The 115,343-nt window shown below is 34.8% G+C and carries 121 protein-coding genes (2 of these 121 running past the window's edge); 83 read left to right on the top strand and 38 right to left on the bottom strand.

Features of this window, described 5'->3' with window-relative positions; genetic code table 11:
• Nucleotides 1–725, top strand: the 3' portion of a protein-coding gene (locus OQK60_RS07135; protein WP_297685505.1) for a homoserine dehydrogenase. The gene continues 538 nt to the left of window position 1, outside the view; 725 of the gene's 1,263 nt are visible here — the last part of the coding sequence; its start codon lies off the left edge, out of view; its stop codon occupies nt 723–725.
• On the opposite strand, the gene proB is transcribed toward OQK60_RS07135, so the two are convergent.
• Together proB and OQK60_RS07145 are read right to left on the bottom strand one after the other, a co-directional pair.
• On the bottom strand, nt 712–1,500 hold the full coding sequence (proB, locus tag OQK60_RS07140) for a glutamate 5-kinase (protein ID WP_297685507.1): 789 nt from the start codon (nt 1,498–1,500) through the stop codon (nt 712–714). The genes OQK60_RS07135 and proB overlap by 14 nt on opposite strands.
• Nucleotides 1,501–1,597: 97 nt before the next feature.
• Entirely contained in the window at nt 1,598–2,428 is an 831-nt protein-coding gene (locus OQK60_RS07145) for a universal stress protein (protein WP_297685509.1), read from the bottom strand.
• A 92-nt stretch (nt 2,429–2,520) separates the two neighbouring features.
• Between OQK60_RS07145 and OQK60_RS07150 the strand changes: the two genes are divergently transcribed.
• From OQK60_RS07150 to OQK60_RS07160, 3 genes are all read left to right on the top strand, one after another.
• Nucleotides 2,521–3,252 carry an SDR family NAD(P)-dependent oxidoreductase gene (locus tag OQK60_RS07150; protein WP_297685511.1) on the top strand — a complete coding sequence of 244 codons (732 nt, stop codon included), beginning with the start codon at nt 2,521–2,523 and terminating at the stop codon, nt 3,250–3,252.
• 94 nt (nt 3,253–3,346) lie between these two features.
• Nucleotides 3,347–5,410 carry a molybdopterin-dependent oxidoreductase gene (locus OQK60_RS07155; RefSeq protein ID WP_297685513.1) on the top strand — a complete coding sequence of 688 codons (2,064 nt, stop codon included), beginning with the start codon at nt 3,347–3,349 and terminating at the stop codon, nt 5,408–5,410.
• 10 nt (nt 5,411–5,420) lie between these two features.
• Complete coding sequence (locus OQK60_RS07160; protein WP_297685515.1) at nt 5,421–5,750, top strand: YraN family protein; 330 nt, start codon at nt 5,421–5,423, stop codon at nt 5,748–5,750.
• Here the strand turns inward: OQK60_RS07160 and OQK60_RS07165 are convergent.
• The gene (locus OQK60_RS07165; protein ID WP_297685517.1) at nt 5,747–6,142 is read right to left on the bottom strand and encodes a thioredoxin family protein; all 396 of its coding nucleotides are present in this window, start codon (nt 6,140–6,142) and stop codon (nt 5,747–5,749) included. The genes OQK60_RS07160 and OQK60_RS07165 overlap by 4 nt on opposite strands.
• A gap of 108 nt (nt 6,143–6,250) precedes the next feature.
• A complete protein-coding gene (locus OQK60_RS07170; protein ID WP_297685518.1) occupies nt 6,251–6,475 on the bottom strand; it encodes a hypothetical protein in 225 nt (74 codons plus the stop codon).
• A gap of 187 nt (nt 6,476–6,662) precedes the next feature.
• Between OQK60_RS07170 and OQK60_RS07175 the strand changes: the two genes are divergently transcribed.
• From OQK60_RS07175 to OQK60_RS07245, 15 genes are all read left to right on the top strand, one after another.
• Nucleotides 6,663–8,078 (top strand): aldehyde dehydrogenase family protein, encoded by a 1,416-nt coding sequence (locus OQK60_RS07175; protein ID WP_297685520.1) that lies wholly within the window; start codon nt 6,663–6,665, stop codon nt 8,076–8,078.
• Nucleotides 8,079–8,242: 164 nt separating this feature from the next.
• A complete protein-coding gene (locus OQK60_RS07180; protein ID WP_297686239.1) occupies nt 8,243–8,686 on the top strand; it encodes a DUF523 domain-containing protein in 444 nt (147 codons plus the stop codon).
• 32 nt (nt 8,687–8,718) lie between these two features.
• Complete coding sequence (locus OQK60_RS07185) at nt 8,719–9,069, top strand: c-type cytochrome (protein ID WP_297685522.1); 351 nt, start codon at nt 8,719–8,721, stop codon at nt 9,067–9,069.
• A gap of 30 nt (nt 9,070–9,099) precedes the next feature.
• Nucleotides 9,100–10,338, top strand: a complete 1,239-nt coding sequence (locus OQK60_RS07190; RefSeq protein ID WP_297685523.1) for a cytochrome c3 family protein — start codon at nt 9,100–9,102, stop codon at nt 10,336–10,338.
• Nucleotides 10,339–10,345: 7 nt separating this feature from the next.
• Complete coding sequence (locus OQK60_RS07195) at nt 10,346–11,374, top strand: cytochrome c3 family protein (RefSeq protein ID WP_297685525.1); 1,029 nt, start codon at nt 10,346–10,348, stop codon at nt 11,372–11,374.
• Between the two features lie 183 nt (nt 11,375–11,557).
• On the top strand, nt 11,558–12,310 hold the full coding sequence (locus OQK60_RS07200; RefSeq protein WP_297685527.1) for a cytochrome c3 family protein: 753 nt from the start codon (nt 11,558–11,560) through the stop codon (nt 12,308–12,310).
• A 103-nt stretch (nt 12,311–12,413) separates the two neighbouring features.
• Entirely contained in the window at nt 12,414–13,517 is a 1,104-nt protein-coding gene (locus OQK60_RS07205) for a 6-bladed beta-propeller (protein ID WP_297685529.1), read from the top strand.
• Between the two features lie 10 nt (nt 13,518–13,527).
• The gene (locus OQK60_RS07210; protein ID WP_297685531.1) at nt 13,528–14,460 is read left to right on the top strand and encodes a peptidylprolyl isomerase; all 933 of its coding nucleotides are present in this window, start codon (nt 13,528–13,530) and stop codon (nt 14,458–14,460) included.
• 4 nt (nt 14,461–14,464) lie between these two features.
• Nucleotides 14,465–16,732, top strand: a complete 2,268-nt coding sequence (locus tag OQK60_RS07215; RefSeq protein ID WP_297685532.1) for a hypothetical protein — start codon at nt 14,465–14,467, stop codon at nt 16,730–16,732.
• Between the two features lie 13 nt (nt 16,733–16,745).
• Nucleotides 16,746–17,756 carry a 6-bladed beta-propeller gene (locus OQK60_RS07220; protein ID WP_297685534.1) on the top strand — a complete coding sequence of 337 codons (1,011 nt, stop codon included), beginning with the start codon at nt 16,746–16,748 and terminating at the stop codon, nt 17,754–17,756.
• On the top strand, nt 17,753–19,831 hold the full coding sequence (locus tag OQK60_RS07225) for a cytochrome c3 family protein (protein WP_297685536.1): 2,079 nt from the start codon (nt 17,753–17,755) through the stop codon (nt 19,829–19,831). The genes OQK60_RS07220 and OQK60_RS07225 overlap by 4 nt, the downstream gene beginning before the upstream one ends.
• Before the next feature lie 9 nt (nt 19,832–19,840).
• The gene (locus tag OQK60_RS07230) at nt 19,841–20,377 is read left to right on the top strand and encodes a hypothetical protein (RefSeq protein ID WP_297685538.1); all 537 of its coding nucleotides are present in this window, start codon (nt 19,841–19,843) and stop codon (nt 20,375–20,377) included.
• 95 nt (nt 20,378–20,472) lie between these two features.
• Nucleotides 20,473–23,631, top strand: a complete 3,159-nt coding sequence (gene ccsA, locus OQK60_RS07235) for a cytochrome c biogenesis protein CcsA (protein WP_297685540.1) — start codon at nt 20,473–20,475, stop codon at nt 23,629–23,631.
• Between the two features lie 14 nt (nt 23,632–23,645).
• Entirely contained in the window at nt 23,646–26,015 is a 2,370-nt protein-coding gene (locus tag OQK60_RS07240; protein ID WP_297685542.1) for a fused MFS/spermidine synthase, read from the top strand.
• Nucleotides 26,016–26,068: 53 nt separating this feature from the next.
• A complete protein-coding gene (locus OQK60_RS07245; protein WP_297685543.1) occupies nt 26,069–26,668 on the top strand; it encodes a DUF4136 domain-containing protein in 600 nt (199 codons plus the stop codon).
• Nucleotides 26,669–26,707: 39 nt separating this feature from the next.
• Here OQK60_RS07245 and OQK60_RS07250 read toward each other — a convergent pair whose 3' ends face one another.
• Genes OQK60_RS07250 through OQK60_RS07260 form a run of 3 tightly spaced genes read right to left on the bottom strand, consistent with a single transcriptional unit; the run spans nt 26,708 to nt 29,024 of the window.
• Entirely contained in the window at nt 26,708–27,553 is an 846-nt protein-coding gene (locus OQK60_RS07250; RefSeq protein ID WP_297685545.1) for a hypothetical protein, read from the bottom strand.
• Entirely contained in the window at nt 27,546–28,292 is a 747-nt protein-coding gene (locus tag OQK60_RS07255; RefSeq protein ID WP_297685547.1) for a c-type cytochrome, read from the bottom strand. The genes OQK60_RS07250 and OQK60_RS07255 overlap by 8 nt, the downstream gene beginning before the upstream one ends.
• Nucleotides 28,293–28,295: 3 nt before the next feature.
• Nucleotides 28,296–29,024, bottom strand: a complete 729-nt coding sequence (locus OQK60_RS07260) for a tetratricopeptide repeat protein (RefSeq protein ID WP_297685549.1) — start codon at nt 29,022–29,024, stop codon at nt 28,296–28,298.
• Nucleotides 29,025–29,301: 277 nt separating this feature from the next.
• Between OQK60_RS07260 and OQK60_RS07265 the strand changes: the two genes are divergently transcribed.
• The 12 genes from OQK60_RS07265 (at nt 29,302) to OQK60_RS07320 (ending at nt 43,252) form a co-directional block, all read left to right on the top strand.
• Entirely contained in the window at nt 29,302–29,934 is a 633-nt protein-coding gene (locus OQK60_RS07265; RefSeq protein ID WP_297685551.1) for a NapC/NirT family cytochrome c, read from the top strand.
• A gap of 9 nt (nt 29,935–29,943) precedes the next feature.
• Nucleotides 29,944–30,465, top strand: a complete 522-nt coding sequence (locus tag OQK60_RS07270) for a cytochrome c3 family protein (protein ID WP_297685553.1) — start codon at nt 29,944–29,946, stop codon at nt 30,463–30,465.
• A gap of 42 nt (nt 30,466–30,507) precedes the next feature.
• Nucleotides 30,508–32,025 carry a cytochrome c3 family protein gene (locus OQK60_RS07275; protein WP_297685555.1) on the top strand — a complete coding sequence of 506 codons (1,518 nt, stop codon included), beginning with the start codon at nt 30,508–30,510 and terminating at the stop codon, nt 32,023–32,025.
• Entirely contained in the window at nt 32,022–32,957 is a 936-nt protein-coding gene (locus OQK60_RS07280) for a cytochrome c3 family protein (protein WP_297685557.1), read from the top strand. Before OQK60_RS07275 ends, OQK60_RS07280 begins: the two co-directional genes overlap by 4 nt.
• The gene (locus tag OQK60_RS07285) at nt 32,954–33,964 is read left to right on the top strand and encodes a cytochrome c3 family protein (protein ID WP_297685559.1); all 1,011 of its coding nucleotides are present in this window, start codon (nt 32,954–32,956) and stop codon (nt 33,962–33,964) included. The genes OQK60_RS07280 and OQK60_RS07285 overlap by 4 nt, the downstream gene beginning before the upstream one ends.
• A gap of 69 nt (nt 33,965–34,033) precedes the next feature.
• A complete protein-coding gene (alaS, locus tag OQK60_RS07290; protein ID WP_297685561.1) occupies nt 34,034–36,583 on the top strand; it encodes an alanine--tRNA ligase in 2,550 nt (849 codons plus the stop codon).
• Entirely contained in the window at nt 36,583–37,065 is a 483-nt protein-coding gene (locus OQK60_RS07295) for a hypothetical protein (RefSeq protein WP_297685563.1), read from the top strand. Before alaS ends, OQK60_RS07295 begins: the two co-directional genes overlap by 1 nt.
• A complete protein-coding gene (maf, locus tag OQK60_RS07300) occupies nt 37,065–37,610 on the top strand; it encodes a septum formation inhibitor Maf (protein WP_297685565.1) in 546 nt (181 codons plus the stop codon). Before OQK60_RS07295 ends, maf begins: the two co-directional genes overlap by 1 nt.
• 150 nt (nt 37,611–37,760) lie before the next feature.
• Nucleotides 37,761–39,470 carry a diguanylate cyclase gene (locus tag OQK60_RS07305; protein WP_297685567.1) on the top strand — a complete coding sequence of 570 codons (1,710 nt, stop codon included), beginning with the start codon at nt 37,761–37,763 and terminating at the stop codon, nt 39,468–39,470.
• Between the two features lie 4 nt (nt 39,471–39,474).
• Entirely contained in the window at nt 39,475–40,569 is a 1,095-nt protein-coding gene (locus OQK60_RS07310) for an aminotransferase class I/II-fold pyridoxal phosphate-dependent enzyme (protein ID WP_297685569.1), read from the top strand.
• Nucleotides 40,566–41,255 carry an ATP-binding cassette domain-containing protein gene (locus tag OQK60_RS07315; RefSeq protein WP_297685571.1) on the top strand — a complete coding sequence of 230 codons (690 nt, stop codon included), beginning with the start codon at nt 40,566–40,568 and terminating at the stop codon, nt 41,253–41,255. The genes OQK60_RS07310 and OQK60_RS07315 overlap by 4 nt, the downstream gene beginning before the upstream one ends.
• The gene (locus OQK60_RS07320) at nt 41,252–43,252 is read left to right on the top strand and encodes a penicillin-binding protein 1A (protein ID WP_297685573.1); all 2,001 of its coding nucleotides are present in this window, start codon (nt 41,252–41,254) and stop codon (nt 43,250–43,252) included. Before OQK60_RS07315 ends, OQK60_RS07320 begins: the two co-directional genes overlap by 4 nt.
• On the opposite strand, the gene OQK60_RS07325 is transcribed toward OQK60_RS07320, so the two are convergent.
• From OQK60_RS07325 to OQK60_RS07340, 4 genes are all read right to left on the bottom strand, one after another.
• Nucleotides 43,249–44,055: a DUF3187 domain-containing protein gene (locus OQK60_RS07325; protein ID WP_297685575.1), complete on the bottom strand. Its 807-nt coding sequence runs from the start codon at nt 44,053–44,055 to the stop codon at nt 43,249–43,251. The two genes, OQK60_RS07320 and OQK60_RS07325, sit on opposite strands and share 4 nt — an antisense overlap.
• 57 nt (nt 44,056–44,112) lie before the next feature.
• Entirely contained in the window at nt 44,113–44,511 is a 399-nt protein-coding gene (locus tag OQK60_RS07330; protein ID WP_297685577.1) for a hypothetical protein, read from the bottom strand.
• 66 nt (nt 44,512–44,577) lie between these two features.
• A complete protein-coding gene (locus OQK60_RS07335) occupies nt 44,578–45,633 on the bottom strand; it encodes a HAMP domain-containing sensor histidine kinase (protein ID WP_297685579.1) in 1,056 nt (351 codons plus the stop codon).
• A complete protein-coding gene (locus tag OQK60_RS07340) occupies nt 45,626–46,258 on the bottom strand; it encodes a response regulator transcription factor (protein ID WP_297685581.1) in 633 nt (210 codons plus the stop codon). Before OQK60_RS07340 ends, OQK60_RS07335 begins: the two co-directional genes overlap by 8 nt.
• 127 nt (nt 46,259–46,385) lie before the next feature.
• Here OQK60_RS07340 and OQK60_RS07345 point away from each other — a divergent pair, with 127 nt between their 5' ends.
• Genes OQK60_RS07345 through OQK60_RS07365 form a run of 5 tightly spaced genes read left to right on the top strand, consistent with a single transcriptional unit; the run spans nt 46,386 to nt 51,367 of the window.
• Nucleotides 46,386–47,114: an outer membrane lipoprotein-sorting protein gene (locus OQK60_RS07345; RefSeq protein WP_297685584.1), complete on the top strand. Its 729-nt coding sequence runs from the start codon at nt 46,386–46,388 to the stop codon at nt 47,112–47,114.
• A 16-nt stretch (nt 47,115–47,130) separates the two neighbouring features.
• Nucleotides 47,131–48,351, top strand: coding sequence for an FtsX-like permease family protein (locus OQK60_RS07350; RefSeq protein ID WP_297685586.1), 1,221 nt, complete (start codon nt 47,131–47,133; stop codon nt 48,349–48,351).
• Nucleotides 48,344–49,555 (top strand): FtsX-like permease family protein, encoded by a 1,212-nt coding sequence (locus tag OQK60_RS07355; RefSeq protein ID WP_297685588.1) that lies wholly within the window; start codon nt 48,344–48,346, stop codon nt 49,553–49,555. Before OQK60_RS07350 ends, OQK60_RS07355 begins: the two co-directional genes overlap by 8 nt.
• Entirely contained in the window at nt 49,552–50,232 is a 681-nt protein-coding gene (locus OQK60_RS07360; protein ID WP_297685590.1) for an ABC transporter ATP-binding protein, read from the top strand. The genes OQK60_RS07355 and OQK60_RS07360 overlap by 4 nt, the downstream gene beginning before the upstream one ends.
• The gene (locus OQK60_RS07365; protein WP_297685592.1) at nt 50,216–51,367 is read left to right on the top strand and encodes a hypothetical protein; all 1,152 of its coding nucleotides are present in this window, start codon (nt 50,216–50,218) and stop codon (nt 51,365–51,367) included. The genes OQK60_RS07360 and OQK60_RS07365 overlap by 17 nt, the downstream gene beginning before the upstream one ends.
• A 7-nt stretch (nt 51,368–51,374) precedes the next feature.
• Here the strand turns inward: OQK60_RS07365 and leuA are convergent, their stop codons facing one another.
• The 3 genes from leuA to glnA all read right to left on the bottom strand — a co-directional run bounded on the left by leuA (nt 51,375) and on the right by glnA (nt 55,621).
• Complete coding sequence (gene leuA, locus OQK60_RS07370) at nt 51,375–53,030, bottom strand: 2-isopropylmalate synthase (protein WP_297685594.1); 1,656 nt, start codon at nt 53,028–53,030, stop codon at nt 51,375–51,377.
• 103 nt (nt 53,031–53,133) lie between these two features.
• Nucleotides 53,134–54,090 (bottom strand): HAMP domain-containing sensor histidine kinase, encoded by a 957-nt coding sequence (locus OQK60_RS07375; protein ID WP_297685596.1) that lies wholly within the window; start codon nt 54,088–54,090, stop codon nt 53,134–53,136.
• 100 nt (nt 54,091–54,190) lie between these two features.
• The gene (gene glnA / locus OQK60_RS07380; RefSeq protein WP_297685598.1) at nt 54,191–55,621 is read right to left on the bottom strand and encodes a type I glutamate--ammonia ligase; all 1,431 of its coding nucleotides are present in this window, start codon (nt 55,619–55,621) and stop codon (nt 54,191–54,193) included.
• Between the two features lie 228 nt (nt 55,622–55,849).
• On the opposite strand from glnA, the gene OQK60_RS07385 reads away from it, so the two are divergent.
• Complete coding sequence (locus OQK60_RS07385; RefSeq protein WP_297685600.1) at nt 55,850–56,590, top strand: hypothetical protein; 741 nt, start codon at nt 55,850–55,852, stop codon at nt 56,588–56,590.
• Nucleotides 56,591–56,743: 153 nt separating this feature from the next.
• Complete coding sequence (locus OQK60_RS07390) at nt 56,744–56,977, top strand: hypothetical protein (protein WP_297685602.1); 234 nt, start codon at nt 56,744–56,746, stop codon at nt 56,975–56,977.
• A 21-nt stretch (nt 56,978–56,998) separates the two neighbouring features.
• On the opposite strand, the gene OQK60_RS07395 is transcribed toward OQK60_RS07390, so the two are convergent.
• The 4 genes from OQK60_RS07395 to pstC are packed head-to-tail and all read right to left on the bottom strand — an operon-like array spanning nt 56,999 to nt 60,178.
• The gene (locus OQK60_RS07395) at nt 56,999–57,670 is read right to left on the bottom strand and encodes a phosphate uptake regulator PhoU (RefSeq protein WP_297685604.1); all 672 of its coding nucleotides are present in this window, start codon (nt 57,668–57,670) and stop codon (nt 56,999–57,001) included.
• A 23-nt stretch (nt 57,671–57,693) separates the two neighbouring features.
• Nucleotides 57,694–58,479: a phosphate ABC transporter ATP-binding protein PstB gene (pstB, locus tag OQK60_RS07400; RefSeq protein ID WP_297685606.1), complete on the bottom strand. Its 786-nt coding sequence runs from the start codon at nt 58,477–58,479 to the stop codon at nt 57,694–57,696.
• Nucleotides 58,479–59,321, bottom strand: a complete 843-nt coding sequence (pstA, locus tag OQK60_RS07405; RefSeq protein ID WP_297685608.1) for a phosphate ABC transporter permease PstA — start codon at nt 59,319–59,321, stop codon at nt 58,479–58,481. The genes pstB and pstA overlap by 1 nt, the downstream gene beginning before the upstream one ends.
• On the bottom strand, nt 59,321–60,178 hold the full coding sequence (gene pstC / locus OQK60_RS07410; protein ID WP_297685610.1) for a phosphate ABC transporter permease subunit PstC: 858 nt from the start codon (nt 60,176–60,178) through the stop codon (nt 59,321–59,323). The genes pstA and pstC overlap by 1 nt, the downstream gene beginning before the upstream one ends.
• A 127-nt stretch (nt 60,179–60,305) precedes the next feature.
• Between pstC and ppk2 the strand changes: the two genes are divergently transcribed.
• The 3 genes from ppk2 (at nt 60,306) to OQK60_RS07425 (ending at nt 63,562) form a co-directional block, all read left to right on the top strand.
• Nucleotides 60,306–61,175 carry a polyphosphate kinase 2 gene (gene ppk2 / locus OQK60_RS07415; RefSeq protein WP_297685612.1) on the top strand — a complete coding sequence of 290 codons (870 nt, stop codon included), beginning with the start codon at nt 60,306–60,308 and terminating at the stop codon, nt 61,173–61,175.
• Nucleotides 61,176–61,241: 66 nt separating this feature from the next.
• Nucleotides 61,242–62,246 (top strand): phosphate ABC transporter substrate-binding protein PstS, encoded by a 1,005-nt coding sequence (gene pstS / locus OQK60_RS07420; RefSeq protein ID WP_297685613.1) that lies wholly within the window; start codon nt 61,242–61,244, stop codon nt 62,244–62,246.
• 110 nt (nt 62,247–62,356) lie between these two features.
• Nucleotides 62,357–63,562, top strand: coding sequence for a putative porin (locus OQK60_RS07425; RefSeq protein WP_297685615.1), 1,206 nt, complete (start codon nt 62,357–62,359; stop codon nt 63,560–63,562).
• A gap of 143 nt (nt 63,563–63,705) precedes the next feature.
• On the opposite strand, the gene OQK60_RS07430 is transcribed toward OQK60_RS07425, so the two are convergent.
• Nucleotides 63,706–64,398, bottom strand: coding sequence for a cytochrome c3 family protein (locus OQK60_RS07430; protein ID WP_297685617.1), 693 nt, complete (start codon nt 64,396–64,398; stop codon nt 63,706–63,708).
• Between the two features lie 269 nt (nt 64,399–64,667).
• Here OQK60_RS07430 and OQK60_RS07435 point away from each other — a divergent pair, with 269 nt between their 5' ends.
• From OQK60_RS07435 to OQK60_RS07460, 6 genes are all read left to right on the top strand, one after another.
• The gene (locus OQK60_RS07435) at nt 64,668–65,933 is read left to right on the top strand and encodes an ankyrin repeat domain-containing protein (RefSeq protein WP_297685619.1); all 1,266 of its coding nucleotides are present in this window, start codon (nt 64,668–64,670) and stop codon (nt 65,931–65,933) included.
• Between the two features lie 120 nt (nt 65,934–66,053).
• On the top strand, nt 66,054–66,974 hold the full coding sequence (locus OQK60_RS07440; protein WP_297685620.1) for a branched-chain amino acid transaminase: 921 nt from the start codon (nt 66,054–66,056) through the stop codon (nt 66,972–66,974).
• 30 nt (nt 66,975–67,004) lie between these two features.
• On the top strand, nt 67,005–68,096 hold the full coding sequence (locus OQK60_RS07445) for a prohibitin family protein (RefSeq protein WP_297686241.1): 1,092 nt from the start codon (nt 67,005–67,007) through the stop codon (nt 68,094–68,096).
• An 8-nt stretch (nt 68,097–68,104) separates the two neighbouring features.
• Complete coding sequence (gene hisIE, locus OQK60_RS07450) at nt 68,105–68,785, top strand: bifunctional phosphoribosyl-AMP cyclohydrolase/phosphoribosyl-ATP diphosphatase HisIE (protein ID WP_297685622.1); 681 nt, start codon at nt 68,105–68,107, stop codon at nt 68,783–68,785.
• A gap of 3 nt (nt 68,786–68,788) precedes the next feature.
• The gene (locus OQK60_RS07455) at nt 68,789–69,301 is read left to right on the top strand and encodes a DUF2393 domain-containing protein (RefSeq protein WP_297685624.1); all 513 of its coding nucleotides are present in this window, start codon (nt 68,789–68,791) and stop codon (nt 69,299–69,301) included.
• Nucleotides 69,298–69,846 carry a DUF2393 family protein gene (locus OQK60_RS07460; RefSeq protein WP_297685626.1) on the top strand — a complete coding sequence of 183 codons (549 nt, stop codon included), beginning with the start codon at nt 69,298–69,300 and terminating at the stop codon, nt 69,844–69,846. Before OQK60_RS07455 ends, OQK60_RS07460 begins: the two co-directional genes overlap by 4 nt.
• A 90-nt stretch (nt 69,847–69,936) precedes the next feature.
• Here the strand turns inward: OQK60_RS07460 and OQK60_RS07465 are convergent, their stop codons facing one another.
• The 7 genes from OQK60_RS07465 to OQK60_RS07495 all read right to left on the bottom strand — a co-directional run bounded on the left by OQK60_RS07465 (nt 69,937) and on the right by OQK60_RS07495 (nt 76,059).
• Entirely contained in the window at nt 69,937–70,896 is a 960-nt protein-coding gene (locus tag OQK60_RS07465; RefSeq protein ID WP_297685628.1) for a TIGR01212 family radical SAM protein, read from the bottom strand.
• Between the two features lie 91 nt (nt 70,897–70,987).
• Nucleotides 70,988–72,343 carry an amidophosphoribosyltransferase gene (gene purF, locus OQK60_RS07470; protein ID WP_297685630.1) on the bottom strand — a complete coding sequence of 452 codons (1,356 nt, stop codon included), beginning with the start codon at nt 72,341–72,343 and terminating at the stop codon, nt 70,988–70,990.
• Between the two features lie 73 nt (nt 72,344–72,416).
• Nucleotides 72,417–73,184 carry a 4-hydroxy-tetrahydrodipicolinate reductase gene (gene dapB / locus OQK60_RS07475; protein ID WP_297685632.1) on the bottom strand — a complete coding sequence of 256 codons (768 nt, stop codon included), beginning with the start codon at nt 73,182–73,184 and terminating at the stop codon, nt 72,417–72,419.
• Between the two features lie 40 nt (nt 73,185–73,224).
• Entirely contained in the window at nt 73,225–74,163 is a 939-nt protein-coding gene (trxB, locus tag OQK60_RS07480; protein WP_297686242.1) for a thioredoxin-disulfide reductase, read from the bottom strand.
• 169 nt (nt 74,164–74,332) lie between these two features.
• Nucleotides 74,333–74,818: a hypothetical protein gene (locus OQK60_RS07485; RefSeq protein ID WP_297685634.1), complete on the bottom strand. Its 486-nt coding sequence runs from the start codon at nt 74,816–74,818 to the stop codon at nt 74,333–74,335.
• Between the two features lie 19 nt (nt 74,819–74,837).
• Nucleotides 74,838–75,158 (bottom strand): thioredoxin, encoded by a 321-nt coding sequence (trxA, locus tag OQK60_RS07490; RefSeq protein WP_297685637.1) that lies wholly within the window; start codon nt 75,156–75,158, stop codon nt 74,838–74,840.
• 121 nt (nt 75,159–75,279) lie between these two features.
• Nucleotides 75,280–76,059, bottom strand: a complete 780-nt coding sequence (locus OQK60_RS07495; protein WP_297685639.1) for a histidinol-phosphatase — start codon at nt 76,057–76,059, stop codon at nt 75,280–75,282.
• A 77-nt stretch (nt 76,060–76,136) separates the two neighbouring features.
• Between OQK60_RS07495 and OQK60_RS07500 the strand changes: the two genes are divergently transcribed.
• The 20 genes from OQK60_RS07500 to OQK60_RS07595 all read left to right on the top strand — a co-directional run bounded on the left by OQK60_RS07500 (nt 76,137) and on the right by OQK60_RS07595 (nt 93,004).
• On the top strand, nt 76,137–76,823 hold the full coding sequence (locus OQK60_RS07500; protein WP_297685641.1) for a chemotaxis protein: 687 nt from the start codon (nt 76,137–76,139) through the stop codon (nt 76,821–76,823).
• Nucleotides 76,820–78,109, top strand: coding sequence for a peptidase U32 family protein (locus OQK60_RS07505; RefSeq protein ID WP_297685643.1), 1,290 nt, complete (start codon nt 76,820–76,822; stop codon nt 78,107–78,109). Before OQK60_RS07500 ends, OQK60_RS07505 begins: the two co-directional genes overlap by 4 nt.
• Complete coding sequence (locus OQK60_RS07510) at nt 78,109–78,393, top strand: hypothetical protein (RefSeq protein WP_297685645.1); 285 nt, start codon at nt 78,109–78,111, stop codon at nt 78,391–78,393. The genes OQK60_RS07505 and OQK60_RS07510 overlap by 1 nt, the downstream gene beginning before the upstream one ends.
• 48 nt (nt 78,394–78,441) lie before the next feature.
• Entirely contained in the window at nt 78,442–78,939 is a 498-nt protein-coding gene (purE, locus tag OQK60_RS07515) for a 5-(carboxyamino)imidazole ribonucleotide mutase (protein WP_297685647.1), read from the top strand.
• Nucleotides 78,940–78,965: 26 nt separating this feature from the next.
• The gene (locus tag OQK60_RS07520) at nt 78,966–79,439 is read left to right on the top strand and encodes a DUF3972 domain-containing protein (RefSeq protein ID WP_297685649.1); all 474 of its coding nucleotides are present in this window, start codon (nt 78,966–78,968) and stop codon (nt 79,437–79,439) included.
• A gap of 3 nt (nt 79,440–79,442) precedes the next feature.
• Nucleotides 79,443–80,300, top strand: coding sequence for an ARMT1-like domain-containing protein (locus tag OQK60_RS07525; RefSeq protein ID WP_297685651.1), 858 nt, complete (start codon nt 79,443–79,445; stop codon nt 80,298–80,300).
• Between the two features lie 61 nt (nt 80,301–80,361).
• The gene (gene glyQ / locus OQK60_RS07530) at nt 80,362–81,243 is read left to right on the top strand and encodes a glycine--tRNA ligase subunit alpha (protein ID WP_297685653.1); all 882 of its coding nucleotides are present in this window, start codon (nt 80,362–80,364) and stop codon (nt 81,241–81,243) included.
• Nucleotides 81,244–81,324: 81 nt separating this feature from the next.
• Nucleotides 81,325–82,194, top strand: a complete 870-nt coding sequence (locus tag OQK60_RS07535; protein WP_297685655.1) for a DNA adenine methylase — start codon at nt 81,325–81,327, stop codon at nt 82,192–82,194.
• On the top strand, nt 82,191–82,748 hold the full coding sequence (locus OQK60_RS07540; protein WP_297685656.1) for a hypothetical protein: 558 nt from the start codon (nt 82,191–82,193) through the stop codon (nt 82,746–82,748). Before OQK60_RS07535 ends, OQK60_RS07540 begins: the two co-directional genes overlap by 4 nt.
• Nucleotides 82,738–83,628 (top strand): type II restriction endonuclease, encoded by an 891-nt coding sequence (locus OQK60_RS07545; RefSeq protein WP_297685658.1) that lies wholly within the window; start codon nt 82,738–82,740, stop codon nt 83,626–83,628. The genes OQK60_RS07540 and OQK60_RS07545 overlap by 11 nt, the downstream gene beginning before the upstream one ends.
• 84 nt (nt 83,629–83,712) lie before the next feature.
• Nucleotides 83,713–83,985: a hypothetical protein gene (locus tag OQK60_RS07550; protein ID WP_297685660.1), complete on the top strand. Its 273-nt coding sequence runs from the start codon at nt 83,713–83,715 to the stop codon at nt 83,983–83,985.
• A complete protein-coding gene (locus OQK60_RS07555; protein WP_297685663.1) occupies nt 83,972–84,721 on the top strand; it encodes a DNA methyltransferase in 750 nt (249 codons plus the stop codon). The genes OQK60_RS07550 and OQK60_RS07555 overlap by 14 nt, the downstream gene beginning before the upstream one ends.
• A 77-nt stretch (nt 84,722–84,798) precedes the next feature.
• The gene (locus OQK60_RS07560) at nt 84,799–86,070 is read left to right on the top strand and encodes an ATP-binding protein (RefSeq protein ID WP_297685665.1); all 1,272 of its coding nucleotides are present in this window, start codon (nt 84,799–84,801) and stop codon (nt 86,068–86,070) included.
• Between the two features lie 152 nt (nt 86,071–86,222).
• Nucleotides 86,223–87,110: a uroporphyrinogen-III synthase gene (locus OQK60_RS07565; protein ID WP_297685667.1), complete on the top strand. Its 888-nt coding sequence runs from the start codon at nt 86,223–86,225 to the stop codon at nt 87,108–87,110.
• Complete coding sequence (locus OQK60_RS07570) at nt 87,111–89,348, top strand: AAA family ATPase (RefSeq protein WP_297685669.1); 2,238 nt, start codon at nt 87,111–87,113, stop codon at nt 89,346–89,348.
• 69 nt (nt 89,349–89,417) lie between these two features.
• Nucleotides 89,418–90,290: a TIGR01777 family oxidoreductase gene (locus OQK60_RS07575; RefSeq protein ID WP_297685671.1), complete on the top strand. Its 873-nt coding sequence runs from the start codon at nt 89,418–89,420 to the stop codon at nt 90,288–90,290.
• 76 nt (nt 90,291–90,366) lie between these two features.
• A complete protein-coding gene (gene amrA, locus OQK60_RS07580; protein WP_297685672.1) occupies nt 90,367–90,939 on the top strand; it encodes an AmmeMemoRadiSam system protein A in 573 nt (190 codons plus the stop codon).
• Nucleotides 90,920–91,909, top strand: a complete 990-nt coding sequence (gene amrS, locus OQK60_RS07585; protein ID WP_297685674.1) for an AmmeMemoRadiSam system radical SAM enzyme — start codon at nt 90,920–90,922, stop codon at nt 91,907–91,909. The genes amrA and amrS overlap by 20 nt, the downstream gene beginning before the upstream one ends.
• Complete coding sequence (amrB, locus tag OQK60_RS07590; RefSeq protein WP_297685676.1) at nt 91,906–92,694, top strand: AmmeMemoRadiSam system protein B; 789 nt, start codon at nt 91,906–91,908, stop codon at nt 92,692–92,694. Before amrS ends, amrB begins: the two co-directional genes overlap by 4 nt.
• A complete protein-coding gene (locus OQK60_RS07595) occupies nt 92,675–93,004 on the top strand; it encodes a cupin domain-containing protein (protein WP_297685678.1) in 330 nt (109 codons plus the stop codon). The genes amrB and OQK60_RS07595 overlap by 20 nt, the downstream gene beginning before the upstream one ends.
• On the opposite strand, the gene OQK60_RS07600 is transcribed toward OQK60_RS07595, so the two are convergent.
• The 6 genes from OQK60_RS07600 to modA all read right to left on the bottom strand — a co-directional run bounded on the left by OQK60_RS07600 (nt 92,979) and on the right by modA (nt 97,753).
• Nucleotides 92,979–93,791, bottom strand: a complete 813-nt coding sequence (locus OQK60_RS07600; RefSeq protein WP_297685680.1) for an ion transporter — start codon at nt 93,789–93,791, stop codon at nt 92,979–92,981. The genes OQK60_RS07595 and OQK60_RS07600 overlap by 26 nt on opposite strands.
• A 69-nt stretch (nt 93,792–93,860) precedes the next feature.
• Nucleotides 93,861–95,063, bottom strand: a complete 1,203-nt coding sequence (locus OQK60_RS07605) for an FAD-dependent oxidoreductase (RefSeq protein WP_297685682.1) — start codon at nt 95,061–95,063, stop codon at nt 93,861–93,863.
• A 17-nt stretch (nt 95,064–95,080) separates the two neighbouring features.
• Entirely contained in the window at nt 95,081–95,932 is an 852-nt protein-coding gene (locus OQK60_RS07610) for an ATP-binding cassette domain-containing protein (protein ID WP_297685684.1), read from the bottom strand.
• Nucleotides 95,929–96,624, bottom strand: coding sequence for a molybdate ABC transporter permease subunit (gene modB, locus OQK60_RS07615; protein WP_297686244.1), 696 nt, complete (start codon nt 96,622–96,624; stop codon nt 95,929–95,931). The genes OQK60_RS07610 and modB overlap by 4 nt, the downstream gene beginning before the upstream one ends.
• Nucleotides 96,624–97,019 (bottom strand): TOBE domain-containing protein, encoded by a 396-nt coding sequence (locus tag OQK60_RS07620; RefSeq protein ID WP_297685686.1) that lies wholly within the window; start codon nt 97,017–97,019, stop codon nt 96,624–96,626. The genes modB and OQK60_RS07620 overlap by 1 nt, the downstream gene beginning before the upstream one ends.
• Nucleotides 97,016–97,753, bottom strand: a complete 738-nt coding sequence (gene modA, locus OQK60_RS07625; RefSeq protein ID WP_297685689.1) for a molybdate ABC transporter substrate-binding protein — start codon at nt 97,751–97,753, stop codon at nt 97,016–97,018. The genes OQK60_RS07620 and modA overlap by 4 nt, the downstream gene beginning before the upstream one ends.
• Nucleotides 97,754–97,834: 81 nt before the next feature.
• On the opposite strand from modA, the gene OQK60_RS07630 reads away from it, so the two are divergent.
• The 3 genes from OQK60_RS07630 to OQK60_RS07640 all read left to right on the top strand — a co-directional run bounded on the left by OQK60_RS07630 (nt 97,835) and on the right by OQK60_RS07640 (nt 99,173).
• Entirely contained in the window at nt 97,835–98,113 is a 279-nt protein-coding gene (locus tag OQK60_RS07630) for a peptidylprolyl isomerase (RefSeq protein ID WP_297685691.1), read from the top strand.
• Nucleotides 98,114–98,123: 10 nt separating this feature from the next.
• Nucleotides 98,124–98,969 (top strand): N-carbamoylputrescine amidase, encoded by an 846-nt coding sequence (gene aguB / locus OQK60_RS07635; protein ID WP_297685693.1) that lies wholly within the window; start codon nt 98,124–98,126, stop codon nt 98,967–98,969.
• A gap of 78 nt (nt 98,970–99,047) precedes the next feature.
• Complete coding sequence (locus tag OQK60_RS07640; protein WP_297685695.1) at nt 99,048–99,173, top strand: hypothetical protein; 126 nt, start codon at nt 99,048–99,050, stop codon at nt 99,171–99,173.
• A gap of 183 nt (nt 99,174–99,356) precedes the next feature.
• Here OQK60_RS07640 and OQK60_RS07645 read toward each other — a convergent pair whose 3' ends face one another.
• Nucleotides 99,357–99,788: a pyrimidine dimer DNA glycosylase/endonuclease V gene (locus OQK60_RS07645; RefSeq protein ID WP_297685697.1), complete on the bottom strand. Its 432-nt coding sequence runs from the start codon at nt 99,786–99,788 to the stop codon at nt 99,357–99,359.
• A 247-nt stretch (nt 99,789–100,035) separates the two neighbouring features.
• Here OQK60_RS07645 and OQK60_RS07650 point away from each other — a divergent pair, with 247 nt between their 5' ends.
• Both OQK60_RS07650 and OQK60_RS07655 read left to right on the top strand, forming a co-directional pair.
• Nucleotides 100,036–100,398 (top strand): winged helix-turn-helix domain-containing protein, encoded by a 363-nt coding sequence (locus OQK60_RS07650; protein WP_297685699.1) that lies wholly within the window; start codon nt 100,036–100,038, stop codon nt 100,396–100,398.
• Nucleotides 100,382–100,927 (top strand): hypothetical protein, encoded by a 546-nt coding sequence (locus tag OQK60_RS07655; RefSeq protein WP_297685701.1) that lies wholly within the window; start codon nt 100,382–100,384, stop codon nt 100,925–100,927. The genes OQK60_RS07650 and OQK60_RS07655 overlap by 17 nt, the downstream gene beginning before the upstream one ends.
• A 353-nt stretch (nt 100,928–101,280) precedes the next feature.
• Here OQK60_RS07655 and OQK60_RS07660 read toward each other — a convergent pair whose 3' ends face one another.
• Together OQK60_RS07660 and OQK60_RS07665 are read right to left on the bottom strand one after the other, a co-directional pair.
• Entirely contained in the window at nt 101,281–101,538 is a 258-nt protein-coding gene (locus OQK60_RS07660; RefSeq protein ID WP_297685703.1) for a hypothetical protein, read from the bottom strand.
• Nucleotides 101,539–101,540: 2 nt separating this feature from the next.
• Nucleotides 101,541–103,361: a Na/Pi symporter gene (locus OQK60_RS07665; RefSeq protein ID WP_297685705.1), complete on the bottom strand. Its 1,821-nt coding sequence runs from the start codon at nt 103,359–103,361 to the stop codon at nt 101,541–101,543.
• A gap of 152 nt (nt 103,362–103,513) precedes the next feature.
• Between OQK60_RS07665 and OQK60_RS07670 the strand changes: the two genes are divergently transcribed.
• A complete protein-coding gene (locus OQK60_RS07670) occupies nt 103,514–104,317 on the top strand; it encodes a J domain-containing protein (protein WP_297685707.1) in 804 nt (267 codons plus the stop codon).
• Here the strand turns inward: OQK60_RS07670 and OQK60_RS07675 are convergent.
• Both OQK60_RS07675 and OQK60_RS07680 read right to left on the bottom strand, forming a co-directional pair.
• Nucleotides 104,310–105,251 carry a DUF234 domain-containing protein gene (locus tag OQK60_RS07675; protein ID WP_297685709.1) on the bottom strand — a complete coding sequence of 314 codons (942 nt, stop codon included), beginning with the start codon at nt 105,249–105,251 and terminating at the stop codon, nt 104,310–104,312. The two genes, OQK60_RS07670 and OQK60_RS07675, sit on opposite strands and share 8 nt — an antisense overlap.
• An 11-nt stretch (nt 105,252–105,262) precedes the next feature.
• The gene (locus OQK60_RS07680; RefSeq protein ID WP_297685711.1) at nt 105,263–106,534 is read right to left on the bottom strand and encodes a DNA polymerase IV; all 1,272 of its coding nucleotides are present in this window, start codon (nt 106,532–106,534) and stop codon (nt 105,263–105,265) included.
• 151 nt (nt 106,535–106,685) lie between these two features.
• Between OQK60_RS07680 and OQK60_RS07685 the strand changes: the two genes are divergently transcribed.
• The 6 genes from OQK60_RS07685 (at nt 106,686) to OQK60_RS07710 (ending at nt 112,026) form a co-directional block, all read left to right on the top strand.
• Nucleotides 106,686–107,123 carry a hemerythrin domain-containing protein gene (locus OQK60_RS07685; RefSeq protein ID WP_297685713.1) on the top strand — a complete coding sequence of 146 codons (438 nt, stop codon included), beginning with the start codon at nt 106,686–106,688 and terminating at the stop codon, nt 107,121–107,123.
• Between the two features lie 63 nt (nt 107,124–107,186).
• Nucleotides 107,187–107,675: a hypothetical protein gene (locus OQK60_RS07690; RefSeq protein WP_297685715.1), complete on the top strand. Its 489-nt coding sequence runs from the start codon at nt 107,187–107,189 to the stop codon at nt 107,673–107,675.
• Nucleotides 107,665–108,552 (top strand): deoxyribonuclease IV, encoded by an 888-nt coding sequence (gene nfo / locus OQK60_RS07695; RefSeq protein WP_297685717.1) that lies wholly within the window; start codon nt 107,665–107,667, stop codon nt 108,550–108,552. The genes OQK60_RS07690 and nfo overlap by 11 nt, the downstream gene beginning before the upstream one ends.
• A 51-nt stretch (nt 108,553–108,603) precedes the next feature.
• Complete coding sequence (locus tag OQK60_RS07700) at nt 108,604–109,836, top strand: outer membrane protein transport protein (RefSeq protein WP_297685719.1); 1,233 nt, start codon at nt 108,604–108,606, stop codon at nt 109,834–109,836.
• An 8-nt stretch (nt 109,837–109,844) separates the two neighbouring features.
• Nucleotides 109,845–111,581: an ATP-binding protein gene (locus OQK60_RS07705; protein ID WP_297685721.1), complete on the top strand. Its 1,737-nt coding sequence runs from the start codon at nt 109,845–109,847 to the stop codon at nt 111,579–111,581.
• 1 nt (nt 111,582) lies between these two features.
• Nucleotides 111,583–112,026, top strand: coding sequence for a nucleoside deaminase (locus OQK60_RS07710; RefSeq protein ID WP_297685722.1), 444 nt, complete (start codon nt 111,583–111,585; stop codon nt 112,024–112,026).
• A gap of 111 nt (nt 112,027–112,137) precedes the next feature.
• Here OQK60_RS07710 and OQK60_RS07715 read toward each other — a convergent pair whose 3' ends face one another.
• Complete coding sequence (locus OQK60_RS07715) at nt 112,138–112,563, bottom strand: hypothetical protein (protein ID WP_297685724.1); 426 nt, start codon at nt 112,561–112,563, stop codon at nt 112,138–112,140.
• A gap of 380 nt (nt 112,564–112,943) precedes the next feature.
• On the opposite strand from OQK60_RS07715, the gene OQK60_RS07720 reads away from it, so the two are divergent.
• The 4 genes in view from OQK60_RS07720 to nuoD are tightly spaced (at most 8 nt apart) and all read left to right on the top strand, a layout consistent with a single transcriptional unit that may run on beyond the window.
• Nucleotides 112,944–113,333, top strand: a complete 390-nt coding sequence (locus OQK60_RS07720; protein ID WP_297685726.1) for an NAD(P)H-quinone oxidoreductase subunit 3 — start codon at nt 112,944–112,946, stop codon at nt 113,331–113,333.
• Nucleotides 113,315–113,824, top strand: coding sequence for an NADH-quinone oxidoreductase subunit B family protein (locus OQK60_RS07725; protein ID WP_297685728.1), 510 nt, complete (start codon nt 113,315–113,317; stop codon nt 113,822–113,824). Before OQK60_RS07720 ends, OQK60_RS07725 begins: the two co-directional genes overlap by 19 nt.
• Nucleotides 113,824–114,630, top strand: a complete 807-nt coding sequence (locus OQK60_RS07730; protein WP_297685730.1) for an NADH-quinone oxidoreductase subunit C — start codon at nt 113,824–113,826, stop codon at nt 114,628–114,630. The genes OQK60_RS07725 and OQK60_RS07730 overlap by 1 nt, the downstream gene beginning before the upstream one ends.
• 8 nt (nt 114,631–114,638) lie before the next feature.
• A protein-coding gene (gene nuoD / locus OQK60_RS07735) for an NADH dehydrogenase (quinone) subunit D (RefSeq protein WP_297685732.1) crosses the window boundary here: on the top strand, nt 114,639–115,343 show its 5' portion. The gene runs 537 nt beyond the window's last position; only the first 705 of its 1,242 coding nucleotides appear in the window; the start codon lies at nt 114,639–114,641; its stop codon lies off the right edge, out of view.

Here is a 115,343-nt window from a genome sequence, read left to right on the forward strand (position 1 = left end):
GTTATGCAGAGGCTGATCCATCATTTGATGTTGGTGGATATGATGCTGCACATAAACTTCTTATCCTAGCTAGTATTGCCTATGGAATAGATGCGAAACCTGAAGATATCTTGATTGAGGGTATTGAACATGTAACTCAGGATGATATCTCATTTGCAAAAGAGTTCGGTTATGCTATAAAACTTTTAGGAATTGCCAAAAAAGACGGTAATGAAGTAGAACTTCGTGTTCATGCTTGTTTGATTTCTCAAAATGAGATGATTGCGAAAATTGACGGTGTTATGAACGGAATCAGTGTTGTTGGAGATAAAGTAGGAGAGACACTTTATTATGGACCTGGTGCCGGTGGAGATGCAACTGCATCTGCCGTGGTAGCAAATATCATCGATATTGCAAGAAGCGGTAAAAGTACACCAATGCTTGGTTTTGATAAACCTATGGAAGGTAAGCAGCTAACATTGAAACCAACAGAAAATATTGAGTCAAAATATTATCTTCGTATTAATGTCTCTGATAGAACCGGTGTTTTAGCTAAAATTACTAAAGTGTTTGAAGAGAATAATATTTCTGTTGAGACTATGCTTCAGCGACAAGCTTCAACAGGCTCTGCAAACTTACTTATTTCAACTCACACGGCTCTTGAGAGAGATATTCAAAAAATGATCAAAGAGATAGTATCTCTGGATTTTGTAAATTCTACTCCAGTAATGATTAGGATGGTGTAATATTAGAGGCTGCTGCTTTTGGCATAAAAACAGTTCCCAGATTGTGCTCGGAGTTTAGTAGATAAGACTCCGCTGAGTCTAAATCAAAACCATTGCACAGAAACATTTTCCCACCTCTTTTCATTAGAAAATCCGCAGCTTTTAATTTTGTAACAATTCCACCCGTAGCAAATTCGTTTCCAGGAGAACTCTCTTCATCAAGGGCGCCATCGGGAATAGTGTCTATGGTTTTAAAAAGTTTTGCATCTTTGTGCTCACTCGGATTTTTGTCGTAATAACCATCTATATCACTAAGTATTACAAGTAAATCTGCACCGGTTGCATATGTCACAGTAGCTGAAAGCGTATCATTGTCTCCAAAGAGCTGTTCGGGTGTGGAAGTGATATCATTTTCATTAACGATGGGAAGAATATCGTTCTCTAGGTGTGCATCAATGATTTCTTGAAACATTTTTGTTCTTTTTCTGGAGTCAAAATCATCTTCTGTAAGCAGTATCTGTGCAGTATCAATACCATATATATCAAATTTTTTCTTATATGAAGTCATTAGTATAGGCTGACCGGCTGCTGCAAGGGCTTTTTTGCCTATCTGTTTTCTTTTGTCCAGCTTTAGAGCTGAGTATCCGGCAGCGACTGCCCCTGATGTAACTAAAATCACATCATATTTCTTTTTTACTTTTGCAATTAATGAGACAAGATTAAGCATTCTCTCTTTGGCTATATTGTTGTTTTGTGTCAAAACAGCACTACCGACTTTTATCACTATTCTTTGCATTAGTTACCTTTATTGTTGTAAATGTCTTACAATATAGCATAATAAATTTAACTGATTATTAATTGTGTTGTTAAAGTTTGTGTAAAGTTTTGGCTTCTTACACTTTTAAGATAACGACATCTTTTTTTGAGTTTTCCAATATGTCAAGTGCGTAAAAACTTACACTTCCTGTTGTGTGAACTGCTAGTAAGTCAAAATTGATATCTTCAACTTCACTCTCAAATAATTTTGGGTTTAGTGAACTTTTACGAACATTGCCTGATATTTTTATATCTTTTGGCAGCTCTAAAGAGTCTATAAAAGTATCTAGTTTTTGTCTAGATTCTTGCATCAATGAGAATTGATACTCAGCAATATCTGTATCATTAAAGCCATAAGTGTTTAATCTGTTTTCAAAGGGAACTTGATAAAAATTCAAAAGTTGTATATTTAAACTAGGAAATATATTGACTACTTTTTTTATAGCTTCTTTTGAATTATTAGAAAAATCTGTAAGCAATAAAAGATTTTTGTACTTTAACTCATGGTCATTTTTTACAATCAAAACAGGAACGAAAGAATTTCTGATTATATCTTTTGTGTGCGATCCCATATAAGTATCACCTAGAAAAAATGTCTCTCCGCTTTTGCCCATAATAATCAAGTCACTATTTAAAATTTGTGCAGCTTTTGCTATCTCGTTTTTTATTTTTCCGTTGACACAGTGGAAGTTTTTATCGTTTATATCAGGAAATTTTTCACTAAGTTTTTTGATGCTATGTTCTCTTATGTAGCTTAAATCTTTTTTTGGTGAAAAAAATGAGTTTTCAACAACATGAACAACATGTACGGAGCCATCAAATTTTTTTGTAAAATTTATAGCTTTTTGTAGTACCTTAAGACTATCATCCGAAAAATCTATAGCTACTAAAGTTTTAAGCCTATTCATTATGTATCTCCACTGTTTTAACTGCTTAAAGTATATCTTTTTATTGTAAATTAATTATATGATACAATTTATCAAATTTAAAGGAAGCAAAGTTGAAAATACTTATAACCGGTGCAAGTAGCGGAATTGGTGCAGAGTTGGCAAGACTCTATGCATCTGCGGACAATGAGCTGATATTGCTTGCTCGCCGTGAAGATAAACTTTTCAAATTAAGACACGAGCTGTTTGAGGTATCTAAAAGTGTAGATATTATAATAGCTGATGTTTCAGATTTTGAAAAACTGCAAGAAAAAATCAGAGATATCGGTGCTGTTGACATGGTTATTTTAAATGCCGGAATATCCATAGGGCACTCTTTAGAGATAACCCCGTTTAATGATTTTAAAAAACTTTTTGAGGTAAACCTATTTGCTAATCACGCGATTTTAGAAGTTTTGCTGCCCTTATTTAAAAAGAAAAAAATCGGTAAGATAGTTTTTATCTCATCACTTGCTTCACTTATAGCTATGCCAAGCTCAAAAGCCTATAGTGCTTCAAAAAGAGCCTTGAATGCTTATGCAGAGTCTGTTAGATATAAGTACAAAAATGATGGTATAAAAGTTATAAATATTTTGCCGGGATTTATCAAAAGTGAACTCACCGATAAAAATGAGTTTAAGATGCCTTTTCTTTTAAGTACTGAGGATGGAAGTAGAAAAATTTACAATGCCATAGAGAAAGAGAAACGATTTTACGCATTTCCTCTTAGATTTTATTTAATCATTAAAATTTTAAATCTACTTCCGCAATTTTTAAGAGATAAAATTGTAAACTCACTCTATTAATTTTGCACACCAAATGCAACAAAGTCACATTAGGCTGCGCTAAAGCTCGTGGCACTAAAGCTAGCCTCTAAAGAGGCAGAAAAAGTAGGTTTTTATGGAAAATGTTAAAACGATAGATAGTGTTTGTACTTACTGTGGAGTTGGCTGCGATATTGCAGCTCATGTAAAAGATAATAAAATTCAGAAAATTTTTGCTCACCCAGACGGAGTTGTCTCACAAGGTAAACTCTGTATCAAAGGCAAGTACGGCTTTGATTTTGTTGATTCAAAAGAGCGTCTTAAAACTCCTCGCATAAGAAAAGTATTTCTTGATAAAAATCCATCTATAAAAGAGGCTATAGCTTCTTCTCTGGTTGATTTTGATGATACTTGGTATGAGACAGACTTAGACTCTGCAACAACGGCTGCAAGTATAAAGCTAAAAGAGATACAGAAAAAATATGGTAGAAAAAGTATAGCTTCTATCGGCGGTGCTAGAACCTCTTGTGAGAGTGTTTACTATTTTCAAAAGTTTACTCGTCATACTTTAAACTCTCCACATGTAGATAATTGTGCAAGGGTATGCCACTCACCAAGCCTTAGCGGAATGAAAAGAACTATTGGTGAAGGGGCTGCTACAAATCCTTACAATGATATCTATAACACGGAGTTTATGATAGTTATCGGCTCAAACACAACAGAAGCTCATCCAATCATAGCAAACCGTATAGTTGATGTAGCGCAAAAACATGACAATTTAGCGGTGTTTGATGTTCGTGAGATAAAACTTCATAGATTTTCAAAATACAAAGCAATTATTCCACATGAAGCTAATCTGCTTGTTTTAAATATGCTGGCTTATGTAATTATTGATGAAGAGTTGTACTCAGAGGATTTTATAGCAGACAGAACAAAAGGTTTTGCTGAGTTTAAAGAGAGTATTTTAAACGACCCATATGCCAATCCAAAATATTTTGAAAATATTGAGGGTTATGAGTATCTCTCTAAAATGATTCCAAAAGTTGCAAGAGAATATGCACTAAAAAAATCAATGATTTTTTGGGGACTTGGGATTACAGAACATACAGACGGTTCTTATGCGGTAATGGCTATGGTTCACCTAGCACTTATGACTGGAAATATTGGAAAAAGCGGAGCGGGGTTAATGCCTCTTCGCGGACAAAATAATGTTCAAGGCGCTTGTGATATGGGAATGCTTCCATATTTTGACCCTGATTATCAAACACCAAAAGAGATTGGTCTTATGACTCCTCAGCTTGTAGATGAGATGTTAAAAGATAAGGTAAAAGCAGTCTTAAATATAAGTGAAGATTTGACTCATATTCATCCAAATCTAAACAAGGTTGAAAAGGCTATGGAGCATCTTGAGTTTGTTATGGTTCAAGATCTCTTTATGACAGATGTTACAAAGTTAGCTGACATAGTTATAGGTGTAAAATCAGGTTATGAAAAAACGGGTGTTTATGTAAATGCTATGAGAAGACTTCACCTTTCTCAGCCTTTAGTAGAGAGTGATTTGCCGGATGATTGGGAAGTTATACAACAGTTAGATAAGAAAATGGGCGGAACACCGGACTATAAAAGTTCTAAAGATATTTGGGATGAAGTAAGAAAAGTTGCCTATAGAAGATTTAGCGGTGCTGATTACCATAGACTTGAGAAGCACCGTAAGCGTGGACTGCAGTGGCCGGTTCATACAGAAGATACACCAATCTTGCATCAGCTGGATTTTAGAACTGATGATGGACTTGGTGAATTTCACTACCATCAGTATAAGCTTCGCGGTATGATAAAAGAGATTACAACAAAAACATTGAGCGGGTATCATCTGACTACAGGTAGAACAATAGCGATGTATAATAATGCTTGGCAAACCAAGCAAAGTCCGAGTTTGATGAAGCGTTATGATGAAGATATACTTCTTGTAAACGAAGGTGATGCAAGTGACTTTACATCTGAGAGAGTTATTTTAAAAACAGAGTTCGGAGAGACTACACCACTTAAAGTAAAGCTTACAAGCAAGGTTCAGCCAAAAACTCTTTTTGTAACCTTTCATCATGCTGCATCAAGAGTCAATGCTCTTTTTGGAGATAAAAGTGATGAGATTATTTTAACAGCAGCTTTTAAATCTGTAAAAGTTGAAGTAATCAACTGTTAATCGCTAAGAGATGAGCAGAGAAAAGGGAAATCAGGCTGAAGACAGAGCGGACGAGTTTCTCTTAAATCTAGGTTTTTCTATTGTTGAGCGAAACTTCTACTCTCGTTTTGGAGAGATAGATATAATAGCCCTAAAAGATGAAGTGCTTCATCTTATCGAAGTTAAAAGCGGACTTGATTATGAGTCTGCAATCCAAAACATAACCCCAAAAAAACTATCCCGTCTTATAAAAACAGGACATGTATATATGAAGAAAAATTCTTTAGATGTGGATTTTGTTTATGATGCCGTAATTGTTACACCAAAAAAAGTAGAGATTGTGGAGAATATTACACTTTAATTTTCTTTTTTAAGATCAACTTCTTCTAGCAAATCAAAAAAACCATCGACTTCTCTGCTTCCTCTATCAGCATGTATAATTTTACCGCTGTTTGTTAGAAAATAGTGTCTAGGAACGCCCTTTACTTCAAAGTGCTTCGGTATATCATGTTTGTCTCTTGACATGTATAAAAGTACATAATCTTCTTGCAGCCTTTTTATGACATGTTCTTTTGAAAGAGTCATATCTTTAAATCTATCACAAAATCTACATTTATCTGCACCAACAAAAAGATAAACATCTTTGTTTTGTTTCTTAGCTTGTTTGATTGCATTGTTGTAGTCATGTTCCCAATTCAGCTCTATTGCGTTAAGAGAGGAAAGAAAAAAAAGTATAAATATAAAAAGTCTCATTATTTCTCCAAAAATAAATAAAAATATATTCTACACAAAAGATTTTAAAATGAAATTGCTTCTGAGCAAGACAGCATTAAATAAGATGAAACCTAAGTAGAGTAGTTCTTAAGCATAAGTATCTAAAAGTGAGTTTGAACTTACCGCCGGCTTAACTTCTTGTATCTGCGTCGCTTTAAAAGCTTCGGCATTTTGTAATGATTGATTTGCAGCTTTTTGCAATCCAGAATCATTTTCTATACCACTCTGTTTAGTGCTTGAGCTGGTATCAGGCCTGCCAATTTGAATTTGGTTAGAATAAGGTGATTGAAATAAATAGCGAGTAACTTGCATAACATCCTCCTTGCATTCAGTATAATGATACCATAAAATTTTGAATGCAAAAATAAAATTATTTTACTACTTTAATGGTATAATTTATTCAATAAGAAATACTCTAGCTCAAAGAGCTAAGCTTAAGTGACCGTAGCGGTCCAAGTGAAGTAGAAGGGATTTTATTCCTTTTACGGAAGGAAATTAGATGAACGCAAAAATATTTTTCGGCTCTGTAGAGTCAGCAAAAGAGAACATAAGTGATAGAGTGAGTCCATATAGCGGTGAGGTGGTCTCTACTGCTCCTATTTGTAATGAGGCAGATGCTTTAAAAGCCTTACAGATTGCTAAAGAAGCCTGTGCGGATGCGAAGAAGTCTACATTGTCACAGAGATGTGATTGGCTTTTGGATGTTGCTTCAAAGCTAAAGCAAAACAGAGAGGACATAGCCAGAACTATTACCGATGAAGTAGGCAAGCCTATCGCTTTTGCAAGGGTTGAGGTTGACAGGTGTATTGAGACGGTTACCTTGTCTGCTGAGACAATGAGAACGATGCATGGCGAGACTATAAATACAGATGCAATGCCTAGCGGTAAAAAAACTATATCTTTTTATATTAGAGAGCCTGCCGGTGTTATTGTAGCAATCACCCCCTTTAACTTCCCGCTAAATCTTGTAGCTCACAAACTTGCACCTGCTTTAGTTGCAGGAAATACAGTTGTTCTAAAACCAACACCCGAAGCTCCCTTAACAGCATACAAATTTGCAAAACTCTTTATTGAGAGCAAATATGCCGTAAAAGATGCACTTAGTGTTGTCTATGGCGATGCAGAAGTTGGAAATGCACTTATCACAAGTGATATACCTCGTGTGATAAGTTTCACGGGAAGTGTTCCTGTTGGTAACATTATCACAAAAAGTGCCGGAATTAAAAAAATATCTTTAGAACTTGGCGGAAATGCAGCAACATATATAGATAAAAGTGCAGATTTAACCTTAGCGGCTGAGCGTTGTGCCTTAGGAGCTTTTGTAAACTCAGGGCAAGTCTGCATATCTCTGCAACGCATATATGTGGATGCAGATATTTATGATGAATTTGCTTCTAAGATGGCTTACGAGACAAAAAAACTTGTAGTCGGATCACCGTATGAAGATGATACTTTTATGGGTCCTTTGATTGATGAAGATGCGGCAGAACGCGCAATGGGCTGGGTTGAAAGCGCGATAGAAGAGGGTGCAAAACCACTGCTGACACCAAGACAAGAAGGCAGAATGTTTTACCCATGTGTAATGGTAGATGTCAGGGATGATATGGCTATAGTATGCGAAGAGGTTTTTGCTCCAATAGTTTCTCTTGTTAAAGTTGACTCTTTTGACGATGCATTTGAAAGAATGAATAATTCACCTTATGGTTTACAGTTCTCTATTTTTACCAATGATTTAAAGTTGACTCAGCGTGCTATTGATGAGCTTGATGCCGGCGGAGTAGTTATAAATGATATGCCTACGCTTCGCTTTGATATTCAGCCTTACGGTGGTGTAAAACTCAGTGGTGTAGGACGAGAAGGTCCTAGATTTGCCATCGAAGAGATGACAGAAATCAAAAGTGTAATTATCTGTTAATTTATCTACACAATAAATAAGTTTATGCCCTCATTCTCAAAACTACATCCTTGTAGTTTTTCGAGGCTAAAAATCGATAAAACATCATGTTTCATCTTTATGATTATTAGAACCGCTCATAAACTTTTGTATTTTACTAGGAGTATAAAATTAAAAAAGTAATTATATCTGCTTGTCTGCTTGGTGAGTATTGTCGTTATGATGGCAAAACAAAAAAAGAAGATGAGATTATAAAAGCTTACAAAGATTATGAGATTATTCCATTTTGTCCGGAAGCACCTCTTTTTGGAACTCCAAGAGAAAGAATCAGCGTTGTAGAGATTGAGGGAATGCATAGGATAATAACAGATGACTCTAAAAAAGATGTTACAGAATTACTCGAAAAAGCTATAAAAGATTTTGTTAAATCAAATCCTCATGTCGATGCAATTGTTTTAAAATCAAAGAGTCCAAGTTGTGGACTAGGAACCACTCCTGTTGTTGATATAAAGGGAAAAGTGCTCTATTTGGGTAACGGAATTGCTGCTCAAATTTTTCAAAATGAATATACTGACATTGATATAAAAGATGATAAATTCGTAGAAAAATTAGAAAAAGTTATGTTATAATCCAAGCAATGTCGCTTAAAAAGGATTTTTATATGAGAAAATTTATATTGGTTTTATCTTTTACAACACTGTTTGTAGGGAGTATATCTGCGCAAGATGCAGTTGCAAAAAAGGGTCAAGGGATTTTTGAATCTAAGGGTTGTGCCGTGTGTCACAAAAAAGATATAGATACAATAGGACCGTCACTTCAAACTATAGCAACAGCTTATGTCGGTAAAGAGACTTCATTGTTAAGTTATCTTAGAGGTCAAGGTACACCGATAGTTGAACCTGCTCGTGCTCCGGTTATGGATCCGCAATTAGTAAAAATAAGATCGTTGTTTGATGAAGATATGCAAGCTCTTGCAACATATCTTATTTCAGCTAATGATAGACCATTTTAGAACTGTAATTAAAAGGGAAGGGAAAATAAAATGAAATATAATCATTTTTATATAGTAAAAATTGCAATAGTTTTATTATTATCTTGTGTAAGTGTATTTGCCGCTACAGCAGAAACAGCGAAAGAAGCAGATAAAGCAGTAGTTGAAAAACAAGAGGTTGTTTTAACGGAGTTGGAAAAGTTTTATGGAACAGAACTAAAATCAGAAAAGAAAGTTGTTCATCCACCATATGAATGGGGTGACTGTACGGTTTGTCATACAGATGCTAAAGGAGAGGGTGATTTGATTATGGATCCGCCTGAACTTTGTGTAATGTGTCATGAAGCACAAGATACCAAGAAGTTTATTCATGGACCTGTTGCAGCTGGAGCATGTACGGCATGTCATAACCCTCATGAGTCTGATAATGCAAAACTTTTAATTGCATCTAGTATAAATGAGCTTTGTGTGTCTTGTCATCAAGCAAAAGATGAGTTTTTGCATAAGACTACAAATATTCACCCACCGGTAAAAGACCAATGTACAAATTGTCATGACCCTCATACAGAAGATCACGAGTTTCAACTAAAAGCTGACGGTAAAAAAGATTTATGTGTTATGTGTCATGTTGATAAAGAAGTTTGGACAAAAGAAGTTACTGATAAGCACGGAGCACTTGACAGACCAAGAAAATGTCTTGAGTGCCATGATCCTCACGGTTCTGAAAACCCTAAATTTTTGATTAAAGACACAAACAAAGAGTTATGTTTGACATGTCATAGTGAAAAATTGGTTACTGATGAGACTGGCTATAAACTTCAAGATATTGGAAAACATCTTGATAAAAATCCGGATTGGCATGGACCGATTCTGTGGGGTGATTGTGCAGCATGTCATAATCCACACGGTTCAAACAATTTAAGAATGTTGAAAAAACCATTCCCTAGAACTTTCTATGAGAAATTTGATGAAGACAACTATATATGTTTTCAGTGTCATGAAAAAGAGAAGATTCAAGAAGAGTTTACAAAAGACATGACAAACTTTAGAAACGGTGAGCATAATATGCACTTTGTACATGTAAACAAAGAAAAAGGTCGTTCATGTCGTGCATGTCATGATTTTCACGGTACAAAAGAGTATCCTCATCACCTAAGAAAGAAAACAAAATTCGGTAAGATTAACTTCCCTATTCGTTTTATTGAAACAGAAAACGGTGGTTCGTGTGCACCGGCATGTCACGCCCGTCGTCACTATGATAGAGTTGAACCAAAAGTTAATTTGAAGTAGGATTTACTTGAAAGTTATATATATACTCTTTTTTCTCTTTGTCGCGTTAAGCGGCAAAGCAGAAGATATTAGTTCATCTATAAAAATCATACAGCCACTCGACAAAACACGCTATATAGGTGAAAACAGCACTTTTGTTATTGACACTTCATTTGAGCAGGCTGATAAAATTGTAATAGAACAAGACAACAATGTAACTACGACAATTGAAGTCAACTCAACAAAAAAAACATACTGTAAAACAGTTAAACTCCATACAGCCCAAAATACAATTTCTGTAAGTTCATATAAAAATAACAAATTAGTAAGCACTCAACAGCGAGATTTGTATTTTTTGTCTGAACTTTTTGAAGGTGTTGATGAAGATGAAGCTGAAGATTACGATCTTAGGTACTATCACAGAGATGAAAATGAGCAGAAGTGTAAATCTTGCCATAATATGACATCAAATGTTCCAACAAATGGAGAACCATTTGAAGACATTACCAAAACAACTTGTTTTGAATGTCACAATAGTATGATTAGCACAAGCAACACACATGCTCCTGCTGCCAACTGGCTCTGTTTAGATTGTCACAATGGAAAAGCCGGTGAATACAATGTGCAAGATGAAGGTGCTTCAAAGTATTTAGCGCCAGACCCAATCTCTAAGACTTGTGCAACTTGTCATGATAGCGTAGATGAGTGGGAAAGAACAAAGTATGGGCATGGACCGGTAAACGATGGGAGATGCGAGAGATGTCATAATCCGCATGGCTCAGATAATGAATTTTTTCTTCGTAAAAATATTTGGAATTTGTGCGTTACATGTCACGCAGAAAAAGCCAGCGGTAAACATGTGATACCGCAAATTGGGTTTGGACGAGTAACAAAGAGTGGCGGACATCCGACAAAAGATAGAAAAGACCCAGCTAGACCGGGAAGAGACTTCACATGTAGTAGCTGTCACAATCCTCATGGTTCTAGCGGGATATTTTTACTTAGAATGAAAGGCTCAATGGCTTTTGGTGTTTGTCAAAGATGCCATGAAAAGTAAATAAAGAGAATATTGTATCACATTGTTATCACATTGCTTGGATTTTGTTACCAAAAGTTACAAAAAAGACAAATAGAGTACTATTATATATAGCTTTTGATAATACAAAGTTAACAATTTGTTATAATACTAATAGAGAGAGTATAAAGATTATTTATACTTGCAACTAAAAAAGGAGATAAAATGTTTAGTAATAAAATCAAGGTAATGGCACTTGCATCAATGTTAGGCGCATCGTCTGCATTTGCCGGTCCAATTAGTGGTAGTCCACATGATTTGTCTGCAATGAATGGTACTAATGACAATGGGGAGATATGTGTATATTGTCACACGCCACACGCGGCTAACACTGCTTTTTCTGGTGCTCCGCTTTGGAATAAAGCTACCCCATCAGGCACATTTGTTATGTATGGTGCAACAGTTGCAGGTCAAGCCGGTTCTACAATTGCAGGAACAGCGACAGAAGCAGCTCCTGCGAGTCCGTCTTTAGCATGTCTTAGTTGTCATGACGGTGTTAGTGCGATTGACTCTATAGTTAATGCACCGGGTTCTGGTATGAATGCGATAGCCGGAGCAAACGATATTAATAGTTTAGCAATTGATTACGGTGGGAATATAGGTGGTACACCAGGTACTACAACTGCCGGTGATCCTGATTTATCAAATGATCACCCAGTATCGATTGTATATACTCCTGGTACAGCTGGACTTAGACCGGTTGCTACGGTACTTACAACACTAGGTGACAATGCAGCTTGGTTAGGTGCTACAACTGTTGAAGATCTGCTTCGTGGGGCAGGTAATGATCAAGTAGAGTGTGGTTCTTGTCATGATCCGCATAACGGTGGAAAAACGCAAGGAACAGATACTGAGGTTAACTTCCTTCGTCACACAAATGCAAACAGCTACTTATGTTTAGGTTGCCACGATAAATAATATTCAGTAGAGAGAGGTTCTTCCTCCCTACTGTCCTCATTTTCCCATTATACTTTCTTTGTTATAATGTAGTATTATTATATCAAAGTCGGAGTCTTACATCATGAAAATCATTTTCCTTTCAATTCAAGTCGTTATAGTATTCTTTTTTCAAGCTTGTGCTACTAAAGAAGTTGTAGAAGAGAGAACCATAATGTTTCCTCAATACCCAGAAAAACCAAAGATACTTTATTTGACCACATATAGAGGTGGTGCTAAAGATAGTGAAGTAAGTGCACTAGATACTTTTTTGGGTGAAGCAAAGAGTGAAAAAAAAGTCTCAAATATTATAAAACCGTATGGTGTCGGGCTACAAGATGGTAAAGTCTTCGTTGCAGATACAGGTTCGGATGCAGTATTTGTTATAGATGAAAAAAGCAGAGAACTCAAATTTATTGGTAATGGAGCAGTAGGCAGACTCGCTTCACCTGTTGGAATTGCATTTGACAAAGATAAAAACATATATGTCAGTGATTCTCGTGAGAGAAGAATCAATCGTTATAATATAAACGGGCAGTTGAATTTTACTCTTGGAGATAGAATGGAGTTTACTAGTCCTACAGGAATTGCAATAGACAAAAAACAGCACAGACTATATGTAGTCGATACAAAAGCACATAAGTTTAAAGCTTATGATATTGCTTCAAAAAAGCTTCTGTATAGTGTAGGTAAAAGAGGTGTAGAAGATGCGGAGTTTAACTACCCTACAAATGTTGCAGTAGATCAAAGAAACGGAAATATTGTAATTGTTGATACGCAAAACTTTCGAGTGCAGATTTTTGATAAAGATGGAAAATTTATAAGAAAGTTTGGAAATGTAGGTAACAAACCCGGAACCTTTGCTAGACCAAAAGGTGTCGGTATCGACAGTGATGGTAATATTTATGTAGCTGACAGTGCATTTAATAATGTTCAGATATTTAATGAAAATGGAACTGCACTACTTATGTTTTTTGGCGGTGGAGGTTATGGTCCAACTCAGTTTCGCTTAATTACGGGAATATATATAGATGAGAATGACAAGATGATAATTGCTGATGGCTTTAGCGGAAGAGTACAAACCTTTCAATACATTAGTGATAAATGGATAAAAAACAACCCTCAAAAGTATAATGAAATAACCGCTCCACCAGAGACAAAAGCGGATAATAAAATAGAAAAAAAATAAGGTGTAAGTTTTGAATAAAATATTTTTAATAGCTGTTTTGGGTATATTTTTATACGCAGATAAGGTACTTTTACCCGAGTCAACGGTCGCAGTTGTCAACGGCACTGCTATTTCAATAGATGAGAGAGACAAAGAGGTTGGAAAGCTGCTTCCAAAAGCATATTTTCACTCAACCGTAAATGATAAAAAACTTAAAGATTTACAAGAAAAAGCACTGGAATCACTGATTGAAAAAACACTGTTTTATTCATATGCAATTTCAAAAAACATAACAACAAGCGAGAGTGAAATAGATGATGTTATGACGAAACTAGCAGTAACCTACGGCTCTAAGAAAAACTTAGAAAATGCAATAAAGAAACTTGGATTTACAAAAGAGACTTTTAGAGAGGTTGTTAAAAAAGATGAGACTCTAAAGAAACTTTACAAAAAAGAGATAAAGTATGATATTAGTGAAGATGAGTTAAAAGATTATTATGAAAAAAATATGTACAAGTTTAAAGAGCCTGAAAAAATAAGAGTTAGACTGATACATGTTAGAAATAATCCTGAGGATCCAGAAGGTAAAAGTAAAGCCAAAAAAAGAATTGATGAAGCGATGGCTGAGATAAAAAAAGGAACTCCCTTTGGAGATGTAGCGGCAAAATACTCTACCGCTATGAGCCGAATTAAAGGCGGAGATATGGGATTTCTTCACAGAGGAAGATTAGATATGGCGGTTGAAGAGGTTGCTTTTGCTATGGAAATTGGGCAAGTAAGTGAGATAATTGAACAAGACATAGGCTATTTTATAGTAAAAGTAGAAAATAAAAAGAAGCAAAATCAGTTATCTTTTGAAAAGGTCAAAAAAGGGCTAAAAAGAGATTTGAAAAATAAAGAAGAAGATAAACGAAAAGCTGCACTGCTTGAAAAGTTAATGGCAACTGCGGTGATTATAAAGTAAAAAATTGAAAATAAAAATTGTAACAATTGCTATACTTAGCAGTATCCTTTCATGGAGTGCTATAAAATTTGTTACTACTTCTGATGAGCCCGGTATAAGCAGGACTAAAGTTTTAAGCAATATAGATACACTAAAAAGCAGTGTATCAACAAAAGAAAATGTAGAATATATCTTTAAAGATGAAAATTTGTCAAACGAAATAGATATTGGCAAAATTGAGACAAGTTTTGGTGCAGAGAGTGTTGATAGTGTTGAGTCGAACAACAATATAAAAAAACTTGATGTAGCTATAAACAATACTGAAGCTTCACCGATACTCAAGGCTTTAGCAAGCCTGCCCAATGATGCACCGCCCAATACAAGCAATGCTGTTATTTTGGCTTCAAGCCAAACTCCTTTGTATGCAGACTCTCCTCCTGTAGGTAGAGATATACTTCCTGCGACTTATTCTGCTGGTGATAATAATCAAGAAAATTCTAAAGATAGTGTCTTGGACTCAATTGTTCAGGGAGTCTCATCGGTGGCTAACTTTGTAAGTTCTGGCATGGGAATTAAATCAAGGTATCCAGATAAGGGCTTTTATGGAAGTTTAAATTTTTTATATGTCCAAGATGATTATACAAATAGTACAAGAAAAAATTCAAAAGAGAACTTTACACAGGAGTATAAACTCGGCTACAAGGGTAATATCTACAGCCCGCGTTTGCTTGAATATACGCTAGAGGGTCTGTTTAGGTTTGACACAGAGGAGCTTAAAACAAACGAAGATACATCCAAACAGAAAACTACCGGTAAAGACTATAAAGTTTATCTCAATTTTATTAAAGAAACAAAAACTCCTTTTACTATATATGCTAACAAAACACAAAGACCGGTAAATACGGTATATAGTGCCTACTCAACAAACTATGAGTATGAAACAAGCGGTGAAGGGATAACCGGTTCTTTAAATTTTGAGCCGTTTATGGTTACCTATGGAGCTACAACAACAAAAACAGTTGCGGAGTTTAGTGATAGAATGCAAGACTCTCAAACTACAACATACAATAGTTCATTTCGTTATAGTGAAAAAAAACATAATGTACAAGCAAATTATTCACACTCTGTATTGGAAAATGAACAAAACTATCTTAATGGCGAAATTATAAGTGTTAATCAAGTAAAAGATAGATTTGCAATATCTCATGACTGGAAAGCTATTGAAGATTTAAGTGTTGTCTCTACCGCATCATATGAAAATGATGATTTTTATCTAAGAGAGACTATTGATGCCGGAGTAAATCTAAGCTACAGACCAAAAGATGCCGACTACAACACTTATTTGTCGTTTTTAGCAACAACAATGGAGTATGGAGATTCGACAGGAGATGAAAAAAGTGTTTTTGATTCATTAAATATTAATCAAGGCTTTACCTATAAGCTGACTCCGAGTATTACTTTAACAGAGTCTGCTATGGCGTACATATATGATACCACGACCTCAAAAGGTAGCAATACATATATTAACCTAGACGCTAGACATAATTATGAAACTACAATATTTTCGGATGTTCCTTTTACTCTTGTAAGTAGTGTGGGTGTTCAAAGAAACGATTCTGTAATAAAAACTATCTTAGATGCAAACTCAACAACAACTAAAACAAGCACGGATAGATATAACCTTAACCTTACCGCGAGAGGGAGAAAAAGTTTCCCTTCTATTAACTCAAATCTAAATGTGGATGGTAGTTACTATCACTATTTGTACTCTACAAAAAGAGAAGAGCAGAGATATAACTTCGGGTTTTATTTTATATCAAAGATTTTTAATATTGTAAATAATAATATCACAGCAAGATATAGCCAAACAGATATTCTCTCAGAGCCGACATTATCAATGCCCGCAGAAAGAAGCAGCAACTCAAAGACAAGTATAACGGATACTATAGATTTTCATTACAGACTCGGTGTAAGAGGACGAATTGGATTTAAAATCGGAGCAGAGTATATAAATACAAAAACCGATAGCGCAACGGATAGTAATGTTAATCCAAGAGCAGAGATGAATATGAACTATAGATTTTTCAGCAGATGGATGTTTGACGCTTCTGCAAGAGTGAGTGAGGCATACAACACTCTTGAGCATTCAGGAAGTGCAAATTTGACATTTAGAGCAGGAAAAACCTCTTTTTTAATGGGATATCAGTATAATAAGAGTGAGATAGAGAGTGTTTTAAATACAATACGAAATGATCGTTCAATTTTTAAAATACAATTAACGCGAACATTCTAAAGGGAGGAGAGAGATGAAAAAGTTTTTATATGTGCTTGTTTTTATAGTGGGCGTCGATGCTTTTCATGCTGCACAAAAAGCAAAATTGGTATGGCCACCACCACCTGATGAAGCTAAGATAGAGTATGTATCTTCTGTTCATAACTCTAATGATTTAGGGATAAAAAAAAGTTTTTTCTCAAAAGCTTTTGATTTTCTCTTTGGAGAAGAGGAGAGAAGTCTTCGAGCTCCCTTTGGTGTTCATGCTCATGATGAGAGAGTTTATACTACTGATATATCTACAAAATCACTCTATATATTTGATAAAAAAGAAAACGAGATGATTACGATTAGAGGTTCTGAAAAAGAGCAGTTTTTATATCCCATTGATGTTACGGCTGACGAAGATGAAAATATTTATATCTCAGACTCTGTAAGAGCAAAAATATATGTTTTTGAAGAAGATGGAGATTACCTACGCACTATAGCACCAAAAATGATGCAAAGACCTGTTGGAATTGCAATAAGTCCAGATAAAAAACTCTATATCGTAGATGCACTTTTAAGCCAGATACATGTAACATCTCTAAAGGGTGACTATTTAGGCTCTATCGGTAAAAAAGGCTTAGGTGACGGAGAGTTTAACAGACCTACTTTTATGGATATCGGGGATGATGGAAAGCTTTATGTGTCAGACTCTATGAATCATCGTGTGCAGATACTTAGCAGTGACGGAAGCTTTATAGACAAATTTGGTAAGCTAGGACAAGAGATAGGGAGTTTCGGAAGCCCTAGAGGTATCTCGATAGATTCTCACAACAACATCTATGTAAGTGATACGATGTTTAACAACATACAGATATTTAATCAAAATAAAGAGTTATTGATGGTGCTTGGTCATTATGGAAACAAAAGAGGAGAGTTTGCCCTAGCAGAAGATATCTCAATAACAAAAGACAATATGATATATGTTACGGATACTAATAATAACCGTATTCAAGTCTTTAAGCTTATTAACTCAGCACAGACAAGGAGTTCAAAATGAAATCTTTAATACTTACTTTATCAGTTTTTTTGTTTTTTTCAACTATTGAGTTGACAGCTTCGATAGTCAATACAAAACATAACCTCTCAGTAACAAGTACGGCAGGAACCATAAAAGCTACAAGCGAGACAGAAGTTTGCGTTTTTTGTCACATACCGCACTTCTCACAGTCTGTTGGAAAGCCGCTTTGGAACAGAAGTATGCCCACAACAGAGTATGTTATGTATGATAGTGATTATTTAAGACGAATGGGTTATCCTGCTATTGCCTCCGATCTTGGTTCGGCAAATGATACCCCCGGTGCACTCTCTCGTCAATGTCTTAGTTGTCATGATGGAACGATTGCCGTAGGTGCAGTCTCTAAGCTTAGACGAGATTATGACGGCTCTTCAACCATAGATATGAGCGGCGATGCTCCCGATGGCACTATTCCCGATACTGCAACTGGATTTATTGGAGCAGACCTCTCAAATCACCATCCGGTAGGAATTATTTATGATCCGACAGTAAGTAAAACATTCGGTAATGGCGGAATTCGTGGTATGGAGTTAAAAGCTGTGCCGGATAGTTCTGTAAAACTTTATGAGTATGCGGGATATAGTGGAAAATATGTAGAGTGTTCATCATGTCATGATCCGCATAAAGATAATAGTAAGTTTTTACATGTAGATTCTGGAGCAAATCATGCGCAAAACTTTGTAAATACATGTACAGCATGTCATGAAAAAACAAATTGGGTAGGAAGTGTACATCAAAGTCCTCCGGGTAGTCCAACATATACCGATGCAGATCTTATTGCAAAGTATGGAACAGGTGCCGTAGGAGAGCTTGGATGTGTAAATTGTCATGTACCTCACAATGGAGAGGGTGTTGGATACCTAAACAGACAAGTTAACGAGCAGACATGTTTTCAAGGAGCAGCTTCTACTGAGGGTGGTGCTGCTTGTCACGGTGTAGGCGGAGCAAAAGATATAAAAACTATTTTAAGCAGAACATATACACACCCTGTTTTAGCAGAGGACAATCTTCCCGGAACTCAGCATACAAATCTAGATACGCTTTATGGAACCGGTGTAGTCGGTGATCCTGCCGGCATAAACAAGGGCATGTCTTGGACTGATAATAAGCATGCCGTTTGTATGGATTGTCACAATCCGCATCAAGCACAAGCCGGTACACATATAGTTGATGGTTCATGGTATGGTCAGCCTGGAGGATCTACAAATCTTGTCTCTAATGTACTTAAAGGAGTCTCAGGAGTTGAGCCGACATGGCCTGCAGAGTGGACACAGCCTGATACATTTACAACAATGGAGTCTTCGGAGAAAGAGTACCAAATCTGCTTTAAGTGTCACTCATATTGGGGGATGGGTCTTGTAGCTGATAAATATGCTCCTTCAACTTATACTTCAGCAGGCGGTACTTTACTTACAGATGTGGCGTGGGAGATGAATATAAACAATAAATCGGGACATCCTGTTGTCATAAATCAGACTGCTCGTTCAGGCTCATACGCTCCAAAAGAGTTGCACTCAAGTCAGTTATTGACCCCTTGGACAGAAAATCCGGGACTCAATAGTATGTACTGCTCGGATTGTCACGGAGCGGATAATGAGCTTGGTGGTGACCCAAAAGGACCACATGGCTCAAACCTAAAGTATATTTTAAAAGGAGTAAATCATCAGTGGCCGCATAAGTCAGACAATGTAACGCTTTATACAATGGATGATATTGGAACAGCGGGAGATAGTGACCTATTTTGCAAAAACTGTCATGATGTAGCTCATCCTCACGATAAGTGGAGAAATCAAATGGCTAATAAAGGTTATGCCTGTGTAGAGTGCCATGTTGTAGTTCCTCACGGCTCACCTGTCTCAAGATTGATGGGATATTACACATTTCCTGAGCCATATAACTACAACGGAAATATGCTTAAAATGACAGGATGGAAGAAAAAAGCGTATGATCCAAATGATGTAGGTACTAGGACAAATGCATACTCTCCGGGCTGTGGCGGCGGTGGTATGTGTCATAATTCAAATGCCGGCGGTTATGACCTTAATGTGATGCCGTAGGTATAAAGAATGAGACTTTTTTTATTGATATTATTTTTAGTACAGCTTTGTGTAGCCAGCACAAATGTAAATGATGACAAGCGCATAAAGGATGCGCTGTTAAAATATAACTACGGAATCATAAAGATGACAAAAAGCGGCAATACAAAACTTCTAAAAAATATGCTTCCTAAAGAGCTTTATTTGAAGTTAATGGTTTGGGCAGACTCTTGGAAATTTAGCAACCTTGCAATGGTGGCTCAAATAAACGATTTAAGATTCTCTCCGATAGCCTACAGTGAGAACAATGCTACTATAAGAACTATGGAGAACTGGACATTTGGGTATGCAGATTTAGTCAAAAAAGATTATGCGCTTGAGCCTATGACGATATTTTACAAGATGAAATATACACTTAAAAAACATCACGGTCAGTGGATGATAGTCGCTGTTGAAAACCTTCAAGAAGAAGTTTTTACAGAACAAAATAATGATAAAGTAGATGTTGAAGTAAAAAAAGATGAACCTAAAGAGAGTGTCGCACAAGAAAAAAAAGAGACACATTAACCGTTGTGTAACAACTCTGTGATAGACTTTTTACATCATAAGAGTATTATAAACTATTATAATACGATGTAATATTTAAAATTTTAAGGAAAAGTATGACATATATTAAAAAAGTGTGGTCATTTTTGATTTCAATGAAATTGATGGCTGTTCTAGTTCTACTATTTGGAGCAGCAAGCGGTATAGGAACATTCATAGAAAATGATTACGGCGTAAATACATCTTGGGCTGTTATATATGCAAGTAGATGGTTTGAAGTAATACAGGTGCTACTTGGAATAAGTATCTTGGGAAATATTTTTAAATATAAAATGATTCAGAAAAAAAAGATTCCAGTTCTTATATTTCACTTGGGGTTTATAGTGATTCTGCTAGGTGCAGGTATAACTCGTTACTGGGGTTATGAAGGTGTCATGAGTATCCGCGAAGGTACAACTGAGCACCGCATGTTATCGTCTGATGCATTTTTACAGATAGAGGCAAAAAAAGGCTCTAAAGAGTTTGTCAAACATAAAGTTGTTTATGTCTCCGAGCTAGGGGGAAGAAACTTTAGCGAGAGTTTAGATATTGATGACAAAGAACTAGAAGTAAGCTATAAAGGATTTATAGCAAAAGCAGTAAAAACCGTTGTCAAAGATCCAAAGGGAAAACCTATTGCAGGACTTGTGATAATGACACCTCAAGGACCTGAGAAGTATTTTATAAGCAGTAAAGAGTCGTTTGATGTAGGTCCGCTTGCTGTATTTTTTGATAAAGATGTCACTGTAAATAAACCTGCTATTCGTCTTATGAGTGATGGTGATAAAATATCTTTTGTGTCTAATGTTGATATCGGATGGACAAAAATGAGTGATAGGACAGAGGGTGTTTACCAAGCGGGAGTAAAGTATCCGTTTAATGCAGGAGAGCTCTATAATGTTAGAGGTGTTCAGATGGTCGCAAAAGAGGTTTATGATAGAGGTAGGGTTAAGGTTGTTGATGCAGATGAGTATCATAAAACTGCAAAACAGGATCTAAATACGGACAAGAACCCTCTCTCTGCTCTTGTGGTAGATGTAACATACAACGGAGAAACACGCGAAGTTGCTATGATGGGAAAAGGTAAGCGATATCAAGGCTTTGAAGAGATATTGAAAATGGATGATATAGAGTTAAAACTTGAGTGGGGTGCAAAGATTTTAAAACTTCCGTTTTCTCTTAAGCTAAATGATTTTGTAATGCTAAAGTATCCAGGTTCAATGAGTCCATCTTCGTATGAGAGTTATATTACTCTTTTAGATCCTAAAAACAACATTAAAGAGGATCATAAGATTTTTATGAACAATGTACTTGACTATGGTGGATTTTTATTTTTTCAATCATCTTACGACAAAGATGAGAAGGGAACCGTACTATCTGTAAATCATGATCCGGGAAAATGGCCTACTTATTTAGGGTATTTGATGCTTGGAATAGGAATGTTTTTAAACCTTTTAAATCCAAACAGCTATTTTGGAAAACTTGCTCGCATAAAATATGAATACAAGGCTTCAGTTGTTGCAGCATTTGTAGTTTTTGCAACATTTTTTGGCACGCAATCGCTTGAGGCATCAGTTACCGATGTTGATCATATAAAACATATTGATGCAGGGCATGCAAAACACTACGGAACTCTGCTTGTTCAGAGTCGTGACGGCAGGATTAAGCCTATTGATACAATGAGTATGGAGTATCTAAACAAAATTACCGGTAAAAGTAGTATGTTTGGACTCAACCATAATCAGATACTTTTAGGGATGGCGTCAAATCCGGATGCTTGGAAAGAGGTGGAGATGATTAAAATCTTCCACCCTAAATTAAAAAAAGTACTTGGAATAAAAGAGTCAAAAGATAGCTTTGCATATAGTAAAGTTTTTGATAAGTATGGCAACTATATTTTAGGACCAATAGCAGAAGAGGCTCTAAGAAAACGCCCGGGAGAGAGAGGTACATACGAAAAAGAGGTTATTAAAGTAGATGAGAGAGTAAATGTTGCTTATATGGTGTATTCAGGGCGATTTATGACTATCTTCCCATTAAAAGGAGACCAGAGCAACAAGTGGTACTATCCACAAGAAGCAATGGAAACCTTTCCTGGTGATATTGCAAATGAAGTTTTAGCTCTTTTAAGAAGCAACTCTTTAGGACTTTCTTATGGGCTGCAAAGTGGCAACTGGAGCGATGCAAACAAAGCAATAGATGATATAAAAGCATATCAGGCTAAGATAAATCCGGATATAATAGCAGATGATATGCTTATAAAAGCAGAACTGTTATACAATAAACTAAAACTCTTTGAGAGACTATATCCTGTTTATCTGTTATCAGGTCTTCTTTTGCTTGTGCTGATTTTTGTACGATTAGCAAAACCTACTTTGGATTTAAAGAGAGTTGTGCGCGTGATTCTTGTGATTTTTGCAGTTGCATTTGTTGTGCATACATTTAACCTTGGACTTAGATGGTATATTGCAGGACATGCACCGTGGAGTAACGGATATGAGGCGATGCTTTATATCTCATGGAGTATAATTTTAGCGGGTATCTTATTTGCACGCTCATCAGAACTTGCAGTTGCAACTACAGGTATCTTTTCCGGGATAACACTCTTTGTAGCACATTTAAGCTGGCTTGATCCTCAGATTACGACTTTGGCGCCGGTACTTAAATCATACTGGCTGACCATACATGTATCTGTCATTACAGCTAGTTATGGGTTCCTTGGGCTTAGTACGCTGCTTGGCTTTATATCGCTGATATTTTATATCATGCTTTCAAAAGAGAGCACAAGAGAACAAATCAGCATTAATATTATGGAATCTGCTCGAATAAGTCAAATGTCAATGATTGTAGGACTCTCTCTTCTTACGCTTGGAAACTTTATCGGAGGCGTTTGGGCAAATGAGTCGTGGGGAAGATACTGGGGATGGGACCCTAAAGAGACATGGACAATAGTTACGATAGCTGTTTATGTTTTTGCAACGCATTTGCGTTTCGTTCCAGCTCTTAAGTCAAACTTTTTATATAATGTAGTATCCGTTATAGCGTATGCTTCAGTTATTATGACTTACTTTGGAGTAAATTATTATCTCTCAGGTATGCACTCTTATGCGTCGGGAGATCCTGTTCCGATACCGGAGTGGATATACTATGTTATTTCTGTAATAGCACTAGTTATTATAGCAGCATCGTTTAATCGTGATAAGTTGGTAAAAGTAAAACCAATATCCACAAAGTAGACATCAGAAAATAGATGCATAAAGAGCAAAGCAGCAAGTTTTTTTTAAAGTGGATAGTTTCACTTTTTTTGCTGCTCTCGGGAGCTTCTGCCCTCATCTATCAAGTTCTTTGGGTTCGTCTACTTTCGCTTAGCATAGGCTCTACCTCTGTTTCCATAAGTATAGTTTTAGCAGTTTTTTTTCTTGGATTGGGACTTGGTAGTTACTATGCCGGTGCGCTTATTGATAGATTTAAAAATGCACTTAAGATATACATTGTAGCGGAGACAATAATCGCACTAAGTGCGCTCGTTTTACTTCCTACGCTTTTAAATCTAGATTATTTTATATCATTTGTGCCAATTGTTGAGACCGGAATATGGCTGAAATTTTTTATTGTGACTCTCCTGCTTTTCATTCCGACATTTTTTATCGGTACGACATTTCCTCTGCTAATGGCTGTTGCAATTAGGCACAAAAGTGAGTTAAGAGAAAGACTTGCACACTTTTATGCATTTAATAGTGTGGGTGCTGTTGCCGGAGTTTTATGCTCCGGTGTTTATCTTATTCCTTATTTTGGTCTTGACGGTACGATGTATATTGCTGTTTTTATCAATATTTTGATAGCCTTAATCGGGATTTTGTTTTATAATCGAATCAGTACATTTGATAGTGCAAACACTCTTTCTTTAGAAACTAAACAAGATAGAGTCAAACCAAACAACAAAGCTCTTGTCGTACTTTTTGTGACAGGCTTGGCCGCTATTGCAACAGAAGTCGGCTGGATGAAATTTTTGATTATATATACCGGAAGTACAATATATGGCTTTTCTTTTATTTTGGCTATGTTTTTAACCGGCTTAAGCATAGGTTCATTTGTTGCCAAATTGCCCATTTTTTCAAAGATAAATACACAAAAGACAATCTTTTTTGGTTTAATTTTACTTGCTCTTTCTCTTATCGGTGCTCGTATGGGTTTAGGAGTTTTTCCGGAGTTTTATGAGCAGTTAAACAGTTTTGATGTTAGCCCGTTTATATATAGATGGAGTAAATATCTTGCAATGTTTTTAATTTTACTGCCGCCAACGGTAATCTTTGGCGCGCTTTTTCCCATAACTCTTAAATACTATACAAATGATACAAACAGAGCTTACGATTATGTGGGTAGAGCTTATGCGCTTAATATAGCCGCAGGAGTAATTGGCTCGGTTATAGCCGGATTTTGGATTATTCCGCACTATTCAACTGATTTTTTGTTGACGGCTATTGCTATATTTGTTCTATTGTCATCTCTTGTTTTTATAAAAAGCATAAAAATCAAAAGAGCTGTCTTGGTGTGGAGCGGGTTTGGCTCGTTTATTTTATTTTTAAGTTTTTATGGCGTACATGTAGATTACCGTAAGATGATTAAAATTGTTATAGAACGAAATAATAAATATGTTCCTCAAAATGCTAAATTAAATATTCAGTATTTAAAAGAGGGGCAAACAGGAATAATAGGGCTGCATAGTTATGAAAATACTCCATGTATAGTAAAGCTATCAAACAACGGCATGAATGAGTCATGGATTGATACATGTAATCCTAACAATATGGTTTTGAGCGAATTTTTATTGGCACAGATAGCATTGATGTTAAATCCAAATGCAAATGATGCTTTTGTTTTAGGTTATGGAGGTGCAACTACTGTTAGAGCTATGGGCATGAGTGAATTAAGAAGCATTGATGTGGTAGAGCTTGACGAAGCAGTGATAGAAGCCGTAAAAACTCTCTATAGCGGTAGATTGCCGACAGATAGTGACAGCAGAGTCAACATAAAGATAAATGATGCGCGAAATAGTTTGCTTATCTCTAATAAAGTCTATGATATTATTGTATCACAGCCTTCTCATCCTTGGCTTATGGGAGCATCAAATATAATGAACAAGGATTTTTTTGAGATAGCAAAATCAAGACTTTCAAAAGGAGGAGTCAACGGACAATGGGTGCCGTTGTTCAAGATAGACATAGCAACTCTAAAAGGTATCATCAAGGCTTATACAAGTACATTTGAGCATGTGGTTAGTTTTGTAAATGTCTCAACAAGAGATTTTTTAATGTTTGGCTCAAATGAGCCGATAGTTATTAGTTATGAAGCGGTAAAAAAACAGATGCAAAACCCTATGACAAGAGCAGTGTTGCATGAAAATGGCATAAAAGAGCCAGAAGATATTATGGAGTTTTTTGCACTCTCAAGAGAGGAGCTTGTCCTAATTTCGGCTAATGCAGAGACGGCAACAGATAAAAATCTACTCACTGAGACATTTTTATCTAAGTATCAAGAGAGAGAAGATAACAGTTTTGATACACTTGGTTTTTTAAGAAAACATTTTTCGCATGATGTGAAGTCTTATCTTAGAAACTAAATGTTTAATAAATACTGTTTTAATTTTCATTACTATAACAAAGGAGAAAAAACATGAAAAATTGGTTTATAGCGGTAATAATTACGGTTTTATTTGGAGGGTGTTCTACACTTGAAGTTCAAGTCGATTACAATCCAAAGTATGATTTCTCATCACTTTCAACTTTTGCGGTTGTATATACGAATAAAAATGATCAAAGAGACTTTAGCAGAGCTCGTATAAGTCAATTAATAGAGGCGTTCATGCAAGACAAAGGTTACAAGAGTGTAGATAAAAGCAAAGCGGATTTTTATATAACAATGCATCTTGATGTTCAACAAAAGAGTCAGGTAGAGACTAACTATGAGACTATGGGTATAAGACCTATGCCTTATATGTATACCGGGATACATAGACCTCTTGGTGCTTATCCCGGCACATATCCATCAGGTGCAATAATAGCCCTAGAACCGGATGTCAGAGTTACGACAAGTACACATGAGTATGAAGAGGGAAGACTAGTTTTAGAAGTTTTTGATGTTAAACAAAATGAAGTTGTTTGGCAAGGTATAGCAAAAGATGAGCTTTCTGCAGAATATTCTCAAAAACAAAAGAGTGACTACATAAACAATGTAATTGCAAAGCTGTTTAAAGATTTTCCCCTAAAGAAGTAAAGAGAAGTTATTGGGCATCTTTTAGGATGCCCAAGTTGTTTATTTGATAGAAGTGAATTTTGCTTCTTCAATAAGTATAGCAAATTGGTAACCGTATCCAAGGTCAACATTTGTTTTGACTATTCCATCAGTAGTAACTTTGTCTCCAACTTGTACAGTTGAGTTGACAGAAGTTGCTATGATATCGCTAGTATCTGCAACACCGGAGCCATCTTGTAAATGAATCCAGTCTTTACCCATAATATTCTTTGATACTTTTACTACTTGAGCATCTACTTTTATATTTTTTTCATTAAGAGAGTCTTTTTTGGCATATAACTCTTCTATAGTGAATCCGTTTGCATTTTTAGCAATATTTATTGCAACCGGCGTAGTTGCAGCGGCTGTTTCTTGTGTAGAGTGGTCATAATTTGCATGAGGGTCGTCATTGGTAGATGTATCTGCAACGCTTCCATCTGCAGGCACAATAGCACTTACAAAAATAAGTTGATCAAAATGTTTATTTAACGATTTGCTTGTAAAATCATTCATAACCATTTGCTCAATAAAAGAGATAGATGTGCCGACAGTTATCTTTGACTGAGGACCGGCTATCCAGTAAACATTGCCTTTTTCATCTACTTTAGCATATGTATAACCACCAGCATTCACAGTCTCCAATACATCAGCAATATGCGGAGTATTTAACTGTATATCAGCATCACTCGGAGCTTGTACCGGCGCTTGTTGCGCTGAAGCACCGTAAAGTGTTTGAGGCTCAGTAGCCATTTCACTAGAATCTTGAACTTTTTGTGTTTTAGCACTCTCATCTTGTTCTTTTGGTTTATCACTACAACCATACATTAATAGTACAGCAACACTAATCGCTATTGAAATCTTACTCATTTTTTTCCTTTAATTTTTGTTTATGTTCTTGATATTTCTTTTTTGCAGCTTCAAATGTTTCATTTGGATTTGTTGAGTCTCTAAAATAAGCATCCATAAAAGAATTATAATCAATTTCCTCTTGTGTTATCTTTCTTGCAGGTTTAACTGATTTGCTGGTATCAACTACAGGAGGAAGTGATTCAATGTATTTAGCAATAATTTTAATTTTTTCATGTGAAAGCTTAGTAGCTTGTCCTCGCATCATGTTTCCATAGCTGTATATATCTCTTTTTCCAACTCTGTATTGCTCTAATATTTTAATAACATCTTCTGCCTTCATTCCGGCTATTGTTTTACTTACATCCAAAGAGCGCTTTTCACCTTTTTTACCATGACAGACCGCACATTTTTGAAATATTTTTTCAGGTGAGACTTCTGTTTCTTCTTTTGGTTTAAGAACTATTTCAACAGGAGGCAGAGACTCTATATAAGCCGCTATAGTTTTAATATCCTCGTCTGAAAGCTTACTCGCTTGACCCTTCATCATAGTTCCAAAACCATAGGTATTTCTTGTTCCTGCTTTATACTCTTTCATTATTTTAGCAACATCTTCAGCCTTCATTCCAGCTATAGGTTTTGTTAAATTTAGAGAGTGTTTTTCACCTTTTTTACCATGACATGTACCACATCTCTCAAATAATTGAGTTGCTGATAAGATACTCGTTATTGAAACTATTAGTAATAAAATTCTTTTCATTTGTTACTCCTCGGGCAGTGTTGCATCTTGTGGTGCAGCAAGCCAATCTTCTTGGTCTAAAAGCGTTTTTGCTTCCATTTTACCGTTAATGTAAGCATCTTTTAATAGGTCTTCAGCCTCTTTTTTATTTCTAGCTATTCCATCACCTTCAAGATACATTTTACCAAGAGCGTATTGAGATTCTGAGCAACTCTGCATTGCAGATCTACTTAAATAGTCTTTAGCTTTTTCAATATTTTTTTGTGTACCTTTACCTTTTTTATACATCATGGCAACTTTATATTGAGCCATCGGGTATCCGGCATCTGCTACTTGTTTATACAAAACAAATGCCTTATCGTAGTCCTTATCTACACCATGGCCTCTGTAGTATATGTCTGCAAGATGAATAGCAGATTTATTATCTCCCGCTTCTGAAGCTTTTTTAAATAAAACTACAGCTTTTTCATTGCTTTTTTCGACACCATCACCTTTATGATACATAACAGCTAGGTTAAACATAGCTTTTACATATCCTTGGTCTGCTGCTTTTTGATACATCTGCGCTGCTTTTTTAGGATCTTTTGTGGTAATTATTCCTTGATAATACATACCACCTAGTGCAAACTGACTTCTTGCGTCACCTTGTTGTGCTTTTTTTAGAAGTGAGCCGAAAACTTTTTGATTCATATTTACTTGTTCTCCAGCAAATACAACAGTGGCAACTAACAAAATTAGTAATAATTTTTTCATTATTTTCTCCAATGTAACTATAAATTTTAACAATTATTAGAAGTTATTATATCAGCAGTAATCAAAGTTATTTCTTAAAAACCGCAATGTAATGAGCATTAGCTAAGTATGACAATTATAAATAAATTTGATTATATTATTTATTTTTATATTTATTATAATTATAAGTAAAAAAGGGTATCACAAAGAAATCACATTCAATCAAAAAGTTATCTATTGTTTAAAATTTAGTTTAATTTAATCAAAATAATTTAATAATAGGGGTAAGGATATACAAATGGAAGAAAAAAAAGAATTAAATACGCCAAAGAAGAAAAAATATTCTCTTGGTATATGGGTTATTGTTGCTATGATTGTAGCTGGTGTTGTTATAGGTATGGGGACAGGCTTTGTTACAGTTGTTGCTGTTAAACATACATCTGATGTAAATTTTTGTGGCGCGTGCCACTCGATGAAACCAATGGCAAAAGCATATCGCAATAGTGTGCATGGCGGTTTTGGGGATAGCGGTATAATGGCTACATGTGCTGATTGTCATCTTCCGCATAAATCTACAGTCGGGTATATGGTTCAAAAAGTAAAAACCGGTCTGTGGGATGTTTGGGTTGAGACTACTCATGATACTTCAAAAATAGATTGGCATGAAAAGCGTAGAAATCGCCGTAATTGGGTTTACGACAGCGGATGTCTGCATTGTCATGAAAACTTGTTACTTGGTACTAGACCAAATGAAAAAGCATTTACTGCTCACAAAGCTTACTTTTCTAAAAAGCTTTTAGTAGAAGTTGAAGGTAAAAAAGAACCTGCTAAATGTGTAGATTGTCACAGAAATGTAGGTCATTATGAATTAGAAAAACATCTCCCTGACTCACCAGTAGAAGTGTATAACACGCAAAATGATGAGAATTAAGGAGCTATGATGGAACCGAAATATATTAAACCAGCAATAGCTGGGGGTTTAGTCGTTATTCTTATTGTCTTTCTTGTTATGGTTGATGCCGGTGAAAAATTTGGCCGCTTGATAAAAGTCGGAGGACAGATTGCGACGGCACTTGCTAATGCTCCTCACGGGGATCCTCGTTCTCTTGATGAGATGGATAAAGAAAAAATTAAAGCTACAACCGGTAGCTCTAATGTTGTAGATGTTAGTGAGTTGCCAAAAGCATTTGTTCCAATGAAAAAGTATGGACATCCACCTTTTACTCTTGGTGCTTGTAATGTATGTCATGCATCAAGAACAGATAAACCGGCTGCGATTACTACTCGTACCGTAGCCGAGTTATGTTATACATGTCACTATCCTAAAGATGATATTGACAAGCGTATGGCAGCACTGGATTGTAATAAGTGTCACAGTCCTCACCATGCGGATAGAAAGAAACTTGTACGAAATAAAGTTACCGAGAGAGATTGTCCGGTAGGTAAATTTCAATCAAATTAAATGTTATCATTTTAAAAACATTTAAATTATAGGAGTGCGTTAGTGAAGCAACATATTGGGAAAATAATAGCAATATTCTTTGTATTAATAAGTGTATATTTATTTATTTCATATGATGTTTCGCAAAAGCTCGGTCGGTTTGTTGTCGTTATGGGTAATATAACTCATGCTCTTCAAAACGCGAAACATGCCTATGAAGAAGAGTTTTTTGAGATTAGTGATGATGAGCTAAAAGATATCAACATCACTAAAATGGCCAAAGAATTTAAAAGCCTGATTGATAAGAAAAAAGAGGCTAAAGTTGTTGGTTCAAAAGCCCCATCAGAAATTCAAGCTGATGAAATCAGAGAAGAAGAAATTCCTACACACGATAGAACACGAGCAGTAAAAGCAAAAATAGTAAAGCTTGAAGATCTGCCTGATAAATTCAAACCGCTTAAACAATTTTTACATGAGCCATTTAAAATGGGAGCATGTCAAATATGTCATACTTCTAAAAATAACAAACCCGGCGAACTTGTTAAAAAGAATATTACAGATATATGTTATTCGTGTCACAAAACAAGATATACGAAAAAATTTGATCACAAGCCTGTAAAAGACGGTAAATGTATGGATTGTCACGATCCGCATCAGGCAAATACTAAAAGTCTTTTAAAATCTGATTCTGTAAATAATCTATGTATGAAGTGCCATGATCAAAAAAGCACATTTAAAGCAAAAGCCAAAAAACAGTTTGTAGATATGAGTTTGGGTGTTAAGCATAAACCTATAGTTGAAAAGAGTTGTTTAGAGTGTCATGATGCGCATACGGCGGATCATAAATCACTTCTGAATTTTGATGCTAAAATGGATCTATGTTTAGACTGTCATGATGATGAAAAAGAGGCTGTTACTCATTCTAAGTTTAAACACGGCGGTGTTAATACGAGTAAAAAACGATGTTTAGAGTGTCATGATCCTCATGCTACTAAATATAAAAAACTGCTTAAAATTGACCCGGTAGCTACATGTTTAAATTGTCATGATAAAGAAGTCAAATCTGATGAAGATGGCGGAATGCTTATGAATATGAAAAAGCATTTAGAAGAAAATCCAAACTGGCATAAACCAATCAAAGATTTCAAAAAAGAGGGTGGCTGTTCTGCATGTCATGCTCCTCACGGTTCAGATAACTTTAGTATTTTGAAGAAATCATTTACTAAAAATTTCTATGCTGATTTAGAGAATAAAGACTTTTTCTGTTTTGAGTGTCATACAGAAAAGAAAATTACTAAGCAGTTTATTACTAATTCATCAGAGCATAATATTACCGGCTTTAGAGATGGCGAAGTTAATCTGCATTATCTACATGTAAATGATAGAAAAGGCAGATCTTGTAAAGCGTGTCATGATGAACATGCGTCCAAGTACAATAATCTGATTCGTGATTATACAGATTTTAACGGTGTAAGATTTCCACTACGATATATAGAGACAACAGAGGGTGGATCATGTGCTCCAGCTTGTCATAAAAAGTTTGGATATGACCGCGTCAATCCGGTAGGAATTGGCCAGTGAAGCAAGTAAGCTCGTTTGTAGGGGTATTTATACTCCTGTGTATGAGCTTTGCTAACCTGTTTGCACAAGGCAAATTCATCGAAATTATCTCTCCTGAAGATAATAAACTGCAAACTGAATTGACAATGAATGTTGTTGTCAGTATTAAAAAGCAGAGTGCAGATTATATTAAAATAATTACGCCCGTAGAGCAAATAATTATGGATATTAACAGTTCCAAAGCACTACAGTGTAAAAACATTTCATTAAAATTAGGTGAAAATACTGTTATAGTCCGTACATATAAAAATAAAGCATTGGTTGAAGAAAAAAGAAGACATATTTATGTCTCATCAGAACTTTATCATCAGTTTAAATACCCTCCCATAAAGTACAAACAGAGCTACTTTCATAATGATGCCAATGAAAAACTATGCGCTACATGTCATGATATGAGTGTTAATGAGGTTAAAGGTGTAGCATTTAAAGATGTTACGAAATCAAATTGTTACCAATGCCATAAAAATGTTACAAAAGGGAAATTTGCTCATGCACCTGCGGTTAATTGGTTATGTACATCTTGTCATAAAACAAACAATAAAGATAAGACCAAGTATACTACGCCAAAGGTTGTTAATGAATCATGTTTTGAGTGCCATAAAGATAATAAAAAGCTGTGGAGCAGTGCCAAATACAAACATGAACCTCTAGATGCCGGTAACTGTAGTAAATGCCATAACTCACATGCCTCTCCTTATAGTATGTTTTTGCGTAAACCTGTTAATGAGATATGTGTGGGATGCCATGCGGATAAACATATTCAAGCAAGAGAGAGTAAAAACTCAAAATGTGGATATAATGACACTAAGTTGTGTACAAGTTGTCACACACCGCATGCATCAAATAAGCCATTTTTTGTAAAAAATGCATCAGAAAAAAAGGAGAAAAAGTGAGACGCAGTATGTTGTTAAGCTATATGGTGTTTATAATGCTGTTTTCACTATCGCTTTTTGCTCAGCAAGCACAACTCTTAAAGATTGTCGCTCCATCTCCAACTCAAATAAGTCAAGAGAATATTGTCTCATTTGTAATTGAAGCTGACAAGTCCACAGTCGACTTGATAACAATCACTACAGATGCGAATGCAACATTTAATATTCAAGTAAACCCAAATAAAACTCACTATTGTAAAACCATAAATTTGCATTTGGGAGAGAATATAATAGATGTAGCGGGATACAAGAGCAACACTCTCGTATCAGAACAAAAACGAAAAGTTTTTTTAGAATCTAAAGTTCATAAAGAGTACAGGTATCCACCACAGCAATACAAGCGTGAGTATTTTCATAATGAAACAAATGAAAAAGTTTGTGCTTCGTGTCATGATATGAGTGTCAACGAGGTTAAAGGTGTGGCATTTAAAGATGTTACAAAATCTAACTGTTATCAGTGTCACAATCAAGTTGCATCAAAGAAGCATGCTCATGCTCCATCGGTTAACTGGCTTTGTACTTCTTGCCATAACGGTAAAGTTGGAACATTTAATGAAGCTGATAGAAATAAGTCAAAATATACAGTCCCTGATCCTATCGGGCCTCTGTGTTTTTCATGTCATGAAAAAAACGAAGAAAAGTGGGGCGATAAACGCTTTACCCACGAACCAACTGAAGCTGGGCGATGTAACAAATGTCATAATTCGCACTCCGAGGAAAATGAATTTTATCTGAGAAAAGATTCTTGGAACTTATGTACAGGTTGTCATAAAGACAAAATAGAGGGTATGCATATTGTAAAAACATTTGGAAGAAAGGCACATCCTACTCATAATGTTAAGGATCCCTCAAGACCCGGTAAAGATTTATCTTGTATAAGTTGTCACAATCCTCACGCATCAAATGCTTCATTTCTTCTACAAAGTGAATCGGTAATGGGAATATGTTCTCGTTGCCATAAAAAGTAAGAACTGATTTAAACAGTTTTATCATCATTTTTAGATATAATCGCGTAATTTTTTATGCGAGAAGCAATTATGGATATTAGAGAAGAATTTTTAAAATTTTTTGAGTCAAAAAACCACGAGAGAATAGCAAGTGCCCCTCTTGTTCCTGATGATGCAACACTGCTTTTTAACAATGCAGGCATGGTACCTTTTAAATCAATTTTTACAGGAGAGATACCTACTCCTGCAAACCCGCGTGCCACTTCGTGTCAGACATGTATCAGAGCCGGTGGAAAACACAATGATTTGGAAAATGTCGGACATACTGCGAGACATCATACATTTTTTGAGATGCTTGGTAATTTCAGCTTTGGAGATTACTTCAAAGAAGAAGCTATAGCTTATGCTTGGGAGTTCATCACTGAGGTTATTAAACTTCCAGTTGATAAACTTTGGGTTACTGTTCATGAGAGTGATGATGAGGCTGAAGAGTTGTGGCAAAAACATGTCTCTAAAGATAGAATCATGAGATTTGGTGATGCAGACAACTTCTGGTCTATGGGTGATACAGGAGCATGCGGTCCTTGTAGTGAGATATTTTATGACCAAGGCGAAGAGAACTTCAATGGTCCCGAAGATAAAATGGGCGGTGAAGGTGATAGATTTTTAGAGATTTGGAACCTTGTTTTTATGCAGTATGAAAAAAATGCAAAGGGAGAGATGACACCGCTTCCAAAACCTTCAATAGATACAGGTATGGGACTTGAGAGAGTTGTAGCAATAAAAGAGGGAAAAACAAGTAATTATGACTCATCTCTTTTTATGCCGATTATTCTAAGTGTAGAAAAATTAATAGGCAAAGAGTATGAGTATGCTAGCGGAGCTTCTTACCGTGTAATCGCAGACCACATCAGAACGGCACTTTTTCTTTTAGCTCAAGGTATTAACTTCTCAAACGAAGGGCGCGGATATGTTCTTCGCCGTATACTTAGACGCGCAGTAAGACATGGTTACCTACTTGGTTTTAGAGAACCGTTTATGCATAAACTAGTTTATGATGTTATAGCTATTATGGGCGGTGAATATGATTATCTGGCTGTTAAATCTGCAGCAGTTAAAGAGCAGATAGAACTTGAAGAGGCTAGATTTTTTAAGACTATTGAGTCTGGAATTGAGCTGTTTAATGAAGAGCTAAAAAATACTAAAGAGACTTTTAGCGGCGAAGTAGCATTTAAACTTTATGACACCTTTGGTTTTCCATTAGACTTAACAGAAGATATGTTAAAAGAGAAAAATCTTAAGCTTGACTCTGCTAAATTTGAAGAGTTGATGACAGAGCAGAGAACTCGCGCTAAAGCTGCTTGGAAAGGCAGTGGAGATGACGCAGTTCATGGAGACTTTAAAGAACTTTTAGAAAAATTTGGGGAGAACACTTTTGTCGGTTATGAATTTTTAGAGCACTCAGGGGAAGTGCTAGCACTTCTTGATGAGAACTTTAAACATGTAGATGTCTTAAAGGAAAACTCAAAAGGCTGGGTACTTTTAGATATTACTCCTTTTTATGCTGAATCCGGTGGACAGACAGGAGATATAGGCGAGTTAAAAGGGTATGCAAAAGTAGAAGATACAAGAAAGTTTTTTGATCTTAATCTTTCACAAATCTCTGTAAGTGGTGAGATTAAAGTTGGAGATGTTGTCGATTCAATAGTTGATATTTCCAGAAATGAGATCATCAAACACCACTCGGCAACTCACCTTTTACATGCTGTTCTTTATGATGTTTTAGGAGACCATATCTCTCAGGCGGGTTCATTGGTTGATACGGATAAACTAAGATTTGATTTTTCTCATCCAAAAGCACTTACAGAGGCTGAATTAGCCGAAATAGAGACAAGAGTAAACAATGATGTGCTCAGAGCAATAGATACTAAAACAGAAGTTATGGGTATTGAAGATGCTAAAGAGTCCGGTGCAAAAGCTCAGTTTGGCGAGAAGTACGGAGATGAGGTTAGAGTTGTTAGTTTTGCAGATGCTTCTGTAGAGTTTTGTGGCGGAGTACATGTAAGTAACTCTGCGCAAATCGGCTCATTTATAATCACAAAAGAGAGTGGTGTAAGTGCCGGTGTTCGCCGTATAGAAGCAGTTTGCGGAAATGCAGCGTATAAGCACTTCACTGAGCAGAGAAGACTTATAAAAGAGGCTCAAACAGAGGTTAAAAACTTGGATATCTTAGCAGGTATCAACAGAATGAAATCAAATATTAAAGAGTTAAAAGATGAACTTGTAGAAGCTCAAAACTCTGCAAAAGTAGAGATAACTACTAATGAAATCAACGGTGTTTCAGTTGTAGTTGAAGAACTGACAAGCGGTGATATCAAAGAAGCTATAGATGAGCTTAAAAATAAAAATGAAAAACTTTGCGCAATGTTATTTCAAGTTAAGGGCGATAAAATTCTAATCGCAGCCGGCGTTAAAAATGCTGAGGCAAAAGCAGGTGACTGGATCAAGAAAATTGCTCCAATACTTGGAGGCGGCGGTGGTGGCCGTCCAGATTTCGCTCAAGCGGGCGGAAAAGATGTTTCTAAATTGGCAGAGGCTAAAGAAGAAGCATTAAAATTTATAACAGAGGTTTTATCTTAGTGCAAGAAATATTTTTAGAAAATAAAACAATTATAGTTTTTTTACATGTTATTAGTGCGGTAGTGTGGGTTGGTGGTATGATAGCGATGCGTTTTGCTGCTCATCAGTCATTTATGACAATTGAGTCTCCGCAAAAAAGATTAGAACATATAGCACATGCCCTAAAGAGATTATTTACTATAGTTTTTCCATTTGTGATTATCTTAATTATTACAGCCGTTTTTATGCTGATAGGTTATGACATAAAAAACACTGATTTTAATTCAATAGCTCATGCTAAAGAAGGCATATGGGTTGTTATGTTTATAAGTCTTATGGTTATGATTAGCAGAAGAAATAAAGGTGTAAAGTTTTTAAACAGCGGCGATACTTTTAGGGCTAAAGAGCAGATAGAAATCATTGGTAAATATATGGTTCCTATAAATATTATACTTGGCATATGTGCAATCTTCTTGGGAACTTTAGTATCTAGTTCTATCTAATGATACGACTTGCTTCTTCTTCACAAACTCGTGCTCAGCTTCTTTTGGGCACGGGCATAGAGTTCATTCAAGAAGCAAAAGATTTTGATGAAGACAGCATAATAGCAACATCCGCAAAAAACTTTGTATATCAAGCAACACTCGGAAAATATGAAACAAATCTAAAAGCTTTTGGATTCAGCGATTATCCGCTTTTAGTTGCAGATACGGTTGTAACATCTCAAGGTCAAATCCTTCGTAAAGCAAAGTGTATTGACGATGCTAGAAATATATTAATGACTCAAAGCGGAAGTATCACCAGCATAATTACATGTATGATTTACCAAAGTTGTAAAATGAAACTTATTGATATATCTTCAACGGATTATATTTTTAGTGATTTTGATATGGATGATTTAGAAGATTATCTATCTAGCGGTGAGTGGCGAGGAAAAGCCGGAGCATGCATGGTTGAGGGTTTTTGCAAGCCTTATATCAAAGAAGTTAGAGGTTTTGAGTCTACAGCGATGGGCTTAAATACTGAAGTTTTAAAGAGATTTATATAAGTTAAACAAATTTAGTGATAAAATATTACAAAAAAAGGTCATGTCATTTTTAAGCATTATAGATTATTTTTATTGATATTCTCAATTTCTATGTTCCTAGTCTTTGTTGCTTGGAAATATGTGGATGTTTTAAAATCAAAAAGAATTCAATTGGAGACATCAATACAGGCAAAAGAAGCTATGTCGATGCACCAAAAAGCTGAAAACCTGATCTTACAAAAGCAAAAAGCAACAGTTGCAATTGCGTTGAGTATTGCAAATGATAAAAAATTAATTGAAAATATTGAAAATAAAAAGATACCAAGTAAATATTATGAAGAACTTGTTAAAAATTTGAGCGAAAGTACGCTATACAAAAATGTATGGATACAAGTATTAGACAAAGACGCAACATCGCTTTATAGAAGCTGGAGCGATAAAAAAGGTGATAATTTATTGGATATAAGAGAAGATCTGCTTGAGGCTATTAAGTCGAAGAAAATCACTTGTTCCATAAGTGTTGGAAAGTTTAATCTCTCCATAAAAGCTATTGTCCCAGTATTTAAAAATGAGAAATTTATAGGCATTATAGAAGTGATTTCACATTTCAACTCCATATCAAAAAATCTAAAAAAATCTAAAACAGACTCTATAGTCGTAGTGGCAAAAAAAGAGTATAAAAAACAGTTGACAAATCCATTTACAAAACTTTTTATTGATGATTATTATGTTGCCAACTTTGACGCACCTAAAGAGCTGATGAAGTATTTAGAAGATAATGGCATTGAAAATTACTTTAATGATGATTATAAAATAGAAAATGGTTATATTATAACTTCACATGAGTTACTTGATATCAAAAATGCCCCAATCGCTTATTTGATTATGTTTAAGAAGATAAGTAATATTTCAAGTGTGGATTTGGATTTTTATGTATATAAATGGTTTACTATAGGAATAATTATTTTAATGAGTATAGCAATAATTATTATCGCTGTTATGTTTTATATCTACACAAGAGATAAAGATTATTATAAAGACATTATTGACACATCAAAAAATATGATTATAGTACATGACAAAAATGGAATGAAGCAAGTAAATAGAACTTTTTTCAAATACTTCAGTATGTATAGTTCACTTGAGGAGTTCAAGAAAGAACATAATTATATCTGTGATTTTTTTATCGATGAAGATGGTTACCTGCAAAAAAATATAGACGGTATAGAGTGGGTTAAAGCTGTAGTGCAAAACAGTGAACAACATCATAAAGTAAAACTCAAAATAGGCGATAAAGAGTATTATTTTTCTGTGAGTGCCTCTATAGTTTCACAAGAAAGTAATCACATAGCTATTATTATGTCAAATATCAGTGAGCAAGAGAAATATAAAAATGAATTGGAACATTTAAGTATCACAGACTCTTTAACAGGTATCGGAAACCGTAGATACTTTCAACAAAAAATAGAAGAAGAAACACTCAGAGCAAAACGCTATGTAAATCCATTGTCTTTAATAATATTTGATGTTGATCATTTTAAGAAGGTTAATGACAAGTATGGACATAATGTTGGGGATGAAGTACTCAAAGAGTATACTAAATTGGTCGCATCCATGCTTAGAACGAATGATATATTTTGTAGAATCGGTGGTGAGGAGTTTATCATCATACTTCCTCATGCAACAAAAGATGATGCCAAATCAATAGCAGAAAAATTAAGAGTAAAAATACAAGAAAGTAAAAAAATAATACCAATCACAATGAGTTTTGGTGTTGTTGAGTATATAAAGGGTGAAGATTCCGAGGCTATATTTAAAAGAGCCGATCAGGCACTATATAAAGCAAAAGATAGTGGAAGAAATATAGTAGTCACAGGATAATCGTTTGTACTATGAAAATGAGCTAAAGGCACTAAAAAAGTCTGCAAGATATAGAACAAGAGAGGTTTATGATAACACCACCTTGGATTTTGCGTCAAATGACTACCTTGGTCTGGCTCACGACAAAGAACTTCATAACTCTACATGTCAAACTCTCTCAAAACTTCCGCTTCACAGTTCAAAGGCTTCACTCTTGGTAAATGGTTATCATCAGATACATAAGGACTTTGAGAGAGCTTTATGTGATGCAAACGGCTTTGAAGACGGAGTTATTTTAGGCAGCGGATTTAATGCCAATATAGCTCTTATAGAATCACTTGTTCGAAGAGGGGATACTCTTTTTATGGATGAGAAGTACCACGCTTCCGGTGTGCTTGCATCAAATCTGAACAATATGCATGTAGAGTTTTTTGCTCATAATGATATGGATGAGCTGAGAAAGCTTTTAGAAAAATCTAATGCAAAAAGAAAAATAGTTGCAGTTGAGGGAGTATACTCAATGGATGGTGACTTACTCCATAGAGATGTATTTGATATATGTGATACCCACGATGCACTTCTTATTGTAGATGAGGCGCATAGCAGCGGAGTAATAGGAGATAAACTTATGGGGGTTTATGATTATTACAATATAACAATCAAGCCTAACCATATTAAAATGGGAACACTGGGGAAAGCTTATGGAAGTTTTGGAGCTTTCATATTGGCATCTTCGCACATTGTGGAGTACTTGATTAATCGTGCAAAGCCGATTATCTACGCTACTTCTTTATCTCTTTATGATACTCTTTTAGCACACAATGCACTTATCTACATGTTAGAAAATGCAGATACTGTAAAAAGTGAAATTAAAAAAAGACAAACAATAGTTTTTGAAGAACTTGGGATAAAAATAGATGCTTTAATTGTGCCGATTTTAATAGATGACAATAAAAAAGTGATAGAGATTCGGGATGAGTTAAAAAAACAGGGTTACTCTGTCGGCGGTATCAGACAGCCTACGGTTGATAGAGCGATTATACGACTAATAGCAAGATTGGGAACTTCTTGTGATGAGTTAAGAGCGCTGTGTATAAATTTGGCTAAAATAAATAAATGAAAATATCTAAACTAAAAATAACCCTCCAAGAGACAATATTAGTAGATATAGAATTTGAGATATTATCTTCATTGGCACTTGTGGGTCAGAGTGGCAGTGGAAAAAGTTTAACCCTCAAAGCTCTTTTGGGCATGTTGCCAGAGAGTATGGAGTGTGAGTTAGAGTCTAAAAGCGATTTTGAATTAAAGGCTGGGAAAACATTGGCTTTTGTACCTCAAAATCCCTTTACGGCACTCTCGCCACTTACAAAAATTAAAAAGCAGTTTTTCATCCCACAAGAGAAGATTGAAGCTTTGTTTGTACAGGTTGGATTAGATGTCGGGCTTTTAGAGAGGTTTCCTCCTGAGCTTTCAGGCGGGCAGCTTCAACGCGTTGTAATTGCTATGGCATTGGAGTCTCAGCCAAAGCTGATTTTGCTAGATGAGCCGACAACGGCACTTGACCCTAAAACAACAACTATGATTTTAGAACTTTTAAAATCTCTGCAGAGCGAGTTTGGCTTTAAGATGCTGTTTGTTACTCACGATATGTTCTCTGCTAAGAGTTTGTGTGAAGATATCTGTGTTATAAAAAACGGAAAAGTCGTTGAGAGTGGAAATATGCATGAAGTTATGAGCAACCCGCATAAACAATATACAAAAACTTTAATAGATGCAAATTTTGCAAACAGGAATTTTAGAACATGAGAATTGTTAAAAAAATATTTTTTTCACTTGTGTTACTCGGGTTTTTAACACCCTTTTTAGTATTGGGATATTTTCTCACAGTAGAAGATTATGATATCTCATCTTTAGTAGATTATAAACCAGCGATTACAACTAGAATATATGATAAAAATGGCGATAAAATAGCAAATCTTTTTGATACTAAACATAGATACTATGCTTCGTTTGAAGAGATACCTCCTAGAGTAATAGAAGCCCTTGTTGCCATAGAAGACACAACTTTTTTTGAACATCCAGGTATAAATGTTGATGCAATTTTTCGTGCAATAATAAAAGATGTCAAAGCTAGAAAAATGGTTGAGGGTGCGAGTACTATTACACAACAGCTAGTAAAAAACAAGCTCTTAACTAGAGAGAAAAAGCTCTCAAGAAAAATAAAAGAGGTTATTTATTCTATAAAATTAGAAAAGGTTTTGAGTAAAGAGCAGATACTGGAGCGTTACTTAAACGAGATATATTTTGGTCATGGATATTATGGTATAAAAACAGCGGCTGATGGATATTTTCATAAAAATTTAAATGAGTTGACACTTAAAGAGATGGCAATACTTGTTGGACTTCCAAAAGCACCGAGCACTTATGCGCCTACAAAAAATTATGAAATATCTATGGGCAGGGCAAACAGAGTAATTCAAAGAATGTATGTTCTTGGTTGGATTGATGAGGAGACTTACAATGAGTCATTAGTTGAAGCTCCGCAAGTTTACGACGATACATTAACACAAAATTTAGCTCCGTTTATAGTTGATGAAGTGACAAGGCGAACATCGGACTTGGGAATAGATGATATAAAAACAGGTGGTTATGAGATATACACAACAATAGATATGCGACTTCAAGAAGCTGCACGCGAGTCACTTAAAAAAGCTTATGACATGTCACTAGAGAGGATAGAAGGGTACAGACTTTCTGATCAGCGAAAGTTAGAAAAAAATCCAAACTACGAAGTCGCTCCAGATGTTAATACAAGTCTTTTAAACGGGGCACTTGTGTCACTTGACTCAAAAAGCGGAGATATTTTAGCCTTAGTCGGTAGTGTAGATTACAAGACTTCACCATATAACCGTGCTACTCAGGGCCGCCGTCAGCCCGGTTCTGCATTTAAGCCATTTATCTATCAAGTTGCAGTTGACCTTGGTTACTCAGGAGCAACCGAGCTTGTTGATATGGCAAGAACATATACATATGAAAAAAATGGAGAAGAGCTTAAGTGGCAGCCAAGAAATTATGAGAAGAATTATAAAGGTCTCATAAGTTTAAGAGAAGCTCTTGTGCATTCAAGAAATCTTGCAACAATCAATCTTGTAAATGACATCGGTCTTAGAGACTTGCTAAATGAGTTTAAAAAATTTGGTATAGAAAATCTTCCACCTGACCTATCTATCTCACTTGGAACTATTTCATTGTCGCCTTTGCAGTTAGCAAAATATTATACTTCCTTCGCAAATTCAGGTATTCAGGTTGAACCTCATTTGATTAGGTATATAGATAAAAATTTAAATACAATATATGAAAAGCAAGAAAAAAGCCGTTTTATTACAGAAGCGACTCAGGCGTACATAATGACAACAATATTAAGAGATGTTGTTAAAAGAGGAACAGGAAGAAGAGCCAGAGCAAGAGGGATAGAACTTGCAGGAAAAACAGGAACGACCAATAATAATGTTGATGGATGGTTTGCAGGTTACTCGCCGACAATTGAGACAGTTGTTTGGTTTGGAAATGATGATAATACACCAATGCACAAAAAAGAGACGGGTGGTAAGATTGCCGGTCCGGCTTTTTCAATGTACTATCAAAATGTACTAAAGCTTTATCCTCAAATTCAGAGAAAGTTTGAAGCACCTGAGGGGATTATTGAAGTAGATATGAATGGTAAAAAAGAGTACTTTAGTGAAATATCAAAACCACCTCGGTCTAAGACAAAAGTAGAGGTGGAAGAGGAGTTATTATTTTAAAAGTAATACCCTAAACGAAGTGTAACGGAGTTATCGCTTGCGCTGTCACTTAAGCCATATTCGTAACTAAAGCTTGTAAACCAACTTATATTTATATTATAAAAACCGTACAAAGAGAGTGTGTCGATATCATCTGTACCTTGGTATATGCTCTCGCTGCTGTTGTATGAGCCGCTTACATAAAAATCTTTTTCCGGATAAAATCCAATACCCATGCTGAATGAGCTTGTGTTTTGGTATGAAGCAATCCCTGCGACATCATCATCATTTACCAATGTGTAACTATATCCTGCAAAGATATTTGAATTTTCTAACATGTAGCTTGCGTTTATAGATGATGTCAGATCAAGATTATTATTATCTAACTCTGATTTATAAGTCGGTAGGATGATTCCGGCACCTAATCTCAAAGTTAATTTATCCATAGGAAATAGTCTGTAATACGCACCAACATATGAGTCGTTTGTCCCACTGTCATCATCGGAAGTGTAGTAAGATGTGCTTACTTGAACAGAGAAGTCTTTGTCATAATAATCTACTTGTAAACTTTGTGTTATGGTGTCTGTTTTTTTGGTAGTTGTATAATTTGCTTGAGAAAGATTAACGCCGTATATTATGTCAAAGTGCTGTTCACCTTTTAGCTCTAAAGTTTTTATAGTACACCCATTTGGGCCTACTAGTTCGCTAAAGAGTGTATTTGGGCATTGATCTATTTTATCATCTACGCCATCCATGTCATAATCACTGTAGGCTAAAAGATTTAGTGATGTAATTGTTAAAAGTATCAGTAATTTTTTGTTCATTTATATCCTTTTGTACCATCTAGATGATGGTACATAATTAATAGTTTTAAAAACTTGTTATTTGTTCATAAATTTACCTGAACCGCCTGGATTAGAGCCGGCACCGGGATTTTGTTGTATGTATTGTGATCCAACTTGATTTTGGTTCATTCTTTGATTCTCTTGTCTTTGTTGAGTCTCATTCATTTGGTTTATACGACTTCTTTCTCTGATTTGAGCTCTTGTTCTGGTTTGTTTTGCATCAGTAGAAATTGTAGAGCGCAGTTGATCAATAGCATCAGATCTCTCCTGAGCACTCATAGTTGACAGAGTTGTCTTGAATTCATTCATAAGATCTACTCTTTCTTGACCGGTAGCCGATTGAATAGCTTCTATTTGCTCATCAATAGTAGCAGATATACCGAGTGTTAAAGCTCCAAGCAACATTAAAGTTGCACTTAATTTTAAAGTTTTCATCTTAACTCCTTGTGTTTTGATGGTGTAAGTATCGCATATCAATGTAAGTGTTAAATAAGTGAAGTATTACTTAAGTGTTAGTTTGGATAAATCTAAGGAGAACTCAGATCCTTTGTTTAGCTCACTCTTAACATTTATAATAATACCCAACTCATCACATAATTTTTTAACAATATGCAGACCTATACCTATTCCTCTTTCTTGTTCTTTATAAAACCTATTAAATATTCGTTTTGGGTTTTTTATTCCTTTGCCTATGTCGATAACATACAGAGTATCAGTCTTAGAATTATAGCTTATCTCAACAAAGCCGTGAGACTTGTTGTATTTGGCGGCATTTGTCAAAAGGTTGCTTATTATACGACTTAGAGCATCTTTGTTTGTGAAGAGATATTTGCTTTTTAAAAAGATTTTGAACTTGATATCAGGATAGTTTTTTTCTAGCATGTTTATTTGAGTTTCTACAATACTTTTTAAGTCAAATTTTTCATTTTCCAAGGTGTGATTATGTAAGTATGAGCGGAGGTGCTGTTGCAAGTTTAGTATATTTTCAACGCTCTGCTCAATCCTTTGCATCTTTTTGGATTCCCCCATCTCTTTTTTGAGCATAGAAGTGTTTAGTCTAAGTGATGATAGCGGAGTATTAAAATCATGAAGGATATCTTTAATAAACTCTTGCGTTAGAAGCAGAGCATTTCTAAGAGGGTAAAGTGCATAGATAGAGAAGATAACAGAGAGTATTATAACTATCACTAAAACTGCCAAAAAATCAAAAAGTGCACTTTGTTGGAGTTTTTGAAGTTCTTGGTTATAACTCTTTTGACTAAAAGTGAGAGACATTATATATTTTTGTGAATTTGGGATAGGGTAGTAGCTGCTCAAGCCGTTCATGTCTTTATATAGGGTATATAGTTTTTGACCTCTTGGTGTAACAAAATCTACTTTAAACTGGTCACAGCTCAAGCTAAAACTGCAAACTCGCATCTGAGAAAAGAGTTTTTCATCAAGAGTTTGAATCTCTTTTGTATAATTGAGATAAAAGAGTGTTGCAATCAAAATACCCAAAGAGCTAAAAAAGAGTGTAAAACTTTTGAAAAATGACTCTAATTCTACTCTACTCAATAATATATCCTATAGAACGAAGGTTCTTTATATTTAAGCCTGTTGTCTGCTTTAGTTTTGTAATAGCAACTCTAAGTGCGGCAGGAGATGGTTTTTCTAAACAATCCAACAGTACATCAGCACTAACAACTTGCCCAATATTGTGGATGAAAAGGCTAAATAGCTGCTCTTGCACCTCTCCAAGTGCTATTGTATGACCATCTTTTTTCAGGGTTTTGGTACTAGGGTCGTATTCTAAATTATTATATATAATTTTAGAAGCTTTACGCGAGAGTTTTGCATTTACTCTTATGAGAAGTTCTTCGGGGAAAAACGGTTTTTTAATGTAGTCATCCGCCCCTATTTTAAAAGCATTTGATATAGACTCTAAATCAACCATTGCGCTTATAAATATAGTGGGAGTTTTATCATCAGCATCTCTAAGAGATTTGAGAAGTTCAAGCCCATCAATGTCGGGCACATTAATATCAAAAATATAAAGGTCAAAAATATCATCATAGCTTTCATCGAGCGCTTTAGTACCGCTTGTAACAAGTTTTACGCTGTAACCATTAAGTTCCAAAAGTTCAACTAGCGTCTGACCTAAGAGATTATCGTCTTCTAAAAGTAGTATTCTTTTGCTCATACACAATTATATTGTAAAAGTGTTAGTAAAGTGTTAGCGAGTATTTATCTTAGGGTTCAACAACAACATAATTTTTAATAAAGACAATAGATAGTAGAATAAGTTTAAGTGTAAAAGGAGATGTCATATGAAGAGAATAATAGTACTTATGTTTATGATGACAACTCTATTAATTGCAGGGGAAGCTCAAGAAATCATCAAAAAACTAGATGATAATATGCGGGGTAAAAACATCTACATGCAGATAAGCATGAAAGTAGCTTCACTCTCCCATGAGCGAATCATGAAGATACAAAGCTATTCACAAGGAACTAAAAAAAGTTTTGTAAAAATAACCTACCCTCCAAGAGACAAGGGTATAACTTTTTTAAGCCTTGACAACCAGATGTGGCAGTATGTGCCAAAAATCGAGAGAATCATAAAAATCCCGCCGTCTATGATGCTTCAAAAATGGATGGGAAGCGACATCACAAATGACGACATGGTCAAGCAAAGCTCCATTGTTGAAGACTACAACCCTAAAATTATAAAACGAGAGGGCACCGTGGTAACAATAGAGTTAATCCCAAAAGAAAATGCTGCTGTTGTCTGGGGAAAAATCATAACCAATATAGATACGACAACTTACACATCCAACAAAGATATATTTTACGATGAAGAGGGTAAAGAGGTAAGATATTTTATATATGACAAGGTTAAAAAATTTGGCAAATATTATCTCCCTACTTATTGGAGAGTGCAGTCAAGCGATAAAGAAAACAGATACACCGAGATAATTTTAGAAGAGGTTGAGTATGACAAAGATATCTCTGACATGTACTTTCAAAAAAGCGCACTAAAGAGATTCTCAAGATAAATGGAGGGGGTGAAAAATGTTTAATTTCGCTCTTAAAAATATTTTATTTTACAAGGGTCGTTCTATAACGACTTTCATACTCACCTTTGTATCTGCTATGTTGTTTGTGGTCTTTGTGTCATGGCAGGACGGCTCTCACAACTCTATGCTTGAAAACTCACTTAAAATCTATACAGGTGCTATTGAGATTTATCACAAAGATTATCGTGATGTAGGTGGCAATGAATACTTGATTCGTGATGCTAAAAGCATTACAGATAAACTCTTACATGTAAAAGGCATAGAAGCATTTACAACACGATATGAGACTTATGGTCTGCTTTCATCCAAAGAGCACTCTGGGGCTTCTATGATAGCAGGTATAGAGCCAGATAAAGAGAAGCTTTTAAGTTCAATTGCACAAGCCTTAAGAGAGGGTGAGTTTTTAGATGAAACTAACGGCAATTGTCTCTATATGGGCAGTGGTTTAGTTAAAAAACTGAAACTACATGTAGGCGATGAGGTGAGTTTTGTCGGAGGGGCGAGTGATGACTCTTTTGCGGCAGATATCTTCAAAGTATGCGGAACATTTAAAACAGGTTCGTTTGAGTTTGATTCGAGTGCTTCGTTTGTAAACCGTTCATATTTTGATGAGTTGATGTATGCGAAAAATATGGCTTCATATATAACGATAAAAGTAGAAAATTTAGATGATGTTGATAGAGTCAATAGTGAGATTATAAAAATTTTGGATGATGAAAATTTGGAGTCTTTGACATGGAAGACTTTGATGAAGACTATGGTTGAAGCTATGGAGGTTGACAATATATTTGGATATATCTCTCTATCGCTGTTTTTAGTAGTAATATTTTTTGTGATTATGATATACGGTTTTATAAATGTGAGTTCTCGCATAAAAGAGTTTGGTGTTCTTAAGTGCATAGGTCTCTCAAAACAAAATATATTTTTACTATTGTTTTATGAGATATTTATATTATCATCCGCTGCATTTGTTATAGCGGTGCCGCTAGCCTCGTACATCTGTTACTACTATAGTATAAATCCTATCGTCATAGAGGGCATTGCCGAGATGTACAAAGACTACGGGATTGTCTCAGACGAGATACCTTTTAACTTTGACATGTATACAATTTCTTGGAACATAGGACTTATATATCTTCTTAACTTTTTGAGTATTTTATATCCGTACATGTATATAAATTCTTTTGGACCAATTGAAGCGAGCCGACATGTATAAGCTGATACTCAAGATGGCTTGGAAGAACTCATTTACAAGACCTGCACGCACACTTCTTGTTATAACAATGATAGCAGTCAGCATGAGTATGATGTTGGCAATTCAAGGCTTATACGATGGTATGGTCAAAAATATGGTAGATAAAAACAAAAGAAGTGACAGCGGAGATGTGAGTCTGTATGCAAAAGATTACAGAGTTGAAAAAGATATAAAATATATAATCAAAGATGCTGTAAAAATGAAAGAGGATATAGAGAAGTTAGAAGGTGTTGAAGCTGTTGTTTTAAGAGTTATGGCAGACGGACTGCTATCAACTGCCAGAAAATCATCTTTTGCTTCTGTTTACGGTATAGATTTAAAAGCAGAGGAAGAATTTGGAGAGTTTAGCGGGTTTTTAAAAGAAGGTGAGATTAACCTTGATAAACGAGGTGCTGTTATAGGAATAGAGCTTGCAAAAACACTTAAAGTCGGTATCGGCTCAAAGCTCGTCTTTTCTACCCAAGACACTTTAGGAAACATAAACTCAATTGCTCTAAAAATCAAAGCCATTGTACAAACTACAAATATCTTGCTTGATTCAAATGCAATATTTGTGGATATTGCATTACTTCACAAATTTTTAGGTACTTCGCCTTTAGATGCAACGCAGATTGCAGTGATGGGTGAAGATAAAAACTTAGTAAAGCTTCTCAAGGCTAAATACTCAAATCTTGATGTTAAAAGTTTTTTAGAACTCCAACCTATGATAAAGCAGATGCAGGAGATGATGGTTATATTTAACTCTATTACTTTTTTTATAGTGATGAGTGTTGTTTTTATCGGAATTTTCGGAGTGGTGTATGTTTCTATACTTGATAGGATTCGTGAGTTTGGCATTGTTCTTGGCATTGGGATGCAGTATAAGTACATAAAAGCTCAGATATTTTTAGAGTCTGTAATCGTTGGCTTGCTTGGATACATAAGCGGGGCACTGCTTGGGGCTATACTCTTGGTTTATTTGAGAGATTATGGGCTTGATTTGAGTTCTTTTTCGGATGCTTTAGAGATGTGGGGTTATGAAGCCATCATTACCGGTACTATAAAAGTCTCATACTTTACTACCACCTTTGTGGCAATATTAGCCGCATCTGTTTTAAGTGTGCTGATACCCATAAGAAAGATTAAAAAACTAAACCCAATAGATGTTATAAAGGCCGAGAAATGATTAGATTAGAAAATGTAAATAAGTATTTTTATAAAGATGACCCAAGAGAAGTTCATGCGTTACGCGATATAAACTTACATGTACAAGAGGGGGAGTTTACACTTTTTAACGGACCCTCAGGATGTGGAAAGACAACACTTCTAAATGTTATAGGTGCTCTTGACAGCATAGACAGCGGAAAGATATATCTGGATGATACAGAGATAACAACTTTGAGTGAAGAAGCGCGTACTCAGTTGAGACTGACTCAAATGGGCTTTGTATTTCAGTCTTATAATCTTGTTCCGGTTTTAAGCGTGGAAGAAAATATAGGTTTTATTATGAAGCTTCGAGGTTTTAGTGACAAAGAGATAAGCGAGAGAGTTATGGAAGTTGCATCACTCTTGGAGATAGACAGTAAGCTGAAGCTGCTACCAAATAAACTAAGCGGCGGACAGCAGCAAAGAGTTGCTGTGGCAAGAGCAGTTGCTGCAAAACCAAAAATAATTTTGGCAGATGAGCCCACCGCAAACCTAGACTCTAAAAACTCGCAAATTCTAATAGATATGATGAGAGAACTCAATAAAAAAGAGGGTATGAGCATTTTGTTTGCTTCTCATGATAAGCTTATTATGGATAGTGCTCTGAGAGTTGTAGAGCTTAACGATGGTGCTATAGTAGATGATAATAAACGCTAAAATAGCTCTAGTTGGGATTTTACTAGCAAGTTCTTTATTTGGAGAATATGAATATAAAGTAGAAAATACAAATATCACTATATCTGAGGGTTCAGCCTATCAAAACAAAACCTACATGTATAACTATAATAGACTTAGGTTTCGTGGGGATTATATAGATGATGGCTACTTTGGTACTCTTATCGCTGATGGCGTAAACTACCTCGGACATAACTATATAAAATCAAGCGAGTTTGAGTACTTAAAATCAACACGATCAGATACTCCCTTTACAACTCAATCAAACTTCGAAGATTACGGCGATGGCTCAGTATATGCAAAACTTTACAGGCTTTACGGCGGTTACGAGGACAGATACAACAGAGTTGTAGTAGGTTTGCAGAATATATCGATGGGAGTTGGTCGGATTTGGACACCTACAAACCTCTTTAACCATAAAAATGTTTATGCTCTGGAACCTGACGAGGTTTTTAGTGTTATGGCAGTTTCGTACACAAGACATATAGATGATACCTCACATGTGAGCGTTGTTGTGTCTCAAAAGCGTGACCATAGTTTTAAATATGCGGCTCGTTATAAAACATTTTTAAATTTTGCTGATTTTGCTTTTAACGCGGTAAGTTCAAACGATACAAAAATGATAGGTTATGAGATAGAGGGAAATTTGGCAGATACAGGAGTTTTACTTAGAAGTGAAGGAGCGTTCATAGAAAGCACTTTTAACACACAAGCAGGCGAAGAAAAAGAAGACTTTTTTCAGGGAATCATCGGAGCTGACTATGGGTTTCAAAATGGCGTAACAGCAGTTATTGAAGCACTATATAGTTCTAGAGAATTTTCATATGATGAGATGGCTCTAAACCTTGATTCAGAAATAATGTCTAATTTGACTAGCTCACATTTTTATACGGGGCTTACGCTATCATACAGTTTTAACATCTTTTTAGATGCTTCTTTGCTTTACATAGAAAGCTTTAACGATAAGAACTCCCGTTTTATATCACCCAGTCTTACATATACTCTAAATGATAATAACTCATTTACGCTTGGAGCCATGATACAAAACGGAGATAGTGGCAGTGAATTTGGAGCAGTTGATAATACCTACTATTTTAAGTGGGCATTATCATTTTAGGAAAGGACTAAAACGCTCTGTTTAAAGCACAAAAGAGTGCTTTGATTGAAGCTGTTGCAATGTCGTTATCTGAACCCACACCAAAACAAGATATTGTGTCGGCTGTTTGTATTTCTATGTAAGCAACCGCTTCTGCAGAACTTTTATCTCCAAGAGAGTGCTCTGCATATGAGTTTATGGTAAATTCATTTTGATAATCTTTCATCAATGCTTTTTTACAGGCATCAACAGGACCGTTTCCTTCACCATCTGCCACAATCTCTTCGCCGTTATAGATATATGTCAAAGTACATTTTGACACACCCTTAACAGATGTTAAAGTAAAGTCTACTAAAGATACATGTTCTTTAATATTAAAATAATTCTCTTTAAAAATATCAAATATCTCATCAGCACTTAACTCTATGCCTTTTGCATCACTTACCGCTTGGACTAGCTTACCTACTTCAGGATGCATTGCTTTTGGCAGTTGATAACCAAAGTTGTTGTCCAAGATATAGGCTACTCCGCCTTTTCCAGATTGTGAGTTGATACGGATTATGCTCTCATAAGTTCTTCCAACATCCTCTGGGTCTATAGGTAAATATGGAACTTCCCAGTGGCTCTCAGGAGTATTCTTTCTGTGAGCTAAGCCTTTGTTTATCGCATCTTGATGAGAACCTGAAAATGCAGTATAGACTAGTTCTCCTACATATGGATGACGAGCGTGAGTTACCATCTCTGTGCATCTCTCTACAACTTCTAAAACCTCATTTATATCTGAAAAGTCTAGCTTAGGGTCAACCCCTTGAGTTAACATGTTAAGAGCAAGTGTGATGATGTCAACATTGCCTGTTCTTTCGCCATTACTCAAAAGTGTACCCTCAACTCTATCAGCTCCAGCTAATAATGCCAACTCTGTAGCAGCTATACTTGTCCCACGGTCATTATGAGTATGAGTTGAGATAATCACATTTTCTCTGTTATCCAAATGATTTGCCATCCACTCTATCTGGTCTGCATATACATTTGGCGTAGCCATCTCTACAGTTGCCGGCAGGTTTATGATGACTTTTCTAGTATCGCTTATGCCCCAGCGAGCAGTTACAGCATTTGAAATCTCTGCAGCAAATTCCAGCTCTGTTCCAGTAAAACTCTCAGGTGAATACTCTAAGAAAATCTCTCCGTCATGCTCTTTTTCATACTTTTTAACTAAATCAACACCTTTAAGTGCAAGGGCAATTATCTCTTCTTTGCTTTTTTTAAACACTATTTTTCTTTGAGCAGTAGAAGTTGAGTTGTAAAGATGAACAGTTGCTTTTTTAACACCTTTTAATGACTCAAATGTTTTAGCTATTAGATGTTCTCGTGCTTGGACAAGAACCTGAATAGTTACATCATCAGGAATAAGCTTATCATCAACCAAACGGCGTAAAAAGTCAAATTCTACTGCAGAAGCTGATGGAAATCCAACCTCTATCTCTTTAAACCCGAGCTTAAGTAAGAGTGCAAATAATTCAAGTTTTTTATCCATGTCCATTGGGTTGATAAGTGCTTGATTACCATCGCGTAAATCTACACTACACCACGCAGGAGCTTTTGTTATAGTTTTATTTGGCCAAGTACGATTTGGCAAATCTATTTGTGGATATGGGCGATATTTGCCCGTTTGAATATTCTTCACGAATAATCCTTTTTGACTTGAAAATTTGATAGCACTCTTACATATCTATCATAAATGGAATTATATCAAATTTGTGGTTATATAATGTTTAGCGATTTTGAAGCTATTGTGTTGGGATACGAAGTTTAAAACAAGCGCCTCTGTTTAAATTTTCCACAGAGAGCGAACCGTCGAATTTTTGTGCAATTTGTGTGCTCATATATAGACCGATGCCGGTGCCCTTTCCAATCTCTTTTGTTGTTACCTCGGGCTTAAAAATATCTTTTATAACATTGTTTGGAATACCGCCTGCAGTGTCCTCGATATCTAAGTTTATGTAGCTTTGCTCTTTATAAAAGCTTATATTTATATATCGCTCTTTAATATCTCTTTCGTTAAATGCATCTTTTGCATTATTGATTATATTAAGAACCAAATGCTTGAACTCGTTTTCTATTCCATAAATAATAATTTCTTTATCGCTTTTAATATTTATGTTTATATTGTTTTTCATAAATTCATCATTTACCAAAAGCATAACAGATTGGACACAGCGTTTAATTCCAAAATTTTCTTTAGTCTCTTTTGGTCTGAAAAAATTTCTAAACTCATTAAGCGTTGTAACCATATGCTCGATTTGAGTCTGTGTGTTAAGGGAGAGTTCATCTACATAAGCTTGATCTACATCTCCGGTTCTGAAATCATCAACTAACATGTCAGACATCATAGATAGAGCGTTTAATGGCTGCTTCCATTGATGTGCAACAGCGTCCATCATCTCGCCCATAGCAGCCATTTTTGCCTGCTGTTCATACCGTTTGTAGTTTTTTTTACCGATGTTTACTTCTATTTCAATGCGCTCTTCTAGTTCACGATTTAAACTGTCCAATTCTTTTTGACGAGCATCATATCTCTCTAAAAAAACATCAAGCAGTATATCTAAGTCGGCACGGTGAGTGGAATGAGCACTCTGCCTTACAGCGTCAAGCAACTCTTTGGTATTGAGGTGATAGTACTCACCTTTTGGATTTTTTCGGCGTTTAATTTCTATTGTAGGCTGTGAAAAAGGATTTTTATTCATAATATATTATTATATCGAAGTTGCGTAAGAATTTTATAAGAAGTTTAAATATTTTTTGATTTTTGTGAGAAAAAGCGAGCAGAAGCTCACTTTTTCATGGCTAGCATTGATAAGTTGTTTTAAACTCATAGGCAGTTGGACGACCTTCATCTGGCCATACATCACGCGCAAATCTATAGTGTTGGTAAGCGTTAATAAACTCTTTTGTAAACACAGGCTGCAAAAACTCATTGTCACGAATAAGAGCTTCTAGCGAACCACGAAGCGTATGAGGCATTTGAGGGATTTTTTTCTCGCGAATCTCATCAAGAGAAAGCTCAAATAAATCTTCATCCATTGGACCAATAGGAATATCTTTATTTTGAATACCATCAAGACCAGCCATCATCATTACAGCAAATGCAAGGTAAGGACAAGCAGTAGAATCCGGGAAACGCATCTCTACACGAGTAGCCATTTCGCCCGCACCGTAAGGGATACGACAAGCAGCTGAACGATTTTGAGAAGAGTAAGTCAAAATGCTTGGAGCTTCAAAACCAGGGATAAGTCTTTTGTATGAGTTAGTTGAAGGGTTAGTAAACGCTGCAACTGCACGAGCATGTTTAAAGATACCGGCTGTATAGTTAAGTGCCATTTCAGAAAGGTTAGCATAATTTCCTTCTTGATAGAAAAGGTTTTTACCGTCTTTCCATAATGATTGGTGAACATGCATACCGTTACCATTGTCGCCATAAAGAGGTTTTGGCATAAATGTAGCAGTTTTACCATTTAAGTGAGCTACCATCTTAATTACATATTTGTATTTTTGAACATTATCAGCAGCACCGATTATGTCAGAGAAAACTATACCAATTTCGTGTTGACCTTGAGCAACTTCGTGGTGACCAAGAACAACTTCAAGACCAACTTGCTCTAAAACCTGCATCATCTCAGCACGGATATCTACAGCAGAATCAGTTGGTGCAACTGGGAAGTAACCACCTTTTGTTCCAGGTCTGTGACCTGTATTGTACATATCTGGATATGGATTATTTGAATTCCACTCACCCTCTTCAGTATCAACTTTATAACCAGATTCATTGATATTATCAACAAAAGTTACAGAGTCAAACATAAAAAACTCATTTTCCGGACCAAAGTATGCAGTGTCTGCTATTCCTAATGATTCTGCATGTTTAAGTGCAGCTTTTGCAATTGAACGAGGACATCTCTCATAAGCTTGTTTTTTATAAATATCGTAAACATCACAAAATACGATTATTGTTGGGTCTGCAGTAAATGGGTCTAAAAAAGCAGTAGCTATATCAGGCTTAAGCAGCATATCAGATTTATTTATTGGCTGCCATGCTTCAACCGAAGAACCATCAAAAGGCAATCCATTTTCTAATTGAGCAGTACTAACAGCACTCATTCTATAGCTGATATGATGCCATGTACCTTTAATGTCTGTAAATCTAAAGTCTACAAATCCAACATCATTTTCTTCACAAAAAGCAAAAAACTCTTCTGTATTATTAACAAATTTTCCCATTCATTTCTCCTGAATTTAATCTTTTGTTAGTATATCTGATTTCAACTCAATAAAGTAATAATCAATGATTAAAAATTAATCAATTATTATGTTGTTTCATATAGTTATACAGATTTTGCGGTGTCATATATAGAATATATTATTTTATTTAAATGGCTGAGATTTTAGTTTTTAAATCATTTTAGCTAAGATTGAGATATAATTTAATCTATTAAATTTGGAGGGTATATGGTTTACGATTTTTGGAAAGATTATGAAGAATTACTCTCTTATGAACAAGCATCTCTATTGGATTATCGATTAGATAATATAGCTATTAAATTAAACGAGTTTTTTCAAAGAATGATCATAACAAATGTGAAAAAAAGATATATTAAGATTTTTCTTGCAGGTTCTTGTTTAAAAGCTGACTCATTTAGAGATTTGGATATGTTTTTTCCCTCCAATGAAGATAGAGAACTTTTAAATAGTGCTATGAATCAAGATTTTTTTGAATATGAGAACAACTCATATACATACAAATATAAAAATGATATATATCAGCTTGTTTTTCGAGAGAGGTTTGAAAATGCCACTTTAAAAGAGCTTGTGGACGGGTTTGATTTTGATTCGACAAAGATAGCTTTTGAATGTAAGTATGATACAAAAAAGAGACTTTTTAGTATCATGAAGTGTGATATGAGAATGGAGTTTATAAACTATATCAATACTAGAATTAATCATCTCACAAGAGTTAGTGTAAATCCATTTGTATCACTACAGCGAGCTATTTATTTTTTGAAGCGCGGTGATGATGTTCCTTATGAGGTTTTTCTTCAGGTTTGCTCAAGTATTGCGGATTTGAAAGTAGAAAATGACAAAGACATATCTAAACATTTTAAAAATCTACAGGGAAATCCAAACAAATTGAGCAATATAAAAGATGCAATTGCGCATTATATTGATGACCAAAAAGACAACAATAATTAATAAATGAACTGTAATCGATATTATATTTATTTATGGGAGCAGAGCACGACGCTACTACAGCGTTTTGTTGACAAATTGTAATAAATCATATATAATGATTATAATTTATTACTATTTGTTAAGTGATAAGTGAATTAACTTAAGGAGCTGCCTATGGCAAAAGTTTTAAAGAAAAAAGTTGTAAAAAAAGTGGCTAAAAAAGCTGTTAAAAAAGCAGTAGCTAAAAAAGCAATAGATAAAAAAGCTGCAAAGAAAGTAACTAAGAAAATCGTTAAAGTTGCTAAAAAGAAAAAACCGACAGCTAAAAAAGATGTTAAAAAAGTGGCTAAAAAAGTAGTAAAAAAAGCTGCGTCTAAAAAAGCTGTAAAAAAACCAACTAAGAAATAATTTCTTAGTTCATTCGGGGGATTAGCTATAAACGCTAATCTCCCCACCTTCGTTAGCATACATCATTAAGTTTGCTATGTTTACACTTCTATCACATGAACGCTCAAGTTTACGAAGAGTTCCTAGAACTTTTACATACTCTATAGAAAGCTCTTTTTCCCCTATTATTTGGTTCAATATATCTTTTTCAAGAACTGAAAACAGATCGTCATTCATGCTCTCTTCAACAACAACTTTGCGATAGTTGTCTTCAAAATTACACTTATCATTTTGATTAAAGCACTCTAGGATATATTTTAGAGCATTAATTGTACTTTTATGAAGAAGTATGATGCTTGGTTTTAAAGGTGACAAATCACAGCCACTTTGTTCATGTTCTTTCATTCGACGAGAATACTTTTTTACTCCCTCACCAATAAGAACAATCTCATTAGTCATCTTAAGGTAAGCCACTAAAAAGCGAAGTTCTTTCGCCTCAGGACCAAAAAGGGCAAAAGTTTTGATAATCTCATTATCAATAGCATCACCTTGCGCACCTATCTTGCTAAGGTTAGTTTGAACCTCTTTGTATTTTGCTTCATCACTATTTTTACAAGCCTCTAAAGACATCTCATTAGCAGTTGTTATAGTTTGTAATAGTGAACGAATTTTTTCTCTTATTTCATCAATTTTGTTATCGTATTTTGTTGACATGTCAACTCCTTTTATTATTTTTATTAACCAAACTTACCGGTTATGTACTCTTCTGTCAGCTTCTCTTTTGGTGTTACAAAAAGCTCCTCTGTTTTACCTAACTCTATAAGTTCACCAAGATACATAAAGCCTGTATAGTCACTTACTCTTGCGGCTTGTTGCATATTGTGTGTAACTATAATAATAGAGACTTTTTCTCTCAGTTCAACTATAAGCTCTTCAATCCCAGAAGTTGAGATAGGGTCAAGCGCAGAAGTCGGCTCATCAAAGAGTAAAACTTCAGGCTCAACAGCAACTGCGCGGGCAATACAAAGCCTTTGTTGTTGTCCACCTGAAAGACCATTTGCATCATGCTTGAGCCTATCTTTGACTTCCTTCCAAATAGCAGCATCTTGAAGTGCTTTTTCAACTCTGTCTTGAAGTTCTGTTTTGTTTTTCATACCTTGCAGCCTTAATCCATAAGCAACATTATCAAATATACTCATTGGAAAGGCTGTAGGTTTTTGAAAGATCATACCTATTTGTATTCTCAGTTTAATCAAATCTTCTTCTTTAGCCAAAATATTTCTATCTTTAAATAGAATCTCTCCAGAATACTCATTCCCCAGATAGAGGTCATGCATACGGTTAAAACTCCTAAGTAAAGTTGTCTTACCGCATCCTGATGGACCGATAAGAGCCGTTATAGAGTTTTTTGCGACGGGCATAGTTAGTTTTTGTATGCTTGGTGCATCTGCACTTGCGTAAGTAAACTCAAAGTCTTTTACTTCAAGTGCTTTTTCCTCTGTTATATCAACAATTGTTGCCATTATTTGCCTTTCTTCTTTAGTAAAAATAATCTACCGATTATATTTAGAGATAAAATAAACATACTCAGTATAAATGCTGCAGCCCAGCCAAGTTTTTGCCAATCTTCATAAGGGCTTGTCGCATAGTTGTACATAGTAACCGTTAGTGAAGCCATTGGCTCCATCATGTCTGTGTTTAAAAAATTGTCATTAAATGATGTAAAAAGAAGAGGTGCTGTCTCTCCTGCCACACGAGCAACTCCCAGTAAAACTCCTGTTAGTATCCCGGATTTTGCTCCACGATAAACAACTTGGATAATGACCTTGTACTTTGGAGCGCCTAAAGCAAAAGCAGCTTCACGGAGTGTTGATGGAACAAGTTGCAACATGTCATCCGTAGTTCTTAATATAATAGGCAGCATTATAATAGTCAGCGCAACAGAACCGGCCCAGCCGCTAAAGTGTCCCATAGGTGCAACAACGATTGCGTAAACAAAAGCGCCGATAACAATACTAGGTGCTGACATCATGATGTCAGAAATATCACGAATAGTCTCAGCAAGTTTTGCTTTTTGACCATACTCACTAAGGTATGTCCCGGCAAGTATTCCAAGAGGAACACCAAACAGAGTTGCTACGCCTACAATCATAAATTGACCGATTAGTGCATGTTTTAGTCCACTGTTTTCATATCCTGGAGGAGCACCTTCCTCAGTAAAAATACTCATACTAAGAGCATCCACGCCATTTATAACTAAAACACCTAATATCCAGATTAAAAAACCTATACCTACCACCGCTGAGATAGTTGAGAGAATCATAACGATCCTGCTCATGATTATTCTTTTTTGAGTATGAGTCATTATACTGCCCTTTTTCTTCGCAAAAAGTAGAATTTAGCAACAGAGATAATTGTAAAGCTGATTACTAATAGAAGCAATGAGAGTTCAAATAGAGATGAGTAATAAAGTCCTGAATCCGCTTCTGTAAATTCATTTGCAAGTGTTACCGGTATAGAAGTAGCAGGTGCAGTTAAATCTGTTGTAATCTTATGAACATTACCCATAACAAAAGTAACAGCCATGGTTTCACCTATTGCACGACCAAGAGCTAAGATAAATGAACCTATTATTCCGGCTTTTGCGTAAGGAATAATAATATCTTTTATAACATCCCATTTTGTACCGCCAAGAGCATAAGCGGACTCTTTAAGTATATCTGGAGTTGTATTCATCGCATCACGAGTTACTGCAGCCATAAAAGGTAAAATCATGATTGATAGAACAATACCGGCAGTAAGCATACTGATGCCAATACCGCCAAAGGTGTCACGGATAATAGGAACGAAGTAAAAAAGTCCCCACATACCGTATATTACAGATGGAATGGCTGCTAAAAGTTCTATGGAAACACCAACTGGAGCCTTTAACTTTTGATGTGCGATTTCACTCAAAAAGATTGCGACACCAATTGCTAGCGGAACTGCTAATATCATTGCAAGAAAAGTTGATACAACAGAGCCGTAGATTGCAGGAAGTGCTCCAAATTTTTCTAAGTTTGGAGCCCATTTTGTTTCACGGATAAAGTCAAACCCAAAAGCTTCTAATGATTCCATGGAGTGTTGAAATAGAGTTGCAAAAATCCAAGCAACTAAGAGTAGTATAGAAATTGCCACAAATTTACTGAAATTTGCGAAGAGTTTATCTATAAAATTATCCATAATTGCCTCCTTAAGTTTTTAAAGTTTGAAACTTTATAAAAATTTGGTTACAAATAGGTTACTATAATAAAAGCATTGAAGATATTATAAAGATGAGTGTTTGTATACTATAAGCAGGAGGAAGATTATGAAAGAAGAAAAAAGAAAAAGTAAAGAAGACAGAAGAAAGTTAGACAAAGAACGAAGAAAAAGTAAAGACGGGAAGATAAGAGTTTGGAAAAAATTAGAAACGATAGCTTACGAAGAAGAGTTGCAAAAGCTTCAAGTTGAGCTTCTTAAATTTCAAAATCATGTTAAAGAGACTGGGCTTAGAGTTTTGATGATTTTTGAAGGACGGGATGCCGGGGGCAAAGGCGGCACGATAAAGAGGATTACCGAGCATCTAAATCCAAGAGGTGCTAGGGTGGTGGCACTTGAAAAACCAAGTGATATGGAGAGGTCACAATGGTACTTTCAAAGATATGTAGAACATTTGCCAAGTGCCGGTGAAATTGTACTCTTTGACAGAAGCTGGTATAACAGAGCAATGGTAGAACCGGTTATGGGTTTTTGTACAGAGAGAGAGCACCATAAATTTTTAAAAGATGCTCCTGAATTTGAGAAAATGATAGTAGATGAAGATATAAAAATATTTAAATTTTATTTTTCAGTATCAAAGAAAGAACAGGCAAAAAGATTTGAAGCGAGGGAAACAGACCCATTAAAACAGTATAAACTCTCAACAGTAGATAAAGAATCACAAAGACTTTGGAATGAATACTCCTTAGCTAAATTTATGATGTTGAGTGCTACACATACGGAAGTTGCTCCATGGACCATTGTTAAAGCTGATGACAAGAAAAAAGCAAGATTAAATACAATAAAACATATTTTAAATTTTGTAGAATATCCGAACAAAATTGCTGAGAGTGAAATAGCTGTAGATAAAAAAGTGATAATATTTGGGCGAGATGAAGCTATAAGCATGGAAAAGAAATTCAAGTTTTCGCTTAAATAATTTTGTAATCAGACTGTAACATTTTAAATTTATAATTTCGCATCTTAAAAAATAAAAGGTACGAAAATGTTAAAAAAACTAGCTTTAGTTGCACTTGTTACAGCTGCATCAGTAAGTTCTGCATTCGCAGCAGATAAAATTAATGGTGCAGGTGCATCTTTTCCAGCTCCTTTATATTATGATTGGGCATATAACTATAAAAAAGAGACTAAAAATCGTGTTAACTATCAGTCAATAGGTTCAGGTGGTGGTATCAAACAAATCACTAAGCGTGTTGTAGATTTTGGTGCGTCTGACAAGCCTCTTAACTCTAAAAAATTAGCAGAGGCGAAACTCTTTCAGTTTCCTGCGGTAATCGGTTCAATCGTTATTGCATTTAATGTTGATGGCATTGCTGATGAGACTTTAAAACTTTCTAATGAAGTTGTTGCAGATATTTTTGCTGGAAAAATCACAAAATGGAATGATGCAAAGATTGCAGCTGACAATAGCGGTATAAGTCTTCCAAATCAAAAAATTATTGTTGTTCACCGTTCAGACGGAAGCGGTACTACATATAACTTTACTTACTACCTAAGCGGAAGTTCTAAAAACTGGAAAGATAATTTTGGTACCGGTAAAGCAATAGACTGGGCTGTTGGTATTGGTGGAAAAGGTAACGAGGGTGTTGCTAACTTAGTTAAGCAGACTCCTTACTCTATCGGTTACATCGAAAATGCATATAAAGAGAAAAACAATCTTTCAGCTGCTGTACTTAAAACTGCAAACGGTAAATGGGTTGTTGCAAATGAAGAAAACTTCAAAGCTGCTGCAAAATATGCAAGCTGGACAAAAGAAGATAATTTTTATGCAATGTTAGCATTACAGCCAGGTGATACTTCTTACCCGATTGTTGCAGCAACTTTCATTTTGCTTCCAACTGAAAAAACTGAGACTAATAAGAAATCAATCGCATTTTATGATTACGCTTTTAAAAATGGTGATGCTTCGTGCAAAAAGCTAGGTTATATTCCACTTCCAGAGGCAACTAAAAAAATGATTAGAGAGTATTGGGCAACTAATATAAAATAGTCACTTTATATAAATGACTCAGTATTTTAAGGTAAACAAACTTGTGTTTTGTAATAATTATGTAACCTAAGTATTTTATACTTCACTCAACAAAAAAAGGGAATAAGAGAATGAAAAAAATCGTTTTATCAACTATCGCAGCTTTAGCAGTTGCAACAACTAGTTTAAGTGCTACACAATTTTATCAAGATAAAAATGGTCAGGTTTTTACAACAGCCGCTGAAGGACGAGTAGCTATTGATTTAGAAGAAGCAGCTAAAGTTCTTAACTCAGTAGAAGAACCAAAGGAAAAAATTCTTGGTGGATTTTTTGATAGATTTCATGCAAAAGGTGATCTTAGATTAAGACAAGAGACAATAGAAAAAGAGGGCAGTGCTGATGTAAACCGTGAAAGATATAGGTTTAGATACTCTTTAGATGTTGATGTTACTGATAATATTACACTAGAAACAGGTATCTCGAGTGGTAAATATAATCCGACATCAGGAAATGTAAGCTTTAAATCTGGTGAAAATATTCAAGAATACTTTATTGATGAACTTAAAATCGATATACTTGATATTAAATACGCGCTTGAGAACTCATGGATTAGAGTTGGTAAGCAAAAACACAACATCTATAGACCTAATAAAACACAGCTTGTATGGGATAATGATATCCGTTTAGAAGGTGTGAACTACGGCTATGAAGATGAGAACACTATGATTAGAGTCGGTGCTAACAGAGTGCATAGAGAAAAAGACAACAGAGATGGCGGTAATATCAATATTTTCCTAGCTCAGTATGTTCATACTCAAAAACTTGAGGATGCTAAGTTAAACTTGGGTGCTGCATACTACCATTATGATAATGTTAAAGGTAACACTGACCCATATGGAAGTTTTAAAGGTAACACAAGCGAAGTAGTAAATGGTGTTACCGTATATAAAGAAGATTATGGAATTGTGGAAGCTTTTGCAGAGTTAAAAGTTAAAGATTTAGTAATGGGAATGCCATTTAAAACATCGTTGAGTTTAGCGTATAATGCACAAGCAAGTGATGATAATTTTGGATATGATATAAGCGCAGAACTTGCTATGACTAAGAAGTGGAAGGCGGCTGCTACTTATAGAGATGTTGAAAAAGATGCAGTGTTTGGAGCACATAACGACTCTGACTTTAGTGGCGGTGGAACAGATAGTAATGGTTACTATGTTAAAACAAAATATGCATTCGCTAAAAATGTAGATGTTGCTGGATGGTGGAACTGGAGTGAACTAGGTGATACTGGATTAGATTACCACCGTGTACAACTGGATGTTATCCTTAAGTTCTAATACTTTTAAGGCCTCTCCTGGCCTTGTCTGTTCTTACATGTAGAAATATAAATTTCATTTTCTCCTAAAAATAAAACTTTACCCCATAAAGTCAATATTTCTACATGTTAAAATAAATCTATTCAAATTGAAGTTTTAAAATCTTATTTATCATGACATCCAATACACAAAGAACTGCCGGTGTTGCCATTTCTAAGGTATGTATTATACGGTGTTTCATGTGGATCGTGACAACTAGTGCATTGCACTTTTCCATCTTTTAATAAATCAGATACAAGAACAGCTCCAAAAAAATCTGTAAGTGGTTCATTCAATGGTTTTAGGCTTGCTTTTCCCGGAATGTATTCTATTGAAATTGGATGATCATCTGTTAAATCTCCATTTAAACCAATAGATTTATATGCAACTTCAGGCATCGTGGTGGAGAGCGGAGGGTTTGTTCCTATGTAAGAACCTAAAGCATTATAATTTCCTGAACCAGGAGCATTAATAACACTATTCATAGCACTTACACCGTCATGACAGCTCAAGCATGCCATACTAGAACCACTTGGCACTGCATCAGTGCTGGTATTGGCAATTGTTGTACCGCTTGTGCTTTCGCTTGTTGCTCCATACATCGTAAATGTTGTGGAAGCTGTTGGTTTATTCCAAAGTGGTGCAGGAGAAAGATCGGAATTTCCACCATGCGGGGTATGACAATATACACAAGTCTCACCATTGTCAGTAGTAGTATCACTAGAGCTTGTAATATCAGCATGAGGTCCACTTAAAGCAAAAAGTTCAATAGTGAAATAAAAAATTAATACAAAGATATAAAGTAGTTTTTTAATCATGGTTTGCACCTTAAAGTAAGTTATCATAATAATAGCATAATATTTTAATTTTTAACAGTAAAAAATATCAATGTGATAATAATGTGATATTTTTCCTCTCTTTGAATTGATTTTGTGGATAATTGCTAAGTAATATTTCTACATGTAGTTTAATTTTTTCTTCTAAAATGAAACATAATAAAAAAATTAATATAAAAAAAAGAAATATGTCTATTAATAATACATCTATATGTTAAAATCATAAAAATATATTATAAAAGGTAAAAGCTATGTTTAACAAAAGAAATTTTGCTTCTGCAGTACTGTTTAGTGCTCTTACATGTGTATTGGTTCCTGGGCAGTTGATGGCTGATGAAAATGGTTTAAGAATTATCAGTATTTTAGACAAAGAAAATATAAGTGAAGGTGCTATAGAAACAGTTGAGAGTTTGATAAGAGACGGAGCTGATGTAAACACCGTAGATGAAGATGGATATACTCCTTTGATGTCAGCTGCTGCAGCCGGAAAAAATGAAATCATAAAGTTGCTTTTAAAAAAAGGTGCAAAGATTGACACCCAAAATAATGGCTTCACCCCATTGATGTTTGCAAGTCGTGGTGGACATGCCAAAGCTGCCAAATTGCTCATAGACAGAGGGGCAAAAATAAATCTTAAAAATAAGTATGGAGAAAATGCACTTCATAGTGCAGCTCAAGGAATGCTTGAAGATATAGTAGTTTTGTTGATTAAAAAAGGTGCCGACATTAATGCCAAAGATAGAGATGGTATAACACCGCTTCTTTTGACAACACAAAATTGGCTTCCAGATGCATCACTGCAACTTATAAAAAAAGGTGCTGATGTTAACGCAAAAGATATCAACGGCAACACACCATTGCTGTATGCAGCTAAGAGTTCTTTTTCTGATGTTGCAATTAGTTTAATCGATAAAGGTGCTGATGTAAATGTAAAAGATGAGCAAGGCAATACACCTCTGTTTTTTGCAATGGAATTTGATTTGCCAAAACTTTTTGAAAAATTAATAAACAAAGGTGCAGATACCAATGTCTTTACCTCTCATCATGACACAGCTATATTTTATGCGGCACAAAAGGGTTTAACAAAAACTATTGAGACATTGCTTAAAAAAGGCTATGGCATAAATGATGAAAATAAATATGCAAAAACTACACTGATTGTTGCACTTCAAAATTCTAAACCTGATACAGCTAAATATTTGATAACTAAAGGTGCTGATGTTAATGCAATAGATAAGGATAAAGGAACGCCTTTATTATATTCAACGCGTCTTGGTCTTTCAGAGGTATCAATTATGTTAATCAATAAAGGTGCTGATATAAATGTAAGAGACAAATATAAAGAGACACCGCTTATTAATGCTGCTGAAAAAGGAATGACTTCTGTTGTGAAACTTTTAATTAAGAAGGGTGCTGATGTTAATGAAAAAGATAGAGATGGCGAAACAGCACTGGATTATGCAACAAAAAACAAACATAATGAAGTCATAAAAATATTAAAATCTGCTACAAAATAAAACTTTTTACCTCTACTTATTTCCCGCTCTTCTTGGAGTTGTGGAAATGATTAATACAATATAAACATCATTTTAGATAGAATACCAATAATTTTAGTGTAATAATTATTGGAGAAATATATGGACGCAGCCAAATATATTTGGATGAATGGAGAATTTGTAGCTTGGGAGGATGCTAAGGTACATGTTCTTTCACACACACTTCACTATGGAAATGGTGTAATTGAAGGTACAAAAGCTTACAAGACGCAAAAGGGTTATGCGATTTTTCGTTTAAATGAGCATACAGCAAGACTTAAAGAGTCTGCAAAGATGACTCTAATCGATATTCCTTATACAATCGAGGAGATGAATCAAGCACAGATTGATTTATTGAAAAAGAACGAGTTTACTGGTGATAATGTTTATATAAGACCATTCGCATTTTTAGGCTACGGCGTAATGGGTGTTTACCATAAAGATGCTCCGGTTGAGACTGTTATGTCTGCTTGGGAATGGGGTGCTTACCTTGGTGAAGAGGGTATGAGAAAAGGTATAAAGCTCAAAATTGCATCTATGACTAGACCTGCTAACACTTCAAATATGGGTAAAGCAAAAGCGACAGCAAACTATTTAAACTCTCAAATGGCTAAGTATGAAGCAATAGATTGCGGATATGACGAGGCACTTCTTTTAGATGACCAAGGTTATGTAGCAGAAGCTTCTGGAGCTAGTTTTTTTATGGTAGTTGATAAAAAATTAATATCTCCGCCAAGTGATAATGCATTAGTATCAATTACTCAAAAGACAGTTATTGAAATAGCTCAGAACATGGGCATAGAAGTTGAGCGCCGCCGTATTACAAGAGAAGAGTTATATATAGCAGATGAAGCATTTTTAACAGGAACAGCGGCTGAGATAACACCTGTTCGTATTATAGATGCAAGAGAGATAGGGTCTGGTTCTCGCGGAGAGATTACAGAGAAAATTCAAAGTACTTACTTTGATATAGTTTTTGGTCGTAACAAAGAGTACGAGCATTACTTAACATATATCGATTAGGAAATAAAAATGAAAGAAGAGAATATAATAATGGCATCAGATATGAATGATTACTTTAACAAAAAAAAGAGCGAAGGCGGTGGTTTTAAAAAACCATCTGGGGGTGGTACCGGTGGCGGAGGCGGTGGACCTCAGATGCCTAAAATATACTTTAACATGAGTGGAAAATCAGGGATTGTTTATTTTTTAATAGCAGTTGTGATTTTACTTGTTTTAGCAAAACCATTTACGATTATCCAAGAGGGTGAGCGCGGTATTTTGAGCACAAACGGTAAGTATCAAGACCAAGCACTTCTTCCGGGACTTCATTTCATTGTTCCTGTTATTCAAAAGGTTTATATAGTTGATACAAAAGTTCGTATTATAAACTATGCAACTCGTATAGAGGCAAGCGGCAGAGAATCTGGTATTAATGTGAAACCTGCTATTACAGTTCTAGACAAACGCGGTCTTCCGGTTACAATTGAGCTTACTGTTCAGTATAGACTTAACTCTCAGTTTGCTGCACAGACTATATCTAACTGGGGATTTAGCTGGGAAGATAAAATCATCAATCCTGTTGTGAGAGATGTTGTTCGTAATGTTGTTGGTAAGTATGATGCAGAGTCACTTCCACAAATGAGAAACCAGATAGCACAAGAGATAGACAAAAGTGTGAGAGAGAGCGTAACAGGTCTTAAAAATTCGCCTGCAGATCTTCAATCAGTTCAACTTCGTGAGATTGGTCTGCCTCAAAAAGTAAAAGAGCAAATCGAGCGTGTTCAGGTTGCTAAACAAGAAGTTCAAAAAGCTGAACAAGATGTACAGCGTGCAAAACAAGAAGCTCTTAAACGCGCTGCAGAAGCTGAAGGTATAGCTCAAAAGAAAAGAATTGAAGCACAGGGTATTGCTGACTCTGTAACTATTCAAGCAGATGCAAAAGCAAAAGCAAATATTCTTATCTCTAAATCACTGACTACTCAACTTCTTCAGTTAGAGCAGATTCAGGTTCAGGGTCAATTTAATGATGCACTTCGTGAAAACAAAGATGCAAAAATATTCTTAACTCCTGGTGGTTCAACTCCAAATATCTGGGTTGATATGAAAAATGGTCATCAGATGAAAACTTCTACAGGCCAGTAAGCAAAAATATGCAAGCTGCAATAGAAAGAATAGACTGGCAAAAGATTAATCTTTTGCCGGTTATTGTTCAAGATATAAACAATAACGAAGTTCTAATGATGGCTTATATGGATAAGCAAGCTTTAGAACTTTCACTTAGTACAAAAATAGCACACTACTTTTCTCGTTCAAAACAACGCATCTGGAAAAAAGGCGAAAGCAGCGGGCATATTCAAAAAATTCACTCTTTTAATATTGACTGTGACAACGATACTCTTCTTATAAAAGTAACTCAAGAGGGCGTTGCATGTCATACAGGTCGTCGCTCTTGCTTTTTTACTGAACTAGAATCTGGTGAAGCAAACTCAGATGTTGAAGTTAGTTCTGAAGCTCTTTATGGAGTGATAGACACACTTTACCACACTATACAAGAGCGAAAGAATGCAGATCCTGAATCGTCATGGACAGCAAAGCTTTTAAGCAAAGGTGATAATACAATTTTGAAAAAAATTGTAGAAGAAGCCGGAGAATTTTCTTTTGCATATAAAGATAATGATGAAGGCGAGATGGTATATGAAGCAGCTGACTTGACATATCACATGTTAGTTGCATTAGCGGCAAAAAATATATCTCCCGATAGAATAAAACAAGAGTTAGCTCGTAGATTTAACATGAGTGGAATAGCAGAGAAAAATTCAAGAGATGATTAAAAGATGACAGAAAAAATAACAACTTTTCTAAATGGTTTAATCATTTATGATTACATACTATTTGGAACTGTTTTTACAATTTTTCTTTTATTAATTATTCTTGGAATTGTTCAAAGACATAAGATAGTATTAGCATTATCTCTTATACTCTTATCATTTATTGTTCTGAGTGTAGGTTCAATAGTTGGTTATATTCAAATGCATAACTATCTGTTTAAAAATACATCTTCTATAACAAGTCAAAAAAAATTGACATATTCTCAAGCAGTCGTTGTTCACGGAGTGGTAAAAAATACATCAAAATTTGATTTTCAAAGTTGTAAGATAACCGTTAGCGCCCATAAAGTTAGTGAAAATTCATTGAAAAACTATTTGTTTCAATTTAAGCCATTGAAGAAAATGTCGATTCTAGAGTATGATATTTTAAAAGCTCAAGAGCGAGAGTTTAAGCTTATTCTTGAGCCGTTTACATATACCAAAGAGTACAATATCTCGGTAGGAGCAAGCTGTAAATGAGTACATTATTTAATATTTGGCACTATATTAGTCTAAGCGTTATATTATCTATTTTTATACTTTTTTTGCTAATTGCATTGAGAGAAGATAATCGTAAATTAGTAGTACAAATAATAATATCTGCATTTCTTGTTTGTGTGGTTATAGCTGGGTTTGCTATAGCGGCAGTTGATAAGTATACAAAAAAAGCAGGTCTCTATAAATTAGAAAATAAAAGAATTCTAAGTATAGAGAAAATAGCATACAGCGGGGTTGTGAAGAATGAAGGCAACTATGAGATAGGTGAGGTTACTTTTGAGATAAAGCTGGTAAACAAGGGACATGCTACAGGCAATGTAAGAGCAGGTTCATTTTTTAAACCAAGCGGCTTTTTTGATTTCTTTTCGGGTGGTTCAAACAGATCTGATAAACCGCAACAGATAACAAAAGAGTTTGTTGTAGCGAAAAACCTAAAGCCCGGAGAGGCAAAAGCATTTAAAGTATATTTTGACTATCCGCCGTATTTTAAAAGTGTTTCACACTTTGCAAAGATTTATGCACATTAACCATTTATTAGTCCGCAAAAGAAACAAGTTCCTTTCACTTCGCTTTGGGCGCTGAGCCCACTGAAGCTAAAGTTTGTGTACAAACTTAGATTAATATTTAAGTCCTAACGGCTTTAGTGCTTTGTTGATTTTTTTGATTTGAGAATTTTTATCTCTGCACCAGTCTGGAGAGAGTAGGGAATTGTCATTTATGCCTGCTGTAACTCTCTGAACAGATACATTTTCAGGCTTCATTTGAATTGACTTTACTAAGACATCGAGATAGTCATCTTCGGATATAGGAGTGAACTTTCCTTTGATAAAATCATTGGCCAAGGCTGTTTTTTTGACAACATATAGTGGGTGATATTTTACAGAGTCTATACCCCAAGAGTAAGCTTGTTTAGAGGTCTCTAGCATCATCTCTTTCGTCTCGTCCGGTAAACCGAAGATAAGATGTCCACATACATGTAAACCTTTAGCTTTGGACTTTAAAATCCACTCTTTAACATTTTGACTATCGTGTCCTCTGTTTATTTTTTCTAAAGTTTCATCATAAACCGACTGAATTCCAAACTCTATCCAAATCTCTTTATTTTCATTGAGTTTAGCTAAGTAATCAAGAGTTTCGTCGGTAATACTGTCTGAGCGAGTACCTATGCTAAGCCCAACAACATTAGGAAACGATAATGCTTTATCATAAAGAGCTTTTAGTGTTTCAAAAGGAGCATAAGTATTTGTAAAAGATTGAAAATATACTAAGAATTTTTCGGCACCGTATTGGCTAGTTTGTCTTTTGCTAATAGCGTTAAATTGTTGCTCTAATTGCTCTAGTTGTTTTTGTAAGTTTGGATTTGATTTTGATTCTAAGTTGAGATAAAAACCTTTTAACTCTTGAACCTCTCCCGTACTTGCAGAAAAAGAGTCGTTTTCACAAAAAGTACAGCCGCCTTTAGCAACTGTTCCATCAATATTTGGACATGTGAAACCAGATATGTTAATGCCAACTTTGTAGACTTTGCAACCAAACTTGTTTTTTAAGTAATTGCCAAAGGTATAAATTTGCTGCACTTCTAATTCTCTTTTCTTAGGATGTGAAATCCTAAAAAATTCCTCTCACTAAAGCTTTGCCTATCGGCAAGAATAAAATATATTAGTTTCATTAAACGATGTATTTACCGGTAAAACAAGCAGTACAATAATTTTCTTCTTCAGCATTTACGCTTCTAAGCAGTGCAGCTTCATTAAGATAAGCTAGAGAATCAGCTTCTATATATTCACATATCTCATCTTCGCTCATATTGGCGGCGATAAGCTTGTCTTTGTTTGGTGTGTCAACACCATAATAGCAAGGGTCAGTTGTAGGCGGGCTTGATACTCTCATATGCACTTCGCTGGCACCGGCTTCTTTTAGCATTTTTACTATTCTTTTTGAAGTTGTACCACGAACTATCGAATCATCGATTACAATAACTCTTTTTCCATTGATGATGTCAGTCATGGGTGAAAGTTTCATCTTAACTTTAAGATCTCTCATCTCTTGAGTCGGTTCAATAAAAGTACGGCCTATATAATGGTTTCTCATTATTCCCATCTCGTAAGGAATGCCACTCTCTTGAGCGTATCCAATTGCAGATGGAACACCACCATCGGGAACCGGTATAACTACATCAGCTTCAACAGGTTTTATGCGAGCAAGCTCTTTTCCCATATTTTTTCTAGTTTGGTAAACGCTCTGACCAAAAACTTTTGAATCAGGTCTTGCAAAATAAACATACTCAAATATACAATGTTTTGGAGTAGGTTCAAAAACTTTTATACTTTTTATTGCTTTACCCTCTTCAAATACCAGAAGCTCACCAGGTTCAACATCCCTTATAAACTCGGCACCGACAAGGTCAAATGCACAAGTCTCGGATGCTACTATAAATCCGCCATTTGGTAGTTTGCCAAGGCTTAGAGGACGAAATCCGTGACGATCACGCATTGCAAACATCTTGGTTCTGCTTAAAAATACAAGAGAAAAAGCACCTTCTATTCTTTCAACTGCATCTATTATTCTGTCAAGTAATTTTTTCTTTTCGCTTGTTGCTATAAGATGGATGAGATTTTCTGTATCCATAAAGGTTTGAAAAATCGCACCTTTGGCTATTAAACCATTTCTAACTTCTTCTGCATTTGTTAAGTTTCCATTATGGACTATCGCCATTTCACCTAAATCGTATCTTGCAAATACCGGCTGTGCATCTAAAATAGAGTCATTTCCGGCAGTCGAATAACGAGTATGTCCAATAGCACTATTTCCGCTCAGTGTTTTTAGTTTAGCTTCATCAAAAACGCGCATAACCAAACCACGCTTTTTAATAGTATGAAGTTTTTCTCCGTCAGAAGAGCTTATACCGGCTGCTTCTTGACCACGATGCTGAAGAGCATGTAGCGAAAAGTAAGCTAATTTAGAAGCTTCTCTGTGACCATAAATTCCAACTACTGCACATTTTTCGTTAACATCTTCTAGCACATTTTTCTCCTCGAAAACAGTTCATAAAATAATTATGGAAGTATACTAAAACCAAAGTAAAATAGAGTTGATATTACAATTCCAAACAATCACTAATTGAATAAAGTCCGGCTTTTTTGTCTGCCAACCACGAAGCAGCTCTGATTGCGCCTTTAGAAAAAGTATTTCTGCTTGTTGCAGTATGATTAAGCTCTATAAACTCACCATCATTGTAAAAACCTACAGTATGACGACCGACAATATCCCCGCCACGAAGCGCCATTACAGATATTTCATCTTCTGTTCTCTCACCTATATTTCCGTCTCTGCCACTTACACGAACTTTGTTTAAATCTAAACCACGACCGGCAGCAGCTGATTCACCTAAAGTAAGAGCAGTTCCACTAGGTGCATCTTTTTTGTGTTTATGATGCATTTCAACAATCTCTATATCAAAACCATCTAAAGCTGCAGAAGCTTGATGTACAAGTTTATTTAGAAGTGCTACTCCTAAAGACATATTTGTAGCGTATAATACAGGCATATTTTCGCTAGCTTGTTTTAGAAGATTTAACTGATGAGGGCTAAGACCGGTTGTTCCTACCACCAAAGGTTTTGGTGTTGTTAGGCATGCTTCAAGAAGAGCCTCACAAGCCTCTGGAAGTGAAAAGTCAATAACGATATCACATCCATTTAAAAATGATTTTATATCTGTTGAAACTAAAACAGATGGATCAATAGAGAAGTCTAGTGAAGTTCTTACAAATACTGAACTAAGACTAATGTCATCAGTTGCCTTTAAATCATCAATTATCAGTTTCCCAACTCTACCATTTGCCCCAAAAACACCTACTCTTACCATCTGAATTACCTTTTATATTACTTTAAAAAGCCAATTATAACTAATTTAACTTTTCATCAACATATGAGATAGCTTGAAGTGCAGCAACGGCACCGTCACCAGCCGCACTTACAACTTGTTTTGGGGCTGCTATACGCATGTCACCGGTTGCAAAAAGTCCATCAACAGAAGTTCTCATACTTATATCAACAATAACTTCACCCGCTTTATTCATATCGCATAAAAAACTGCCGTCTTCTTGGATAAGTGTTTGATTATTTACATCATTTCCAACAAATGTGAAAACACCCGGAACTGTAATATCCCTAGTTTCACCGTCATTGTTTTTAACACGAAGACCTGTAACACCCATAGCATCACCATAAACTTCATCAGGAGAAGAGTTTAAAACAAGCTCTATATTTTCAGTTCTTTTTATTCTAGCAACAGTATTTGGAGCTGCACGGAAAGTGTCGCGACGATGAACAAGATAAACTTTTGAGCATATTTTAGCAAGATAAAGAGCTTCTTCTAATGCAGTGTCACCACCGCCAATAACTGCGACTTCTTTGCCTTTATAGAAAAATCCGTCACATGTAGCACAAGTACTTACACCTTTTCCAAAAAACTCATCTTCTCCACTAAATCCGACTCTGCGAGGAGACGAACCTGTACCAATAATTACACTATGTGCTTGTACAGTTGTTCCATCTTCTTTATGTATAGTAAAAATATCATTACTTTTAGTAACACGAACAATATTTACCATCTCATGTTTGAGACCAAATTTTTGACACTGCTCAGGCCATGGCATCATTAGATCCATACCTGTGATTTCTCCGGTAACACCAGGGTAGTTTTCTATCTCAGAAGAATTCATAATCTGCCCGCCTGGCATACCTTTTTCAAACATAGTTACATTTTCTAAACCACCGCGAGTTGTATATAATCCAGCAGTAAGTCCAGCAGGTCCACCACCAATAATCGCACAATCTAATATCATTTATTTTCCTCTTAATTTGTATTTACAATGACTCTATTTGTTTTGATAACTCTTTTAAATTATCTAATTTTCGTATCATTATATTTATTAGTCCCATAAAGGAACAAGTCCCTTTATTCCGCTTGGACCGCTGTGGTCACTAAAGCTAAGCTCTTGAGAGCTAGAATTATAATAAGTCAATATTTTTAGATAGTTCTTTTAAATTATCTAATTTTCGTATCATACTATCTTGTTTATAAAGAGACTCTTTTGTTTTCTTTATAAAAAAAATAGATGGGGATTCATAGATGTTAAACCTCTGTATGAAGCTAAGCGATGTCTTTGTTCCAGCCCTTAAAAAGGTCGTATTTTCAGTGTTTGGATGGACTTCATTATAGTAGTCAATAGCAAGTATTGGTATATTTAAGTTTAAGTTTTTAAGAAGAGAAACAGTGCCTTTAGTTCTTGAGCTATAAAATACTACTATGTACTTTTCTTCTTTTGGTGTGAATACATCACTTTTTTCATAAAAAGTCCACTCTTTAAAGTCAATAAATTTATATTCTGAAAATTTGTAGTTGAAGTAAGCAAAGGCGACAGCAATCATAGCTGCGCCAAAGAATGAAGCAAGTAGTGTAGATATAGAAAAGAGGCTTTTGCCTCTTTTAGACACTTTTTAACTCTTTAAATAATTACGCTAAAAGAGCGTCTATTTTTTCTGCTAGAGCAGCTTTAGATTGTGCTCCAACAACTTGGTCTACCATCTCGCCATTTTTGAAAAACATGATAGTAGGGATAGAACGAATACCAAATTTAACAGCGATTTCTTGCTCTTCATCAGTATTAACTTTACAGATTTTAGCTTTACCATCAAAGTCTTCAGCCAACTCTTCGATTACAGGAGCGATCATACGACAAGGTCCACACCATGGAGCCCAGAAGTCTACTAAAGATACGCCTTCGCTTAGTGTTGCTTCAAAATCTGAACCAGTTAATTCTATGTATTTACTCATTATTATTTCCTCATTTAAGTTTAATACGGACATTATACAAGCCTAAGTCTTTGAAAATCCTTTATGACATTTTTATAAATAATTCTTAAAATAAAAAAAGACAAGCCTTATAAATAGCTAGTTAAAAACTTATAAATTCTCTTTTTCTTTTACGATATAAAGCACATTCAGAGTAGCCAATACTTTTTGCAATTGCTAAGACTTCATCACTAAATAGCCCAACTTGTTCAGGCTTATGCGCATCCGAAGCAAAAGTTATAGGAATATCAAGTTTTTTTGCTTCTACTAAAAGTGATGTTGAAGGGTATATCTCACCTATGGGTTTTCTGAGACCGGCAACATTTATCTCTATTGTCATATCAGCTTCTTTAATTGCTAAAAGAGCATTTTTTGCAATATCGTTTATATCTCTATTTGGCATATATTTAAAAACTTTTATAAGGTCTAAATGACCGACAATGTCAAACAATCTACTCTGTGCCATTTCCTCTATTGCGTTGAAATACTTTTGCCAGATTTCATCTATATCTTGATGCTCATAGTTGCCTATAAACTCAGGATTGTCAAACCCCCACTCATCTATAAAATGCACAGAGCCTATGAGGTAATCAACATTTGCATTTAAGACTCTATCGTCCATATACCCTTTTAGATAGTCAACTTCATAGCCAAGTAGTACTTCTATCTTGTCTTTATATTTCTCTTTCGCGCTTAATACATCTTTTTCATATTTATACATGTCATCAAAACTCATACGGTATTTTGTATCAAAATCCATGGGTGCATGATCAGAAAAGCCAAAATATTTTATATTACACTCTATTGCTTTTTCAATATACTCATTAATATCACCATCTGCATGATTACAAAGTGAAGTGTGATTGTGTAAATCTACCAACATTTATGGACCTCTTAAAATTCTTTATAGATATTTATGATATTATAGTGTTAAAAATTAAATTTAGCTAGGGATTTACGATGACTCAAGAAGAATTAGATGCTTTGATGGATGGAGATGTTGAAGAGTTGGATTCATTGTCAGATGATGAGATAGATTCTTCATCGGATGAAGATTTAAATGAGAATGCTGAAGTAAAAGAATCACCAAAAGAAAATGACACATCTCACCACTTGCCTCTTCCTGCTACAGATGAGCATAAAATGGTACATCAGCTTGATGATGTTACAAAAGAGAGTGAAGAGAAAGCTAGTGAGATTTTTGACATTATTGAAGGTATCAGTACGGATTTGCTGGAAAAAGAAAAGAATGCAAATAATGTAATTGAAGTATTAAACAGCAATATTGAACTTTTTACAACTTTAAGTGAAAAATTCCCTGATGTTGAAGCTTTTAAGATTCAATTAGAGAAGAACAACTCTGCACTAAATGAGACTACAGAAGCTTTAGAGATGCTTCAAACAAGCGGCGATTCTATAATGAATGTTATGGATATTATGCAGTATCAAGATATTCACCGTCAAAAAATAGAGCGTGTTATAAATGTAATGCGAGCACTTTCAAACTATATGAATAGTCTGTTTGAAGGCAAAATCGATGATAGTAAAAGAGCTTCATCTGCTCAACATATAGTTGGTGATACACATGATGACATAGCGTCAGTTGATGATATAGAGGCACTTTTAGCACAATTCGGACAGAAATGAAAAAAGTAGAACTACTCTCTCCCGCAGGAACACTCGAAAAATTAAAAATCGCTTTTGACTTTGGAGCTGACGCTGTTTATGGCGGTGTTAGCCACTTTTCTCTTCGCATACGCTCAGGTAAAGAGTTTAGTATGGAGGAGTTTGCTGAGGGTATAGAGTACGCTCATGCACGCGGTAAAAAAGTTTATGTAACAATAAACGGATTTCCATTTAATTCACAGCTTAATCTACTAAAAAAACATATATTGGCGATGGCAGAGTTAAAGCCTGATGCCTTTATTGTGGCAACTCCGGGAGTTTTAAAACTTGCTCATGAGTTAGCACCTGATATGCCTCTGCATCTCTCAACTCAAGCTAATGTCATGAATGTTTTAGATGCTAAAGTCTACTATGATATGGGCGCTACTCGTATAATCACAGCTAGAGAAATCTCTCTTAAAGATTTAATGGAGATTAAAAAAGAGCTTCCTGACTTAGAACTCGAAGTCTTTGTTCACGGTTCTATGTGCTTTGCATATAGCGGAAGATGTCTTATATCTACGCTTCAGAGCGGTCGTGTTCCAAACCGTGGAAGTTGCGCGAATGACTGTCGCTTTCCTTATGAGATGTATGCGGCAAATCCTGAAACGGGAACGCTCTTTAGACTTGAAGAGGACGAAGGTGTCGGCACTTATATAATGAACTCTAAAGATTTAAACCTTGCTTCACATGTCAAAGAGATATTAGACAGCGGTGTTGTCGATTCTGTTAAGATAGAAGGTCGTACAAAAACAGCTTATTATACAGCGGTAACTGCAAAAGCTTATAGAATGGCGATAGATGATTACTACGAAGACAAGGTAGATGTAGATAGATATCAGTATGAACTGCAATCTCTTCAAAACCGTGGATACACGGATGCATATTTAGTATCGCGTCCATTTGAAAAACATGATACTCAAAGTTTAGACTTTACTATGCAGCTTGGAACACATCAGGTAAGCGGAGTTGTAAACGAAGAGGGCAGCCACTTTTTATGTAAATATAAAACATTGCCGGGTGATGAACTTGAAATTGTTGCTCCGCTTAATTCACATGTAGAAATAATAGATAATGAAATCGGCAGTACATATGAAAGAGATGGAAGAGTTTATATGAAATTTAAGCAACTTCTAGCAGAGAATAAAAAAGTTTGGGATGAGGTCCATAGCGGAAATCTAAATCCTATAACTCTTCCAACAAAATTTCCTGCATACACATTTTTTAGAATTCCGGCAAATGAAGAAATGGGAGTAAACACAAAATAATGTTATCGCAAGAAAGTTTAAGCAGTATTTATATCGAAGCTACAGCTTTTGTTTTAGTAGTCCTAGTGATGTCAATCATATCTTATAAAATCTCTTCAAGGCATGCAAGAGAGTATGCACTTAAAAATCAAAAGAACATAAATGCTAAAAAAGAAACCGCTAAAGAAAAGACAAAATCAAAAGAAACTAGACTTAGCGAGTTGCAGCAAATGCTCGACAATAATATGATAACTGATGATGAATTTAAAGTTATGAAAAAGCGTTTGTATAATACAGAGGAATAATAACTATTTGATATGTTATAATTCTAAACAAAAATAATAGGAAAATAAATGAAATTCGTATCAATCGTAATGGGTTCAAAAAGTGACTATGAGGTAATGAGATCGTGTTCAGACACATTTGAGGCATTTGGAGTTAATTATGAGTTAATTATCTCTTCAGCTCACCGTTCACCTGAGAGAACTGCACAGTATATTCAAGATGCTGAGAAAAAAGGTGCTCAGGTATTTATTGCAGCTGCCGGTATGGCTGCACACTTAGCCGGTGTTTTATCTTCTAAAACTGTTAAGCCGATTATCGGTGTACCAATGAGTGCGTCAGCTCTTTCTGGGATAGATGCGCTTCTTTCTACTGTTCAGATGCCAGCAGGGATGCCGGTTGCTACCGTTGCAATAGGAAAAGCAGGAGCAATAAACTCTGCTTATTTAGCTATGCAGATATTGGCACTAAACAATGAAGAGTTAGCTGTTAAGTTAAAAGAAGACCGTATTGCAAAAGCTAAAAAAGTTGAGATGGACTCTATGGAGATTGAAACTATTATTTCATAATAGTTTCTACTAAAAAGGCATACTGCATGAAGTGGATGAGTGATGAAGAGTATATGGAACTTACAGGGCTAGAACTTTCAGCTATTGATGATTTGGCTGATAGAGGAAAGCTTACCTTGAAAGTTGAAGATGGTGTTAGGTATATAGACCCATCAAAAGGCTCTCAAGATGTAGTTCCAACTCAACTTAAAGAACTCTCTGCTCATAATACTAAAGAGATGTTAGTACAGCCTCAGTTTGTTGAAAAAACCATAGGTACTATCATAAATCTGCATGAAAAAGTTCTTGATGCAAAAGATGAAACTCTTACAGCAGTAAGAGCAGAAAATGAGTTTTTAAGAGAAGCTCTAAGCTCTTTGCAAGAACTTTATGATGAAGATAGAAAAACAATACACACACTACAAGAGCAACTTAAGCTTTCACAACAAGAAGTTGAATTTATGAGAAGAAAATATAAACTTATGTGGAATAAAGCTATAGACGAACACACAGACAAGTAAGCAATGACAATTGATGAAGCTTGTGTTGGCTGTATAATAAACCAAAGTGTTAAAGTTGCAGATGCAATCCACGCCTCAGAAGCACTTTCAAATGAACTTGTATCTACAGTAACTAAGATGAGTAAAGATTTCTCGTTCGATGATACTCCTCCTGAAATAGCATCTTATGTTTATGAGAAAATGGCCCAAATTGCTAATAAAACTGACCTTTATGATGAGGTTAAAGTTGCCTCAACAAAAAAAGCACTCTCTTTTGTTCCGCTGCTAAAAGAGAAACTCTTAACTTCGGATAATAAACTTTTAACAGCAACAAAAATAGCAGTAGCAGGAAATGTTATAGATTTGGCTGCGGCAGTAGAGTTTGATTTGAAAGAAGAATTAGAGAAGATATTTCATACACATTTTGCTTACAATGATTTTGACATGTTAAAAGAAAAACTAACAACTGCAAAATCTGTTTTAGTCATTGGAGATAATGTAGGCGAGCATATATTTGACTACATGTTTATAGAAACACTCAAAGAACTTTATCCACATGTCAAGTATTCTTACATGGTTAGAGGTAATCCAATAATAAACGATGTTACAATTGTCGAGGCAAAAGAGGCTGGATTTGATAAGCTTTGTGAGCTTGTTGACAGCGGAGTAAACACTCCCGGATTTACATACAATCGAGCTAACTCTTTCTCAAAAGAGCTTTTTGACAGCGTGGATTTGGTTATAAGCAAAGGGATGGGAAATTATGAATGTCTTAGTCCATCTCATAGAAAAAATATCTGCTTTTTACTCAAAGTAAAGTGCGATGTTGTAGCCGCTTCACTTCAAAAACAAGTTGGTGATATAGTCTGTAAAATGGCGTAATAATCTAATTTTTAACTCAGCTTGCTATAATTGCATAAAATATAATTATATAGGTGCTTAAATGATTACTTTTAGTGAGATGTTACTAAAACTACAAGAATTTTGGATGAAGCAGGGTTGTAATATTGTTCAGCCTTACGATATCCCGGCAGGAGCCGGAACCTTTCATCCTGCTACATTTCTTCGCTCGTTAGATTCAACTCCATGGGCAACAGCTTATGTTGCACCATCTCGCCGTCCGACTGACGGAAGATATGGAGAAAACCCAAATAGACTAGGCTCATACTACCAATTTCAAGCACTTATAAAACCATCACCGGATAATATTCAAGAGCTTTACTTAAAATCTTTGGAGTACTTAGGGCTTGATGTAAGTAAACATGATATCCGCTTCGTAGAAGATAACTGGGAATCTCCAACACTTGGTGCCTGGGGTCTTGGCTGGGAAGTTTGGTTAAACGGCATGGAAGTTACTCAGTTTACTTACTTTCAGCAAGTCGGAGGCATCGAGTGTAATCCTGTAGCTGTTGAGATTACTTACGGAACTGAGAGACTTGCTATGTATCTTCAGGGTGTAGATAATGTTTTTGATATCGTTTGGAACGAAAACGAGCATGGAAAAACTTACTATAGTGATGTTCATAAAGAGAGCGAAATAGAGTTTTCAAAATACAACTTTGAAGTAGCAGATACTGACATGTTGTTTGCAGATTTTAACGCAAAAAGCAAAGAGTGCCAAAGAGCTTTAGAAGCGGGACTTCCTTTACCTGCTTATGATTTGTGTATGATGGCATCTAGCACATTCAATGTACTTGATGCAAGAAAAGCAATTAGTCAAACTGAGAGACAAAACTACATCCTAAAAATTCGCGAACTCTCAAAAGGGTGTGCTGAACTTTATAAAGAACAAGAGCCGGAGAGACTTAAAAGGGTTAAGGGGTAAAATATTGCATAATGCAATATTTTTAAGTTATTAAAAAATATTTTATTAGACTTTCAATGATATAAAATAATAGGAGCTAAAATGACCGTAGCTATCAATCAAACTAATTTTACAAAATATCAACCGTTTGTAAAATGGGTTGGCGGTAAAAGAGGTCTGCTCTCTCAGATTATTCCGCTTATTCCAAAAGAATTTAATAACTATTTTGAGCCTTTTGTCGGCGGCGGTGCACTCTTTTTTGAACTTTACTCACTTGGACTTTTAAAAGATAAAAATGTTTATCTATTTGATATTAATACAGAGCTTATTAATACTTATAATGTTGTAAAAAATAATCCTACAGAACTTATAAAAAATCTTAAAGAGTTTAAAGCAAAACATTCTAAAGAGTTCTATTATGATGTAAGAGCTTGGGATAGAGAAGAAGGCTTTTCAAAAAGAGGCGATACTTTAAGAGCAACAAGGTTTATCTATCTCAACAAAACTTGCTTTAACGGACTTTATAGAGTTAATAGCAAAGGTTATTACAATGTACCGATAGGAAGTTATAAAAACCCAAATATTTGTGATGAACTTGTAATCTATAACGCTAGTGAAGCTCTGCAAAAAGCCACCATTTTAAATGCTTCATACAAAGATGTAATTCTACATGTCAAAAAAAATGATTTCGTTTATTTTGATCCTCCATACTATCCACTAACGCCTACATCTAGCTTTACATCATATAGTGAGTTTAATTTTTTAGATAAAGAGCAGATTGAACTTTTTGAAGTTTTTAAAAAGTTAAATAAAAAAGATGTTTTTGTAGTACACTCAAACTCTGATACAGAGTTTATAAAAAATCTATATGGTGAATTTCATATTGAAGAGATACAAGCGAATAGGTTTATCAATAGTAAAAGCAGTGGACGTGGAAAGATAAGTGAAATTTTAGTAAGGAGCTGTTTATGATAAAAAATGGGATAGGCGGAACTAATACAAAGACCGGAATACTATTTGAAAAAAAAATTGAATTAGCAACTCGTTTAAATAAATTAAATGGGTATAAATGTGTTGAAGTTAAATATAAAAATATAATGAGTAAAAGCTATAAAATCTATTTTGAAAAAGAATTGGTTGCACAAACATTTCAAAAACATGCATTGTATGCTTTTTTAGAAGAGCGAAAAATTGATTGGAAAAAAATATTATCAAAAAAACTTTTACCTGATGACACAATATATGTCATTAAAGATAATACAATTTATATTTTAGAAATGAAATTTCAAGAAGTTGATGGTTCAGTTGATGAAAAACTGCAAACATGTGATTTTAAAAAGAAACAATATAAAAAACTTTTTTCTCAACTTAATTATGAAGTTGAGTATATTTATATATTATCAAATTACTATAAAGCAGTAAAATATAAAGATGTTTTAGATTATATAGTTTCTGTAAATTGTTCTTATTATTTTGAATATTTGCCATTACATAAAATAGGACTACCGGTACCTAATGAAAAATAAAAACTTTGAAAACTTAAAAAATACACTCCAAGACTCTATTTTCACATGGGATTATTTTACAGACTTTGAAAAAGTAAAAAAGAATGTCAAAAAGATAGAAAAAGAGTTAAATCTTCTTAACTATCTCATTGGAAAAGAGAACCTTGAAAAGGAGTTTTTAACTTTAGTTGAAGAGTATCCAAAAGTCAGAAGAATACTTCCGATACTGATTGCTATTAGAGATGATAAACTATCATGTACTCCAGTTATAACCGATATAGAAACCTTAGTGCCTGAAAATAAAAAATATATTTTCTATGATCCAATTGATGAAAATATAAAAAAAGAGTTACTCCTATTTTTTAAAGAGAGTGGACTTAGAGATATTTTTGAAAGCAAAGCTATTAAAAATTTAGTTGATTACTGCTTTGGTGTTGAAGTTGGTTTTGACACAAATGCGAGAAAAAATAGAACTGGCGATATTATGGAAAAGCTTGTATCTAAGTTTTTGGAAGAGTTTTGTGAAGAAAATAGTAATTTTAAGTTTATAGAGCAAGCAACACAAAAAAGAATAAAAGAAGTTTTTAATTACGATATAAAAATTGATAAAAATAGTAGAAGGTTTGATTTTGCTTTGTTGGATGAGATAAAAAATAAGCTTTTTTTGATTGAGGTAAACTACTATAGCGGTGGTGGTTCTAAGCTAAAAGCTACGGCAGGAGAATATCAATATTTAAATGATTTTGTTAAATCTCAAAATATTAATTTCATCTGGATAACAGATGGCAAAGGTTGGCTTACATCGCTTAAACCTTTAGAGGAAACTTTTATTCATAATGATTATGTAATAAATTTAGAGATGCTAAAAAATGACATATTGAAAGAAATATGCAATAAATAAGATAATTATGACAAATTGACATATTTTTAAACCTTATTGACTTAAAACGCTATCATCTATACAATTAATTGTAAGGATGTAGCTATGAAAATAACTAATTTTAAATCACTTTATATACTTGATGTTGATGTTTTAGAAGATGATAAGCAAGATAATTTAATTATGTGTGGTTCACAAAATTGGGAACACTATTTTTCAGTAGATTTCAAAGAAGCAAATGTTGAAACTTTTTCAAATGTGAATATTATAGAGTTTCAAAATAACAATGACTTTGAAACTTTCGTAAAATTAAATCAAATTATTGATTACTCATTTGAGCATGATAATCTAATGGTATTAGTTTATGGCAAAGATTAAAAAACTTCATCCTGAAGAGTTTGAACAAGAGTGCACGACAGTTTGGAGTTTTAGGCGTCGTGGAAATTGGGCAACGCATAATTCAAAATACAGAGGAAATTGGGCTCCAGAAGTAGTTAGAAATTCACTTTTGAGATACTCTAAAGAAAAAGATTGTGTGCTTGACCCGATGATTGGTGGTGGAACTACTGCAATAGAATGTAAGCTTTTAAATCGCCATCTTTTGGCATTAGATATAAATCCAGATGCTGTTGAACTCACAAAAACAGCATTAAATTTTGAGTGCGAATATAACCCTAAAATTAGAGTTGAACTTAACGATGCAAGAGATTTGTCAATACTAAAGGATGAAAGTATTGATTTTATTTTAAACCATCCACCCTATGCAGATATTATAAAATACAGCGAAAAACAAATTGAGCAAGATCTCTCAAATATTCATGACTTAGAAAAATTTTGTGATGAGATGGAAAAAGTGGCATATGAACTTTACAGAGTTTTAAAAAAAGATAAATATTGTGCTATTTTGATGGGAGATACAAGAAGAAATAAAATGTATCAACCATTAGCATTTATGGTCATGCAAAGATTTTTAAAAGTCGGTTTTGAACTAAAAGAAGATATTGTCAAACATCAACATAACTGTAAAGCTACCGGTTTTTGGGTAAACAAAAGCAAAGAAGCAAATTTTCTACTTATAATGCATGAACATTTGTTCATATTTAAAAAGATATAAACATATTCCATATTAAAGCAAAAAATTCTTAAAAATAATGTATAATTAGGAATACATTCTTTATTTTGGAGATAAATATGGATTCAGTTCTTTTAGAAGATAATGGGCATTGGGTAAATCAGGATATTTATGATAATTTTGTTTTAAGAGAAATTTTAGATAAGGCTATAACTTATCTCCATACAAAAGAGATTTTGGCTCTTATCGGTGCTAGAAGAGTGGGCAAAAGTACTTTGGCAAAATTGCTGATTAGCGAGCTTTTAAAAAGTATAGAAGCTAAAAATATATTTTTTATAAATTTGGAAAAACCAGAGTTTATACCTTATAAAGATGATGCTTCATACCTTGGAGTTATTTTTGACGCGTATTTAAAGCTAGCAAATCCAAACTTACAAAAAAAAGTTTATTTTTTTATAGATGAAGTGCAAATTTTTCAAAATTGGGAAGTTTTTATAAAATCAAAATATGAAAATAGTAATATAAAATTTATTATAACTGGTTCAAATTCATCACTTTTAACATCAAACTACGCAACTGTTTTAACAGGCAGAGTATTAAAGCTTCAAGTGCACAGCTTTAATTTTAGAGAATTTTTAAAATTTAAAAACATAGATTTTTCTACAAAAATTCAAAGAGCAACAAATAAAATTGAGATAGGTAGAGCAATGGATGAGTATCTTAAATGGGGTGGATACTACTCTGTTATATCAAATGACGATGAAATGTTAAAAAAAGATTATCTAAAAAATGTGGCTGAAGATATTATACTAAAAGATATAGTTCCAAGATACAATATAAAAAGTAGCCAAAGTATAAGAGATTTGTTTTATTATCTTGTTTCAAATGCTTCAGCTACACTAAATTATAGCTCATTGGCTAAAAAACTTAATGTTGATCCAAAAACGATAAAAGAGTATATTGGTTATTTTGAAGACAATTTTTTGATACACACAATCTCAATGTATCACGATAAACTGACATCACAAATCAAATCGGCAAAAAAACTATATGTTAGTGATAATGGTTTTTTAAATTTGGGAGTAAATAGAACAAAAAATTTAGGTATAGCACTTGAGAATTTAGTATTTAACGAGTTATATAAAAAAGATGAAGAAATAACATATCTCAAAGATAATCAAGAGGTAGATTTTTACATGCAAGAGAGCTTGTATCAGGTGTCTTATGATATTAGTGATGAAAAAACAAGAAAAAGAGAATTAAATGCTTTTGGATATTTTAAAAAAGAAAACGATAAGTGTATCTTGATAACTTATGGTGCAAATGAGCGTATTGACGATGTGGAAGTATTGAGTATAGAAAAATTTTTGCTTAAAGGTAAAGATGACTGATGGAATAGGGAGTTAAAGCATAAATATCTTCCTTAAAATCAATTATGATGGTAACATAAAAAGATGTCTTTAATGTGACAACGATTTTTTCAATTTGGAATTGGTTACCTTTTAAAGTGTTATAATGTAACATTTTATTTTAGGAGTAAGTTGTGAATATAGAAAAAATAATCAACCCGCTTAACTTGATATATTACGAGTATGATAAGAAAACTAAGACGCTTTTTTATGACACAAACTACTCAAATAGATTTATAGAGCTAGAATTTTTTAAAATCACTTACCATTTATCCAAGCAAAGAATTAAATTTAAAGTCCTAAAAGATAAATCTATAGAGTTTACAAAACAAAAATTTTCTTTAAGAGATAAGTTCGAAAAACTTCTAAAATATATAGATAATAAAAAACAAAATATCTACTTGTTAAATGATGCAAAAGTGAAGTTTGCAAAAAATATACCTCTTTTTGAGATAAAATATATAAAACAAAATATAAACTTTTCTGATTATGATGCCCTTGTTTTTAGCTCAAAAAATGGTGTTTTGGCTACAGAAAATATAGGTAAAGAGTGGAGAAAAGTGCCATCATATGCAATTTCAGAACAGACTGCAAAACTTATCAAAGATTTTGGCGGTCACTTAAAATATGCAGGTAAACAAAGACATGGCGATGAGTTTGCTTATGAGCTGTTAGACGAGTTAAAAGGCAAGAGAGTTTTGTATCTTAGAGCTAAAGAAGTAGTCTCTAATATGCTAGGTATTTTAAAGGACAATGGCATTAACTGTGATGATGCAGTTGTTTATGAAAATCATTTTAAAGCTCAAGCAGAGAAAAAAGCTTTACCAAAAAATTCTAAGATAATTTTTTCATCTCCATCAACAGTAAGGTACTTTTTTAAACTTTATACATGGGATGAGTCGTATAAAGCTATTTCCATAGGAAATACGACAGCAAAATACTTTCCAGAGGGTATAAAACCTATCATTGCAGAAAAAACATCTCTACAAGCTTGTGTTAATAAAGCTTTGGAGCTTGAGTAGTTGAGCGAAACTCTCATCGGTCAAATAGACAGAATTCTCTTTGAAGATGAGGCTTTTTTTATCGCAGTTTTAAAAACCGGCGAGAAAGTAAGCGGCTCTTACCATGAGAGCGAGATTAAAAATTTAAAAGGTTCCGCTATAACTCTTAACGGGTACTGGGAGGAGCATAAAAAATACGGCAAGACTTTCAAATTTGACTCCATTAAAGTAAATCAAAATCAACTTTTTTTCTTTTTAAACAAAATCGTAAAAGGTTTTACCAAAAAACTATCAGCTGAGCTAATCGAGCACTTTGGCAGTGAAAAACTCATAGATATTTTAGATAACGATATAGAGAGACTTTTAGAGTTTAGCGGTATAAAAGAGAAGCGTCTTAAAAAGATTCAGGCTTCTTGGAAGAAGTTTCGCTCCATGAGAGAACTTGGCGAGTTTTTAAGTCCGTTTGATGTCTCTCAAGCACTACTAACAACAATAGCAGGGGCAATGAAAGATGTTGATGAACCATGCACTAAAATAAAAAACAATCCTTACATACTTACTTCCATAAACTCTATAGGATTTAAAAGAGCAGATGAGTTGGCTCTTAAGATGGGCGTAGAGCCTGAAAATGACAACCGCATAAGCTCTGCTATGGATTATGTGCTTATGAACTACTGTGAACAGCAGGGTAACTCTTGTGTTGCAAAAGATATACTATTTAGAGAACTAAATGAGCTTTTGGGATTTAGTGATAAAGAGTATCTTTATGAAGCTGCTCTTGTAGAAAGGGTGGCTGAGCAGAGTATTGTGCTTATGAAAAATGACAGGGTATCGCCTGCAAGACTTTATGACTCTGAGAAATTTTTATATGATAACTTTAAAGAGCGTGCAAAAAAAGACAGCGGTGGTTTTGTTGGGGATTTGGATGAGTTTTTAAAAGACAAGGAACTTCAACTCGGCGAACAGCAAAAAGAAGCAGTTGCCAAGATAAATGACGGAGCATCGATACTTTTTTTGGTCGGTTATGCCGGAACAGGTAAAAGTACGACCTCTAAGACAATTCTTGATTTGCTAAACACCAGGTATGACAAAAAAGAGATAATGACATGTGCTCTTAGCGGTATAGCATCTCAGCGTATTGCAGATACGACAGGTTATGAGAGTGCGACTATACAATCTCTTTTAGTTAAGTTTGAAGAAAAAGACCACTTTCCTTATTCGGTAGTTTTGGTAGATGAAGCTTCGATGATAAACTCATCTCTATTTGCGCGTTTGGTACGCAAAATATCTAATAAAGCCATACTCATAGTAGTCGGTGATGATGCACAGCTTCCGCCTATCGGTGCAGGAAATATTTTGAGCGATGTTTTGACACTAAATTTGGCGCCTATTGTTAAGCTTACAAAGATTTACAGGCAGAGTGAAGATCAAGCCATAACACTCATAGCAAATGATATACGGCGAGGAGTTGTACCTGAGTATAGAGCAAAGTATGATGATTTTGAGTTTATCGATGTGAGCATACAAAACTACTACGCTATAAAAAATCAACTCTCACAACAAGAACAGCAGGATATGCGAGAAGATAACGCAACACAGATAGTTACTCAAATAGTGCATAAAGTTGTAGAGTCAATTGAAAAAGCAAGGTTGAGACTAAAAAATAAAGAGATAAAAGAGTATCTTAACTATTTTCAAGTCATTACACCAATGAAAGGCGGAACACTAGGCTCAAATAATCTTAATACTGTTTTGCAGGAGTATTTTAACCCGAACCCGAAAAAGTGTGTCAAAAAGGGCGGTAGTGAGTTTAGGCTTATGGATAAGGTAGTTCACACAAAAAATGAAAATATGACATCTTGGAGTGGAGACGGTTTTAAAGTTGGGGAAGAATCTGCAACAAGACGAATTTTTAACGGGATGAGCGGTCTTCTTTTTAGGATAGATGAGGATGAAGAACAAGTGTTCGTTTTTTACCCAAATGAGGATGTTGTGGTAGTTTATGAGTATGAGGAACTGAAATCTCATCTAATGTTGTCGTATGCTTTGACTATTCACAAAGTCCAAGGAATGGAGTATGATATCGTCGTTATACCTATGAGTTTTTCTCACTTTATCATGCATAATACAAAGCTGATTTATACAGCCGTGACAAGAGCTAAGCATAAATGTGTTTTAATAGGTGAGAGTGGAGCATTTGAGAGTGCGTGCAAAAAGTTTGAAATTACAAGAAGAGATACTGTACTTTTAGAGTTATAAAAAAATACTAAGGGCTCTTTTACGAATATAAATCTATAATTGTTCCATATATTATACTAGGAGTTTTACATGTCAATCGGAAACAGACTTAAAGTAGCGATTTGTGGCAAAAGTGGTTTAGTAGGCTCTAAACTCCAAGAGATGTTCAGCTCACAACATAATGAAGTAGTAGGCATAAAAGTACGAGAAAATACAGATATCGAAACTCTAGCCCGCGAGTTGGAAAACTGCGATATATTGATTAACCTTAGCGGTACTACTATCTTGGCTCCATGGAGTGAATCTTATAAAAAAACTCTTTACAGCAGTCGTATTGATACAACAAATAAATTAGTCCAAGCAATGACTTTGTGCAAAGAAAAACCAAAGCTTTTTTTATCGGCTTCTGCCGTTGGCATATATGACTCAAAAAGCATGCATGATGATGAATCAGAGGATTATGCAGATGATTTTTTATCAAATTTGTGTAAAGATTGGGAAGCAGAGGCTAAAAAAGCAGAGGCTCTTGGTGTTAGATGTGTACAGATGAGGTTTGGAGTTATATTTGCCAAAGAGGGTGGCGCAATGCAGAAGATACTTCCTCCTTTTAAAATGTTTGTGGGCGGAAAGCTTGGCAGCGGTGAGCAGATTGTATCATGGATTCATATAGATGACCTGTTAAGAGCTGTAGAGTTTATTGTAAAAACCCCCGGCATTAATGGCTCTGTAAATTTTACGGCTCCATATCCTTTATCGAATTCTGAGCAGACTGAAATACTAGGTAAAGTGTTAAACCGTCCTACATTTTTTGGTGTTCCGTCATTTATGGTCAAACTGATATTTGGAGAAGGAGCTAAGGTTGTGCTAGATTCAAAAAATGTTATTCCGACAAAGTTGATAAAGCACGGTTTTGTTTTTGATTATGAAAATTTCGAGGATGCATTAAAAGATATAGTACAATAGATACAAAGTAGAGTTTATTATTTTATAAAGTGAAAAGTTGTATGATTGGTGCTAAGGTAAAAAGATAGGAGTTGACATGTTAGACTCTGTATTACTGCGAATTGCAAAAAGTGCAATACTTAGCAGGCTTGATGATAGTTACTCTTTTGATAAAGAGAAACTTTTAGATGAGTATCCTTTTTTAAAAAAAGAGGGTGCGGCGTTTGTAACGCTTAAGTGCAACAATGATTTACGAGGTTGTATAGGCTCGGTTGTTGCATATAGAATCCTTTTAGACGATGTTATAAGCAATGCTGTATCAGCTGGTTTTAGTGACCCAAGATTTCAACCCCTGACCGCAGACGAACTTCCATATCTTACACTTGAAGTTTCAGTTTTAAGTGAGCCTGAGATTTTAGAGTATGAAGGTTTTGAAGATTTGTGCAAAAAAATCACGCCTCATGTCGATGGTCTTATTTTAAAACATGAGATTTATCAAGGGACATTTTTACCTCAGGTTTGGAAACAACTTCCAACTCCAAAACTTTTTTTAGAACATCTCAGCATGAAAGCCGGTTCATCCTTGGCTATTTATGAAGAGCATCCGACAATATATAGATATAGTGTCGATGCAATAGAGGAGGATTTTGATGAAGTACTACCGCTATGAAGATGAAGATCACATCACATGTATTTTATGTAAACACTACTGCTCTTTAAAAAAAGATGCGCACGGTATATGTGGAATTAACTTTAACATAGACTCAAAACTTGTCAATAAAACCTACGGTCATCCAAGCGCACTTCACATAGACCCTATAGAGAAAAAGCCTCTTTATCATTTTTTACCATCGTCGCGTTCACTCTCTTTGGGAACAGTTGGATGTAATTTTAGGTGTCCATTTTGTCAGAACTACACAATATCTCAAACAACAGAAATTGATGAGAGTGTTGAGTATTCTCCAGAAGATATTGTAAAGCTTGCAGTTGAAAACAAGACTGAGAGTATCAGTTATACATACAACGAACCGACAATCTGGTACCCTTACGCTAAAGATATCGGTGTTTTGGCAAAAGCTAAAGGTATAAAGAATGTTTTTGTATCAAGCGGATATGAATCTCATGAAGTTTTAGAGGACATGAAATCTTGGCTAGATGCTGCAAATATTGACCTAAAAAGCTTTTCACATGATTACTATAAAAAAGTTTTAAAGACAAATCTGGATGGTGTTTTAGAGTCACTTATAGCATTTGCAAAAAGTGATATATGGCTCGAAATTACAACTTTGCTTATTCCAGGTGTAAATGACTCCGAAGAAGAGATAGATAAGATGGCAGAGTTTATCTCTACAAAACTTGGAAGAGATGTTCCGTGGCATTTTAGTGCTTTTCATCCTGATTATAAAATGCTTGATACTCCAAGTACAAGCTTAAAAAGTATGCTTAAAGCCAAAGAGATAGCACATGGTCATGGTATCAAATATGTATATCTTGGAAATATTCAAAATGACAGCTCTACATATTGCCCAAAATGCAAAAGCAAGCTGGTAGACAGAGCTGGATTTCGTTCACATATGGAGACAATCGTAGATTCAAAATGCGCATCATGCGGTGAGTTTATACAAGGAGTTTGGTCATGAAAAGAGATATGAGTGTAGCAGGTAGCTTTTATCCGGCAAGAGCAGTTGAACTTGAGAGGTATTTCGAGCATTTTAGTGGGGTTTATGACGAAGATTTCACATTACCAAAACTACAAAGCCGCGCAGTAATTGTTCCGCATGCCGGTTATATTTACTCTGGCTATACTGCAAATATTGCATACAGAATTTTACAAAATTCCGGCATAAAAAATATCTTGGTTATTGGACCATCGCATAGAGTGGCTTTTGAGGGTGCAAGTCTTTGTGATTATTCAAGCTATGAAACTCCTTTTGGAGATATAAAAAGTTCACAAAATCTATATGAAAGTTTAAACGACAACTTCTCTTTAGAGTGCATAACAAGTGCGCATCAAGAGCACTCTACGGAAGTACAGTTTCCTTTTATAAAGCATTATTTAGATGATACTAATATAGTTGAAATAGTATATAGCAATGCAAAACCGGAATACATTTCAGAGATTATAGATTTTGTTTTAGAGCAAAAAGATTGCGGAGTGATAATTAGTACAGACTTAAGCCATTTTTATGATTTGGATGACGCAAACAAACTTGACAATATATGTCTGTCTGCTATTGATGAGTTAGATGTAGATATGCTTGGCAAAGGGTGTGAGGCATGCGGTATGATTGGTGTCCAAGCAATGATTTCAAGTGCTAAAAAATTGGGATTATCTTCAAATATACTTGACTATAGAACAAGCGCAGATGCCAGTGGAGATGAGAGTAGAGTCGTTGGATATGTGAGTGCATGTTTTGTTGGATAAATCAAATATATTTGAAGCAATACCAAGCAATTTAAAAGAGGAGTTATTTGAAGAGATAGTTTCAAAAGATGGCATAAAAATAGAGCGAATAATCTCTTACGGACATACAACAGCACAAAATGAGTGGTATAACCAAGATAGTGACGAGTGGGTGATTTTACTTCAAGGTGAGGCTGTTATTTCTTTTGAAAACAGAGATGAAGTTAGATTAAAAGCAGGGGATTATCTTAATATCACAGCCAATACAAAACACAGAGTCTCTTGGACAAAACCCAATGCACAGACTATTTGGCTGGCTGTGCATTATTAGCCAAAAGAAGTGTTTTTAGTTCGCTAATCTCTTCTCTTAGTTTTATTAATTCATTTTTTGTGCTGTTATCACAGGTATGCACTTCATCTATAATGTTGGTCTCTTCACTTTTATTTATTTCCGCCATAGCATCAACTACAACAGCGACAATAAGATTTATCATAATGAAAGTTACCATAAATATAAATGGAACAAAAAATGTCCATGCATATGGATGTACTTCCATTAAAGGTCTAACAATACCCATTGACCACGATTCTAGAGTCATAATTTGAAATAAAGTATAAAAAGACTCGCCTAAGCTACCAAACCACAAAGGAAAAGTGTCTCCATAAAGTTCTGTTGCCATAATAGCAAATATATAAAAGAACAACATAAGCAGTGCAGCTATAGAGGTCATCCCTGGAATTACGCTAATTAAAGCCATAAGCACTTTTCTCATTTGCGGAACAACCGTTATAAGCCTAAGCAGTCTTAATACTCTTAAAATTCTTAGTATTTCAAATCCAGCACTTGCAGGAACAAGGGATATAGCTACAATAGTAAAATCAAATAAACTCCAACCATCTTTAAAAAAGGATAGCCTGTGGGCGTATATTCTTAAAATAATTTCTATCGTAAACACACTCACTACAAACATGTCAAATGTTTCTATAAAGACTCCAACGCTGAGCATCATGGAGTCTGATGTAGAAATACCCATCGTAATGCCGTTTAAAACGATAAGTAAAATGATAAAGTTAATAAACTTACTGTTTTGTACAAGCTGTAAAACTTTCTCTTGCATATTAAACCTCTGTATAATTTTCGAGATTTTAGCGAAGTTAGTTAAACTAAAAATCTTTATCTTTGCTTACTAATTTTTTATTCTGTTTTTAAATCCGGTATTTATGCGTAAGCGAAGACCAAAGTGGTAAGCACTTGTTATTGCTTTTTTAAGTAAGTAAGCTTTGTAGCCTTTTACTTTTATGAATCCAAACATCTCTCCAACAGCATAATTGCCGCCAAGTGCAACAAACACACCTTCAACCTTGCCGTTGAATGGTTTTGATTTATGGCCGTCTATTCTCTGTCTGATAGTTTTTGCCGCATACTCCGCACTTTTTTCCGCTATCTGCGCTGTTGGCGGCAGTATATTGCCATTGTTGTCTTTTATTTCAACACAATCACCCAAGGCAAAGACATTTTTTTTGCCTTGGATATTGAGCTGAGAGTCTGGAATAAACTGATCAACTTTGTTTTTTTCACTTTCTATTGAAGAGTTAAGAGTGCTTGCTTTGATTCCGCCTGTAAAAACCATAAAAGAGTACTTGAGTTTTTGAGCGTCTTTGAAGTAGATAAATGATTCATCAAGGTTATTGATAAAAGTATTTGTTAGGATTTTAATATCAAGTTTTTCTAATCTTTTATGTGTGTTGGTGATAGTGTATTTTCCCATGCCCGGCAGGATTGTATCACTTGCATCTATAAGGTAAATCTTAAGGTCTTTTGCCGCTTCGCCTATGGTCTTGGTGTGAACTTGAATAACATGCGCCATTTCTGCTGCAACTTCCACACCGCTGAGTCCTGCACCGCCTATGACAATGTTTATCTCATCTTCATCAGACTCTTTTGTAGCAAGTAATTTTTTGTATATCAAATCTTCAAATTTTTGTCTAAAAGAGTGGGCTCTTTGTAAATCTTTAATACCGAGACTATGCTCTTTTAAACCATCAATAAATGAAAAAAAGTTAGTCTCTGCTCCCGTTGCTATGATGAGATAATCATAAAATATATCCGTTTTATTTAAACTCACACTCTGTTTTTCAAAGTCGATGAGCTTTACCTCTTCATGTATAAAATTGACTCTATCTTTAAAGCCTGTGCACCAACTGCTTAGATTGATAGCAACATCATGCAGATCAAACCTTCCTGCAATATATCCGTAAGCTTCCGTTTGAAGATAATGGTATGGATTTTTATCTATTAAAGTTACATGTACATCTTCATATTTGTGTAAAAACTCTATGGCTCTAAGACCGCCATATCCACCGCCGATTACTACTACATGTTTAGTCAATATTTGTTTCCTGCACTTTATTGGGTAATTGTAGGGCTAAAAGCTTTTGTGCTGACATTTACAACATCACCGATATTTAAATTTTTTGTTTCATCTTCACCCACTACTACTTCAACTAGCTGTTGTCCTATGGCTATAATGGCTATAAAAATCACATCAACTTTTTTTATCTCTAAAAGCTCACCTTCAAAAGAAAATTTTTGACTTCCTTTAGTGCGAAGAAGTACATCTTTTGTAGAACCATCATTTATGATTTTGCCATCTTCTAAAACAAGAACACGGTTGCTAAGTCTATATATCTCACTAGGGTCGTGACTAACCATAATAGTAGTAGTTTTAAACTCTTTATGAAGAGCGATGATTTCGTTTTGAAGTTTGCTTCTCATGACTGGATCAAGGGCAGAGAGCGGCTCATCTAACAGTAGGATTTTTGGTCTTTTCATCATAGCACGACACAGAGCAACTCTTTGTTTTTGTCCGCCGCTTAGTGTGCTTGGGCTTCTATCTTTTAGCTCGGTTAACTCTGTTACATGTAAAAGATGATTAGCTAGGACTAAATCCTTTTTTACATACAGCAGATTTTGCAAAACACTCATATTATCAAACAGCGCATAGTCCTGAAATACAAAACCGATTTCTCTTTTTTGAACTGCTTTGCATATGTTATTATCAAGCCAGATTTCTTCTTCTACATGTATAATGCCATTAGCTTCTTCAAGTCCGGCTAAAATTCGTAAAAGTGTAGTTTTTCCACTTCCGCTTTTTCCGCTTAGTGCTACAAAATCGCCATCTTTTATTTCAAAATTTACATCTAACTGCATATCTGCACTAGCACCGTGAAGTTTTTTGTTTATAGCTATATGTATCATTTTATAAATCCGGAAAACTTCTGTTTTTGGTTAAAAGTGTAAACACCAAGAAGAACTAAAAAGCTCATAACAAGCATAATCCCACTATAAATATGAGCAGATGTATAGTCCATAATCTCAACCATCTCATAGATAGCGACAGAAGCAACTTTTGTCTCATCAGGTATGCTCCCGCCAATCATAAGAACAACTCCAAATTCTCCGACCGTATGAGCAAATGTAACGATTATGGCAGTCATAAGAGCCGGCTTGATATTTGGCAAGGCAACTTTTAAAACTGTAGTAAATCTACTTTTGCCACTTATGTATGATGCTTCAAGCATATTTTTATTGAGACTTTCAAAACCGCTTTGAAGTGGTTGGACCATAAATGGAAGAGAGTAAAAGCAGCTTGCAATTACAAGACCGGTGAAATTGAAGATTAAATCAATCCCTAGAGTTTCTTTAAAAAACGCTCCGATAGGAGAGTTGTAAGAGAGTGCATAGAGTATATAAAATCCTATAACTGAGGGAGGTAAAACAATAGGTAATGCTGTGATTGCCTCTAAAAACGGTTTTGATTTTGAAGTAGTTTGCGATAGGTACCAAGCAAGAGGCAGACACAAAATAAAAAGAATAAGAGTCGTTATGCCAGCAAGTTTAAATGATAATAAAAATGGTGTATAGTTAATGCTGTTTAAAATATCAATCATCACAACACTTCCACTATCGAGAGCTCATTTGCTTTTATAAAAGCAGTAACTTCATCATCTACATGTAGATTCATTCTATCACTAGAGTCTCGTGTAATAATAGACTCCAAACTTGTACTTTCTGCTTGTAGTTTTATGCTGCTTAAAAGTTCGCCGTTGTCTACATGTATGATTTTTACATGTAGTTGATTTGAGTAGGAAACTTCACCGCTAAAACCTTTGGCAATTGCTATATGTGTTGCTTTTGTGCCAAGTTTGACTTTCGCTCCAACTTTTACACTCTCAGGAAGTTCCAAGCTCATCATACTTAGGGTTACACCCTCAAAATCAAACTTTACAATGTTGAGGTTCTCAACACTTTTTATCTCTTTTACATGGGCTACAAGGGTGTTCATGGTGTTAAGTATCCATAATTTAGAAATATTTTTTTTGCTTTTTCGCTCAAGATAAAATCATAAAAAGCTTTTGCCTCTTTTGAGGTTTTTAGTATCACTATACCTTGGTTTATCGGAGTGTATAGTTTTGAATCTATTTCTATCCAGTTAACACCTCTTTTAAATTTTGACATACGAGATGAGTAAAGAGATGATTTAGCAATAATTCCGATGTCAGTTGCCGTTAAAGTGTAAGAGACTGTTTGAGCAATTGATTCACCGTAAACAAGTTTATGTTTTATACTTTGAAGTATTTTTGCATTTTGTAAAGCTTCAAATGCTGCTTTTCCATATGGAGCGGTTTTAGGATTTGCAATAGCTATTCTTCGTATTCTTTCATCTTTTAAAAAGTTTATACCCTTAGAAAAATCAATATTTTTATTACTCAGCATTGCTAGCGAGCCTTGAGCGTAAACAACAGGTTCAATGAGTGCTATTTTGTCTTCATAAAGCCTGTTTGGATATTTCATATTTGCAGACATAAATAGATCAAATGACGCACCGTTAGATATTTGTGCTGTTAGTTTTCCGCTACTTCCAAGTGTTACTACTACTTTTACATCTGGGTGAGTTTTATTGAACTCTTTTATCAAATCATCAATTGCGTAGCTGACATTTGCTGCAACAGCTATTTTTATATCTGAAGCATTTATTGAAGTTAGTATTGTAAAAAGTAGTAAAAAAAGATACTTCAATGCGTGTCCTGATGTAATATTATTTGAATAATAACATTAATAGAGTAAAATAACGAAATTATTCAACAAAGGAAAATAATTATGGCAAGAGCAACGGCGAGACACATATTGGTAGATAGCGAAGAAAAATGTAATGAGTTGAAAACAGAGATAGAAAACGGCGCTTCATTTGAAGAAGCTGCACAGCAAAATTCTCAATGTCCATCAGGTGCACAAGGCGGAGATTTAGGTGAGTTTGGACCGGGCCAAATGGTTCCTGAGTTTGATAAAGCGGTATTTAGCGGTGAGGTAGGAGTTGTTCAAGGTCCTATACAAACACAGTTTGGATACCACCTTTTAGAAGTTACAAGTAGAAGTTAAGGGTAAAAAAATGGTAAAAGTATCTGCAATTCAAATGAGTATGAGCGAAGATAAAGAGGCTAATGTTTCTAAAGCGGAAGATTTAGTCAAAGAAGCTCATAAAAATGGTGCGCAGATAATACTTTTACCAGAACTCTTTGAAGGTTTGTACTTTTGTAAAGATATGGATAGTAAGTATTTTTCTTGGGCAAAACCTCTAGAAAATAACGAGTTAATACAACGCTTTGCTGTTTTGGCAAAAGAGTTACATGTAGTTATATTAGTTAGTTATTTTGAAAAAAGTGAAGATAAATATTTTAATTCACTCGTAGTTATAGATGCCGATGGAAGTGTTATGGATAACTACCGCAAAACACACATACCAGATGGTCCTGGATATGAAGAAAAATTTTACTTCAAACCGGGTGATAGCGGTTTTAAAGTTTATGATACAGCTTACGGGAAGATAGGTGCAGGCATATGCTGGGACCAGTGGTTTTGTGAGACAGCAAGAGCCTTAACTCTTATGGGAGCTGAGATTATATTTTATCCGACCGCCATAGGAAGTGAACCGGAAATCAAACTTGATTCAAAAGAGCACTGGCAGAGAGTTCAGATGGGTCATGCTGCTACAAATACAGTGCCGGTTGTAGTTGCCAACCGGATTGGCAAAGAGATTGGTGAGAGTTGCTCTTTGACCTTTTACGGCTCATCATTTATAACCGACTATACAGGTGCCAAGATTGCAGAAGCTTCTCGTGATAAAGAGGAGATAATCTACGCTGATTTTGATTTGCAAGATAACAAAAAACAAAGAGAGTACTGGGGTCTCATAAGAGATAGACGACCTGAAACTTATGAAATTTTGTGCAAGTAATACATCAAGAGTATAGTTAGGAAATGTTCAAAACTTTGTGTCAGATCGATAGAATATTAAATTCTAAAGGAATGACTTATGAAACAACAGTTCAATATGAATGAGGCACTTGAACTCGTAAAGCAAGGTGCCAGGATGGATGGTAAAGATGAAATATTTGCTTTACTGATTAAAGAACCTACTGAAGCAGCTCAAGAAGTTTAACTTTTTTGTTCCATGATCCCTTAAGGTTTGCGGAACTTTGCAGTTTTTACTTTTTAAACATTTTGTAGAACACGGAGAGCCAATATGAGTGCTTCATGTACCAAATATAAGAAGTTGTGCAATGGTTGTTTCACATAAAGGTATCACACAATAGGACTGCTACAATAAGTGATTAATATACTTTCAATAAATTATTTCCCACTCTTCTATATTTCCTTCAATTCTAACAAAGAGTGGATGAATTTCTATCTTTTTTTGGTTTTTTAATTTATCATAGCGGCTTGGATCACGATCCTTCAGTTTAATCAATAGATGTTTAAATTCATATGTAATCTGACCTTCAGTAACTTCTATTTGATGACAGTTTCCATTTTTAACTATTTTATTTCTGTTAAAGTTATACTCTCTACTATCAGCTTCATCAACAATATAATGAAGATAGCATGAAATAGCATTTATAGGATCTTCCAAATTTTTAAATCTATTAAGTTGTGGATGATTTTTATATCCTTTGGTTTTACCAAGCAAAACATTTTGTGCTAATAGTGTTTCTCTCCATAATGCAACCAAACCTTTTGAATCTAAATAAGATGGATGTATAGACCATAATCTCAAAAATCAACCTTTTTCAATTTGTAAAAAATTACCATAATACATCAATCGAGTTTAATATAATATAACTTTTCTTTTTAATCAAATTTAATTATGCTGCAAAAACTGTTCTTTCTGGAGCAAAAAATATAACATATTTATACTATAACAAGACTCTAAAGAAAAACTATTGTATCTATTAATTAGTTTTATTTATCTATAATAAAGTTTATATTAACTACAATATAGTTAATAAATAAAAGGAGTTATTATGCTAAAAGCTTTATTTGGTTCTAAAGATAAAGAACTTGTATTGCAGTATCTTCTTTCAAAACAAGAGGGTTATGCAAGTAAAATCGCAAGATTTTATAATCTAAAACCATCTCAAATTTTAAAACAGTTAGAAGCATTAGAAGATGGAGATGTCCTTGTGAGTTTTCAAGTTGGAAGAACAAGGTTATATAAATTTAATCCTAGATATTATTTTTACCCTGAATTAGAAGCTCTTTTAAAAAAATCAAGAGATACTTATCCTGATGATTTAAAAGAAAATCTTTTGTTCAATAGAACTGCTCCAAGAAAGAAAAACAAAAAATATATCTTAAAAGGTGACACAGTTGAAACCGAACTTTAAAAAAATGAAGCCTATTGAGATAGCTTCTTATGTATGTGAAGAGCTTTTAAAAATAGATGTGAAAACAACTTTATCAGGTGGTTTTTGTGTTGAAGTGTACAGCTTTGGTGAATATACATCTATGGATATTGATTTAATAGATCAAAGTATAAATAAGCACAATGAAATCAAGAAAAAAATGCAGCAACTTGGCTTCAAACAAGAGGGTAAAAATTATAGACACCCAGACACTCCATATACAGTTGAGTTCCCATCTAGCCCTTTAGCCATAGGTCAAGAACTAATACATGAAAAGGATATAGCTGAAATAGAAACAGAATATGGAGTTTTAAGAATTATTACACCTACTGATAGTGTTAAGGACAGGTTAGCGGCATATTATCATTGGAAAGATGAACGTTCATTAGAACAAGCTATTTTGGTTGCTACTAAACATAAAGTAGATTTTGAGTCTATTAGAAAATGGAGTGTTTTAGAAGATTCGGAAGATAAATTTAAAGAATTTATTAAACTATTTAATAAAAGATAAAAAAATATTTCCATAAATTGATTATAAAGTTATAGTTGTTCCTATTCAAAAGAAAGGAGTCAACTATGAATGTTGGTTATGCAAGAGTTTCTACTTCTAGCCAAAATCTTGAGAATCAAATGGAGTAAGTAGTAAAGTATTGAATAGATTTCACAATTTTCTTCTAGCTATTTATTCAAGGAACATTGTAGCGAAAACACATAAATTATTAGTGATTAACAGAATATGGGGCGAGTTCCACAACCTGTAGGTTTTGGAACATTCTCTAAGTTTCAAACTAAATTGTTGAACTATAATATAATTTTAATGATTATCGGTTATTGACACAAAACTCTGAACGGTCTCTATAGTTACTAACTCTTTGAGTAATGGTTGAGTTTATTTAGTAACTTTTGACCTTTTTCTATCTGCAGAGATATGATGTCAAGTTCTTCTTGTAAGTCGATTTTTTCATTCAAACTTAAAGCGCTGTGAAATGACTTATAAATTTTTACTCTTCGTTTTTTCAGCTTTTTTAGAAGCTTTTTTATAGATTTCTTTTTTCCGCTTATCTTGAAATCATCTAGTCCTAAAGTCTCTGTGACCATATTGACAAATTTTTTTATTCCCATTTCTAATCCTTTTTGTCTAAAATCAAATTAACATCACTATCGCTGATAATCATATCTTCATGTAAGCTTTTTATATCGCTGCTTTTATCTATAAATAGGATTTCTGCCATAGCAATCAAATTTTTTCTTATATTGTATGCATAGGTGCTGTCGTTCATCAATGAAGTTGCCATTTGGTTTGTGATAAGACGATTTCTAATCAAATTATCCAGAGTTCCGTTGGCAATTATGTCGTATTTTTCGGTATGAACTTTAGCTTTTGAGATTAACAAGACTATCTCATCTTCTTCACTACTGATAGAGATTGTATTGATATGTCTTAAGAGTTCTGCCAGATTTCTTTTTATATTGTTATACTCCTCTTTTATGTGTTTATTTGGGTTGGCAGAGTATTTGATGATATTTTTTTGTAGATGTTTTGTATCTTTTATGGCTTCAACCATATCTCTATTTGCTATTTTTAGCTTATATAACTGCTCTACATGTTCGGGTTGTATATTGGCATTTGATTGTGCTTTTGTACAAAAATCTATTATTTCGCCGTAAATATCTTTTATCTTGTGATGATAAAATTTTTCAATATCTATATATTTTTTAGAGTAGTGCTCTTTTACTACTTCGTCTAAATCCATGGAGGATGTTATATTGGACCTTTTTAAATTCAGTCCATGAGCTATGATTTCAAAAGCATTTTCATACAGATGTTTTGTCTCCATTATAATTGCTCCGATGGAAGCCTCAGGAAATTCTAGCGCAGAATCATTAAGGTATTTAACACTGTCAAAACCTATGTCATCTTTTGATGGTTTTTCTTTAAAGGTAGTCTCTAAAACTTTAACCAGCTTGTTTATAAACGGCAGCATCAACAAAACACCAAGTGTATTGAAAATTGTATGAAAAATCGCAAGCTTTATAGTGTAGTTATCATCAGCTATACCAAGCTTAAGTGCTATAAAATCTACCATATAGATTAATTGATATATAAAAATAATTGCTATTAATCCCGTAGAAGCATTGAAGATAAGATGAGCAGCGGCGAGTCTTTTACCGCTTATATTTGAGCTAAGCGAGCCAATAATCGCGGTTACAGTTGTACCTATGTTTGCTCCTATTGCCAATGCTAAAGCATTCTCATAACTGATTTGTCCAGCTGCCAAAGCGGTTATAATCAATACTAACGAAGCGTGAGATGACTGCATGATTACAGTTGCTAATACGCCCATAGCGGTAAATATAAGTAATCCTTTTATCCCACCGACTGAATAGCTTGAAAGATCAATGATATTTTTAAAAGCTTCAAATCCTTCTTTCATGTAGTGGATTCCAAGAAACAAAAATCCCAAACCGGTGAGTATATAACCAACACCCTTTAAAGATGAGCTTTTTTGAAAGATAAAAATTACACCAAAAACAAGCATGGGCATAGCGTACGATGCTATATCAACTTTAAGACCAAGTGCCGCTACCAGCCACGCTCCCGTAGTTGTTCCTAGATTGGCTCCAAAGACTATACCTATTCCTTGAGAAAGCCCAATCAATCCTGCACCCAAAAAGGAGATAGTCAGTATGGAAACTAAAGAACTTGACTGCATAAAAGTCGTACTTATTACGCCAAAGAGTATACTTTTGTAAGTTTTGTCAGTATAGTTTTTTAAAAAGCGCTCTAGTATGCCACCTGAAAAGGCTTTGAACCCTTGTTCCATAGATAACATACCAAGTAGAAATATTGCCACTCCACTGGAAATCTCTTTAAAATCCGGACTCATCCAAAATCCATATGCCAGCACAAGCAAAATAGCAGGTAAAAATACATTTTTTAGCACAGCAAAACCATCCTATAATTATCGATATTTAAAGTATAGCTTTTTAAAGCTTGTGATACTTTGATAAAAATAATGATGATGCATGCACTACTCGTAAATTGGTACTGTTTTTGCTATGATTTGGTATAATAATTCAATAAAGGCTAAAGTAGATGAAGATTGTATTGCGCAATAATCTTATTCTCATTACTACGGAATTTGAAGAATTAAGTATAAAATGGATGCAGGATTTTTTAAACCATCACACTAGAGGTATGCTTTTTTTATCAAAGTCTGTATTGGTTTTTAAAAATGAAACATTAACAAAAGTTAGAGAAACTTTTATAAGAGAATTAAGTCAATACCATGCGGACAAATATAATCTCTCACATGATTTTTTTCTGCGCTCGATGCTAAAATATGGAAATCAACCCATAAAAATAGAATTAAATAAACTTCAAAATCCGCAAATTGTTAAAGTCAACCTTTATGCTTATGACAAAAATACGGTGCTGATTACTTTGGATTATCCTAACTCATGGGTGATGAACTATCTTCGTTCTCAACTGGAAGTTTATGTTGAGAGGGGCACAGATATTTCTTTAGTGCTTGAAGTCTCAGACAATAAGGCAAAGGCTAGACTAGAGAGAGCTTTAAACAAACGCCATATACTGCATTATCAGATTCAATATACATATGACAACCATTTCATGAGTAAGCTTTATAGTGATTTTGCAAACTTTAGTTTTGGCGACCTTTGCAAAGTGGAAGAAGAGGAGTTAAATACTCGCTTTTATACCGTCTTAGAGTGCCCTATCGGAGCAAGCCAAGATGCACTTAAGAAAAGTTATAAGAAGTTAGCAAAAGTTTACCACCCTGATAAAATCGTGCATGAAACACCAACTATGGTAAAAAAATACACTCAAAAATTCCAACTTCTACAAGAAGCATATACGGCGTTAAGAATTCTTAGTTAAACAGTCCATCTATTAACTCATCTTTTCTGGTGCTTTTTACAAGTGCTTCGAAGTCATTTGAAGTATAAAGAGCAAGTTCTTTGCTCTGTAGTTGTAATAACTCCTTAGAGAATCCTCGTTTTGAGAAGAAGATTATTTGAGTCGGTTCTATCTCAAGTTTTTCACACTTTTCACGAAGTTTATGCAACTCTTTTTTATTTACAAAATGGTTAGTCCATTTACACTCTGATACATAGACTTTTTCATCATCGGTGACAGTTAAGATATCTATCTCGATATTTGCATCCCAATAGCTGCCTGAACTTAAAATTTGTGAGTCACGAAGGTTATAATTTAAAAGTACTTCTGAGAGTTCTTCAAAAACTAAACTTGTATAACTGTTTTGTCTTTTTTGAAAGTCTTTAAAAAAGTTCTCATACTCGCCGCTCATTATATCTTTGATATGTGGAACTATAAAATAAAACCAAAACCTTATAAACGGGTATGTAAAGAGGACTTTATGTGATATACGGTGTCTTGCAACCTCTCTTTTTAGTTTACCGTTTGGATTTAGACTTTTGGCAGGTTCTTCTCTTGAGAACTCTATTTGGATTAAACCTTTTTCTTGCAGGTGGTTAAGGGCAATACCGCCATTTTGGTTGTTTAATCCAGCTTTGTTAAAAGCAGAAAATATCCTTCTGTCTCCGACAGCAAGGGCATACAACAGTCTTGAGTACTCTTTGTTTTCCAATGTAAGCTCTGTAATTTGCTTGTTAAGAGACTCAAAATTTTCCAACACTAGCTCTTGTATTAAAAATGGAAGTTCTTTAGAAGTATCTATCTCCCAGCCGACACCGCCAAATATTGCAAAGTACTCAATCTGAATCTCCATGTCATCAGGATAATTTCTAACATAGAATGAACGGAATTGTTCTAAGAGTTTAAAATTTTTCATAAGCTATTCTATCATAATTCGCTGCCCCATTTCAACATATCTATCCCGTATTTTTCTCTTATCTCTTGCGAGTATTTTGTGAGTTTTTGCATTTTTGCTTCATCAGAGAAACCTATCAGAGAGAGCTCTTTTTTAGAGTCTCTTGTAAAGCTCGAACAGTTTATGCTGATTCTTATGACATGTAGTCTTTTGTGTATATCTGCTTCGTTAAAAAGTCTTAAACATAAAGAGTCAAACTTCTTCTCTGTGAAAACCTCGCTAAGAGAGATATTTTTATGAGATTTTTGATTCATCTCATAAGTAATAGAGAGATGAAATACAGTAGGGATTACATCAAGTTTTAAAATGGCAAAACTAAGATGACGAGTAAGTACATGTACTCTTCTGCTTAACTCACTTCTATCAAACTGCGGGTCAAAAGTTCGCGATATACCAATGCTTTTTCTTTTATGTTTTGTCTGAATCGGAGCATCACTCTCGCCATTTACTCTTGCAAATAGTTCTTTTGCATAGGGTCCCCAAGACTCAATCGTACCGCGTCTTTTTTTTAAATCTCCAAGTGTGTGGATTTGAGCAGAGTTAAGCTTTTCTTTCATACTTTTACCAATTCCCGCAAACTCCCCAACAGGCATTTTATCTATAAACTTATCAATCTCATGTGGATATATTATCTTAGAGCCAAAAGGTTTTGCAGCAGTAGTTGCCAACTTTGCGATGTATTTTGTTTTGGCAGCGCCGATAGATACCGGAAGTTTTACAACCTTTTTAATCTCATGTCTCAAATCATCTATGAAACGAGCCACATCTTCATCTTCAACCCAACCACTCAAATCCCCGTAAAACTCATCTATACTGGCTTGTTCGATAAGCGGTATTTTTGTTTGCAAAAATTCATGCAGCTCATGAGAGAGTTTTTGATAGAGTGACATGTTGGGTGCTTTTATGATTAAATCTGGACACAGACCTAAAGCCTCTTTTATGCTCATAGCAGTTTTTACTCCGTATGAACGAGCTTCATAAGAAGAAGTTGTAAGTATTCCTCTGACTCGACCATCATCATCTTTAAAGGCATCCAAATCGTCATCACTTTCTTCGTAAGTTTTATAAAATGTTGGAACAAATGAACCGGAGTTTTCAAAATTGACTGTCTGTTTTTTTGCATCTTTAGTAAAAATCTTTGTATCACTTCGCCCGCCGATTGCCACAGGCTTATGTTCAAGTGAAGGATCTTTGATGCGAGCGGCACTTACAAAAAAGCAGTCTATATCTATGTGTATTTTCATAAATTGATTATATATTAATCTACATGTATATGTTAAAAGCATGGCAAATTGCCATAAAACTTCTTGGCAATAAACATCTCCCTTGATAATTATCAATTAGCAATTTAGTCAAAGAGGTTATCATTACATTAAAACTAAATTAGGATAAAAAATGTCTAATATTAAAGAATTTATGACTCAAGACCATAAACATTGTGATGAGATTTTTGCACAGATGGAAGATGCCATTGCAAATAAAAGTACGGAGGCATTATCAAAATTTGAAGAATTTCAGGATGCTTTGACAAACCATTTCAAGATGGAAGAGATGGTTCTTTTCCCACAGTTTGAACATGCATCAGGCATGACGCAGGGACCAACTCAGGTTATGGTAATGGAGCATGAGCAGATGAGAGAGCTTCTTTCAAAGATGGAAATTGCAGTTCAAGAAAATGACAACGATAAATTTTTTGGTTTGTCTGAAACTCTTATGATTTTAATGCAACAGCATAATATGAAAGAAGAACAAATGCTTTATACTATGATTCAAGAACACTTGGGTGATGACGCAGACCATATCATTTCGCGTATGAGAACTGTCGCGTACTAGTTGAATCAAATCTAAGCAAAATATTTAACAATAGAGTTATAATTTACCGCTATAATTTCTCTCATGAAATATGTACTATTAATATTTATGCTTTTTTTCAGTGCTTGTAGTCTAAAAGACTACGAGATTACTCAAACAAAAATCATCATCATAAAATCACCAAAGATAAAGTTTTCAGATCTTGGATATTTAAGAAACAGTAGTGAAAAAATAGAGTTAGAACTATTTATAGCTGGTAAAACTGTAGAAAAAATCACTATCAATCATCTTATCTGTACCAGCGAAGGATGTATGAGCAAAAGTGGATTTAATGAAGATTATTTAAGCAAGTCATATCCTGATGAATTACTTCAAAACATACTTTTATCTCGTCCTATTTATGAGGGGATAAATCTGCAAAAAACAGCAGATGGGTTTGAACAACATGTACAAAATCAACATGTAGATATTTTATACAAAGTAGAGTCACATGTGACTTTTTTCAAAGATAGAAAAAACAATATAATTTTTAAGATAAAAGATACACAAATAAGGAAAGATATTGAGCAATAAATTTGTAGGAGCACACACTTCATCTAGCGGCGGTGTTTTTAACGCTATAACCCATGCACAGGAGATAGGTGCAAAAGCATTTGCACTTTTTACTAAAAACCAGAGACAGTGGGTGGCTAAAGATTTAGATACCCAAACTATTGATAAGTTTAAAAGATTACTTGATGAGAGCGGTATTTTGCCCAAACATGTACTTCCACACGATTCATACCTTATAAACCTTGGTCATCCAGAAATAGATAAACTGGAAAAATCAAGAGCGGCGTTTATCGATGAGTTGCAAAGATGTGAACAATTGGGTCTAGATAGACTAAACTTTCACCCTGGAAGTCATTTGGCAAAACTTAGTAAAAAAGACAAAGAAAATCCGCAAATAATGAAGCCAATCGAAGATAAATGCCTTGATATTATTGCAGAGTCAATCAACATAGCACTTGATAAAACAAGTGGAGTAAGTGCAGTTTTGGAAAATACAGCCGGTCAGGGAAGTAACCTTGGTTGGAAGTTTGAGCATTTAGCGCATATTATAGACAGGGTAGAAGATAAGTCTCGCGTGGGTGTCTGTATAGATACATGTCATATGTTTACAGCAGGTTATGACATTAGAACTAAAGAGGTTTATGAGAAGACTTGGGATGAGTTTGAAAAAATTGTCGGCTTTAAATATTTGATGGGTATGCATATAAATGATTCTAAAAAAGAGTTGGGTACACATGTAGATAGACATGATTCTATAGGTAAAGGATTTATCGGGCTAGATGCCTTTAAGTACATTATGAATGATGAGCGAATGGATGATATCCCTTTGATACTAGAGACGATAGATAGCAGTATTTGGAAAGAAGAGATAGAACTTTTATACTCTTTGGAGAATTAAGTAAATTTTGTGTAGAATCGATAAATTAAAATTATAAAGAGTAGGTATTTTATGAAAAAAATCACTTTATTATCGCTAGCTGCAACTTCTATGTTGATGGCAGGCGGATACAAAATACCTGAACTCTCTTTGAATGCTACTGCTCTTAGTTCTGCAAATGTTGCACACTCTAGTGGCGCTGATACAGCGTACTACAATCCTGCAAATATGGCCTTTATGAAAGATGAAAATCTTTTAGAAGCTGACTTGACTTACATTGGTCTTAGTGATACAAACTATAAAGGTACAGTTTCAGGAGTCGGTCCGCATGATTTAAGTGCAAAAAGAGAGAATTTTTTAGTTCCATCACTATTTTATGTATCTGGGGATGTAGACGGCGCTCGTTTTGGACTAAGTGTTGTGACTCCTTTTGGTTTGACAAAAAGATGGAATGAAGAACCGGCAAAAACTTCTGCAGAGGAGTTTACACTTGAGACAATTGAACTTAATCCAACCGTGGCACTTCCTATCAATGATAAACTGGCTATTGCAATTGGTCTTAGAGTAGTACATTCAAAAGGAATAGTTAAGAGTTACGGTACGACAGTTATTACACCTCCCGGTGCGCCGGCTGTTGTCTCTCGTGATATGGATGGTGACTCAATAGACTTTGGATATAACTTGGCACTGGCATATAAACCAACTTCTGAATTAGAGTTCGGTTTGACTTATCGTTCAAAAATTGATTTAAACTTAGAGGGAAATGCAAAACTCTCTGAGTCTCTTGGAAGTACAACATATGATGGTGGAACCAATCTATCTGTACCGTTGCCATCTGCATTAAACATAGCAGCAGCATATACATTTGCATCTAAGACTACTGTGGAATTTGTTTATGAGAGAACTTTCTGGTCTGAATATAAAGAGTTAGACTTTAATTATTCAGGAACGCTCTCTGCAGTTTTAACCGGTATATTTGACGATGCAGTAGCAAAAAATTGGAAAGATGTAAGTGCATACCGTTTGGGTATTACACAAAAAATGGATAAAGCAACTTTGATGTGCGGTATCGTATATGATGAAACACCCATACCTGAGTCAACATTGGGATTCGACCTGCCGGACTCTAATTCTCTGTCAGTTTCACTCGGTGGGCGATATCAGATAAATGAAAAAATGAACCTTGGTCTATCGGCTCTTTACTCGATGAGAGAGGATAGAACAGTCTCTAGCTCTTCATTGACGGGTGAGTTTACGGACTCGACAGCATTGCTTGTCTCTGTCGGTTTAGAATATAAATTTTAAGGAAATCTTTGGAAGCATTAATAAATTTTTTAGAGACCAAAAATGTTGAAAAATCTACAATATTTGAACAACTAAAATGTGATAAAAACGAAGCGCTAATACTTCAAGCTTTAGCAAAAAAATATATGCAAGGTCAAGATGATGTACTGATACTTGAGGTACTTCAAGAACTTTACGGCGACAAAGAGTATAAAATAGTCAATCATCTAAAAGATGTTAAAGTACTTTTAGAACTTGGATGGTTGCATCAACAAAGTTTTACTCCGATTAAAATATCTGAGGTTACGCCTTTAGAACTTTTAAGCTCTGCTGTAGGTCTTTCTCCCTCTATGTTGAAACTTCTGCAAGATGGAACACTGGAGAGTGATTTGCCAGACATCAAACCTTACTCTGATCATCTGGAATATCTTCAAGACCAATTTTTTCGCATAGAACTTTATCAAAAGATGAGTACAATCCGTCAAAATGTTCATGAACATTCGCTTGGCATTGATAGAACAAGACATAAGCTTAAACTTCTAGAACAGAGAATTGCAGAGAGAGTAGAACAGACTTCAGAGAAACTTGTTTTAGATAAATTTTTTAAACAAAAAAAGATGGATTCTAAAGAGCAGGTTATATTTTTAGCTCTGCTTCGTGAAGAGTACAGTGCCACTGATGCTTCTCTTCGTGAGATGAACAACCTTATAGAATTGATTTCATTAGATGAGTATGAACGCATTAAAAATCGCTCACTTTTAGAAGACGGTTCAAACCTTATTAATGAAGGAATTATTGATTATGAAGAAATGTTGAATCCATTTGGTGGAATTTCTCGGGCATTTTACATAGTTGATGATGTGCTTCAAAGTATCATCCATCCTCATAAAAACAAAAAAGTCCGCCGTTTGAAACTAAATGCATTGATAGACGAACAAGACATTTTTGAACTGGTTGAGCCTGAAACTTCTTTAGAAGATGTTGTTTTAGCAAATGAGACACAAGAGACACTTGGAAATCTTATGAGACAGCTTGACAAGGAAGTTATTGGCAGACTTGTTGAGTGGGGCATAAAAGACAAAAAACATGGGATAGATGCAAGGATAATTTTTTACGGTGCAGCCGGTACCGGTAAGACAATGACAGCTTATTCATTGGCAAAATCACTCAAGCGCCAAGTCCTTGCTTTTGACTGTTCAAAGATTTTATCTATGTATGTCGGTGAGAGTGAAAAAAATGTGCGTAAAATATTTGATACATTTTATGATCTTTGTGAAAAAACAAAGAGTGAGCCGATTTTGCTTTTAAACGAGGCAGACCAGTTTTTAGGTGCTCGTTCAAGCGGTGTAACCTCTGGAGCCGATCAGATGCACAATCAAATGCAAAATATCTTTTTAGAGCAGATTGAAAACTTTAAGGGAATGCTTATAGCAACTACTAACCTACTTGAAAATATAGACAAAGCATTCTCAAGAAGATTCAATTACAAAATAGAGTTTAAAAAACCAAACAAAGAGCAGAGACAAGAACTGTGGAAAAAAATGCTTCCCGCGGGTGCACCGTATGAGAAAAATTTTGATGTAAATGTGTTGGCAGAGTATGGCTTAACAGGCGGACAGATTAATCTAATCATAAAAAATACTGCGTATAGAGTTGCTGTTAGTGAAGAACCGCTATTTACATTAGAGGATTTCAAAAAAGAAATCAACAAAGAAAAAGATGCTAACTTTGACAGTGAAAAATCTATGGGGTTTTTAAATACATAAGATGAATGAATTTATGCTCCAAGCTGTAAAAGAGGCGTTAAAAGGGGTTCATAGCAATTATGGTGGACCTTTTGGAGCAGTTGTAGTAAACAACGGTAAGATTATCTCAAAGGCTCATAATCAAGTTATTAAAACAAATGACCCAACTGCCCATGCAGAGATAAATGCCATAAGAAAAGCCTCAAAAAAGCTTAACACTTTTGATTTAAGCGGATGTGAACTTTACACTACATGTATGCCGTGTCCGATGTGTTTGGGTGCTATAAAATGGGCAAATATAAAAACCGTATATTATGGGGCAACAAGCGAAGATGCTGATAAGATAGGTTTTAGAGACAAAGACTTTTATGACAAAGAGTTTTTAGAGCTAAAAAATATCGATAGGCAAGAGTGCTTAAAACCCTTTGTAGCATGGCAAAAAAAAGAGGATAAAATACTCTACTAAAATAGCAATTTTTGGATTGTTAAATCTTTTTAATTCGGTTATTATTTGAAAAAGAGCTAAAGAGACAAACCAAAAATCATAGTTGATGGTGCAAACACTACTGGTGAAAACCTAGCTGTCCACAACAACTTTAACTTTTGCTAAATCTTCCAAAGAATAACCCATTAAACCATTGATTTTCTCATCTATTGCATCAATGTTTTCACTGTTATCGTATCCGTGAGCCAAGGCAAATTTTAAAAGATATTTTTTTTCACTATTATAAATTTTTTCATTGAGAAAAAATGAATTTGGAACATTTAGTTTTTTCATAGCTTTTTGTTTCATGCTAAAGAGTTGGTTTACAGAAGCCTCAACAAGACCTAACTCTTCTATCTTTTTTTTATGTTGTGTATATTCTTGGGAATTTTTGTAGTTGGCAGCTTCAACTCTTTTAATCTCTTTATTTATAGATTTTATATATCTCTTTTTATCTTGAATAAGAATAAATACACTTGTGACAATGACTACAAATGAAAAAATTATTAACAATTCCATATTATATATTTTCCTTTTTTTTTGAATTTTTATGATTATATCTTTGCAAAAACTGTGTTTAGCTCAACAGAGTATTATCTTCATAGGTTTTCTTTTTGTTGGGTATAATAACAAAAAAAAGTGCTAGTAGTGTAAATAGAGGTTATAATGCCAATTCTAATAAAATGTATTACAATTCTACACACTTCTTCTAATGTTGATAAATGTTGTGTAGTATTTAGTAACAGCTGCCGGCTCAATTTTCCTTAAATACTTTCATTTAATACTCTTTTTGTTATAATCCGACTAACTGTTTTTTGTAAAAACATTTAAAAACATTACAGTTCAACGACTGATGTTTTTAAGTGTTTGAAAACAATAATAATTAAAAGGTAGGTTATATGGAGCATATTAGTACTGCAAATCCGTATTTTGGGGTATTTGTACTTTTTCTTGTAACATTTGGTGCATTTACAGCAACGACGATAATAGCTCGTTTAGCAAGTCGCGCTTTAGCAGCTAAAGATACTGAAAAAATCAAGTTATCAGTTTATGAGTGTGGACCTGAGGTTACTAGACAACCAAATAGAATTTCACCACAGTTTTATCTATTCGCATTACTGTTTTTACTATTTGATGTAGAGATAGTTTTTATGTTCCCATGGGCAGTAGACTTTAAACTACTTGGATGGTTTGGTTTCGCTGAGATGTTAATGTTTATTTTATTGTTAACAGTAGGTTTCGTATATGCATGGAAAAAAGGAGCGCTTGAATGGCACAGCATAAAGTAAATTATACACAAGATGGTGGCTTACCTGTAGCACTTACAAGTATAGATAAAATCGTAAACTGGGGTCGTTCAAATTCTATTTGGGCACTTACTTACGGTCTTGCTTGTTGTGGTATTGAGATGATGGCTTCTGGAGCTTCAAGATATGACTTTGACCGTTTTGGAACAATCTTTAGAGCGTCTCCTCGTCAGGCAGATGTTATGATTGTAGCAGGAACTCTTACGAAAAAGCACGCTGAGTTTATTAAAAGACTTTATGACCAGATGACAGAACCTAAATGGGTAATATCTATGGGTTCATGTGCAAACACAGGTGGTATGTTTAACACTTACGCAACTGTTCAGGGTGTTGATAGAATTATTCCTGTTGATTTATATCTTCCTGGTTGTGCTCCTCGTCCTGAAACACTTCAGTATGGAGTTATGTTACTACAGAAAAAAATCCGTGCTAATGAAGCTTCAAGAGCTCAAAAAGCAAAAAGGTTAATGTAATGAGAGCATATACACCTAAAGATGATGTACAAGCAAAAGCATATTATACTGATAGATTTTATGTTTCCCCTCAAGTTCCTAAGCAAAAGCCAGAGAGCGATGAAGTATTCAACGCTGATTTAGAAGCTATAAAAGCTAAGTTTGAAGTTACCGATGCTTATATCCAAGTTGAACAATTGGTTATCTATATAAATGCTAATGATATATATGGTGTACTTGAATTGATGAGAGACGAGCTAGAATATACACAACTTTCAGAAATGAGTGCAATAGATTGGTTAGCAAAAGGGAACAAATTTGAGATTTTTTACCAAATGTTGAGTATGAATAAGCGTAAGAGAATTCGTGTTAAGTATTTTATAGAAAATGGTCAAGCTGTTGACTCTGTTGAAAAGCTTTTCCGTTCTGCTGACTGGTCTGAGCGTGAAATGTTTGACATGTTCGGTATCGAAGCAAACGGTCATCCATTTATGAAAAGAATCCTTATGCCTTATGACTGGCAAGGTTTCCCTCTACTTAAAACTTACCCACTACAAGGTGATGAGTTTGCTGCATGGTATGAAGTAGATAAGATTTATGGAAAAGAAGCAAGAGATATTATCGGGCCAGAACTTCGTGATACCGCTAAGGTAGATAGATATGATAGTGAGAGATTTGCTCGTTTAGGACATGAAGTGCCTAAGGGGACTAAAATCACTGGTAATGAGCCTAAAAATGAGCAAAATTATCAAGAAGATGATGGTGTTTTCATGATTAAAAAATTCGATAAAAAAGATTCGGTCGTTATTGACGACCCTCAAAGATAGGTAGAGATATGGCACAAATAAAAAATAGATTAACACCGTTTTTTGAAAATATCACTTTTGACAGAGAAGATAATGAGATGATCTTAAACTTCGGTCCACAGCACCCTTCGGCGCATGGACAGCTTCGTTTAATGCTTCATCTGCAACAAGAGCAGATTACAAAAGCTCATCCGGATGTAGGTTATCTTCATCGTGGTATGGAGAAGATGGCTGAAAATATGATATACAACGAGTTCATGCCGACAACTGACCGTATGGACTATATTGCATCATCTTCAAACAACTACGGTTTTGCACTAGCAGTTGAGAAACTCGTAGGATTAGATGTTCCTCGTCGTGCTCAAGTTATCCGTATGATGCTTTTAGAGATTAACCGTCTTATGTCTCACCTTTTCTGGTTAGCTACTACAGCACTGGATATCGGGGCTATGACAGTATTTCTTTTTGCATTCCGTGAAAGAGAATATCTTATGGATATTATTGAAGGTTACTGTGGAGCTAGACTTACTCATGCGGCTATTCGTATTGGCGGGGTTCCTTTAGATATTCAAGACAGCTTCATTTCTCAACTAAGAATATTTTTAGATAAATTACCTCAAAATATTAAAGATTATGAAGACCTTCTTGATACTAACCGTATCTGGTTAATGAGAATGGAAGAAGTAGGAACTATACCAACTGAGATGGCACTTTCTTGGGGTTGTACAGGTCCA

This window comes from Sulfurimonas sp., assembly GCF_026196735.1.
GTDB lineage: Bacteria > Campylobacterota > Campylobacteria > Campylobacterales > Sulfurimonadaceae > Sulfurimonas.

Bases quoted from the DNA above. Each gene is read 5' to 3' on its own strand.
- proB (WP_297685507.1), bottom strand. From the start codon at position 1,500: ATGCAAAGAATAGTGATAAAAGTCGGTAGTGCTGTTTTGACACAAAAC.
- OQK60_RS07145 (WP_297685509.1), bottom strand. From the start codon at position 2,428: ATGAATAGGCTTAAAACTTTAGTAGCTATAGATTTTTCGGATGATAGT.
- OQK60_RS07155 (WP_297685513.1), top strand. From the start codon at position 3,347: ATGGAAAATGTTAAAACGATAGATAGTGTTTGTACTTACTGTGGAGTT.
- OQK60_RS07160 (WP_297685515.1), top strand. From the start codon at position 5,421: ATGAGCAGAGAAAAGGGAAATCAGGCTGAAGACAGAGCGGACGAGTTT.
- OQK60_RS07165 (WP_297685517.1), bottom strand. From the start codon at position 6,142: ATGAGACTTTTTATATTTATACTTTTTTTTCTTTCCTCTCTTAACGCA.
- OQK60_RS07170 (WP_297685518.1), bottom strand. From the start codon at position 6,475: ATGCAAGTTACTCGCTATTTATTTCAATCACCTTATTCTAACCAAATT.
- OQK60_RS07175 (WP_297685520.1), top strand. From the start codon at position 6,663: ATGAACGCAAAAATATTTTTCGGCTCTGTAGAGTCAGCAAAAGAGAAC.
- OQK60_RS07185 (WP_297685522.1), top strand. From the start codon at position 8,719: ATGAGAAAATTTATATTGGTTTTATCTTTTACAACACTGTTTGTAGGG.
- OQK60_RS07190 (WP_297685523.1), top strand. From the start codon at position 9,100: ATGAAATATAATCATTTTTATATAGTAAAAATTGCAATAGTTTTATTA.
- OQK60_RS07200 (WP_297685527.1), top strand. From the start codon at position 11,558: ATGTTTAGTAATAAAATCAAGGTAATGGCACTTGCATCAATGTTAGGC.
- OQK60_RS07205 (WP_297685529.1), top strand. From the start codon at position 12,414: ATGAAAATCATTTTCCTTTCAATTCAAGTCGTTATAGTATTCTTTTTT.
- OQK60_RS07220 (WP_297685534.1), top strand. From the start codon at position 16,746: ATGAAAAAGTTTTTATATGTGCTTGTTTTTATAGTGGGCGTCGATGCT.
- OQK60_RS07225 (WP_297685536.1), top strand. From the start codon at position 17,753: ATGAAATCTTTAATACTTACTTTATCAGTTTTTTTGTTTTTTTCAACT.
- OQK60_RS07230 (WP_297685538.1), top strand. From the start codon at position 19,841: ATGAGACTTTTTTTATTGATATTATTTTTAGTACAGCTTTGTGTAGCC.
- ccsA (WP_297685540.1), top strand. From the start codon at position 20,473: ATGACATATATTAAAAAAGTGTGGTCATTTTTGATTTCAATGAAATTG.
- OQK60_RS07240 (WP_297685542.1), top strand. From the start codon at position 23,646: ATGCATAAAGAGCAAAGCAGCAAGTTTTTTTTAAAGTGGATAGTTTCA.
- OQK60_RS07245 (WP_297685543.1), top strand. From the start codon at position 26,069: ATGAAAAATTGGTTTATAGCGGTAATAATTACGGTTTTATTTGGAGGG.
- OQK60_RS07250 (WP_297685545.1), bottom strand. From the start codon at position 27,553: ATGAGTAAGATTTCAATAGCGATTAGTGTTGCTGTACTATTAATGTAT.
- OQK60_RS07255 (WP_297685547.1), bottom strand. From the start codon at position 28,292: ATGAAAAGAATTTTATTACTAATAGTTTCAATAACGAGTATCTTATCA.
- OQK60_RS07260 (WP_297685549.1), bottom strand. From the start codon at position 29,024: ATGAAAAAATTATTACTAATTTTGTTAGTTGCCACTGTTGTATTTGCT.
- OQK60_RS07265 (WP_297685551.1), top strand. From the start codon at position 29,302: ATGGAAGAAAAAAAAGAATTAAATACGCCAAAGAAGAAAAAATATTCT.
- OQK60_RS07270 (WP_297685553.1), top strand. From the start codon at position 29,944: ATGGAACCGAAATATATTAAACCAGCAATAGCTGGGGGTTTAGTCGTT.
- alaS (WP_297685561.1), top strand. From the start codon at position 34,034: ATGGATATTAGAGAAGAATTTTTAAAATTTTTTGAGTCAAAAAACCAC.
- maf (WP_297685565.1), top strand. From the start codon at position 37,065: ATGATACGACTTGCTTCTTCTTCACAAACTCGTGCTCAGCTTCTTTTG.
- OQK60_RS07315 (WP_297685571.1), top strand. From the start codon at position 40,566: ATGAAAATATCTAAACTAAAAATAACCCTCCAAGAGACAATATTAGTA.
- OQK60_RS07320 (WP_297685573.1), top strand. From the start codon at position 41,252: ATGAGAATTGTTAAAAAAATATTTTTTTCACTTGTGTTACTCGGGTTT.
- OQK60_RS07325 (WP_297685575.1), bottom strand. From the start codon at position 44,055: ATGAACAAAAAATTACTGATACTTTTAACAATTACATCACTAAATCTT.
- OQK60_RS07330 (WP_297685577.1), bottom strand. From the start codon at position 44,511: ATGAAAACTTTAAAATTAAGTGCAACTTTAATGTTGCTTGGAGCTTTA.
- OQK60_RS07340 (WP_297685581.1), bottom strand. From the start codon at position 46,258: ATGAGCAAAAGAATACTACTTTTAGAAGACGATAATCTCTTAGGTCAG.
- OQK60_RS07345 (WP_297685584.1), top strand. From the start codon at position 46,386: ATGAAGAGAATAATAGTACTTATGTTTATGATGACAACTCTATTAATT.
- OQK60_RS07350 (WP_297685586.1), top strand. From the start codon at position 47,131: ATGTTTAATTTCGCTCTTAAAAATATTTTATTTTACAAGGGTCGTTCT.
- OQK60_RS07355 (WP_297685588.1), top strand. From the start codon at position 48,344: ATGTATAAGCTGATACTCAAGATGGCTTGGAAGAACTCATTTACAAGA.
- OQK60_RS07360 (WP_297685590.1), top strand. From the start codon at position 49,552: ATGATTAGATTAGAAAATGTAAATAAGTATTTTTATAAAGATGACCCA.
- OQK60_RS07365 (WP_297685592.1), top strand. From the start codon at position 50,216: ATGATAATAAACGCTAAAATAGCTCTAGTTGGGATTTTACTAGCAAGT.
- OQK60_RS07375 (WP_297685596.1), bottom strand. From the start codon at position 54,090: ATGAATAAAAATCCTTTTTCACAGCCTACAATAGAAATTAAACGCCGA.
- glnA (WP_297685598.1), bottom strand. From the start codon at position 55,621: ATGGGAAAATTTGTTAATAATACAGAAGAGTTTTTTGCTTTTTGTGAA.
- OQK60_RS07385 (WP_297685600.1), top strand. From the start codon at position 55,850: ATGGTTTACGATTTTTGGAAAGATTATGAAGAATTACTCTCTTATGAA.
- OQK60_RS07390 (WP_297685602.1), top strand. From the start codon at position 56,744: ATGGCAAAAGTTTTAAAGAAAAAAGTTGTAAAAAAAGTGGCTAAAAAA.
- OQK60_RS07395 (WP_297685604.1), bottom strand. From the start codon at position 57,670: ATGTCAACAAAATACGATAACAAAATTGATGAAATAAGAGAAAAAATT.
- pstB (WP_297685606.1), bottom strand. From the start codon at position 58,479: ATGGCAACAATTGTTGATATAACAGAGGAAAAAGCACTTGAAGTAAAA.
- pstA (WP_297685608.1), bottom strand. From the start codon at position 59,321: ATGACTCATACTCAAAAAAGAATAATCATGAGCAGGATCGTTATGATT.
- pstC (WP_297685610.1), bottom strand. From the start codon at position 60,178: ATGGATAATTTTATAGATAAACTCTTCGCAAATTTCAGTAAATTTGTG.
- ppk2 (WP_297685612.1), top strand. From the start codon at position 60,306: ATGAAAGAAGAAAAAAGAAAAAGTAAAGAAGACAGAAGAAAGTTAGAC.
- pstS (WP_297685613.1), top strand. From the start codon at position 61,242: ATGTTAAAAAAACTAGCTTTAGTTGCACTTGTTACAGCTGCATCAGTA.
- OQK60_RS07425 (WP_297685615.1), top strand. From the start codon at position 62,357: ATGAAAAAAATCGTTTTATCAACTATCGCAGCTTTAGCAGTTGCAACA.
- OQK60_RS07430 (WP_297685617.1), bottom strand. From the start codon at position 64,398: ATGATTAAAAAACTACTTTATATCTTTGTATTAATTTTTTATTTCACT.
- OQK60_RS07435 (WP_297685619.1), top strand. From the start codon at position 64,668: ATGTTTAACAAAAGAAATTTTGCTTCTGCAGTACTGTTTAGTGCTCTT.
- OQK60_RS07440 (WP_297685620.1), top strand. From the start codon at position 66,054: ATGGACGCAGCCAAATATATTTGGATGAATGGAGAATTTGTAGCTTGG.
- OQK60_RS07445 (WP_297686241.1), top strand. From the start codon at position 67,005: ATGGCATCAGATATGAATGATTACTTTAACAAAAAAAAGAGCGAAGGC.
- hisIE (WP_297685622.1), top strand. From the start codon at position 68,105: ATGCAAGCTGCAATAGAAAGAATAGACTGGCAAAAGATTAATCTTTTG.
- OQK60_RS07455 (WP_297685624.1), top strand. From the start codon at position 68,789: ATGACAGAAAAAATAACAACTTTTCTAAATGGTTTAATCATTTATGAT.
- OQK60_RS07460 (WP_297685626.1), top strand. From the start codon at position 69,298: ATGAGTACATTATTTAATATTTGGCACTATATTAGTCTAAGCGTTATA.
- dapB (WP_297685632.1), bottom strand. From the start codon at position 73,184: ATGGTAAGAGTAGGTGTTTTTGGGGCAAATGGTAGAGTTGGGAAACTG.
- trxA (WP_297685637.1), bottom strand. From the start codon at position 75,158: ATGAGTAAATACATAGAATTAACTGGTTCAGATTTTGAAGCAACACTA.
- OQK60_RS07495 (WP_297685639.1), bottom strand. From the start codon at position 76,059: ATGTTGGTAGATTTACACAATCACACTTCACTTTGTAATCATGCAGAT.
- OQK60_RS07500 (WP_297685641.1), top strand. From the start codon at position 76,137: ATGACTCAAGAAGAATTAGATGCTTTGATGGATGGAGATGTTGAAGAG.
- OQK60_RS07505 (WP_297685643.1), top strand. From the start codon at position 76,820: ATGAAAAAAGTAGAACTACTCTCTCCCGCAGGAACACTCGAAAAATTA.
- OQK60_RS07510 (WP_297685645.1), top strand. From the start codon at position 78,109: ATGTTATCGCAAGAAAGTTTAAGCAGTATTTATATCGAAGCTACAGCT.
- purE (WP_297685647.1), top strand. From the start codon at position 78,442: ATGAAATTCGTATCAATCGTAATGGGTTCAAAAAGTGACTATGAGGTA.
- OQK60_RS07520 (WP_297685649.1), top strand. From the start codon at position 78,966: ATGAAGTGGATGAGTGATGAAGAGTATATGGAACTTACAGGGCTAGAA.
- OQK60_RS07525 (WP_297685651.1), top strand. From the start codon at position 79,443: ATGACAATTGATGAAGCTTGTGTTGGCTGTATAATAAACCAAAGTGTT.
- glyQ (WP_297685653.1), top strand. From the start codon at position 80,362: ATGATTACTTTTAGTGAGATGTTACTAAAACTACAAGAATTTTGGATG.
- OQK60_RS07535 (WP_297685655.1), top strand. From the start codon at position 81,325: ATGACCGTAGCTATCAATCAAACTAATTTTACAAAATATCAACCGTTT.
- OQK60_RS07540 (WP_297685656.1), top strand. From the start codon at position 82,191: ATGATAAAAAATGGGATAGGCGGAACTAATACAAAGACCGGAATACTA.
- OQK60_RS07545 (WP_297685658.1), top strand. From the start codon at position 82,738: ATGAAAAATAAAAACTTTGAAAACTTAAAAAATACACTCCAAGACTCT.
- OQK60_RS07550 (WP_297685660.1), top strand. From the start codon at position 83,713: ATGAAAATAACTAATTTTAAATCACTTTATATACTTGATGTTGATGTT.
- OQK60_RS07555 (WP_297685663.1), top strand. From the start codon at position 83,972: ATGGCAAAGATTAAAAAACTTCATCCTGAAGAGTTTGAACAAGAGTGC.
- OQK60_RS07560 (WP_297685665.1), top strand. From the start codon at position 84,799: ATGGATTCAGTTCTTTTAGAAGATAATGGGCATTGGGTAAATCAGGAT.
- OQK60_RS07575 (WP_297685671.1), top strand. From the start codon at position 89,418: ATGTCAATCGGAAACAGACTTAAAGTAGCGATTTGTGGCAAAAGTGGT.
- amrA (WP_297685672.1), top strand. From the start codon at position 90,367: ATGTTAGACTCTGTATTACTGCGAATTGCAAAAAGTGCAATACTTAGC.
- amrS (WP_297685674.1), top strand. From the start codon at position 90,920: ATGAAGTACTACCGCTATGAAGATGAAGATCACATCACATGTATTTTA.
- amrB (WP_297685676.1), top strand. From the start codon at position 91,906: ATGAAAAGAGATATGAGTGTAGCAGGTAGCTTTTATCCGGCAAGAGCA.
- OQK60_RS07600 (WP_297685680.1), bottom strand. From the start codon at position 93,791: ATGCAAGAGAAAGTTTTACAGCTTGTACAAAACAGTAAGTTTATTAAC.
- OQK60_RS07610 (WP_297685684.1), bottom strand. From the start codon at position 95,932: ATGATACATATAGCTATAAACAAAAAACTTCACGGTGCTAGTGCAGAT.
- modB (WP_297686244.1), bottom strand. From the start codon at position 96,624: ATGATTGATATTTTAAACAGCATTAACTATACACCATTTTTATTATCA.
- OQK60_RS07620 (WP_297685686.1), bottom strand. From the start codon at position 97,019: ATGAACACCCTTGTAGCCCATGTAAAAGAGATAAAAAGTGTTGAGAAC.
- OQK60_RS07630 (WP_297685691.1), top strand. From the start codon at position 97,835: ATGGCAAGAGCAACGGCGAGACACATATTGGTAGATAGCGAAGAAAAA.
- aguB (WP_297685693.1), top strand. From the start codon at position 98,124: ATGGTAAAAGTATCTGCAATTCAAATGAGTATGAGCGAAGATAAAGAG.
- OQK60_RS07640 (WP_297685695.1), top strand. From the start codon at position 99,048: ATGAAACAACAGTTCAATATGAATGAGGCACTTGAACTCGTAAAGCAA.
- OQK60_RS07650 (WP_297685699.1), top strand. From the start codon at position 100,036: ATGCTAAAAGCTTTATTTGGTTCTAAAGATAAAGAACTTGTATTGCAG.
- OQK60_RS07660 (WP_297685703.1), bottom strand. From the start codon at position 101,538: ATGGGAATAAAAAAATTTGTCAATATGGTCACAGAGACTTTAGGACTA.
- OQK60_RS07670 (WP_297685707.1), top strand. From the start codon at position 103,514: ATGAAGATTGTATTGCGCAATAATCTTATTCTCATTACTACGGAATTT.
- OQK60_RS07675 (WP_297685709.1), bottom strand. From the start codon at position 105,251: ATGAAAAATTTTAAACTCTTAGAACAATTCCGTTCATTCTATGTTAGA.
- OQK60_RS07680 (WP_297685711.1), bottom strand. From the start codon at position 106,534: ATGAAAATACACATAGATATAGACTGCTTTTTTGTAAGTGCCGCTCGC.
- OQK60_RS07685 (WP_297685713.1), top strand. From the start codon at position 106,686: ATGTCTAATATTAAAGAATTTATGACTCAAGACCATAAACATTGTGAT.
- OQK60_RS07690 (WP_297685715.1), top strand. From the start codon at position 107,187: ATGAAATATGTACTATTAATATTTATGCTTTTTTTCAGTGCTTGTAGT.
- OQK60_RS07700 (WP_297685719.1), top strand. From the start codon at position 108,604: ATGAAAAAAATCACTTTATTATCGCTAGCTGCAACTTCTATGTTGATG.
- OQK60_RS07710 (WP_297685722.1), top strand. From the start codon at position 111,583: ATGAATGAATTTATGCTCCAAGCTGTAAAAGAGGCGTTAAAAGGGGTT.
- OQK60_RS07715 (WP_297685724.1), bottom strand. From the start codon at position 112,563: ATGGAATTGTTAATAATTTTTTCATTTGTAGTCATTGTCACAAGTGTA.
- OQK60_RS07720 (WP_297685726.1), top strand. From the start codon at position 112,944: ATGGAGCATATTAGTACTGCAAATCCGTATTTTGGGGTATTTGTACTT.
- OQK60_RS07725 (WP_297685728.1), top strand. From the start codon at position 113,315: ATGGCACAGCATAAAGTAAATTATACACAAGATGGTGGCTTACCTGTA.
- OQK60_RS07730 (WP_297685730.1), top strand. From the start codon at position 113,824: ATGAGAGCATATACACCTAAAGATGATGTACAAGCAAAAGCATATTAT.